Here is a 109,681-nt window from a genome sequence, read left to right on the forward strand (position 1 = left end):
TCGTAACGGCGGTTCCGGCGCGCGGTGTCGCTCTCCTGAATTCGCCCCGCGTCGGCGAGCATGAATTCGAGAAGGTCAGCGGTCGGCGCGGTGCACCAAAGGGGACCGCGATATCCCTCCTTCGCGAGCTTCGGTAACAGTCCGCAATGATCGATATGCGCATGGGTAAGCAGGACTGCGTCGATCTTGTCGACGTCGAACCCAAAGACGCCATGGTTCAGCGTCTCGAGGCTCCGCGATCCCTGGAACAGCCCGCAGTCGATCAGGATCCTTCGCTGTCCGAGCGTGAGTTCCATGCATGAGCCGGTGACCGTTCCCGCGGCGCCATGGAAGGCAATCTTCAGCGGCGTTTCGGGGTCGGCCATGACACTCTATCTTTCGTTCGCAGGTGGACGGAGAAGCGGCCTCGCATTGCGCTCAGCGCCCCGCCGCGCCAAATTGGGTCATCGCCTCGAGCCACTTCGTGCGGTGCTCGGCATCGCCTTCGACATTGCCGACGATGCTTCGCTCCGTGGGCGCGATGCCGACAAAGCCGAGAATATTGCGCTCGAGGCTGCGCAGGCTGTGCGCGCCAAAATACAGGCGGTAGAACAGCGCGGGCATCCCCATTGTCACGACGATATGTGCCGTTCGGCCTTTGAGGCGTTTTTCGGGCAGGCCCTTTGCCTTGGGCGCGAAGGCGAATCCGGGCCGCATCACCTGTTCGAAGAAGCCCTTGAGGCGGGCGGGCAGGTCGCCGAGCCAGAGCGGGTAGAAGATGACCAGATGTTCGGCCCAGGCAATATCGTCCTGCGCCTCGGATATCGCGGGCGGAAGCGCACCCTCTTCCCACTCTTTGCGACTTTCGAGCAGATCGAACGCGAGGCCTGCGACGGCGATGCGGCGGACGTCATGACCTGCCGCCAGCGCCGCCGCGGCATATGTGTCCGCGAGCGCATGGACGAACCGCCCCGGATCGGGGTCGGGGTGTCCGTCGATCAGCGTGATCCGTCTGGCCACCATGCCGAATTCCTAAAGGTTCGGGGTGCGCGCGTTGGCGCGACTGGAACGGAACACCGCGCCGGGCCGAGCTGGACGGGACGGGCGCGGCGCGGCGATCCGCCTGCCGCTTTTGGGATTGCGGACGCATTCCTCCTATCCGTAGTTTCCCGCATGGCCCCGCCACGCGCACGGCCTTGGCGAAACGGCATGCCCCATAAGGATCAACGCGGATCGCGGTCGCAGCGATCGTTTCGCTCTGGCCCGAAAATCGCTATGGAAGGCGTCCGCGGGAAGGCGAACCTTGAGGATGGCGGCGCCTTTTTTACAGCGCGGGCGGAGGCTGCGCGGTCGATGTCGATGTTGCAACGCTCTTTTGCGGCGCGTCTCGTCTGCGCGCTGGCTCTCGTCGCCGCCGCGGCGCTGCTGCGCTATGCGCTCGAGCCCTGGCTCGCCGGCAACGCAGCCTTCCTGCTGTTCGCGCCCGCGATCCTCGCCGCCGCCGTTCTCGCCGGACCGCTCGCGACATCGATCTCGACGGCTCCGGCTCTGCTCATCGGCCTCTATTTTGCCGGCTACCGGGGCTACAGAACCCCTAATCTGGTCGAAGCCGCGGTTTTCCTGCTCACGGCGGGCGGCGTCGTTGCGCTGTCGCAGGCTTTCGAGCGGATGCGCAAGCGCATGCACGAAAGTGACCGGCATGCCGCGCAGCGCGATGCCGAGGCAGCGCTCGTCGCCGAGGAGCTCAATCTGCTGATCGATGGCGTCGAGGGCCATGCGATCTATCTGCTCGATGCCCGAGGCCGGGTCACGATCTGGAACAAGGGCGCCGAGCGCCTCAAGGGGTGGCGCGAAGACGAGGTTGTCGGAGAGGATGCCGCGATCTTCTACCCGCCAGATGCGATAGCCGCGGGCAAGCCCGCCGAGGATCTCGCCACGGCCGCCCGCGACGGCTGCCTCGACGCCGAAGACTGGCGCGTCCGCAAGGACGGTTCGGAGTTTCTCGCCGACGTGTCGATCACCGCGCTTCGCAACGAAGACGGAAGCCTTCGCGGCTTCGCCAAGATCGTCTCCGACATCACCGGGCGCCGCGCCGCCGAGGAAGCCTTGCGATCGCGGGAAAGCCATCTCCGCTCGATCCTGTCGACCGTGCCCGACGCGATGGTCGTGATCGACGATCGGGGTCTGATCGTCTCGTTCAGCGCCGCCGCCGAGCGGCTGTTCGGCTATCAGGAGGCCGAACTGCTTGGTGTCAATGTCAGCCGGCTCATGCCCTCGCCCGATCGCGAACGCCACGACGCCTATATCCGCCGCTACCTCGAAACAGGGGAAAAGCGCATTATCGGAATCGGACGGGTGGTGTTCGCCGAGCGCAAGGACGGCTCGACCTTTCCGATGGAATTGTCGATCGGGGAGGCGTCGAGCGACAGCCATCCGCTCTTCACCGGCTTCATTCGCGATCTCACCGAGCGCCAGCTGACCGAGGCGCGGCTCGAATCGCTTAAGTCCGAGCTGATCCACGTCTCGCGCGTGAGTGCGATGGGGACGATGGCTTCGACCCTTGCCCATGAGCTCAACCAGCCGCTCACCGCCGTCGCCAATTATGTCGAGGCCGTTCGCGACCTGCTCGCGAGCCCCGCACCTGCCGATATGCCGATGATCCGCGATGCTCTCGACGATACGGCGAAGGAAGCGCTGCGCGCCGGGCACATCGTCCGGCGGCTGCGCGATTTCGTGGCGCGGGGCGAGGTCGAGAAAACGATCGAGAAACTGCCGTTGCTCATCAACGAGGCGGCGGTTCTCGGGCTGATGGGCGCACGCGAGAAGAGCGTCGAGCCGCGTTTCGATCTCGATCCCTATGCCTCGCCCGTGCTCGTCGACAGGGTCCAGATTCAGCAGGTGCTGATCAACCTCATCCGCAACGCCGTGGAAGCGATGGCCGACAGCCCGGTACGGCAGCTGACCGTCACGAGCCGTCCCGACCAACGTGGCTTTGTGCGGGTGATCGTCGCCGATACGGGCCCGGGCGTGCCGCCCGAGGTCGCCGCGCAACTCTTCACGGCGTTCGTCAGCACGAAGGCCGAAGGCATGGGCCTCGGCCTTTCAATCTGCCGGACGATCGTCGAAGCCAATGGAGGCCGCATCTGGATGGAGAAACGTGCCGGCGGCGGGACCGAATTTCATTTCACGCTGGTGAGCGCGAAAGCGGAGGAAGATGATGTCGGATAGGAAGCTCGTGCATATCGTCGACGACGAGGAGGCGATCCGGCGTTCGGCGAGCTTCATGCTCAAGACCTCTGGCTATGCCGTGGAGACCTGGGCCAATGGCGTCGCTTTCCTGAAAGAAATCCGGCATGTCTCCGAAGGCTGCATCCTGCTCGATGTGCGCATGCCCGAGATGGACGGGCTCGAAGTCCAGCAGGCCTTGCTCGAGCGGGGGGTCACCATGCCGGTGATCATGCTCACCGGCCATGCCGACGTATCGATCGCGGTGCGCACGATGAAGGCCGGCGCGGTCGATTTTCTGGAAAAGCCCTTCGAGAAGGCGGTACTCATCGCCTCGATCGAAGCCGCTTTCGCTCGCATGGAGGCGGCGGAAGGCGCGGCGGCACGCTCTGCCGAGGCCGAGGTGGTGCTTGGCATCCTGACGCCGCGCGAGCGCGAGGTTCTTGAAGGTCTCGCGCAGGGGCTGCCCAACAAGACGATCGCCTACGATCTCGGCATCTCGCCGCGCACGGTCGAGGTTCACCGCGCCAACCTCATGGCGAAGCTCGAAGTCCGCAGTCTCTCGGACGCGCTGCGACTCGCCTTCGCCGCCGGGCTCGGCGCCTGAAATCTGCGGACATTACGTAACGACCGCGCTCTTTCCGATGGGTAGATCATTGCCCATCGGAGGATGGACCGCATGACGACAGGCCGCTGCGAAGACCCTGCGAGGACGATCCGCCGTCCCGCGCCGGACCGCGCCGCGCGCCCGCGGCCGTCTTCTCCCACCATCAACCACCTGACGCATCGCGAACTCGAAGTCGTCGACGGTCTCGTGCGCGGTCTCACCAACAAGCAGATCGGACAGGAACTCGGTATCAGCCACCGCACCGTCGAAATCCATCGGGCACGCCTGATGCGCAAGCTCGGCGCTGCGACGCTTGCCGCGCTTCTCGGCATCGTCCTGCCGCAGCGCGACCGGATCGACGCGCTGATCGCCGAACAGGCCAGGGCGCGGGCCTAGACCTTCCCCGCGGCAAGGAAGAAAAAGAAGAGCAGGGTGGCCGCTGCCATCACCGCAGTCGCCGCCCAGCCTGACCAGAGCTGCCGCCGCGAAATCCGGAGGCGCCCCATCGCACGCGGATTGCGCGCAATCAGCATCATCACGACCATGAGCGGCGCGGCCAGCACGCCATTGACGACCGCGGCCCAGTAAAGCGCGCGCGCGGGGTCGATCCCGATCGCCGAGAGCGAAGACCCCGCGAGCGTCGTCGCGGCGATCGTGCCGTAGAAGAGCCGGGCGGAAAGCGGCTTGGCGTAGAGGCTGCCCGCCATGCCCGCCATCTCGGTCACCGCATAGGCGGCCGATCCCGCGAGCACGGGAACGGCGAGAAGGCCGGTGCCGATGATCCCGAGCGCGAACATCGCGAAGGCGAACACCCCCGCGACCGGGCGCAGCGCTTCTGCCGCCTGCGCCGATGTCGCGATGTCGCGCACACCCTCCGCATGCAGCGTCGCCGCGGTCGCGAAGACGATCGCAAGCGAGATCGCCGTGCTCAGTGCCATGCCGGTCAGCGTGTCGATACGGATGCGCTTGAGCTCGGGGCCCGCCGCGGCCGGCGTCAGGCACAGCGGTTTTGCATGATGGCGATGCTGTTCCTCGATTTCCTGCCCGGCCTGCCAGAAGAAGAGATAGGGGCTGATCGTCGTCCCGAGGATCGCGACGAAGGCGGTGGCATAGGCGGCGTTGAGCTCAATATCGGGTATCACCATCGACCCGAGCGCCTGGCTCCAGGGGACATGGACGACGAACAGCACCGCGACATAGGTGAAGAGGGTGAGGGTCGTCCATTTGAGGATCGCGGCATAGCGTGGATAGCTGAGTCCCACCTCGAGGACGATGCTGAGGATGCCGAACAGCAGGGTGTAGAGCCCGGCATTGCCGCCGGCCAGCAGCGCCAGCGCCGCGCCCATGGCGCCGAGATCGGCGCCGAGGTTGATGATGTTCGCCACCAGCAGGAGCGATACCATCGACCACAGTAGCGGGCGCGGATAGTGCCGCCGCAGATTGCGGGCGATCCCCGCTCCGGTGACCCGCCCGATCTCGGCGGCGATGCCCTGGATTGCAACCATCAACGGGAAGCTGAGCACGAAGGTCCAGGACAGGCGATAGCCGAAGGCCGCGCCGATCTGGCTATGCGTCCCGATCCCGCTCGGATCGTCGTCGGCGGCGCCGGCGATCAGCCCCGGGCCGAGCGCGCGAAGAAATTCTCTCGGGCTCGGCCTGGGCGCTGCCGATGCGGCGGGAGCCCTTACGTCCTCGTCACTGGTGATCGGCATGGATGGTCTTTCTTTTCGGACGTTCGCGTCCGCGACGGCCTTGATCGGTATTTGGACTTCAAGAGAGCAGGATCGGGACAAGCATGAGGCTCGCCGCGACGCTGAGGACGAGCGGCAGCGCAAGCTTCCACCCCTTCCGCCAGCCGGCGATCGCCAAGGCGGTCGCGCCCTTGAACAAGGTGTTGGCGAGAACCGGGGCGACGATCACGATCGTCGCGAGCTGGCCCTTGAGCAGGCCGTGGGGAAGCGAGCCGACGGCGATGATTGCCGAGTCGACGTCGGCCAGTCCCGAGAGTGCGATGACGAGCGCGAGGCCGCGCTCGCCGACCATCGCCATCATCCAGCGTGCGGCGACGGTCAGCAGCATGACGAGCAGCATCAGGCCGATCGCCGGGGCGAGGCGGAACGGGTTCTTGAGTTCGACGGGGCGGTAGGTGGCGCTGGTATCGCGCCGGCTGCGCAACGCAAGGAATATCGCTCCACCACTCACCAGCGCCGCGGGCGCGGCAATCCAGCCGAATTCGGGCATGGCCGCCGGCGCCAGTACGGCGCTCAGGATTGCCGCGCGGATGAGCATCACCGCCGATGCGGCGCCGATCCCGGCGATCGCCATCGCTTCGCTTTCCTCGCCGTCGCGCACCCGCATCGCGAGTGCCGCAGTGACCGCCGTCGAGGAGACCATCGCGCCGGTTGCAGCCATGACGAGCGTGCCGCGCGAGGCACCGTAGCGCTTGGCGGCAATATAGCCGAGAAAGGAGAAGCCCGAGACAAAGACCACGACCATCCAGAGCTGACGCGGATTCCAGGCGTCATAGGGACCGAAGCGCTGGTCGGGCAGCAAGGGCAGGATGGCGAGCGCGATCAGCGCAAAGCGGACGATCGCCCCGACCTCGACATCGCTGAGCCCCGCGACCCAGCGATGCAACTTGTCGCGAAGCGCGAGCACCAGCGTCAGCGCTACGGCAATCACCGTCGCCATCTCGCTTCGACCGCTCGCGGCGAGATAACCGCAGCCGAGCGTAATGAGCGCGGCGAGACTCGTTGTCCCGCTGAGCTGGTCGGGCGCCCGCGCGCTCTTCGCATAGCCGATCAGGATGAGGATCGCTGCTGCGCCGGAGACGATCGCGGCGATAGCCGGGGCGGGGGCTGCGGTGACCGCCGCCATACCGCCCGCGAGGCCGAACAGGGCAAAGGTTCGCACGCCGGCGAAACGGCTGCCCGCGGCTTCGTTGCGCAGGCTCCAGCCCCGCTGGACGCCGACGAGCAGCCCAAGAAAAAGCGCAAGCCCGATGCCGGCGAGCGGTTGCAACTGGGCGCCTCGAAAGGACTCGATCATGTCGCTCACCCGGCGCGGAGGTTCAGCCGCCGCCGAACTCGCGCTCGCATTCGATGCAATGCGCGGCGTGCGGAACGGCTTCGAGGCGCGCGGCATCGATCGGTATGCCGCATGCCGTGCAGAGGCCGTAATGGCCGGCATCGAGCCGGGCAATCGCGAGCCGGACTGCCTTCATCTCCGCCGCTGCCGCGCTTTGCTGTGCGTCGATCGTTTCGTCATCTTCGCGTTCGATTGCCTGCTCGCCCGAATCGTCGTCGAGCGGCACGCGTTGCTGGCCTTCCAGCCGCTCAACCTGCGCTGCGAGCTGGTCGAGGCGCGCGACCAGGCCGGCGCGTATTTCGGACAGATTATGCATCAGCCATTCTCCTCGACCGCGATGAGCGCGGCGATTTCGTCGAAGATGAACAGCCGCCTCTTCTTGAGTTCCTCCAGCTCGTCGTCGGCGAGTGCGGCAAGGCAGGCTTCCACGCGCTGAATCTGGCTCTGAAGGTCATGATGCTCCTCGGCAAGCTGACGATAGTTCGCGCTGGAGAGCTTGAGCACATGCAGCGCTGGCCCGTGGTCAGGAAATAACGTGTGAAGGTCGTGACCAGATTCGCTCATCTTCGGTCCTTTCGTGATGGATTTCCCTCCCAAATTGCGCCCGGACACTTCGCCTGTCGCTACGCAATAGCCCTTACGCTCGGCGTAGCTCCGGCGGTCGACGCCATCCGGCCGCGCGCCAGATGAAAGGTGTACGTACAGTTGCGTAATCACCTCTGTGCGGCGACTCGCTATCCGGACTGCATGGGGATTCAGCAAAATCCATTCCGCTACCAGGGCGGCCACTGCCCGACACGGGCCCCGAGCGCCGTTCGCGCGTCACTTGCGGGAGCACGCCAATGAGCGATTGCGCGTCCTGCGCCGTGCGCTGCCGCGCCATCTGCGCCAGCCTCGCGGTCGACGAAGCCGCCGAACTTGGCCGTATTGGCCGTCGGCAGCGTGTGAGGGCGGGTCACACCCTGCTATGGGAGGGCGACGAAGCGCCGACGGTCGCGAATGTCCTGTCGGGGGTGCTCAAGCTCGTCGTCGCCACCGCCGATGGCCGCGAACAGATCGTTGGCCTGGTATTCCCTTCCGATTTTATCGGCCGCCCGTTCGGCAAGCAAAGCCCTTACCGGGTGACCGCCATGACCGACGCCGAGGTCTGCATCTTCAATCGCCATCAGTTCGACGACTTCGCGGGCCGCCACCCGCATTTGCAAAAAAAGCTTCTCCACCGCACCCTCGACGAACTTGATCGGGCGCGGCACTGGATGATGCTGCTAGGCCGCAAATCGGCGTCCGAGAAGGTCGCCTCCTTTCTGCTCGATATGGAAGAACGGCTCCCCGGTGCCGCCGATGGTGCGTCTGGCGGCTTCGAGCTGCCCTTCGGTCGCCAGCAGATCGCCGACATATTGGGACTGACCATCGAGACGACTTGCCGCCAGCTCACGCGCATGCGCAGCGAAGGCCTCGTTGACCTTCCCTCGAGGCGCGCGGTGCGGATCAACGACCGGGCGCGAGTGGCTGCGATGGCCGGCTGAGACAATGGGAGCTTGCGCGAAGCTGGCCGGAAGGGCGGCGCTGCTGCTGGGGGCTGCGCTGCTGCTGCCACTCGCGGCGTCGGGCGAGCCCACTGGACCGCACGGGAGCGTTGGCGAGGCGGCCGAGCGATTGAAGCCCGGAGAGTATATCTGGGCGCCCGAGATCGCCCCGCGCGGCCCCCTGATGATGATCGTGAGCCTCGCGACCCAGCGTGGCACCCTCTATCGCAATGGCGTCCCGATCGCGATCACCACCGTCTCGACGGGCAAGGCGGGCCATGAAACCCCGACCGGTGTCTTCACGATCCTTCAGCGCGACGCCGATCATCGCTCGAACCTCTACGACGATGCGCCCATGCCCTATATGCAGCGGCTGACCTGGGGCGGAGTTGCGCTACATGGCGGCACCTTGCCGGGCTATCCTGCTTCGCACGGCTGCATCCGGCTGCCGCAGGCCTTTGCCCGCCTGCTCTATGGCGTGACGCGGCTCGGGATGACGGTCATCGTCACCGAGGCCGCAGTCGTTCCGCGCGCAGCTCCCGGCGATTCCCTGCTCCGGACCGGGCCGACGCCGGCAGAGGGGGCGGTGCTATGGGAGCCGGACCGGGTGCCAAGCGGCCCCGTGTCGATCATTGTCAGCGCCGCCGACCAGCGGCTGCTGGTGCTGCGCAACGGGATGATGATCGGATCGGCGCCCGTGCGCCTCGAAGGCCCGGTTACGGGCACCTCGGCATTCGTCCGCCAGTCGGACGAATCGGGCGCGGCAGCCTGGCTCGAGGTCCCCATTCCGGAGGCAATTGCCGCCAAGGTGCCGGAGCGCTTCGCAGGGCGCGTCGATATAGCAGCCGATCTACGCGCGCTGCTTGAGCCTCTCATAACCGTGGGAACCAGCGTTATCGTCACGCCGGACTCGCTTCGCACCTCGAGCCCGCAGCCGGTGGAGATACTCGGCGGCGACGAGGGCAGCGCGCCAACGCCCTAAGGCGTGACCGAATCGGTCCAGCGGCTGAAGGTGAGTGACATTTGTCTGCCCCGGAAGGGGGGCGGCGGCCGGAACCGCGCCCCAGGCGGCCCGGCGCACGCGTCTAGCTGCTGATCTTGATCTTGCGGGCGGGATCGCGCGCCTTCTCGGTCTTCGCGATCTCGACGCTGAGCAACCCATGCTTGAACTTCGCCTCGATCTTGTCGGCATCGGCATCCCCGGGCAACGCGATGCGGCGCCGGAAGCTGCCATGGCGCCGCTCGCTGATCAGACGCCCGTCCTCGCGGCGCTCGGAGGATTCGTCTTTTTCGCTCGCGAGCAGAAGCACTCCGTCGGCGACTTCGAGCTGGATGTCCTTCTCGGTGAGCCCGGCGAGTTCGGCCGTCAGCTTGTAGGCTGACCCGGTATCGACCAGCTCGACCGCCGGGACCGGACTCACGAGCCGCGGGACATAGCTCAGCAGGCTGCGGCCGGGGACGGCGAACTCTTCGAACATGCGGTCAAGTTCGCCGCGCAGCCAGTTCATGGCGCCAAGCTCCGCCTGCGCGGGCTGGCTACCCGCGGTGCGGGTCGGGGTGAGATCATTCATCAGCTTGCTCCTTCTGAAATAGAGAGGGATCGCGGCGGCGGGTTGTGTCCGAGGAACTCTCTCGGAAGGGCCTCATCGCCGTAATGCGCCGGTGCGCTATCGGAACCTAGCGAGCAGGCCGCGACGGCAGAATCCGGGAAGCTCCCAAGCGGAGCTCTCCTTACGGGAAGTTGCGAATAAGCCGCCAGCTTCGTCCCCGGTAAGGGTGGCCATAATCGCCCGGCGGCTCCTTGCCAGCGCTCGGCGGGCGTCGGTCCGCTCGCAAGGGGGCGGACGCCCCTCAAAGGAGAAAGATCATGCCGAACAAGAGTGACGGCCAGCTTCAGGATGACTTGGTCGCCGAGCTCGAATGGGACCCAAGCGTCGATCACGCGGATATCGGCGTCTCGGTCAACGACGGCGTCGTGACGCTTGCCGGCTATGTGAAGAGCTTTCCGCAAAAGGTTGCGGCCGAACGCGCCGTGCGGCGCGTCGCGGGCGTGCGCGCGCTTGCCGAGGAACTGAAGGTGCGCTTCGCGTCCGATCCCAAGACCGCCGATCATGAAATCGCCAGGCGGATCGTCGACATAATCGGCTGGACGGTCGCGATCCCCGAAGGCCAGATCAAGGTCAAGGTCGAGCATGGTTGGGTCACGCTGAGCGGAACGGTCGATTGGCACTTTATCGCGAAGGAAGTCGCGCGTGCCGCGGGCCAGATATCGGGGGTCACCGGGGTGTCGAACATGATCAAGGTCGGCGATGTTCCGACCCCTGCCGACGTCAAGGCGCGGATCATGGCGGCGTTCAGGCGTCGGGCGGGCCTTGACGCGAGCAGCGTCTCGGTGACGACCGACGGCAGCACGGTGACATTGCGCGGCCGCGTCAAGGCCTGGCGTGAACGGCGCATGGCAGAGCTCGCGGCCTGGTCGGCGCCCGGCGTGACCGACGTAGAAGATTATCTCGCAGTCGACAGCTGATCCCGCTCGCTCGGGGAAGAGGCGACCCCCCCGCGGCCGTCCGGAAATCCGGGCGGCCGCCTTTCTATCCGTATCATTGCGCATATCGGCTTGGGCGGGCGGCACATAGGCTCGGCGAAGAAACCAAGGAGACGGCTCATGAAGAATATCCTGTTGCTCGTACATGACGACCATGGCCAGGAAGCACGCCTGCAGGCGGCGCTCGATATCACCCGCGCGGTGGAAGGGCATATGACCTGTATCGACGTCACCCCCTATCCGCTTATCGCGGGCGACGGGTTCGGCTTTGCCGAGACCGTCGTCGTCCTCGACGAGCGCGAAAGCGAAGCGAAGAACAAGTCGGTGATCAGCGACCGCCTGTCGCGCGAGGATGTCAGCTGGAGCTGGATCGACGCGATGGACGAGATCGCCAATGCGGTGCTCGATGCCGCCGACCTCGCCGACCTCATCATCCTCAATTGCGCGCTCGACGGCTTTCCGATGCCCGACATGCGCGACATTGCGAGCCGCATCGTGGCGCGCGCGAGCGCGCCCGTGCTCGCGGTGCCCGAGACCCTCGAGCGCTTCGAGCTCGAGCGCGCGCTCGTCGCATGGGACGGCCGCCCATCCGCTGCGGCCGCGCTCCGCGCCGCGGTCCCGCTCCTCGCCTTTGCGAAGGAGGTCGAGATATTCACCGCGCAAGCGCCCGACAATCATATCGCCCCCGAGGATGCCGCGACCTATTTGTCGCGCCACGGCATCGCGGCGAATGTGCGCAAGACCGACATCGGCAAGTTCCACGCCGATTTCCTGATCTCGGACGAGGCCAAGCTGTTCCGCGCCGATTACATCGTCATGGGCGCCTACGGCCGCGGCCGACTGCGCGAAACCTTCGGGGGCACCACGAAGAACCTGCTTTCGAAGAGCAAATTCCCCCTGCTGATGAGCCATTGATCGATGACCCCTGGCCCTGCTTTCCAGCTTCGGGCTCGCGCTTCCGACATGGCGAGCCCGACGATCTTGCATGACCTAGCATGGTGCGACCAGGAACCAGTCGCCATGCAAAAATTTCGATAACGGGACCATGGACATGTTGATCGCCCGATCGGGTTGGAGCGAGGCGCCGCCGACCATCCTTATCGTCGAGGATGACCCGGCGGTGCGCCGCTCGCTCCTCCTGCTTTTGCACGGGCGCGGATTTGCGGCGAAGGCCTGGCCCGCGGCCGATCCCGCACTCGCCGAGGCGGCGCGCGCCGCGCCCGATTGTCTGATCGTCGATTACCGGCTCGAGAGCAGCGACGGCATCGCGATGCTCGGCGCGCTGCGTGCACAGGGCTGGGATGGACCGGCGATCCTCATCTCTGCCTATCCGTCCGAGGAATTGAGCGCCCGTGCGCTCAAGGCGGGCTTCGCGCTTGTTTTCGAAAAGCCGCTGCGCGAGCATATGCTCGTCGATGCCGTGACCCGTCTCACTCGCAGCGGTACGCCGTCGGCAAATCCTTAAGCCTCGTCCTGCTCCTCGCGGGCGGACTTATTCGGGATATTCGCGCGGCGTGCCTTCGGGATGGCTGTCGGGAAGCACCGGCGCTTCGGGCGACGTGCGCAACGGCTGGCGATCGGGGTTTGGCGCCGGTGTTTCGGGATAGGCCTTGTCGGGCTGTGCCGGCGGGTCGCAATCGGGACACTCGGGAGGCCGCGCCGCGCTGGCGGTGTCTCGCTCGAAACGATCCATGGCAGTTTCTCCTGACCGGCCGGTCTGGCCTTCGCCTCTTTCGCGCCGCTGCCCGCGGCGCGCCATTAGTGATTCCCCGTAGCCACTCCCTCGGGGACGAGGACGAGCGCGCCTTCCACCTCGCCGGCGCGCAACCGGTCGAGCGCGCGGTTCGCATCGGCGAGCGGCAGCACAGTGACATGCGTGCGCACGTGGCAGCGCGCTGCGGCCTCGAGGAACGCAGCGCCATCGGCACGGGTCAGATTGGCGACCGACCGAATCGATCGTTCTTCCCAGAGATCGGCATAAGGAAAGGCGGGAATGTCGCTCATATGGATGCCGGCGCAAATGACGCGTCCGCCCTTCCGCACCCGGCGCAGCGCTTCGGGCACCAGCGCGCCGACCGGCGCGAAGAGAATCGCGGCATCGAGCGCGGCGGGCGGGGCCTCGTTCGACGCGCCCGCCCAGATGCAGCCGAGGCGGCGCGCAAAATCCTGGCCCGCCGCGTCGCCCTCGCGCGTGAAGGCATAGACGTCGGCACCATCGGCGATCGCGATCTGCGCAAGAATATGCGCGGCGGCGCCGAAGCCATAGAGGCCAAGCGTCTTCGCCCCGTCCGCCATGCGATAGGCGCGGTAGCCGATCAGTCCGGCGCAGAGCAAAGGCGCCGCGTGAACATCGTCGAAGGCGGCGGGGATTGCGAGACAGAAGCGCGCATCGGCGACGACGTGCGACGCGAAACCACCGTCGCGCGTGAAGCCGGTGAACTCGGGTGCGTCGCAGAGATTTTCTTGGCCGGTTGCACAATAGGGGCAGGCGCCGCAGCTCCGCCCGAGCCAGGGCACCCCGACCCGGTCGCCAAGCCCGAATCGGGTGACGCCCGCGCCGAGCGCATCGACGCGGCCGACGATCTCATGGCCCGCAATGATCGGACGCCGACCGCTGATGTCGCCGTCGGCAATATGGAGATCGGTTCGGCATACGCCGCACGCGACGACCGCGATCCGGATCTCGCCGTCGCCCGGTGTGGGCATCATCCGCTCGACGCGGCGCAGCGGCGCCCCCGGCGTGTCGAGCTGCATGGCATAGAAACATTGGTCCATTGGGTGCGCCTCCGACTGCCTGCCGTTCGGGGCGCCGACCCGATCGCCCAAGTCAGCGAAGCTCCAGTTCGAGCAGCGCCAGCGTGGCGTCGCCGTCATAGTCGCTCGCCTTGAACCCCAGCGTGCGTTCGACCTCCATCGCGCCACGATTGGCGCGGCTCTCGATCGACCGCAGGGTCGTGAGGCCGCGGGCCCGGGCGAGATCGACGGCATGGTTGAGGAGCGTCCAGCCGACCCCGCGCGTCTTATACGCCGGCGCGACCGAAATCGCGACCTCGGCAGTCACGAACGCCTCGTCGGCTGCGATGAGCAGGCTAGCGACCAGCTCCGACGTTGCCGCATCGAACGCGAGCAGATGCTCGCGATGCCGGTGATCGACCCCGATCATCGCCGCGAGCTGCACGCTCGACAGGTGCGACTGGCCGCTCAGGAAGCGGAACTGCATATCGTCGGGAGTCAGCCCATCGAAGAAATGATTGACGATGTCGGCGTCGCCGTCGGTGACCGGCCGCAGGCGAAGATCGACGCCGCTGCGGGTCTGCAAACGGGTCTCGGTCGCCTCGCTCAGCGTGGTGTCGGGCGCATTGGTAAGCGTCATCCTCTGTCTCCTTGATTTGGGACGGGCCGCCGAAGCGGCGAAGCGCGAAGGGTGAGGGTGCCCGCGATGCGGCTTTGCACGCGCCGCGGGTCCGGCGGTGCGCGATTCACCGGGGTCCGGCGCGGGTGCGCGCGACAGAGGGTCAATGGTCGGGGTCTCGGCATCGCCTGCTCCTTTGTGACCTCAGGCTAGCGCCCCGCGCGGTCGGCGCATTTCGTAATTATACGGACTTCCGGACCTCCAAAGTGATGCTCCCATGCGAGCCAAGCCGTGTGGCAGGTTCGATCCGATGCGGATTTTGAGGCGGGAAGCCGGCTTGGCGGCTTGGCTCAAACCGTTCGGGGTCAAATGAGCCTATCCCAAGCACGGGCGAGCCTCATTTCGATAGCCGCACGATCAAACGACAGCTCGACTCCAGCCGCGGTGCGCCAATCCGCGAGCGCGAACCGAAGTTTGCCATCGGCTCGGCCAGCGGGCTGGCGCCGCGACGTTGCCCGCCGGCCCACGACCGATGCGGTGCATCGTCGTGTCACCCCTATCGCGAGAGGTTCCCGACCCTGGAAGTCGAGGGCTCGCGGTCCGGGATGGCATGTGAAAATCGCGTCGTGCGCCGCGCGCGCTTGAGGACTGACCGCGAAGCCGCTTGTGAAAGTCCTTCGTCGGGCGTTAGGGGTGGGGCATGGCTCAGCATATCAATCCTTCGTCAGCGATCGCCAGGCCGGGTCGCGGATGAGCACGCACAAGCCCAACGAGCGCGCGCGGCCGACCATGGCGGACGTCGCCCGCGAACTCGGCGTCGCGAAGATCACCGTATCGCGCGCATTATCGGAGCATTCGACGGTCAAGGAAAGCACGCGCACGCTGATCCGCGAGACCGCCGAGCGGATGGGCTATCGCCTCAACGTCTCGGCGCGCAACCTGCGGCAACAGCGCACGCGGACGATCGCGGTGGTCATCGAAATGGCGCCGTCGCACGACCGGTTGATGAGCGAACCCTATCCGCTGTCGCTGCTCGGCGGGATCATGCAGGAACTGACCGCGGCGGGGCAGAATATGGTGCTGACCACCATCGACCTGTTCGCCGCGCACCCGCCCTCGACCGACGGGGTGATCCTGTTGGGGCAGGGCGTGCATGACGACGCCGCTGCGATGATCGAGGCGACGGGGCTTCCCTATGTCGTCTGGGGCGCCGCGCATGGCCCGCCCGAACGGATCGTCGTCGGTAGCGACAATCGCGAGGGCGGCCGGCTTGCCGCAGACTACCTCCTCAAAAAGAAGCGCACGAAATTGCTCTTCCTCGGAGAAACCCAGCATGGCGAAGTCGAAGACCGCCTGGGCGGATTCGAGGCGACGCTGAAAGGGGAAGGGGCGGCGATTGTCGATCGGGTCGCCTGTGGCTTTACCGTCGCCGCAGGGCGCGAGGCGACGTCGAAACTGCTCGAACGCGGCAAGGGCTTCGATGGCATTTTTGCCGCGAGCGACGCAATCGCGATGGGCGCGATCGAGGCGGTCGAGGCGCAGGGGCTCTCGGTCCCGGGCGATGTTTCGGTCGTCGGCTTCGACGATTCGCCGGGGGCATCGCTCTTCTCGCCGCGGCTCACCAGCGTGCGTCAGGACTGGGCCACCGGCGGGGCCTTGCTGGCGCAGAAGGTGCTGGATCTCGTGGCAGGAAAACGCGTCGAATCCCGCGCCATGCCGGTCGAGCTGGTCGCCCGCGAAAGCTGATCTCCGATATTGCGAAACTCTCCGAAAACCAAGCGAAAGGGCAAAATGGTATCGATATCTTGACATCGATACCATTTTGCCGGACATAGCGTCGAGAAGCACCGGCCGGAGCAGCCGTTGCCGTGGTGAGGATGCGCGTGGCGATTTCCGACATGTCTCTCGATGCGATGCGGCTTGTCCGGCGCGGCCCCGATGCGGTCGGCGAGCAGGCGGCGGCGCTGTTCGCGTTGGCGAACGGCCTGTGCGGCGTCGCGGGCGTGATCGACGAGCGCGCGTCGAGTCCCTGCGCCTATCTGCCCGACGCCTATGTCAGGCGGCCGATCACCTATCATGAGAGTTTCCCGGGCTACGCGACCGCGACCGACACGCGCGTGCCGTGCCCCAGCCCGCTGCTGCTCCGCCTCCATATCGACGGCCAGCCTGTCGATTTTGCGGCCGCCGAGCTGCTCGATACCGAATGCGTGCTCGACTTGACGACCGGCGCGGTTCGCCGCGTCTCAAGCTGGCGAATCGAGGACGGTCGCACGCTCGAAATCGCGGTCGAGCGCATCGTACCGCTCGCTGGCGGCGCATGTGTCGCCTCGCGCATCCGCATCCGCCCGCTCGACTTCGCGGGCAGCTTTCAGGCCTGGCTGACCTATGGCACCGAAGCCGAGGGCACGGGTGGCGCCGAGGTCGACGACCCCCGCATTTCCGGACGTTTGCGTCCGGTCTGGAGCATCATTTCCCCCCTGCCGGGTGACAACCCTTCCGTCACCCGGTTCGCGCAGGATGCTGTCGAACTCGCCTACCGCCAACATGTCGCAAGCGCGGCCGCTCAGGTCGCGGCGGTCCACGCGGGTCATGTGGTGCGCCGCGAGTTGGTCGCCGGCGGCGTCCTGACGATCGACCGGGTGGTCGCGATGGCTTGCGCCCGCGGCCGCCCGGTCGACCTTGTCGCGCTGGATGGCGTGGCGATGGATTTCGATGCGATCGCCGCGGGACAGCGCGCGGCGGTGCAGGCGCTGTGGGAGAGCGCGGCGCTCGACATCGACGGCGACGACGAACTGGCGCGGGCGCTGCGCTTCGACCTGTTCCAGCTCCACCAGTCGGCGAGCCGGGATGCGAACCACAGCATCGGCGCAAAGGGGCTGTCGGGCGAGGGTTACGAGGGTCACTATTTCTGGGACGCCGAAACCTTCATGCTGCCGATCCTTGCGCTGCAGGCGCCGGAAAGGGCACGGACGCTGCTCGCTTATCGCATCGGCAAGCTGGACCGCGCGCGGGCCCATGCGCGGGCGATCGGCCATGCGCGCGGCGCGCTCTATCCCTGGCGGACGATCGCCGGCGACGAATGTTCGTCGCATTATCCGACGGGGTCTGCACAATATCATATCAATGGCGACATCGCCTATGCGCTCGCCCTCTATGTCGCGGCGTCGGGCGACGAGGCGTTTCGCGCCGAGGCGGCCGAAATGCTGTTCGAGACCGCGCGGATGTGGATGGAGATCGGCGCCTTCGACGCGCGGCGTGGTGGCGCTTTCTGCCTCCACGGCGTGACCGGCCCCGATGAATATTCGGCGCTGGTCGACAATGATTTCTACACCAACGCTATCGCGCGCCGGCATCTGGCCTATGCTGCCGAAACAGCCGAATGGCTGCGCGCGCGCGGCGAGCTTGCCGCGGCGAAGGCGGCGATCGGGCTGAGCGATGGGGAGGTCGCCGAGTGGCGCCGCGCGGCCGACGCGATGTGGCTCCCGGTCGATCCGGCGCTTGGCATCAATCCGCAGGACGATGCGTTTCTGAGCCGTCCCGAACTCCCCGGGCTAACCTCGGCGCGCGACGGCCATGGGCCGCTGCTGATGCGCTATCACCCGATGATCCTGTTTCGGCACCAGGTCGCGAAGCAGGGCAATGTCGTTCAGGCGATGGCGATGGATCTCGTCGAAATGCCCGTGTCGCGGCAGCGGCGGAATTTCGATTATTATGCGCGCGTCACAACGCATGATTCGACACTGTCGTCGGTGTCGTTCGGGATTGCGGCGGCGCGGCTGGGCGATGAAGCGGCGGCGCTCGACTTCCACCGCGAATGCGCGTTCGTCGATCTTGAGAACCGCCACGGCAACACCTCGCACGGCCTGCACATGGCGGCGCTGGCGGGTAGCTGGCTGGTGCTGGCGCAGGGCTGGGGCGGGCTGCGCCTCGACAGCGCGGCGCCGTCGTTCCGGCCGCAGCTGCCGGCCGCATGGACGGGCTATCGCTTTCGCTTGCAATGGCGCGGAAGCGTGATCGAGCTGGCGGTCAGCGGCCAGGGTTGCACCTATCGGCTGGTGTCGGGCGATCCCGTCGACATTCTCGACCATGGGCGCCCGCTTCGCGTGGGCAGCGATCCCGTCGTCATGGACCGGCCGCGCCTGAAAGGCGTGATTTTCGATCTCGACGGCGTGCTGACCGACACGGCCGAGGACCATTATCAAGCGTGGCAGGCGCTCGCCGACTCCTATGGCTTCGCATTCGATCGCGAGGTCAATCATCGGCTGAAGGGTGTCGATCGGCGTAACTCCCTGCGGCTGATCCTCGAACATGCGGGGGCGGAGGTCGAAGCGGAGAGGTTCGACGCCATGCTGGCGGAAAAGAACGACATTTATCGCGAACGGCTTGCCGCCTATTCGCCCGCGGACCTCTTCGCGGGGGTCGGCGCGCTGTTCGACGGCCTGCGCGCCGCGGGGTTGAAGATCGGCCTCGCGTCGGCCAGCCGCAACGCGCCCGACGTCGTGCGCCTGCTCGGCATCGCCGACCAGTTCGATTTCATTGCGGATGCGGGGGCGGTCGCGAACGCCAAGCCCGCGCCCGATATCTTCCTGGCCTGTGCCCACGGCATGGGCCTTCGCCCGGACCAGTGCATCGGCATCGAAGATGCAGAGGCCGGGGTTTCGGCCATCCATGCGGCGGGCATGGTGGCCATTGGCATCGGGTCAGAAGAGGCGCTGCCCGACGCCGACATGCACGTCCCCGCCACAGGCCAGCTCACGGTCGCCAATATCCTGTCGTTCGAACGGGCTGCGGCGGCGCGCGGGGGCCTTTCAACCAGACCAGATAAAGTGGAGGAAATCTCATGTTGAACCGGACCCGTCTGCTGGCGTCCGCCGCGCTCTTTGCGCTGCCGACCGCCGCCTATGCCCAGGAAGCGCCTCAGACCGATTATACCGCGCCCGCCGAGGACGAGATCATCGTGACCGGCACCGCCGGCGGCGGCATCAACCGTCAGTCCGCCGCCTTCGCGATCACCAACATCACTGCCGACGCGATCGCCAAGGCGGCGCCGAACAGCACCGCCGATCTGTTCAAGGTCATCCCCGGCGTCTCGGCCGAAAGCTCGGGCGGCCAGAATGGCGCGAACATCTTCGTGCGCGGCTATCCCTCCGGCGGTGACGCCGAATTCGTGACGCTGACGACGCAGGGCGTGCCCTTCTTCTCGCCGCCGACCTTGTCCTTCCTCGAAAACACGCAGCTCATCCGCGTCGACGAGACGATCGCGCGCGTCGAGGCGGTTCGCGGCGGCACTGGCGCCCTGTTCGGCAACGGCCAGCCCGGCCTGACCGTCAACTTCGTCCAGAAGGAAGGCGGCAGCGAGTTCGAAGGCCTGGTGAAGGCCAGCATCGCCGATTATGGCGACGTGCGCGGCGACCTGGTGCTTTCGGGTCCGCTCGGTGACAATACGACCTTCCTGGTCGGTGGCTATTATTCGACCGGCCATGGCATCCGCAACCCGGGCTTCTCGCCCGAGAAGGGCGGCCAGATCACCGCGAACGTGCGGCATGACCTCGACAAGGGCTCGATCCTCGTCTTCGCGCGCTACCTCAACGACCATGGCCAGTGGCTGCTGCCGATCCCGGTCGTCCGCGACGGCGACAAGGTGCGCCAGTTCGGCAACATCGACCCCGGTACGGGAGCGCTCGCCGGCCGCGAAACGCGGCTCAGCCTGCTGCCCGACGGCAGCCGCGCCGATCTGGCCGACGGCCGCGGTGCGAAGCTGATCAACCTCGGCACGAATTTCGATTACGAAATCGGTGATGGCCTGCAGGTCCGCTATCGTGCCAGCTATCTCAACGGCGATGCCGATACGACGGGCCTCGTTCCCGCGAGCACCGCGCAGTCGGCAACGGACTATGCGGCGAGCCTTGGCGGGACGATCGGCAGCCTGACCTATGTCAATGGCGGCGGTGCGGTCGCGGGCACGCAGCAGGTCATCCGCGCCGGCACCTGGATCGTGCGCAAGCAGATCGAGGATTTCACCAACGATCTCAACCTCGAATGGAAGAGCGGGAACAACAAGTTCACCGTCGGTGCCTATTTCTCGGACTTCTCGTCGAACGACCAGTGGAACCTCGGCAACATCCGCCTGCTGACCGCAGAGAATAATGCGCGCGTCCTGGACCTTGTCCTCGCCGACGGCCGCGTCGTCACCAATCGCGGTTTCACGCAGGGTTCGTTCTTCAACGTCAACGCCGCCTATGACGGTCGCGAATATGCCTTTTATGCGGTCGACGAATATCAGATCACGCCCGAACTGCGGTTCGACGCGGGTATCCGGTATCAGAATTACAAGGCGACGGGCACGCTGGAGAACAACAATTTCGGCGTCGACGTCGATGGCGATGCGAACACGCTCTACGACAGCAACACGGCAGTCCTGAACGGCACCTTCAACACGATTTCGTACAAGAAGGGCGCCTGGTCGTGGACGGCGGGCCTGAACTATGACTTCACCTCGTCGCTCGGCGCCTATGTCCGCTACAATCGCGGCAACACCAACCCCTTCTTCGACAATCTGCGTGACGGCATCCGCGTCTCGCCGCGCGTCGACAATTATGAAGGCGGGATCAAGCTGCGTACCGACCTCGTGTCGCTCTATGCCACGCTGTTCCACACCAACTTCAAGGGGCTGGTGACGACGGTCATCGGCAATGGCGGACCGCAGGCGTCGATCGGCGGCGCGCGCAGCACCGGCGTCGAGCTTGAAGGACAGATCCGTCCGATCGACAATTTCGCGATCGCCTTCTCGGGCACCTGGCTCGACGCGAAATATCGCAACTTCTTCGCCAACAACGGCGCAACCGACCTCAGCGGCAACCGCGTCCAGCGGCAGCCGAAGTGGCAGTGGCGCGTGACGCCGTCGTATGACATCGAATTCGGCAGCGACAGCAAGGTCTCGCTCTATTCGACCTTCGCCTATGTCGGCGACCGCTTCTCCGACACCGGCAATACGCAGGATCTCCCGCATTATTTCAAGATCGATGCGGGCGTCACCTTCGACGTCAATCGCGCGCTGACCTTCGCGGTTACCGCCGACAATCTGACCGACAAGGTCGGGCTGACCGAGGGCGATCCGCGCACGATCGGCCAGACCGGCGGCGAAGTCGTCAACGCGCGCCCGATCCTCGGCCGTTCGTTCCGCTTCAGTGCGGCCTATAAATTCTAAGAGGGGGGAGGGGGATCGACCTCTTTTCGTAACTCTCCTACTGGGTGGTCGCGGCCTCTTCGCGGCCACCCCTTCTTTTAGGTCTCACGGGGACGGACATGGCGCGTACTCGGCTGATCGCCGCACTGATATTGACCTATGTCGCCTTTGCGATGCTGCTCAACAGCGTCGGCACGGTCATCCTCCAGTCGATTTCGAGTTTCCATGTCACCAAGCCCCAGGCGAGTACGCTCGAAGGCTTCAAGGACATCACCATCGCAGTCGTGTCGTTCGTCACGGCGAGCTATTTGCCGCGGATCGGGCTGCGCAAGGCGCTGATCGGCGCGCTCGCGCTCGCGGTGGCGGCATGTTTCATCATGCCGTTGTTCGGCAGCTTCAACGTCGCGCGGCTGCACTTCGCGCTCGTCGGCGCGGCTTTCGCGGTCGCCAAGGTCGTCGTCTATTCGATGATCGGGCTCGTGACCGAAGACGCGCGCAAACATGCCAGCCTGACCAGCCTGATCGAGGGCATGTTCATGGTCGGCGTATTGTCTTCCTATTGGGTGTTCAGCGCCTTCATCGATCCCGCAGGGCTGCGCTGGCTCGACGCCTATTGGGTGCTCGCGATCATCCCGGCGCTGGCGCTCGCCCTGCTGCTGTCGACCGGGGTCGACGAAAACCGGACGCATATCGGCTATGAGGAGCCGGGGATGGAGCGCGCGCCGATGCTGGCGATGCTGAAGCTCGCGGGGCTGCCGCTGGTGCTCGTCTTCATCCTCTGCGCCTTCGTCTTCGTCCTGATCGAGCAGGGGATCGGAACATGGTTGCCGGTCTTCAACAACGAAGTGCTGCACCTGCCCGCGCAGATGAGCGTGCAGGCCGCCAGCCTGTTCGCGGCGTGCATCGCGATCGGGCGGTTCGGCGCCGGAGCGGTGATGGCGCGCTTCGACTGGTATCCGGTGCTCAACGTCTGCCTTGCGCTGCTCGCGGCGCTGATCATCCTCGTCCTGCCGCTCGCCGACGGGCTGACGCCCGGTGCGATCCACAGCTGGAGCGACGCCCCCGTTGCCGCGTTCCTGTTCCCGCTGATCGGGATCGCGCTCGCGCCGATTTACCCGACGATCATCTCGGTGATGCTGAGCGCAATGCCTCATCGCCAGCATCCGCCGCTGATGGGGTTGGTCGTGATTTTTTCCGCGCTTGGCGGCACCACCGGCTCGATCATTACCGGCGCAATCTTCGCGCATTTCGATGGGCGTACAGCCTTCACGCTGATGCTCGTCCCCACCGCAGCGCTGACGGTCGGGCTCTTCATGCTTCGCCGCAGAATCCGGGCCTCCGAGGCTTGATCGCCGGAAAAGGCAAACGCAAGCTGACGCGCTTGACCGCGACATCGCCGCTGCCAATGATCCCGATCGAGGCGCCGTGTTCACGCTTACCTTCCCTGGGGCGTTGATTGCCGGCGCCGTCGATCCCGTTTGACCCTTTGCCTCATGGTCGGGCGGTCCAAGACGGATGAGATCGGTCAAGGGGTCAAGGCAAGCCCAGTCGTTCGAGCACCGCTTTCACATAGGTCGGGCCGACCTGTACGACTGCGCCATCCTCCATCTCCAAAGAGATCAAGCCCTTGCCGAGCCGCCGTACCGCTTTCACCAGCGCGGGACGGATGAAGGTCGAGCGGTGGACGCGCATCAATTGCTGCGGATCGAGGAGCTGTTCGAGCGCGCCCATCGAGATGCGATGGATGTGGCTGCGCGTCGCGGTGTGAAACAGCACATAGTCGCGCGCCGCCTCGACCCATTCGATTTGCGCGACGGGCAGGCGCAGATTGCCGCTCGCGGTCTGAACCCAGATCGCGTCGTTGTGCGTCTCGTGCGGCGGCGCGGTTGCCAGCCGCTCGGCGGCATCGCGCATCGCGTGGCGCCGGCGTGCGCGCTCGACCGCTTGGCGCAGCCGGTCGAAGCGGACGGGCTTGAGCAGATAATCCGCCGCCTCGACCTCAAAGGCATCGGGCGCATATTGTTCGAAAGCGGTGACGAAGACGATCTCCGGGCGCGGGGCGACGACCAGGTCGGCGGCGACACGAATCCCGCTTTTCTTCGGCATCGAGATATCGAGCATGACCAGGTCGGGACGCAGTTCGGCGATCCGCGCCTCGGCTTCCTCGCCCGTCGCGGCGGTGCCCACGACCTCGGCGCCGTCGATATCGCCGAACAGCGTTTCGAGCCGGCGGAGCGCCAGCGGCTCGTCGTCGACGAGCAGGACACGGAGCGCGCTCACGCCGCCACTCCCTCGTCGCTCCGTTCGAGCGGCAGGCGCGCGATCGCAAGGAAGCCGCGGTCGCGCGTCCGCGTCTCGAGCGTGCCCTTGGCGCCATAGTGCGTGTCGAGCCGCTGCCGGACGTTCGCGATACCGAGCCCGGTGCCGGGGCGCGCGTCCTGTTCGAGGCCCGCGCCGTCGTCCTCGACCGCGATGACCAGGGTGTCGCCGTCGCGCGAGGCTTCGACCTTGATCGTCACGGGCTCCGCCGAAGGCGCCAGCGCATATTTGATCGCATTCTCGATCAGCGGCTGGAGCAGAAAGCCCGGCACCAGCGCGCCGTTGAGCGCAGGCGGGCAGGTGAATTCGACCGCGAGCCGATCGCCGAAGCGGACGCTCTCGATCTCCAGATAATGCTGCAGCGTCGCCAACTCGTCCTCGAGCGGCAGCAGCGCGTCGGGCTCTGAGGACAGGGTCGCGCGCAGAAATTCGGACAGTTTGGCAAGCATTGCGTCGGCCGCGCCATAATCGCGCGTGACGATCAGCGACGAGATGGCGTTGAGCGTGTTGAACAGGAAATGGGGGTTGAGCTGGTAGCGCAGCGCGGCAAGGCTGGCGGCGCTCGCCGCCGCTTCTGCTCGGCTTGCCGCCTCGCGCGCGGCGGCGAGTTCGAGTTCGCGCTCGCGGGCAAGCTTGTTCGCTTCGATCACGGTGAACGCCGCGCCCAGCAGCGCGAATTGCCAGACGAGGGCGATGAAGTTGTTCGTGGCGCGCAAGGCAAAGGGGGCGATCTTCTGCGTGGATACGACGAGCCGTCCGATCCATTCGCCGGTCGCGGCGTCGATCAGGGCCAGGGTCGCCGACGCCAGGATGACCGCAGCGCCCATCGCGGCCAGCCGGACGACCATGTTGCCGCGGCGCGTCCTGCGCACCGCCCAATAGACGCCGCCCGAAAGCAGGACGCCCATCACGCAAATGTTGATCACCGACACCGTGACGTAGAGGCTGGCACCGCTGAAAACATGATAGGGGATCAGATACAGCACCCCGGACAGCGTCCAGGTCGCGATGACCAATGCGATGGTCTGGCGATGTTCGGGTCTCAGCGGCATTGCGATTCCTTTGTGTAATGCGCGCCAAGCATAAGGGAAGCCTGCGCCGCGGGCGTCCTTCCCCGTCGCGCCGGCGTCGGTCTTCGTCGCACGAAATCGGGTCGGGCGACCCGCGATCCGGGTTCGTAGCAGAAGGATGGAGCCGATATGCCGGGCCCGATAGCCGGCCTCCATTCGCGGCATTCCGCCGCCAGGAGACAGACTGTGGCAAATCGTTACCGCACCGGGCTGATCGCCCTCGGGCTGCTCGGCACCCTGATCGTCGCCGAGGGACGCACCAACGCGTCCGAGCCTGTCGCTGCGACGCCCGCAGCCGCTGCTTTCCAGCCGCTCGAGATGCTGCCGTCGGGCCATCCGGTGGTTCGGGTCGCGGTCGACGGGTCTGCGCCAAGGCGTTTCGTCATCGACACCGCGGCAAGCGAGACCACGATCCTGCCGAAACTTCGCGCGGCGATGGTGGGGCTCGTCGTCAAGCCGTCGGACGAGCCGCTCGACGGCGCGGCGGGGCGGTCGGAGGTCGAGACCGCGACGGTGGGTCTGCTGGAGGTCGCCGGTTTCGGCTTTCGCTCGCTCGAAGCGCTGGTGCTGCCGCCGGGGCCGGTCGATGGCCTGGGCGTCGACGGCATTTTGGGCGCCGACATCATCGCCGACTTCGCGGTCGAACTCGACATTCCGGCGCATCGCTGGCGCATGACGCGGTCCGCCGATGCAGCGATGCTGCGCGGGCTAACAGCATCGGTTCCCTTCACGCTCGACGAGGAACGCGCGCCGCGACTGACGATCCGGCTGAACGGCGTCGAGGTTCCGGCGGTACTCGATACCGGAGCGCGCGGGACCATCATAAACTGGGCGGCCGCGAAGGCGATCGGCCTGACCCCCGATACGCCCGGACTGGTCAAGGGAACCGATGTCAGGGGAGCGACCGCCCACGCGACGCCGAGCGTCAAGGCGAAACTCGCCCGCCTGTCGATCGATACCGCCGAAATGCGCGATCGCGACATCCGCATCGCCGACCTGCCGGTGTTCAAGGTGCTCGGCTTCGAGGCCGACCAGCCCGCGGTGATCTTGGGCATCGACATGTTCGCCGACCGGCGCTTCGTCATCGATCATCCGGGGCTCCGCCTGCATGTCTCGCCGCCGGCGGACCCTGCTTCCGGACCGAAGCAACCCTGATGGAGCAGGGGCGGGCCGGTGCTGCGAACGCCCGCCGATAAGCCCGCCCAAAAAGAAGGCGCGCGGTACGGGATACCGCGCGCCCAGTTCGTGCCCAACGTGCCCCGTTGGATTTCCCGCGACGCCCATCGCGGGGCAAGGAGCACGGTCCGACCCGGGAGAGAGGGTGTGCCGGACCGCGCAATGCCTCGTTAAATGCGTTCGATGATCGTGACCGGCGCCATGCCGCCGCCGGTGCACATGGTGGCAAGCCCGGTATTGAGATCGCGGCGCTCCATCTCGTCGAGCAAAGTGCCGAGGATGATCGCGCCGGTCGCGCCGATCGGGTGGCCGAGCGCGATCGCGCCGCCGTTGACGTTGACCTTCGCCGGATCGACGTCGAGGTCGCGCATGAACTTCAGCGGCACGACCGCGAAGGCTTCGTTGATCTCGATCAGGTCGATGTCGCCGATCTCCATACCCGCCTGTTTCAGCGCCTTGCGCGTGGCGGGGACGGGCGCGTTGAGCATCAGTTCGGGGCTGTCGCCCGCCGAGCTGAGGTGACGGATGCGTGCGCGCGGCTTCAGCCCATGCGCCTTTGCATAGTCTGGCGATGCGATCACGACCGCCGCGGCACCGTCGACAACGCCCGACGAGTTGCCCGCGTGGTGGATGTGGTTGATCTCGACCTCGGGGTACGTCGCACGGACAAGCTGCGCATAGGTCGTTCCCGCCGCGTCAAGCGGGCGCTCCATGAAGCCGGGAAACGCGGCCGCCAGCGACGACAGGCCTTCCATCGTCGTCGAGGGGCGCGGATATTCGTCATGATCGAGCGCGAGGCGGCCGTCGACATGGTGGACGGGCACGACCGACCTGGCGAAGCGGCCGTCCTTGATCGCCTCGTCGGCGCGGCGCTGGCTTTCGAGGCCGAGCGCGTCCGCCTCTTCGCGCGTGAAGCCTTCGAGCGTCGCGATCAGGTCGGCGCAGATACCCTGGTGCGGCTGCGGGTGTCGGCGGCGCAGATCTTCATTCCCGGCGTCGACGAACGGGCTGCGGTCGGTGGTGCTGATGAAGGACATCGATTCGACGCCGCCCGCCATCGTCAGGTTCATCATTCCCGACATCACGCCCATCGCCGCGACATTGACAGAGGTAAGCCCCGAGCCACAGAACCGGTCGATCGTAAAGCCGGGCGCAGCCGGGCCGAAGCCCGCGTCGAGTGCGGCCATGCGCGCGATGCACGATCCCTGCTTGCCGAATTGCGAACCGCAGCCCGCGATCACTTCGTCGATATCGTCGGGGTCGATGTCATTCCGCGCCGCGAGCGCTCGCAACACTGTCGACAACAGGCGCTGCGGATGGACTTCGGTCAGCGAGCCCTTGCCGATCTTGCCGCCGCCGCGTGGGGTGCGGGCGGCGTCGATGATCCATGCTTCGGTCATGCAAATATCCTTTCGAAAAGAAGAGCTCAGGCGGCCGCGCCGGCCATGGCCTTGGCGAACACGCCGCGCAGCTGACCGCCGCCATTCTCGGGCACCGCCTCGTCGGTGCGATCTGCGATTTCGGCAAAGCGCGCGGCGACGAGTTCGGGGGTCGGCGCTTCGTCATAGATACCCTTGGTCAGCGTGATGTTGGCAGTCTCGAAGCCGCCGGCGCCGGCGCACAGCGTCGTACGCGTCGGCGCCCCCTCGGAGACCAGATAGACAAGTCCGGCCGCGACGGCTTCGGGCTGGAGGCGGGCCAGAATCTCTTCCGCCATCAGGTTTTCGGTCATGCGCGTCGCCGCGACGGGCGCGATGCAGTTGACCCGAATGTCGCTCTTCGCACCCTCGATCGCGAGCGTCTGCATCAGGCCGACGAGCGCCATCTTCGCCGCGCCATAATTGGCCTGGCCGAAATTCCCGTAGAGCCCCGACGAGGAGGTCGTCATGACGATGCGGCCGTAATTCTGCTCGCGCATCAGGTCCCACACCGCCTTTGAGCAGATCGCGGCGCCCATCAGATGGACGTCCATGACGAGACGAAAATCCTCGATCTCCATCTTCGCAAAGCTCTTGTCGCGAAGGACGCCTGCATTGTTGACCAGAATATCGATGCGGCCCCACCGGCCGCGCGCGGCATCGACCATCGCCTGAACGTCGGCGACGCTGGTGACCGAGGCGCCGCTCGCCATCGCCTCGCCGCCGGCGGCGCGGATCTCGTCGACGACGCGGTCGGCGGCTTCGCTCGACCGGCCCGAGCCGTCGAGCGAGCCACCGAGATCGTTGACCACCAGCTTCGCGCCCCGACGGGCAAGCTCGAGCGCATAGGCGCGGCCAAGCCCGCCACCTGCGCCGGTGATGATTGCTACCTTGCCGTCGAACCGCATCGCATCCTCATTATTTTAGGTTTCGGTATGAAATTTTCTGGTCCTAGACGCCAGCAGATCGACAAGAGTCAATTCTGATTGGCTAAGTTTGCGTATTTGGTTTCCTGTTTGGCGCGAAAAGTCGGAGCGCGGGACGGCCCCGTCCGCGGATCTGCGGATACGGCGGCCGAAAAATTTGGAGCTCGGGATGGCGGCTGGCGCGTCAGTGCGCGAGTAGCCCGGCGAAGAAGGGGCGCGTGTAGGCGGCGTCGATCGTCGTCTTGTCGAGTTCGGGCGCCCAGAGCCGGAGGTCGCCGACAGCATTGGTGATCGCGAGCAGGAGTTCGGCGCCGATATGTGCGTCGATCGGCCGGATCGAACCATCTGCGATGCCGCGGCCGATGACGAGCGCCGAGCGGTTCGAAAGGCGCCCGAATTGCTTGAGCAGCGCATCGCGTTCGGGATTCGGTATGCTGACGACGGCTTTCAGTGCGAGCAGTGGACCGGCCTCCGACATCTGGAAGTCGATCAAGGCTGCGAAGCTGGCATATATCTCGTGAAGCCCGCTACCCCCTTGCTCGTCGGCCTGCCGCTGTGCGGCGCGCATGATCGCAATCGTCCGTTCGAGGCACTGGATCACCAGGTCGTGCTTCGTCTCGACATGATGATAGAAGCTGCCCTTCGTGACCTTGAGCCGCGCCGAGATGCGCTCGACGGATGCCCCGGCATAGCCCTGATCGTTGATCAATTCGGTCGCTGCTTTGAGGAAGCGTTCGGGGCCGACGTCCGACGGCGATCCGGGCGGCGGGATTTCGAGGGGCAGGGCAGGGGCGCTTTCTCCGGCGGCAAGCGCACCGATACCGTTCCGCAATATGTCGAGGATGCCGTCGGCGATCTGGGCAAAATAGCGGCTGTCGTAACTCTCCATGATCCGCCGCGACCAGAAGAGCGCCGCGAGCAACTGATGCGTCTGCGCGGCAAGTGCGGTGGCGTCGACCGGGGCGTCGGCGGTGACAAGCAACCCCCGGAACGACCGGAAGAGGCGGACAAAGGCGGCGTTGACCTCCTCGTCCCCCAGCGCCTGCGCATCGTGGAAATGGACGATCGGCGGCGTGCGGCCCTCGCAGATATCGGCATAGAGCGCGGCATATGCCCGAAACACCGCCGCGACGCGCTGGAACGGTGTCGGCTGGGGCGCGGCCTCGCCGACAATCTGCTGGAAGCGGTCGATCGCCTGCAGGAAACATGTCGCGGCAAGCTGTTCCTTGCGCCGGAAATAATAGGCGACGCCGGTCGCGACGATGTCGAGGCGCGCCGCGACTTCCGCGAGCGTCATGCCGTGGACGCCCTTTTCGTTGATCAGTTCGACCGCGGTCTGGACAACCGCGTCGCGGCGGCGAAAGCGTCTGTCGGGTTTGGGAGAGGCGGAAGCGGTCATGGGACAGGGGCTCGATCGGGCGCAGAAAAAAATGCCGCCTTGCGGAGCGCGTAACAAAAGATGCGGCGACAATCCATCGTCCTGCCGCGGCGTTTGGCAGACGAAGCGGAGGCGCCGTTGGTTCGGCGATCGTGTGGACATCGTGGCAATCCGGTCGCCGGTCGCTATATGGAGGGCGCCGACGGGCTCCTGCCGGTTCGCCAAAGGGGCCACGTCCCCGCCCGCCCTGCGGCGGGTTTCAGGTCCGGGACGGCCCGGCAGTCTTTTCAAAGGAGGCTGCCCATGCCGTGGGTCTATCTTGTCATCGCCGGGCTGTTCGAGGTGGTGTGGGCTTTTTCCATGAAACAGTCGGATGGCTTCACGCGCCTCGGCCCGACGATTGTCACCATCGCCGCAATGATCGCGAGTTTCGCGCTGCTTTCGCTGTCGATGAAGTCACTGCCGCTCGGTACCGCCTACACCATCTGGACCGGGATCGGTGCGGTCGGGGCATTTCTGGTCGGGATCGCGATGCTGGGCGAGGCCGCGAGTGCGATGCGCATCGTCGCGGCGCTGCTGATCGTCACAGGGCTGGTGCTGATGAAAATTGGCACGCCGGCGTGACGCCGCGATCTGCCGCTATCGCTTGCCATCGTCCGGACGCGCGGCTAAAGGCGCTTCATTCGGACAGATGCGCCGTTTTCCTTCCGCCTTTCGCCGACATGCTCGGGGAGGGTGGGCGGACTATTGCCCGAAGCACGGTTGACGTGCGGGGGACGGCAACCCATCTGGCCCGGAACATTGACGCATGAAGGACAGGACGATCGATATGGCGAGGCCCAAGATTGGCGAATTCGTCAACCAGGTGAAAACCGAAGCCACGAAGATCGTGTGGCCGACGAGCCGCGAGACGGTGCAGACGACGATCATGGTGCTGATCATGACGACGATCCTGTCGCTGTTCTTCTTCGGCGTCGATTCGGTATTCAAGCTGATCGTCGGCTGGCTGACGTCGCTCGCGCGCTAAGCGCGAATCCAGGGATTAAGGAACAACCATAATGGCGCGCTGGTACATCATTCACGCCTATTCGGGCTTCGAGAACAAGGTTCGCGATTCGGTGATCGCCGAAGCCGAACGCATGGGGCTGACCCAGCTCGTCGAGGCGGTCGAGGTGCCCGTCGAAACAGTCACCGAGGTCAAGCGCGGCAAGAAGGTTCAGGCCGAGCGGAAATTCTTCCCCGGCTATGTCCTCGCCAAGCTGACGATGACCGACGACGTCTATCACCTTGTCAAGAACACGCCGAAGGTTACCGGCTTCCTGGGGTCGTCGGGCAAGCCGCAGGCGATCAGCGAGGCTGAGGCCGCGCGCATCCTGAACAGCAAGGAAGAGGCCGCGGCGCGTCCCAAGACCGAAATCCGCGTCGATTATGAGATCGGCGATCAGGTCAAGGTGCTCGAAGGTCCGTTCGCGAGCTTCAACGGCGTTGTCGAGGAACTCGATTTCGACAAGGCGCGCGTCAAGGTCAGCGTGTCGATCTTCGGCCGCGCGACCCCCGTCGAGCTCGATTTCGAGCAGGTCGAACGCATGAAGTGATGGCTTCGGCCATCGCTCTCCGAAAAGATTGGACCGCCGTATGAGTCTGACTCCTTCAGAGATTCAGGCTCGTGCCGATCGTGCGCGCGCCATCCACGCCGCGGTCGACCGGGAGCGCGTCGTCCGCCGCGTCACCAAGCTCTTCGATCTCGAAGCGGCTGAAGAGCCCGACGAATTTACCTTCCCTGCCTTCACCAAGCCTATGCGCCAGCGGATCTTCGGCGGGCAGGTGATCGCGCAGGCGATGGTTGCTGCGGCGCGAACGGTCGACGCGGGGAAGGGCGTGCATTCGCTCCATGCCTATTTCCTGCGCGGGGGCGACGAGGCGAAGCCGCTCCATTTCCGCGTCCACCGCGATTTCGACGGACGCAGTTTCGCGAACCGCCGCGTCGTCGTGCGCCAGGACGGCAAGGTGATCTTCAACCTCACGGCATCCTTCCAGGCGCCCGAGCAGGGGCTGTCGCACCAGGCGCCGATGCCCGATCTGCTGCCGCCCGACCAATGCCGCGACTTCGGCGATGTGATAGCCGCCGATCCGCTGATCGACGACGCGCGGCTCGAACAGATGGCCACCAACCATCCGTTCGACGTGCGCAGCTTTCGCCCGCCCGCGGGCACGGCCTCGACGATGCATTATGAATGGTTCCGCATCGCGGCGCCGGTCGGCGACGACCCGCTGACGCATCGCGCGCTGCTCGCTTACGCATCGGACATGGGCCTCTTGTCGTCGGCGATGGTGCCGCACGGCCTGACCTGGACGCAGCCGGGGCTGTTTTCGACCAGCCTCGATCATGCGATGTGGTTCCACGACGACATCCGCGTCGACGACTGGTTCGTCTATGTCATGGACAGCGACTGGACCGGTGGCAGCCGCGGGATCAACCGCGGGCTCATCTATCGTAAGGACGGCACCCTGATCGCTTCGGCGGTTCAGGAAGGGCTGATCCGCCTCGTTCCGCCCGCATAAGGCTTGTTTTCTGCGGCGTTTGCGCTTATGGGCGCCGCTTCGCGTCAGATAAGGGCGTGATTCCGCGCGGGAGGAAGGGGTGATGCCCTTCTGCTTGACCGCTTATTTTGAGCCCCGGATTCCGGTCGGGGGCGACAGAAAGAAAGGAGGCCATCATGGCCAAGAAGATTAGCGGCTACATCAAGCTGCAGGTGCCCGCCGGTACCGCAAACCCCTCGCCGCCGCTTGGGCCGGCGCTCGGTCAGCGCGGCGTGAACATCATGGAATTCTGCAAGGCGTTCAACGCCGCGACCGATGGCCTCGAAAAGGGTCAGCCGACCCCGACGATCATCACTGTCTATGCCGACAAGAGCTTCTCGTTCGTCACCAAGACGCCGCCGGCGACTTACCTGATCAAGAAGGCCGCAAACCTGAAGTCGGGCTCGAAGGAACCCGGCAAGATCAGCGGGGGCAAGATCGCCCGTTCGAAGCTGACCGAAATCGCCGAGATCAAGATGAAGGATCTCAACGCGAACGATCTGGAACAGGCAACGAAGATCATTGAGGGCAGCGCGCGCTCGATGGGCCTCGAAGTGACGGAGGGCTGAACCCATGGCTAAGCTGACCAAGAAGCAGAAGGCCCTCGAGGGCAAGGTCGACGCGCTGAAGCTGCACGGCGTCGACGAAGCGATCAAGACGGTGCGCGAGTTGGCCTCGGCCAAGTTCGACGAAACGCTGGAAATCGCGATGAACCTGGGTGTCGATCCGCGTCACGCCGACCAGATGGTCCGCGGCGTCGTCACGCTGCCCGCCGGTACCGGCAAGGACGTCAAGGTTGCCGTGTTCGCGCGCGGCGACAACGCCGACAAGGCGCTGGCCGCCGGCGCCGACAAGGTCGGTGCCGAAGACCTGATGGAAGACATGCTCGCGGGTAACCTCGACTATGGCCGAGTCATCGCCACGCCGGACATGATGGGCATCGTCGGCCGTCTCGGCAAGACGCTGGGCCCGAAGGGCCTCATGCCGAACCCCAAGCTCGGCACCGTCACCCCGAACGTCGCCGAAGCGGTCAAGGCAGCCAAGGGCGGCCAGATCGAATTCCGCGTCGAAAAGGTCGGCATCATCCACGCGGGCATCGGCAAGCTGTCGTTCGGCGAGGAAAAGCTCCGCCAGAACTTCGACGCCTTCGTCGACGCGATCGTCAAGGCCAAGCCGGCCGGCGCGAAGGGCAAATATGTCCGTAAGATAGCGCTTTCGTCATCGATGGGCCCCGGCATCAAGGTCGATACGGCCGACGTGACCGGCGCCTGATCGAGCGCACAGGATACAGCGAAGGGCCGGGGGAAACCCCGGCCCTTTTCTTATGGACGTTGCCGTTTCGGGGCGATGCGGGTCGCCCGGGGAATCGTCAGAGAATCTCGCGGACCAGATCTTGCGGGCGGCAAAAGCGCACGCCCTTGTCGGTCTCGACGAACGGGCGGTTCACATAGGCGGGATTTTCGACCATCGCGGCGATGATCGCCTCCTCGCCCGCGTCGCCTAGCCCGCGTTCCTCGGCATCGGTGCCGCGCAAGCGCAGCGCCTCGCGTGCCGTCATGCCCGCGTCCCTGAACAGCTGGCGCAGCTTGTCCGCGGTGTAGGGCGTCTTCAGATATTGGACGATCTCGACCTCGATACCGGGGGTCTCTTCCAGAATCGCCAGCGTCTTGCGCGAGGTGCCGCAGGCGGGGTTGTGCCAGATCGTCGCTTTCATGCGGCGTTCCCTAACGAGAGTGTAACGGAGCGTAAACCGGCTATTCATGGCGATTATGGCACATTTTCCCGCATGAAGAGGCTCGACCGTCTTGCCTTTGCCGCCGGGAACCCGATCTATGTCGGATCGAGGGACCGCCAATAGGCGGCCAATGCGGGGTTGTGGTTCAAGTGAATGAGTTGATCGATCGCAGGGCAATGCTGGCAATGGCCGGTGCAGGCGCGTTCGCGGCGACGTCGGCGCGCGCCGCGCAGTTGCCCGACTGGCTTACCCAGCCGCGTCCGCCGGTGCCGGTGCCGGTTCAGGCGCCGGTCGACTATCTCGCCGTCGCGAAAAAGCAGCTCGCGCTGCAATCGCGCGCCATTCCGCAGACCGACCGCGTCGGCATCGTCGATTTCGGCCTGCCCTCGTCGCGGCCGCGCTTCGCACTCGTCGACATGGTGAAGGGCAAGGTCGAGATGTTCCCGGTCACCCACGGCCGCGGTTCGGACCCGCAGCACGATGGCTGGCTCAAGCGCTTCTCGAACGCGCCGGGCAGCCTTGCCTCGTCGCGCGGCGCCTATCGCACCAGCGACTATTATTGGGGCGCCAATGGATCGTCGATGCGGCTCGCCGGGCTGGAGCCCGACAACAGCAACGCCGACATGCGCGCGATCGTCATTCACGGCGCCTGGTATGCCGACCCGTCGCTCATCGCGACGCAAGGCAAGCTGGGGCGCAGCGAGGGCTGTTTCGTGTTCGGCGAGGATCTGTTGCCCGAGGTGCTCTACAAGCTCGGCCCCGGCCGCCTGCTGTTCGCCGACAAGCTGAGCGTGCCGCCGCCGGCGCCGGCGTTCGAAATGCCGCCGCGCGAACCGCTGCCGGGCGAGGACAAGCTGATCCGCACCGGCGCGAGCAGCGGGACGATTCCCAAGACCGCAGATTGACCAGGTCCGTCCCTGCGTTCGCAATGACGGGAACAGTGTCTCAGTAAATTCCCCCGTTGCCGGGCTTATTGACCTGCGTGGTCGTCATCGGCGCGGTCGGGACCACTGCGGGCGGGTTCGGCGAGATCAGCACCGCGGCGGCGCGGCCGGGCTTGGCGAAGCTTGTCACTACCGGCGCGTCGCGGCCATAGATGTCGGCCAGCTTGGCGATGCCGTTCCCGGCCGCGTTCGGGACCACGGTCCAATAAGCGACATAGACCGGGAAGGGGTCTTCGAAGCTGAACTTCGTCGTCTTGCCGCTCGCGATCGCCTCGCCGAACTCCTCGGGGCTCTTGCCGGCGAAATAGACCGCCATCAGCCCCGAGAAATGCAGCGCGCGCTCGGTGCGGATGCAGCCGTGGCTGAAGGCGCGCGCGGCGGAAGCGAAGGCACCCTTCGACGGCGTATCGTGCAGGTAGATGGCGTGCGGATTGAGCATCTCCATCTTCATCACGCCCAGCGCATTGTTGGCGCCGGGCTGTTGCACGACCGACAGCGTCTTGCCGCTCCCTGTCCATGTATAGCCCTGCGCGCGCGCCGTGGCGGGGCTCCGCGCGATCGTGGCGCCAATGCCCTCGGCGATGATGCTCTTCGGCAGCGTCCATGTCGGGTTGACGATGATCCCCGTCGCCATCGGGTTGAGCTGCGGCGTCGGCGTCGTCGGTTTGCCGACGACGGCCTTGTGCGTCGCGATGATCGTGCCGCCATGGACGACGCGGGTCAGATATTCGGGGACGTTGCTGACGACATAGCGGTCGCCGAGGTCGCGCGGCATCCAGCGCCAGCGTTCCATGTTGACGCGGATCGCATTGGCGTCGCCAGGCGATTTTGCACTCTTGAGCGCCGCCTTCAGAACCGCGAAATTGGGATGCACGGGGTCGAGGCCCGCAAGCGAGCGCGACACCGAATTCGAATTGAGCGCCGAGGTCAGCAAAGGGATCAGCGGCGTGGCCTGCGCATCGCTGTCGGTCATGAACCACTGCTTGCGCGCGGCATTGGGCGTGCGGCCGTCGCGCAGATGCGTCGCGAGCAGCAGGAAGCTGTCGGTTGCGACCTTGTCGAGCTGGATCTGGTTCTTCGCGAGGATCGCCTGCGCGAGGCCGTCGGGGTTATAGTCCTGCGGGAACAGTCCCTCGCTGCCGACCTTTTCGATGAAGCTCAAAAGCTCGGTCGCATTGGCTTCGGACCAGCTCGGCAGATTGGCTTCGGTCACGGTTTCGACGACCGGCGCGTCGTCGGTCACCTTGTCGGGTTGCAGGACGACCGAATCCTCCTTGACGCCGGTCTGCGCAAAAACCGGCGTTGCAAAAAGGGTCAGGGGAAAGACAAGTGCCGCCGACCGGCGCAGCGAAAGGGGGGAATTTTTAGCCATGGTCAAAGCCCATAGCCAAAAACCATCCCTAGTGAAAGTGAGCGGCGGCACAGGTCGGCGCATCCGAAATATCCTCACCCCGCACTGGATCCGGGGTCCGTGCAGCGCCGCACGAATGGATACCGGATCAAGTCCGGCATGACGAAGCTATAGGGTTCAGGCCGTGCCTTCGTCCTGCTTCGCCAGCCATTCCTCGAGCCACTTGATCGTATAATCGCCGTGGATCACGTCGGAGTCGGCGAGCAGCGCCTGATGCAGCGGGATGTTCGTCTTGACCCCGGCGATCACCATTTCATCGAGCGCGCGGCGCATCCGCATCATGCAGCTTTCGCGGCTGCGGCCATAGACGATCAGCTTGCCGATCATGCTGTCGTAATAGGGCGGGATCGAATAGCCGGCGTAGAGCCCGCTATCGACGCGGACGTGCATCCCGCCCGCGGGATGATAAGCGGTGACCTTGCCCGGCGAGGGCAGGAATGTGCGTGGATCCTCGGCATTGATCCGGCATTCCATCGCATGACCGCGGAATTCGAGGTCTTCCTGTTTGACCGAAAGCCCGGCGCCGCCGGCGATGCGGATCTGTTCGCGGACGAGGTCGAAGCCGGTGATCATCTCGGTCACCGGATGCTCGACCTGAATGCGCGTGTTCATCTCGATGAAGAAGAACTCACCATTTTCCCACAGGAACTCGATCGTCCCGGCGCCGCGATAGCCCATCTTCGCCATCGCGTCGGCGCAGATGCCGCCCATGCGCGCGCGTTCCTCGGCCGAGATGATCGGCGAGGGAGCTTCCTCCAGCACCTTCTGGTGGCGGCGCTGGAGCGAGCAATCGCGTTCGCCGAGGTGGATGGCATTGCCCTGACCGTCGCCGAACACCTGGAATTCGATGTGGCGCGGGTTGCCGAGATATTTTTCCATATAGACGGTCGGGTCGCCGAAGGCTGCGGCCGCTTCGCTCGACGCCTGACCCATCAGGCTTTCCAGGCTGTCCTCGTCGGGAACGACCTTCATGCCGCGTCCGCCGCCGCCCGAGGCGGCCTTGATGAGGACGGGATAGCCGATTTCCTTGGCGAGCTTTTTTGTTTCCTCGCTGAAGGTCACCGCCCCCGGCGAACCCGGAACGACAGGAAGGCCGAGCGCAACCGCGGTGCGCTTCGCCTCGACCTTGTCGCCCATCGTCCGGATATGCTCGGGCTTCGGGCCGACGAAGATCATGTTATGCGCTTCGATGATCTCCGCGAACCGCTCGTTCTCGGAAAGGAAGCCGTAACCCGGATGGACCGCGTCGGCGCCGGTGATCTCCGCGGCCGAGATGATCGCCGGAATATTGAGATAGCTGTCCTTCGCCGCCGGGGGGCCGATGCATACCGCTTGGTCGGCAAGGCGAACGTGCATCGCGTCGGTGTCGGCGGTCGAATGGACCGCGACGGTCTTGATGCCCATTTCATGGCACGCGCGGTGGATGCGCAGCGCGATCTCGCCGCGGTTGGCGATCAGCAGTTTCTCGATAGCCATCGGGTGGGGCTCAGCCGATGGTGAACAGCGGCTGGTCGAACTCGACCGGCTGGCTGTTCTCGACATGCACGGCCTTCAGCGTGCCGGCGGCGGGCGCGACGATCGGGTTCATGACCTTCATCGCCTCGATGATCAGGATCGTGTCGCCGGCCTTAACCGCCGAGCCTACAGCTGCGAAATTCGCGGCACCGGGCTCGGGGGCCAGATAGACGGTGCCGACCATCGGCGACTTTACGGCATCGGCGAAAGTGTCGGCGGCGGGCGCTGCGGCTGCGGCAGCGGCGGCGGGCGCAGCCGGAGCGGCAGCAGCGGGCGCCGCGACGGGCGCGGGGGCATAAGCGACGGGTGCGGCGGCGGTCAGCGTGCGCGCGACGCGCACCTTGCGGTCGCCGTCCTCGACCTCGATTTCCGACAGCTGCGTGTCGTCGAGCAGTTCCGCGAGTGCGCGGACGAAAGCCGGATCGATGTTGATGCCGTGCTCTTTATGGTCACCCATGATGCAATTCCTGTTCTGTGGCATCGTGGTCCCGATGCCCTGACCCCTGTTTTTCTGGCGCCCTCTTGTCAGAGTCGTGCCGCCGCGTCCAGCGCGAGCGTATAGCTGTTCGCGCCATGGCCTGCAAAATGCGCTGCGGCGGCCATCCCGACATAGCTGATGTGGCGGAATTCCTCGCGCTTCATCGGGTCCGACAGATGGACCTCGATCACCGGCACCCTGATCGACTTGATCGCATCGTGAATCGCGATCGAGGTGTGGGTATAGCCGCCGGCGTTCAGCAGCACCGCCTTGGCGCCCGCGACATAGGCCTCGTGCAACCAGTCGATCAGCACGCCTTCATGGTTCGTCTGGCGGCATTCGAGCCGTAGCCCCAGTCCGGCCGCCTGCGTCTCCAGCCGCGCGTGGATGTCGTTCAGCGTGTCGTGCCCGTAGATCTCCGGCTCGCGCGTTCCGAGCAGGTTGAGGTTGGGGCCGGAGAGGACATAGACGGTCGGAAGTTCGGGCAAGAGACGGTCTTTCGGTTGCGACGCGATGCGCTCCCCCTATATGGGCTGCCAAGCAAAAGGCAAAGCAAGGCGGATTCCCCGGTGATATCGGTCATTCTCAACGGCGAACCCCGGCAGGTGCGCGAGGGCAGCATCGCCGACCTCGTCGCTTCGCTGGGGCTTGATGCGAAAAAGGTCGCGGTCGAGCGCAATCGCGCGATTGTGCCGCGCTCGACGCTGACCGACGTCGCGCTCGCCGAGGGCGACGCGCTGGAAATCGTTCATTTCGTAGGAGGCGGGTGTTGACCGACAGTTGGAGTGTTGCCGGACGGACGTTCACATCGCGGCTGATCGTCGGCACCGGCAAGTACAAGGATTTCGAGCAGAATGCTGCGGCGGTCGAGGCGTCGGGGGCCGAGATCGTCACCGTCGCGGTGCGCCGCGTGAATGTCTCGGACCCGACCGCGCCGATGCTGACCGATTTCATCGATCCGAAGAAGATCACCTACCTGCCGAACACCGCGGGCTGCTTCAACGCCGACGACGCGATCCGCACGCTGCGGCTGGCGCGCGAGGCCGGCGGCTGGGATCTGGTGAAGCTCGAGGTGCTCGGCGAGGCGAAGACGCTCTATCCGAACATGCGCGAGACGCTCGAGGCGACCGCAGTGCTCGCGAAAGAGGGTTTCCTGCCGATGGTCTATTGCGTCGACGATCCGATCGCCGCGAAGCAGCTTGAGGATGCGGGCGCGGTCGCGATCATGCCCTTGGGCGCGCCGATCGGGTCGGGGCTTGGCATCCAGAACCGCGTCACGATCCGCCTGATCGTCGAGGGCGCGTCGGTGCCCGTGCTCGTCGACGCGGGCGTGGGCACGGCGAGCGACGCCGCGGTGGCGATGGAACTCGGCTGCGACGGCGTGCTGATGAACACCGCGATCGCCGAGGCGAAAGACCCGGTCCGCATGGCGCGCGCGATGAAGCTGGCGGTCGAGGCAGGGCGCGATGCGTATCTCGCGGGGAGGATGGGGCTGCGCAAATATGCCGATCCGTCGAGCCCGCTGGCGGGATTGATCTGATAGCGCAAATCTAGCGGTGTGTCCCCGCGAAGGCGGGGATCCATCTCATGTCCGTGCAAAATAGCGCCTTCCGGAGATGGGCCCCTGCCTTCGCAGGGGCACAAGCTGGTTTAAGGCACCCGCTTCACCGGGGGCGGCGTCCAGCTTCCATCGGTCGCGCGGCGCTGAGGCAGATACAGCCGCAGGTTCATCGTGAACGGACCCGTTGGTGCGGGAAGCCAGTTGGCTTCCCGGTCGGCGCCGGGCGAGGCGTTCTGGATATAGAGGTCGAGCGAACCGTCGGGGTTGAACTTGAGTTTGTCGCGATCACCGATCGCGAAGCGATTGATCGGGTTGGCGACGAAAAACTGATCCTCGCCATACATCGTCAGCGACCAGAAGGCGTCGGCGGGCGGGATCTGGTCCTTCTCGAAATGCAGCACGTAGTTCGAGGCGCCTGTCAGCGGCTTGCCGTCGTCGCCGAGCACCGCCATCGGATAGACGGCTTCCTCGGGCGGAAGGGCGCCGAGCCCTGCAAAGCCGATGAAGGCGCGTGCCAGATAGTCGTTGCCATAGACACCGACGGCGCTGCCGATCGCGCCCCAGCCCGTACGGCCGATCCCCAGAGCCTTCCGTCGCGTGACAATACGCTGATACGCGTCGGCGGCGGCGCGGGTGAGTCCGCGCTGGACCGCGGGATCGGCCTTCGACAGATCGAAGCTCTGGCCCTGGACGATGCCGAGGCGTTCCATGCGCAAAACGATCGAATAGTCGCTGGCGTGCGGCGGGTTGCGCTTCACGAGCTCGGCGAAGGAGGCGAAGAAGGCCTGCGGCGCCATTTGCGCGACCTGCTGCACCGGCGGGGTCTTCATGTCGACCGATGCGTCAGCTGTTGGCGTGGCCGCTGCGACCTCGGGCTTGCCCCATTGCGACAGCGGCGTGGCCTTGAGCCCCGCCTGCAGGGTGTGGACATGGTCATAATCGGCGGCGCCATTGGTCTGGATGCGGCCGATGATCCAGCCCATCTCGGTCGGGCTGCGTATCATCCGCATGTCCTTCGGCAGCGCGCCTTTCCAGTTCGGACCGACGATCGCAGCGATGCCGCCGTCATTGCCCGTCGTGCGCGTGCCGAGCGTCGCGAAGACGTCGGTCCACATGTCCATCAGCGGAATGACATGATAGCGGCCCTGCGTGTTCGGCAAGGTGAGCACCAGCGGCTCCTTGCCAACATCGAACCACATCGAGGAATAAAGCGTGTCGGCGTTCGGTCGCACAACGTCCTTGAAGCTGGCGTCGGGGTAGGTCTTCATATGCCCGAACCGGTTGACCGGCGCGCGCATCCGGCCGGGCGCGCCGGTGTTGGTTGCAACGCGCCGCGTGGTTTCCATCAGCACCAGCGGATAAGCGTAGGTGTAGGCTTCGATACCGATGGTATAGGCTTCTTCTTCGGTGACGGGCGCCGCCGAAGCGGGACCGGACAGGAAGGCGGCGGCCATCGTCAACAGGGCAAGCAGGCTTTTCATCACGGAGCGACTCCTGAACAGGGACTGCCGCCCGTTAGATGCCGCGCTGCGTCCAGTCTGTCATCCTGCCGACAATCTGCTGGGAATTTTATCGCGCGAGCCTAAGGTCGCCGGGGGAGAAGGCCGATGGCGACGAAGGCGCATCCATGGTCGCAGGGCGAACGCGAAGCTGCGCTTCGCCGTTGCCCGCTCTTCGCGCGCTGGTCCGATGCACGGATCGCCGACCTCGCCGCCATGGCCCGCGCCGAATATTATCCGCGCGGCACCGAAATCTTCGCCCATGATCCCGAAAGGCGCGAGGCGTTCGTCATCGCCTCGGGCGAGGTCGAGGTCAGTCGCGGGTCGGCAGCGGGCAAGAAATTCGTGCTCGGCATCAACGGGGCGCCGCAAATCCTCGCGATCGTCCGGCTGCTTGCCGATCCGCCGATCCGCTATGACTATCGCGCCTATGAGGACAGCGTGCTGCTGCACCTGCCCGCCGATGGCCTTGCCGCGATCCTCGATGCCGAGCCGATATTGTGGCGCGACGTCGCCCTGCTGATGTGCGCGCGGCATGGCGACAGCCTGCGGCTGCTCGGCGATCATAATCTGGGATCGCTCGATCAGCGGATGGCGGCGACGCTCGTCGACCTGGCGCGCATCCACGGGATCGCGGGCGGGCAGGGGATCGAACTCGGCCTCCGCCTGCCGCAGGAACAACTCGGGGCGATGCTCGGCGTTACGCGGCAGAGCGTGAACAAGCTGCTCCGCGGTTTCGAGGCAGCGGGGCTGATCGCGATAGACTATAACCGCATCACGATCCGCGACCCGGCGGCGCTCGACGCGATCGCAGAAGGCGGCGACTGACTGGTTATCCTTTGTAAAGAACGCTTTGTCCCACGCCGCCGGAACATGGCGGCCCGCCCGTCGGTTCTACCTGCGAGAGGCTGCTCCCGCCTCTTCGAGCAAGGAGAACCCCCGTGGGTGAACTGACAGACAAAACCAAGGGCTTGGCCAACGAAGCGGTCGGCAACACCAAGCAAGCGATCGGCAAGGCGACCGGCAACGAACGCCTGCGCGCCGAAGGCGAAATGCAGGAGCGCAAGGGCGAGGCCCAGAATCTGAAGGGCAAGGTCAAAGGCGCGCTCGGCGACAAGATCTGACATTCTTCGTCGCAGATGAAAAAGACCCCGGGGTCCCTCTCCCCGGGGTCTTTTCATTTTGTTTCCGGGATGGGAATCAGGTGCCGCCCGACGCGACGAGGTCGACGTCGGTCATGCCGCCGTCGCGGCGCAGCATCACGACATAGGCAAGGTCGCCCTTCGTACCGCCGAGCATATGCTCGTTGCCGCGCACGCGGTGATCGCTGGTATAACCCGCTCGGATCGCCATCGTATGGTAATAGTCGAGCACGCCCTGGATCGAGGCCGCGGTCTGGAAATTCACGACGCGGATGTTACACTTGCCGCCGTCGACCCCCGCCGCCTCGCGCAGCGTCGCGCGCGGATAGAGCTTGAACGCGGCGGGCAGGCGATCGGCCCACTGGTTGCCATAGGTGAGCTTGGCATCGCAGCTGCCCTTTTGCTGGTCGCGCGCGAGCGCGCCGATCGTAACCGGACGCTTGGCGTCGCAGTCGGCGCCGCAATTTTCCTCGAACGCCAGCGCCTTGGGCGCCTGTAGCAACTTGCCGGCTTTCAGCGCGGCGGCGGCCTCGGCGGCGGTCGCCGCCTTGCCCGCCGTGACACCCGGCGCGCCGCCATCGACCGGCCGGTTGCCCGGACCCGCGGCGTTGCGGTTCGCCTGACCCGTCAGCTTCGGGTCGACCATGATCTTGTCTTCGAGCGCACCCTTCACCGCCGGGTCGGCGTCGGTCAGCCCGTCGTCGAGCGGCTTGAGGTCGGCCTTGGCATCCGGATTGTCACGGCACCCCGCGAGCGGTGCCGTCGCGATCAGCAGGCCGGCGACCAGCCATTTTCCGCGCACCATCATAGCTAACACTCCCTTAATATCCCCTTGGGAATGCCCGATCCTGGTTAAAAAGGCTCAAATAAAATGCGTTAATGCGTAACCCTTTGTTATCCGAAAACTGTGCCGGAGCGAGACGGAAGCAGTCCCGGCGCGGTGCGGATCAGCCGCGACGTTTCGACCGCGGCCTGCCGGTGGACCACCGCCTGACGATAGACGGGATCGGTGACCATCTCCATGAAGGCGCCGCTGTTCGGATATTCGGCGACGAACATCGCGTCCCATTTCTCGCCCTCGGGGCCGATCAGCATCGCCTCCATCGATCCGCGCCATACGATGCTGCCGCCAACGCGCTGGAACACCGCGCCGCTGTCTCGACCATAGTTGGCATAGGCCTCGGCACCGCTCAGGCCCTTGCCCGCAAGCGGGTGATCCGCAGGGTAAGTCGCCTCGTCCTTGAAGCGGACGAGGTTCAGCATGTGGATTTTCGTGTCGCGCGGCAGCGCCTTGAAGGCATCGAACTGCGCGCGTTCGGGGTCGACATGCTTGTCGCTCATGGCTGGAACTCCTTGCGTTTAACGCGCCAGGCGTCGGCGCTCTGCGTCCAGGCGTCGACGGGCGCCTGTTCGAACGGCGCGGGGAGGCGTGTCGGTCCGCTGTTCGTTGCGCCGAGGCGAATTGCCAGCGCCTGCGACCGGACATTCGCGGGGTCGATGCTGTGCATGAGCTCCGGCCATTTGAGGAATTCGACCGCGAAGTCGCACGCCGCGACAGCGCCCTCGAAGGCATAGCCCTTGCCGGCGAATTTGGCGCGGACGCCGTAGGCGATCTCGGGTGCGGGCCAGCCGTCGGGCTCCCATGGGCCGAGGCGCCCGACCCATTCGCCGCTGTCGCGCTCGATCACCGAAAACATCGAAAAGCCTCGGATGTGCCACGCGCCCGCCAGCGTGCACCACTGCCGCCACGCGGTCGAGCGCGGGCAGGTGCCGCCGATGAAGCGCATCGTGGTTTCTTCGGTGCACATTTCGGCGAAGCCGTCGAAATCCTCCGGCGCGGGCGGACGGAGGATCAGCCGCTCGGTCACGAGCAGGGGGCCGTTCAGCATCTAGTCTCTCCCGCTGCAGTCGGAGACGCTTTTGCGGGAAGACGAGGGGAACGGCAAGAGGATGCGCTTGAGGGCGCCGGCGATTAACCGGCGCCCTCTCCATCACGGGGTGCAGGTGGAGGGGTCTCGGACCCACACCCGCGACGGGTCAGCGATTTCGTTTAGCGGCAGCGATATTTGTCGCGGTCGATCTCGCGGCCGAGCAGCGCGCCGCCCGCGGCGCCGAGCACCGTGCCGAGCAGCTTGTCGCCATTGCCCGCGATCTCGTGACCCGCCAGACCGCCGACGGCGCCGCCGATCAGCAGGCCGGTCGTGCCGTTATCCTTCTTGCAGCGATAGCGGCCGTCGCTGCCACGCCAGATGCGCGTGTCGCCGTTGATGCGCTGGTCGCGCGAGGCGTAATAGCGGCGATCCTTCTTGCGATAGAAATTCGCGCCTTCGTCGGCCTTGCTATAGCGCTGCGCCGGGACCGCGCTCGACAGACCGGCATAGGCCGGGGCGGTGCCGACGACACTCGCGGCAACGAACACCCCCATCAGGCCCTTGGTCAGAATACGCATCTTTTTTCCTTTCCTGGTTTCGACGCCTCCTTCCCGCCAGGGACCGGGCGCTTCGAGGGGAAGAACGAGCAGGGCCCACCGGGCGTTGCATGAACGGCAGGCAACAAGACGAAGCGAGCCTGACCGTCGATGAACCGAAACTGGCTTGAAGGGTGGCATGAGGCGTGCGACAGTGCCCACATGCTCAATATCGCCTCGCTCGTCATCGGCGTCATCGCGCTGGTTTTGGCCGTTTTTGCCTTCATCCCGCTGCTTGGCTGGGCGAACTGGGTGATCGTGCCTTTTGCGGTCGTCGGCCTCGCGCTCGGCGCCATGTCGGACCGTACCGCGGGGCGGAACCTCAATATCGTCGTCATCGTCATCGGCATCGTCCGGCTGATGCTTGGCGGCGGCCTCATCTGATCCAGGGCGGCGGCGCGTCATGAACAAGGCACCAGCCCCCGCGGGGAGCCACGAAGGCGGGCTGCCCTACGCGCTCGCGGCCTATGGCATCTGGGGCTTCGTCCCGCTCTTCTTCAAGCTGCTGAGCAGCGTCCCGCCGGTCGAGGTGCTCGCGCAGCGCATCGTCTGGTCGCTGCCGCTCTGTTTCCTGATCATGGCGTTCCGGCGGCAGATCGGCGAGTATCTGGCGGTGCTGCGCGACTGGAAGGTGCTGCGGCTGCTGCTCGCGAGTTCGGTGCTGATCGCGATCAACTGGCTCGTCTATATCTATGCGATCTTTACCGACCATGTGCTCGCGGCGAGCCTCGGCTATTATCTCAATCCGCTGGTCAATGTGATGCTGGGAATGGTCTTTCTGGGTGAGCGACTGTCGCGGATGCAGATGCTGGCGGTTGTCATCGCCGGGGTCGGGGTCGCGATCCTGCTCGCGGGCGCGCTCGACACGCTGTGGATCAGCCTGACGCTCGCGCTGACATTCGGCATCTATGGGCTGCTGCGCAAGGTTGCGCCGGTGGGATCGCTGCCCGGCCTGTCGGTGGAGACCACGGCGCTGTTGCTTCCTTCGCTTGCTGTCGCCGGCTATTATCTCGCGGCTGGCGACGGGCGCGGCTTCGGATCGGAAAATTCGATCAGTCTGCTGCTGATGGCGGGCGGGGTGGTGACCGCGGTGCCGCTGCTGCTCTTTGCGACCGCAGCGCGGAGGATGAGCTATGCCGCGCTGGGCTTCGTCCAGTATATGGCGCCGACGATCCAGTTCCTGCTCAGCCTGTTCGTCTTCGACGAACCGCTGAAGCCGGTGCAGCTCGCCTGTTTCCTGCTGATCTGGGTCAGCATCGCGGTGTTCAGTTTCGACATGTGGCGCAAGATGCGTGCCGACCGGATGATCGAAATCGCCTGAGGAAATTCCTCCCTGCGGCGCAGCCGTGGGGAGGGGGGCCGCTCGCGGAGCGAGTGGTGGAGGGGCGGCGTTCAAGCCCCTCCGTCAGCCCTGCGGGCTGCCACCTCCCCATCGCTGCGCGACAGGGAGGATCGTCAAACCAACCGCCAGCCCAGAGTTTCGCCCGCGTGGAAGGGCACGACTTCGCCGATCTTGTCCGGAACGCTGCTCTCGCCACGTTCGAGCGTGATCGTGCCGCCATTCAATGGCAAGCCATAGAAGTTCGGGCCATGCTCACTGGCGAAACCCTCGAACTTGTCGAGCGCCCCTTCCTCGTCGAACACCGCGACATAGCTTTCGAGTGCGTAGGGCGCGTTGAAAATGCCGGCGCAGCCGCAGGCTGCTTCCTTGGTGTGCACCGCGTGCGGCGCGCTGTCGGTGCCGAGGAAGAATTTGGGTGAGCCCGACACCGCGGCGGCGCGAACCGCGAGCCGGTGCTGTTCGCGCTTCGCGACGGGCAGGCAATAGGCGTGCGGGCGGATGCCGCCGACGAGCATCGCGTTGCGATTGATGTGAAGATGCTGCGGCGTGATCGTTGCGCCGACGTTGGCGGGCGCGCCCTTGACGAAATCGACCGCCTCCGAGGTGGTGATATGCTCGAAGACGATCTTGAGCCCGGGCAACCGCGTCACCAGCGGCGCGAGCGTGCGGTCGATGAACACCGCCTCGCGGTCGAAGATGTCGACGTCATGGTCGGTGACTTCGCCGTGGATCAGGAGCGGCATGCCGATCTCGGCCATGCGTTCGAGGACGCCCATGATGTTCGCGACGTCGGTGACGCCGTGCGCGCTGCCCGTGGTCGCGTGCGCGGGGTAGAGCTTCGCCGCGGTAAACACCCCCGCAGCATGGCCGCGCGCCATCTCGTCGGCGTCGCTGCTGTCGGTCAGATAGGCGACGATCAGCGGCGTGAAGTCATATTCGGCCGGAACGGCGGCGCGGATGCGGTCGCGATAGGCTTCGCCCTCGCTCGCGGTCGTCACCGGCGGCGACAGGTTCGGCATGATGATCGCGCGCGCGAACTGGCGCGCGGTATAGCGCGCGACATGCTCGAGCATCGCGCCGTCGCGAAGGTGGACATGCCAGTCGTCGGGGCGGCGGATCGTCAGGCGGTCGGTCATCGGGAGACTCACGAGCAAGTGGGGCTTGGCTTTGGCTGGGGCGTCCCTAGATTATCGGCATGGCCAATACCACCCTCAACGACCGCGCCCTCATTCGTCTTTCGGGCGAGGATGTCCGGGGCTTTCTGCAGGGACTCGTCACCAACGATGTCTCGGGCAATCTGCCTGTCTGGACGGCGCTGCTGACCCCGCAGGGGAAAGTGCTGTTCGATTTCCTGATCTGGGGCGACGAAGGCGACGTGCTGATCGACTGTGAGGCCGACGCCGCGGAAGCGCTAGCGAAGCGGTTAACCCTCTATCGCTTGCGCCGCGCGATCACGATCGGGCGCGAGGAAGGGCTTGCCGTGCATTGGGCGAAGGAAGGCGACCTTGGCGTCGTCGATCCGCGCCTTTCCGATCTCGGCCAGCGTTGGCTGGCGCCCGCCGACGAGGGCAAGGGCGCCGATGCCGCATGGAAGGCGCATCGCCTGTCGCTCGGTGTCACCGAAGGGCGCGCCGAACTCGGTGACGGGACGACGCTCTGGCTCGAATGCAATGCCGCCGAGCTGAATGGCGTCAGCTTCACCAAGGGCTGCTATGTCGGGCAGGAAAATACCGCGCGGATGAACTGGCGGCAAAAGGTCAATCGCCGCCTTGTCGTTGTGCCGGTTGCCGAAGCCGACGAAAAGCGGCAGGTCGTGGCCTGGCCCAACCTCGGCTGGTCGGTCGAGCATCGCCGGGTCGAGGCGATCGCTCCGGCCGCCGCGCCTTACTGGATGCGCGAGGCCTTGACCGCGGCCGGCTCATGACAGGTACAGGCATGCGTGCTAATCTCCCCGCCATGCGCGCCCTGCTGATCCCGTCGGCGCTTGTCGCCGCCTTCATCGCCACGCCGGCCGCCGCGGAAAGCGGCTGTGCGGCTCCTGCCGTCGCCGACTCCACCCCGCTGATCCCGATCGAACCCGAAGCTGCCGCCGAGCCCGCGCCCCTGGCTCCGCTCGCGCCGGATTCGCCGTGGCGCGCGCGCTTCGAGGCGGCGGCGGATGACCTGCTCCCCACGCTCCGTTTGGGCGACTGGCAGCCGCTCTTCGGCGGTCGCTGGCTCGGCGAGGCCGACCGGCAGGCGACCGCGACGCTGCTCGCCGACAAATGCGCGGCCTTCGCCCCGCTCCTCGCCTCCGGCAATCCGCTCGAGCGCCGCATCTTCGGCTGGACCGTTCCCGCGAGCTATTCGCTCGCCGATCGCGCGGAGATCGCCGCGCGGCCGGAGGCCGAGGCGCTGGTCTGCTGGTCGGCGGCGGGCGGGAGGAGCTGGCCTGCCACCGCTGCCGAGGCCGACAATAGCGCCGGGCGGCCTTACGCCTGTGCGCGCATCGCCTATTCGATCCGCGGCGGCGTGCCGAGTTGGCGTGCATTTGTCGAGCGCGGCTGATTTAACCAATCCCCAACCTTGATCTGCGAGAAGCGCGCCCATGTTGGGGCGCTTCATCACCTTCGCGGTCATCGTCACCGCGGGCGCGGTCGGAATGGTGGGCTTCGCCGACGGGCCTCCCGTCGCGGCGCCCGCATCCAGCCAAGGCGACCAGAGCAATTTCACGACGCAGGCGCGCGGGCGTAGCAGCTGGTCGTCGGCCTCCGTCGCTGCATCGCCATCGGGCGAGGCGCGTCTTACCCGGGCGCCCGACTCGCATTTCTATGCCGATGTCGAGATCGACGGGCGGCAGGTTCGCATGATGGTGGATAGCGGCGCGTCGATGATTGCGCTGACCCGCCGCGACGCCGAGGCGGTCGGGATCGACGTCGACCGGCTGCCGGTTGGCGGCATGGCGCAGACTGCAGGCGGGCAGGTGCCGATGCGCATCACTATGCTGCGCAGCGTCGAGGTCGACGGCATCGAGGTTCGCGGGGTGCAGGCGGCGGTGATCGACGCCGACATGGGGGTCTCGCTGCTCGGCCAGAGCTATTTGGCGAAATTGGGCAAGGTGAATGTCGAGGGCGACACGATGACGCTGCGATAGGCGCGGAACCTCGCGGACTTGCCATCTTCGTCGCATTTCCCCACATCGGGGACATGAATGCTCCCAATCCTCCGCTCAAGGCCGCCATCGTCCCGGTTACCGCCTTCCAGCAGAATTGCACCCTGCTCTGGTGCACCGAAACCAACAAGGGCGCGCTCGTCGATCCCGGCGGCGATCTGCCCAAGCTGCGCGAGGCGATCCGCCAGACGGGGGTCGAGATCGAGAAGATTCTCGTCACCCACGGCCATATGGACCATTGCGGGCAGGCCGGTGTGTTCGCGAAGGAGCTTGGCGTGCCGGTCGAGGGGCCGCATGAGGACGACCGCTTCTGGATCGAGGGCCTGGCGACCGCAGGCGAACGCTTCGGCATGGAGGGCGAGCCGTTCGAGCCCGACCGCTGGCTGGTCGACGGCGACAAGGTGACCGTCGGCAATCTCGAGATCGACGTCATCCATTGCCCCGGCCACACGCCGGGCCATGTCGTCTTCTATCACCGCCCGTCGAAGCTCGCGATCGTCGGCGACGTGCTGTTCCAGGGCTCGATCGGCCGCACCGACTTTCCGCGCGGCAATCATCAGCAACTGCTCGATTCGATCACCAAAAAGCTGTGGCCGCTCGGCGGCGACACCATCTTCCTGCCCGGCCATGGCGCGCACAGCAGCTTCGCGCAGGAGCGGCGCACCAACCCCTATGTCAGCGACGCCGCGCTCGCCTGACCGGCCTACTTCGGTGCGACGGCCTCGGTCTCGACCATCTTGGTCGTGATGTTCGTCGGCGTCAGATAGACGATCGTCAGCGCCGTGATCGCGAGGCCGAGCTGCGTCAGCATCGTTATGATCGTCCCGACCATGCGGCCCCACATCATCCCGTCCATGCCGAGCGCGTGGAGAATCCGTCCCACCAGATAGAGCGCGCCGACGCCCCACAGCCACATCGAGGAGCCCGCGCCGAGTTCGACGAGTGCGAGCAGGATCAGCACGAAGGCGGTGTTTTCGACGAAATTGCTGTGCGCGCGCATCCGCCTTGTTACCGCTTCGCTTCCACCGTCGCCGATAAAGACCTTTTCCTTGGTCCGCACGCGTCCCACGCGCACGCTGAGCCACAGGTTGAGCAAGGCCGCCCCCGCGGCGATCGTCAGGCTGATCGGCAAGATAATCATGATGGCTTCCCCCTTGTCGTTGGCCGGTATTCCGGCGGTGACGAAGCTGTGGCATCGCGGGCGGGGGAGGGCAAGGGGCGCCTGTATCGCTTCGTCATCCCGGACTTGATCCGGGATCCACGGCGGCGCTGAGGGCACGGACCCCGGATCAAGTCGCCCGAGCCGCGCGTCTCGTTCGAGGGTGACGAAGAAAGGGTCTTGATTCCGTATCGCCTCGGGGGTTGCCTTTGCGGGCAAAAACGCTATAGCCGCGCCCGATCCGGCACCCGACACCAACAGGCGTTGAGGCACCCTCCGGCGGACGTTTTTCTGTCTCTTATCAGGCGGAAACGACCCTCGCACGGCGGGCGGGCCAGTCATTCCCGGCAACGGGGGCGACATGTCCGGGTTCGCCGATTCGTATAAACAGTTCAGAATGCAGGATATAAAATGGCCGTTCCCAAGCGAAAAACCTCGCCCTCGAAGCGCGGTATGCGTCGTAGCCACGACAGCCTGAAGGTCGAAGCCTTTCAGGAATGCCCGAACTGCGGCGAGCTGAAGCGCCCGCACAATCTTTGCAACGCCTGCGGTCACTACAATGGCCGCGAAGTGGTGGCTGGCGCCTAAGACCTAGCCGGAGAGCGTTCGGATGAGCCTCACACCGCGAATCGCGATCGATGCGATGGGCGGTGACGTCGGCGTGCGCATGATGCTCGCCGGCGCCGCTATGGCGCGCCACAAGCACGATGGCCTGCGCTTTATCCTCGTCGGCGACGAGGGACAGATCAAGGCCGCGCTCGAAAACCACCCGAACCTGCGCGCCGCGTCGGATATCATCCACACCGATGGTGTCGTGACCGGCGAGGACAAGCCCAGCCAGGCGATCCGCAAGGCGAAGAGCACCTCGATGGGGCTCGCGATCGACGCGGTGAAGCGCGGCGACGCCGGTGGCGCGGTGTCGGCGGGTAATACCGGCGCGCTGATGGCGATGGCCAAGCTCGCGCTGCGTACGATGCCGGGGATCGACCGCCCTGCGCTCGCGGCGCTGCTCCCGACGCTTGGCGACAACGACGTCGTCATGCTCGACCTGGGCGCGAACACCGAATGCGACGCCAATAATCTTGTGCAGTTCGCGGTCATGGGCGCTGCCTACGCGCGTACCGCGATGGGGCTCGAACGCCCGCGCGTAGCGCTGCTCAACATCGGTACCGAGGAGCTCAAGGGCACCGACGAGATCCGCGATGCCGCAGCGCTGCTGCGCGAGGCCCACGGGCTGCCGATGCAGTTCACCGGCTTCATCGAGGGCGACAAGCTGTCGCGCGGCGACGTCGACGTCATCGTCCACGATGGTTTCTCGGGCAATATCGCGCTGAAGACGATCGAGGGGACGGCGCGCTTCGTCACCGACCTCCTGCGCCGCGCCTTCACCTCGTCGACGCGCTCGAAGATCGGCTTCCTGATCTCGCGCCCGGCGACCGAGTTGCTGCGTCATCACCTTGATCCGAACAACCACAATGGCGCCGTGTTCCTCGGCCTCAATGGCGTCGTGCTCAAGAGCCACGGCAGCGCCGACGCCAAGGGGGTCGCGAACTGTGTCCATCTTTGCGCCGAGCTGATCGAAAAGGACATTACGCGTCAGGTGACCGAGGATCTCGCGAATTTCCGCCGCGGCGACGCCGCATGACGATCCGCGCCATTCTGGCCGGTACCGGCTCCGCCCTGCCGCGCACGCGCGTTTCGAACGCCGAACTTGCAGAGCGCGTCGACACCAGCGACGAATGGATCGTCGAGCGCACCGGCATCCGCTTTCGCCATATCGCCGAACCCGACGAGACGACCGCGACGCTCGGCGCCGATGCGGCGAAGCAGGCGCTGGCGGCCGCCGGGCTCCAGCCCGCGGACATCGGCCTCATCATTGTTGCAACCGCGACCCCCGACAACACCTTCCCGGCGAGCGCCACGAAGGTGCAGGCGATCCTCGGCGCGCCCGACTGCATCGCTTTCGACGTCGCCGCGGTCTGCTCGGGCTTCCTCTACGCCGTATCGGTCGCCGACTCGATGCTGCGGACCGGCGCCGCGAAACATGCGCTCGTCATCGGCAGCGAAACCTTCAGCCGTATCCTCGACTGGGAAGACCGGACGACCTGCGTGCTATTCGGCGACGGCGCGGGCGCGGTCGTGCTCTCGGCCGAGGGCGTCGAGGACGATCGCGGCATATTGGCGACGCGCCTCCACGCGGAGGGCAAATATACCGACATGCTCTATGTCGACGGCGGTCCGTCGACCACGGGCACCGTCGGCCACGTCCGGATGCAGGGCCGCGAGGTATTCCGCCATGCCGTCACCAACCTCGCCGCTGTGCTGGGCGAGGTGCTGGAGGATGTCGGACTCTCGGCGCACGACATCGACTGGGTCGTCCCGCACCAGGCGAACAAGCGGATCATCGATGCGACCGCGAAGAAACTCGGCCTTCCTGCCGAGCGCGTGGTGCTGACCGTCGATCAGCACGCGAACACCTCGGCCGCTTCGGTTCCGCTCGCGCTCGACCTCGCGGTGCGCGACGGGCGGATCAAGCGCGGCGACCTTGTCGTCCTCGAAGCGATGGGCGGCGGCTTTACCTGGGGCGCGGCGATCCTGCGCGTCTGACGGCACCCGACGGGCGAGTCGGGCTTCGGAACACACCCGTCGCATCAACTCTTCGCTCCATCCATTTCAGTTTGGCGGATTTATTCGCTTTTGTTACATATGCGTCCGGGACTCGTGATGGTGGGGGCCTTCCGGGAACCTTTGTTTGCATTTGCTTCAGGAGGGGAAGGGAACATCATGACAGCCGGGACACTTACGCGGGCGGACATCGCGGCGAAGATAAACCAGCAGATCGGTCTGTCGCGCAACGAATCGGCCGCGATCGTCGAATCGATTCTCGATCACATGTCGGATGCGCTGGCGGGCGGACAGAATGTGAAGATTTCGGGCTTCGGCACCTTCGTTCTGCGCGACAAGGCGCAGCGGATCGGCCGCAATCCCAAGACCGGCATCGAGGTGCCGATCCTGCCGCGGCGGGTGATGACCTTCCGCGCCAGCCAGACGATGCGTGCGCGCGTTGCCGGTAAATAAGCCGGGCGCCGCCTATGGCTGATTTCGAGACCGAAACCGCTGGCAAGGCATCGGGTGCGATGCTTGCCATCGGCGAACTCGCGGACCGCATTGGCGTTCCGACGCATGTGCTCCGCTATTGGGAAACGCGCTTCCCGCAGCTTCGCCCGCTCCAGCGGTCGGGACGGCGGCGCTATTACCGCGCAGAGGACGTCGCGCTTGCCGAGCGCATCCATCATCTGTTGCACGAGAAGGGCTTTACCGTCGAGGGCGCGCGCAAGGCGCTGTCGGAGACGGGCGGGGCAGTGCGCGCCGAACCGGTTTCGCCGACTGTTGCCATTCCCGTCGCGCCGACAGCGGCTGGCGACGGCATCCCGGTCGAAGCCCTGATCGCGCTACGTCAACGGCTCGCCGCCGCGCTGGGCTGAAGCGCGCGGCGGCTATCGACCGGAAGTGGGCGTGACGCCCAACCTAATCCGTTCGCATCGAGCGAAGTCGAGATGCCCCTCGGGCTAGGCGCAAGGCTGCCGGGTGTCTCGACTTCGCTCGACACGAACGGAAATAGGGGACGGTCTGGAATCCACCCCAAAGCCGACATCCCAATGGTGGCGCCCGAGCGCGAGGCGCAATCTAGGGCGCGGTAGCGAAACGCTGTGGGTCATCTTCGCTGGTTGCGGCGCGCCATTTTCGCGTGACTATTCGCTCGCCTGCTCTGCCCGCTTCAGCTTGCGCGCCTTCTGCTCGTGCTTGACCGCGGCCTCGCGCAGGCGGCGCGCGAGGAAGGGATCGTCGGATGCGTTCGCCTTCAGCCGCGCGACCCGCGCAAGCTGCTCATAATAGATCGAATCGCGAATCTGGTCCATTCGGGGACAGGTATCACGATGCTGTCACAAAGGGTCTAACGCAATTCCGCCGCTTTTATCCCGATTCGGGGCAGCCGCGACGGTGGAGGGGGCCGTGTCGGAATTTCTCCGACATCGACGGGCGCCGTCGCCGCCACCGCATCACAATCGCTCCGTGATCGATATTTTCGATCAAAGCTCACGATATTTTCGCTTTTCGCACTGCAGCAAACATGGCTAGGGGGAGCCTCCAACAACAAAGGAGCTCTCCCTAATGTCCGTTTTGAACACGACCCTGAAGCCATTCAAAGCCACCGCTTACAAGGACGGCAAGTTCGTCGACATCAGCGACGAGAGCGTGAAGGGCAAGTGGGCGGTCTTCTTCTTCTACCCTGCCGACTTCACCTTCGTCTGCCCGACCGAACTCGAAGACCTCGCCGACATCTATCCGACGCTCCAGAAGATGGACGTCGAGGTCTATGCCGTGTCGACCGACACGCATTTCAGCCACAAGGCCTGGCACGACACTTCGCCTGCAATCGGCAAGATCAACTATTACATGGTCGGCGACCAGAACCATAATCTGTCGAAGAATTTCGAGGTTCTGCGCGAAGGCGTCGGCTTGGCCGACCGCGGCACCTTCGTGCTCGACCCGGAGGGCGAAATCCAGCTGCTCGAAATCACCCCCGAAGGTGTGGGCCGCAACGCCGCCGAACTGCTGCGCAAGATCAAGGCGCTGCAGTACTGGGTCAGCCACCCGGGCGAAGTCTGCCCTGCGAAGTGGGAAGAGGGCGCCGAAACGCTCGCGCCCTCGCTCGACCTCGTCGGCAAGATCTAAATAACAGAACCCGGTGGGCCTCTGCGAACGCAGGGGCCCATCTCCGGCCGGTTCCATTTTGCGCCATCCGGTGATGGGCACCCGCCTTCGCGGGTGCACAGGGATTTTTTCTCGAACAGGAGCTCTCCCCATGCTCGACGCCAATCTGAAGCAGCAGCTGCAAGGCCTCCTCACGAACCTTCGTGAACCGATCGAACTGATCGCGTCGCTCGGCGACGATGCCAAGTCGGCCGAGCTGGCGACCCTGCTCGACGACATTGCCGCGCTGTCGGACAAGGTCAGCGTGACCCGCGCCGACGACGATGCGCGCCGCCCCAGCTTCCTGATCCGCCGCGCCAGCGACGCGCAGGTCGCGGTCCGCTTCGCCGGCATCCCGATGGGGCATGAATTCACCTCGCTCGTCCTCGCGCTACTCCAGGTCGGCGGACACCCGCCGAAGGTAGCGCCCGAGGTGCTCGAGCAGGTCGCGGCGCTCGACGGCGACTTCCACTTCGAAACCTATTTCTCGCTGTCGTGCCAGAATTGCCCCGACATCGTGCAGGCGCTCAATCTGATGAGCGTCGTCAACCCGCGCATCACCCACACCGCGATCGACGGCGGGCTGTTCCAGGCCGAAGTCGAGGAGCGCAAGATCATGGCGGTGCCGACGATCTTCCTCAACGGCGAAACCTTCGGGCAGGGCCGCATGGAGCTCGAACAGATAATCGCGAAGCTCGACAGCGGCGCGGAGGCGAAGGCCGCCGAGAAGATCGCGGCGAAGGACGCATTCGACGTGCTCGTCGTCGGCGGTGGTCCCGCGGGCGCTGCGGCCGCCATTTATGCCGCGCGCAAGGGCATCCGCGTCGGGCTCGCCGCCGAACGCTTTGGCGGGCAGGTGCTCGACACGATGGGAATCGAGAATTTCATCTCGGTCCAGCACACCGAAGGTCCGAAGCTCGTCGCGCAGCTCGAGCAACACGTCAAAGACTATGATGTCGACATCATGAACCTGCAGCGCGCCGAAAAGCTGATCCCGGCGAAGGTCGAGGGCGGCCTCCACGAGGTCAGGCTCGCGAGCGGCGCGTCGGTTAAGGCGCGCACCGTCATCCTCTCGACCGGCGCGCGCTGGCGCCAGCTCGGCGTGCCGGGCGAGGACCAGTATCGCAACAAGGGCGTGGCTTACTGCCCGCACTGCGACGGCCCGCTCTACAAGGGCAAGCGCGTCGCGGTGATCGGCGGCGGCAACAGCGGCGTCGAGGCGGCGATCGACCTCGCCGGCCTCGTCGCGCACGTCACCTTGATCGAGTATGACAGCGAGCTGCGCGCCGACGCGGTACTCCAGCGCAAGCTCGCCAGCCTGCCGAACGTCAAGATCATCACCTCGGCGCTTACTACCGAAGTGCTCGGCGACGGCGAGAAGGTGACGGGCCTCAGCTACAAGGACCGCAACAAGGACGAACTGCACCAGGTCGAACTCGAAGGCGTGTTCGTCCAGATCGGCCTCGTCCCCAACACCGAATGGCTGAAAGACAGCGTCACCCTCTCGCGCCACGGCGAGATCGAGGTCGACCATCGCGGTGAGACGAGCCAGCCCGGCATCTTCGCCGCGGGCGACTGCACGACCGTGCCCTACAAGCAGATCGTCATCGCGATGGGCGAGGGGTCGAAGGCGGCGCTGGCGGCGTTCGACTACATGATCCGCCTGCCGGTGGAAGCCGAAGGCGAGGCGGCCTGATAAATCCTCCCTGTGGCGAAGCCATTGGGAGGGGGACCGCTCGCAAGGCGAGTGGTGGAGGGGGGCGTACGTCGCGCAATGGCCCCTCCGTCAGCGCTTCGCGCTGCCACCTCCCCATGCCTACGGCACAGGGAGGATTTTCTTTTATCGTCATGCCGGACTTGATCCAGCATCCATTTGCGGCGCAATGTCGCGTAGGGCCCGGATCAAGTCTCACGAGCCACCTGTCTCGTTCGAGGGAGACGAGGTTGCAATGGCCGAAAAGAAGAACCCACCCGCCCCGATCCCGCGCTGCCGTTTCGAGGAACTGGCCGAGGTCGAGAACCGGCTGCGCGAGGAAGCGGCGCGCAAGCCGAAGAAGCCCGCGCGCAAACCCGGCTAACCCGCCATCATCGCATAACGTTTCGGCGGCATCCCGACCTGCCGCGTGAACGCCGTGCTGAACGCGCTCGCCGACCCATAACCCACGCGTTCGGCAATCACGTCGAGCTTGCCCGCGCGGCGGCGCAGCATGTCCTTGGCCAGGCTCATCCGCCAGCCCTGCACATATTCCATTGGCGGCACCCCGACGATGCGCGCGAAACGGTCGAAGAAGGCCGAGCGCGACAGCGCCGCTTCCTTCGCGAGCGCCGCGACGGTCCACGGCCGCGCGGGCTCGTCGTGGATGCGGCGGATCGCGCCCGCCAGCCGCGCGTCGGCCAGCCCCCGTAACAATCCCGGCGGCGCTTCGTCGCTGCCGACCGCGCGCAGCGCCTCGACCAGCAGCACCTCGACCAGCCGCGCGAGCACAAGGTCGCGTCCCGGCCGATCCTCGCCGGTTTCGTCGCGCACCATCTGGACGAGCGCCGAAAGCCGCTCGGCGCCGCGCAAATGGATGATCCCCGGAAGCTGCGACACCAGCATCCCGGCGTCGGGCGATGCGAAAATGAAATAGCCGCCGAGCATCCGTACGTCGGGCGGCCCGTCCTGCCGCCCGTGGCGCACCTCGCCGGTCACGCCGATGCTCGCATGAGGGTCGAAGGTTGCCGGCTCGACGGGCTCGAAGCCCGACTGGGTGAAGCCGGGAGTCGCGGGCAGCAGAACGAAATCGCCCGCTTCGAGCGTGATCGGTTCCGCGCCGTCGACTGCGAGGCGGCACGATCCTTCGAGCACGGTGCAGAAACTCGGATGCCCGAACGACGAGTAACGCACCGCCCAGCGCCCCGCGCCGCTGATCCCTTTCGAGAAGACGGTGCTGGGGCGCAGCAGTGCGATGACATCGGAGAGCGGATCGGTCATATCAGGACTATTGCAAATGAAAAATGGATTTCAGATTATAGATAGTCCTGTCCTTCGTGACTAGGTGCTTTCTATCGCAAGCATGAAAGGACGAAAGATGAAGACCATCCTGATCACCGGCAGCTCGTCGGGCTACGGTCTCGAAACCGCCCGCCACTTCCTGGCCAGGAACTGGAATGTTGTCGCTACGATGCGCACCCCGCGTCTAGACCTCTTCGACACGTCCGACCGTCTCCGCGTCCTGGCGCTCGACGTCACCGACGCCGACAGCATCGCGTTGGCGATCGAGCTTGCGGGCCCGATCGACGTGCTCGTCAACAATGCCGGCATCGGCCTGTTCGGCGCGCTCGAGCATTCGCCGATGGCGAAGATCCGCGACGTCTATGCGACGAACACGCTCGGCACGATCGCGATGACGCAGGCGGTGATCCCGCAGATGCGCGAACGGGGCTCGGGCACGATCATCAACGTCACGTCGTCGGCAACGCTCGCGCCTTTCCCGCTCGCGGCGGCCTACACCGGCAGCAAGACCGCGATCCAGGGATTCACCGGCAGCCTCGCCCATGAACTCGCGCCACTCGGCATGTCGGTGAAGCTCGTCGAGCCGGGCTACGGCCCGACGACCGCGTTCGCGGCGAACACCGACATCAAGCTCGAGGATGTGCTGCCCGAACCCTATGGCAGCTATGCCGCGCCGATCCTCGCCGGAATGGCCGAACCGGCGCTGTTCACGACCGAGGGCGATGTCGCCAAAGCGGTGTGGGCGGCGGTGCATGACACGAGCGGCAGGTCGCACTTCCCAGCGGGCGCCGACGCACTGGCGCTGGTGGCGGCCTAGGCCGGCTGCGAGAGCGGCCGCTTGGCCTCCAGCCAGGCGGCCAGCTTCGCCACCTCCGCCTCGTTGAACAGCAGTCCCAGCTTGCTGCGCCGCCAGAGGATATCGTCGACGTCGCGCGCCCATTCGTGGGTCATCATCCATTCGACCTCGGCGGCGCTGAGGCCGTGGGCGATCTCGCCGCCGAGCGCATCCCAATCCTCGGCCTTGCCGAGCCATTGGGCCGCGTCGGTGCCATAGGCCTTGACGATCCGGTCGACGGTCGCCGAGGACAGGAAGGGGTGGGCGAGCTTGTAGCGGGCCCGCAGCGCCGCGGCGCCGCTGGTCGGGAAGGTTCCGCCCGGCAGCGGCGCCTTCGCGGTCCAGCGTTTGCCCGACAGCACGACCAAATGCTCCGCCAGCTTGTCGACCGCATGTTCGGCGACATGGCGGTAGCTGGTGATCTTGCCCCCATAAATGGTGAGCAAAGGCGCGCCCTCGTCGGTGTCGAGGTCGATCCGGTAGCCGCGCGTTGCCGCCTCGGGCTTGCCCGACCCGTCCTCGATCAGCGGCCGCACCCCCGAATAGGTCCAGACCACATCGGCCGGGACGACGGGCACCTCGAAATATTGGCTCGCGCCCTCGCAGAGATATTCGATCTCGTCGGCGCTCGCATGAATATCGCCGAGCGCGCCGTCATGGTCCTGGTCAGTGGTGCCGATCAATGTGAAATCGCGCTCATAGGGAATCGCGAAGAAGATGCGCCCGTCGGGAAGCTGGAAGAAATAGGCATAGTCGTGCTCGAACTTCCGGCGCACGACGATGTGCGACCCGCGCACCAGCCGCATCTTGTAGTCGGGCGGTGCCGAGGCGCGGCCGAGCACGTCGAGGACCGCCGGGCCCGCTGCATTGACAAGGCTCTTGCCCGTGAAGCGATAGCTGTGCCCGCGATCGTCGCTCGCCTCGACCACCCACAGCCCGTCCTCGACGCGCATCAGGTCGGCGCGGGTGTGCGTCTTGACCCGCGCACCGCGATCGGCGGCATCGCGTGCGTTGAGCAGCACCAGCCGCGCATCGTCGACCCAGCCGTCCGAATATTCGAAGGCCTTCACATATTGCGATTGCAACGGTTCGCCGGCGACATGGCGCCCCATATCGACCGAACGCGTCGCGGGCAGCTTCTTGCGTCCGCCGATATGGTCGTAGAGGAACAGGCCGAGCCGCAGCAGCCAGCGCGGGCGCAGCCCCTCGCGATAGGGCAGGACGAAGCGCAGCGGCCAGATGATGTGCGGCGCGATGCTCCACAGGATTTCGCGTTCCTTCAGCGCCTCGCGCACCAGTCCGAATTCATAATGTTCGAGATAGCGCAGCCCGCCGTGGATCAGCTTGGTCGAGGCCGACGAGGTACCGCGCGCGAGGTCGCCCGCTTCGAGCAGCAGCACGCGTGCGCCGCGCCCCGCGGCGTCGCGCGCGACCCCCGCGCCATTGACACCGCCGCCGACGACGATGACATCATAGGGGAGGGCGCTGTCGGGCATGGCCGCTCCCTAAGGCAAGTGTGGCGATTTTGCCAAGCGCAGACATCGTATGCGGCTTACGTATGCGCGTTGCATTCGCTGGGGGCATCCTCCAATTCTGAAAAGCTATTCAAGGGGACCCAAGTGAGCGTGAAAGTCGAGACCCTGATCCTGTTCGGCGCAACGGGCGACCTTGCGCAGCGGATGCTCTTTCCCTCGCTCTATAACCTTCACGTCGACGGGCTGCTTGCCGACGAGTTGACGATCATCGCCTCGGGCCGATCGAAGATGGAGCGTAGCGGCTGCCATGCGATGGTACGCGAAGCACTGGTCGACCATCTTCCTGCCGACCGGCTCGATGACGGTCACGTCGCGAGTTTCCTCGAGCGCATCGATTATTGTTCGGTCGATGCCGGTGCGGGGACCGGTTATGACGCGCTCGCGGCGCAGCTCGGCGACCGGCTCGGCCGGACGATCGGTGCCTATCTCTCGACCCCGCCGTCGATGTTCGGTCCGATCGCGCAGGGACTGAAAGCTGCGGGCATCGCTTGCGCCGAATGCCGTATCGCGATGGAAAAGCCGATCGGCCACGATCTCGCCTCCTCGCGCGAGGTGAATGAACAGGTGGGCGACGCCTTCGCCGAAGACCATGTATTCCGCATCGACCATTATCTCGGCAAGGAAACGGTCCAGAACCTTCTCGCGCTGCGCTTCGCGAACATGCTCTTCGAACCGCTGTGGAACGCGCAGGCGATCGATCATGTCCAGATCACCGTCGCCGAGACCGTCGGGCTCGAAGGCCGGGTCTCCTATTATGACGGGGTCGGCGCGCTCAAGGATATGGTCCAGAACCATATGCTCCAGCTGCTCGCGATCATCGCGATGGAGCCGCCGTCGAGCGTGTCGTCGACCGCGGTGCGCGACGAAAAGGTCAAGCTGCTGCGCTCGTTGCGCAAGCTCAAGGCCGACGACGTCAAGGCGCACAGCGTGAAGGGCCAGTACACGAGCGGGGCCGTGAATGGCGCCGCGGTCGCGGGCTATGCCGACGAACTCGGGCATCCGTCGAACACCGAAACCTTCGTCGCGATCAAGGCTTTCATCGACAATTGGCGCTGGAAGGGCGTGCCTTTTTACCTGCGCACCGGCAAACGGATGCCGCAGCGCAAGTCGGAGGTGCTGATCCAGTTCAAGCCGGTGCCGCACAATATCTTCGCGCGCGTGGGCGCGGGCAAGCTCGACGCCAACAGCATGATCATCAATCTGCAGCCCGAAGAAAATATCCGGGTCAAGGTGATGGCGAAGCAGCCGGGGCTCGACCGCGACGGCGTGAAGCTCAAAGAGGTCACGCTCGACGTGTCGCTCTCGCACAGCTTCGAGGGCGAGCGCCGCCGCATCGCATACGAACGCTTGCTGCTCGATTTCATCGAGGGCGACCAGACCCTCTTCGTGCGCCGCGACGAGGTCGAGGCGCAGTGGCAGTGGATCGATTCGATCCGCGATGCCTGGGCGGCGGTCGATATGGCGCCGCAGACTTACACGGCGGGAAGCTGGGGACCGTCGAGTGCAATCGCGCTGATCGAGCGCGACGGAGCGAGCTGGCATGACTGAGGCATACACGTCGCCCCCGCGAAGGCGGGGGCCGCTGGCAACCTTGCGCTGTGCCTATAGCGGCCCCCGCCTTCGCGGGGGCGACGAGGAAATATATGACTGATCTCCACCCAACCATCGTCCAGGTCACCGACCGCATCATAGAGCGCAGCAAACCCCGCCGCGCAGCCTATCTCGAGCTGATGGAGCGCCAGCGCGAAGCGGGGACGAACCGCGGCAGCCTCTCCTGCGGCAACCTCGCCCACGGTTTCGCCGCCGCGGGCGACGACAAGCCCATCATCCGCGCGGGCGCCGCGATGAACATCGGCATCGTCACCGCCTATAACGACATGCTCTCGGCGCATCAGCCCTATGGCCGCTACCCTGAGCAGATCAAGCTCTTCGCGCGCGAGGTTGGCGTCACCGCGCAGGTCGCGGGCGGCGTTCCGGCGATGTGCGACGGCGTGACGCAGGGACAGGCGGGCATGGACCTGTCCTTGTTCAGCCGCGACAATATCGCACAAGGCACGGTGATCGCATTGAGCCACGCGATGTTCGAAGGCGCGCTGCTGCTCGGCATCTGCGACAAGATCGTGCCCGGCTTGCTGATCGGCGCTTTGCGCTTCGGCCACCTGCCGCAAATCCTGATTCCCGCCGGACCGATGCCCTCGGGCCTTGCGAACAAGGAAAAACAGCGCGTCCGCCAGCTCTATGCCGAGGGCAAGGCGAGCCGCGACGAGCTACTGGAGGCTGAGGCGGCGAGCTATCATGGCGCCGGCACCTGCACCTTCTACGGCACCGCGAACAGCAACCAGATGATGATGGAGCTGATGGGGCTGCATATCCCCGGCAGCGCCTTCACCATCCCCGGCACCAAGCTCCGTCAGGAACTGACACGCGCCGCGACGCACCGGATTGCGCAGATTGGTTGGGACGGCGACGATTACCGTCCGCTGTCGCGCTGCATCGACGAAAAGGCGATCGTCAACGCCGCGATCGGCCTGCTCGCGACCGGCGGTTCGACCAACCATGCGATCCATCTGCCCGCGATCGCGCGCGCCGCGGGGATCATCATCGACTGGCAGGATTTCGACGAGCTCAGCCACGCAGTACCGCTGCTCGCGCGCGTGTATCCGAACGGCGCGGGCGACGTGAACAATTTCCATACCGCCGGCGGGATCGGCTATGTCGTGCGCGAATTGCTCGGGGCGGGCTTGCTCCATGGCGATGTGCTGACCGTCGGCGGGACGATGGCCGACTATGCCGCCGAGCCCGTGCTTGTGAACGACGAACTTCACTGGCAGGCCGCCCCTGTCGAGAGCCGCGACGATACGATGCTGCGCCCCGTTTCGGCGCCTTTCTCGCCCGACGGCGGGATGCGGCTGCTCGCGGGCAATCTCGGGCGCGCGATCATCAAGACGAGCGCGGTCGCCGAGGATCGCTGGACGATCGAGGCGCCGTGCCGCATCTTCGACGACCAGAATCAGGTGCTGACCGCGTTCAAGGCGGGCGAGCTCGATCGCGATGTCGTCGTCGTCGTCCGCTTCCAGGGGCCGCGCGCCAACGGCATGCCCGAATTGCACAAGCTGACCCCGGCGCTCGGCGTGCTGCAGGACAAGGGGTACCGCGTCGCGCTGCTCACCGACGGGCGCATGTCGGGCGCGAGTGGCAAGGTGCCTGCGGTGATCCACCTCTCGCCCGAAGCGCTGCCGGGCGTTGATGGCATCAGCGGTCCGCTCGCATATCTGAAGGATGGTGACATCGTCCGCGTCTGCGCCCGCAACGGCGAGGTGCTCGCGCTCGTCGATCCCGCCATCTGGGCCGCACGCACCCCCGCCGCCGCCCCGCCGCCCGCTCTCGGCGTCGGCCGCGAGCTGTTTGCCCTGTTCCGCCATCATGCCGACGAAGCCGAAAAGGGCGGGTCGGCCATCCTTGCTGCCATGGAGTCCGTCATTTGAGCCAGTCCATCGACCAGATCATGCGCCTCGCCCCCGTCATCCCGGTGATCGTGATCGACCGGGTCGAAGATGCGGTGCCGATGGCCGAAGCGCTCGTCGCGGGCGGATTGCCGGTACTCGAGGTGACCTTGCGCACCCCCGCCGCGCTCGACGCACTGACGGCGATGAAGGCGGTGAAAGGCGCGGTCGTCGGTGCGGGCACCGTGCTCGACCCCGCGATGCTGAACAGTGCGATCCACGCGGGCGCAGAATTCATCGTCTCGCCCGGCCTCACCGACACTCTCGGCAAGGCGGCGGTCGCAAGCGGCATTCCCTTCCTGCCCGGCACCGCCAACGCCGGCGACATCATGCGCGGCATGGACCTTGGCCTCTCGCGCTTCAAATTCTTCCCCGCGGCGACGAGCGGCGGCATCCCGGCGCTCAAGGCGCTCGCCGGACCCTTCGGAACCGCGCGCTTCTGTCCCACCGGCGGGATCAGCGCCGCGACCGCACCCGAATGGCTCGCGCTCGATGCGGTACTCTGCGTCGGCGGTAGCTGGATCGTCCCGTCGGGGCCGCTCGACCCGGCCCAGATCGAGGCACTTGCTCGCGAGGCATCGACGCTTTCGCGCCATTGATAAACGCCATCTTTACTGCCATCGTGCAGGGGAAAGCGGCAACATAGCCGTTTGGTGGGGAGATGCGCGTGCCGAGGCCGCAGCCGCATTTGGAAGAAGTACTCGCGTCCGAACCAGGATCGCATATTGCCGCGCTCTTCGATTTCGACGGAACGATCATCTCGGGCTATTCAGCGACCGCGATGCTGCGCGAGAAATTCCAGCGCCGCGAAATGTCGATGGAGGAGATTGCCGAGACCGCGCAGGTCGTCGCGCAGCACAGCCTCGGCCAGATCGGTTTCTCCGGGCTGATGTCCGCTGCCGCCAAATTCATGAAGGGCGTCGATGAGGAAAGCTTCGTCGAATTCGGCGAGGAACTGTACAAGAAGCATATCGCGCGGAAAATCTATCCCGAAACGCGCGCGATCATCGAGGCGCATCAGGCGAAAGGCCACCGCGTCGCGATCATTTCGTCGGCGACGATCTATCAGATCGAACCGACCGCACGCGACCTTGGCATCACCGACATCAAATGTTCGGCCTACGAGATCGAGGATGGCGTCTTCACCGGCGAGATCATCCGACCCTTATGCTTCGGCGAGGGCAAGGTGCTTGCGGCCGAGGAACTGGCGGCGGAGTACGGCCTCGATCTCGACCAGAGCTTTTTCTATTCGGACAGCGACGACGATATCGAACTGCTCGAACGCGTCGGCAAGCCGCGCCCGCTCAACCCCAACATGAAGCTGAAGGGCATCGCCGACGAGCGGGGCTGGCCGGTCCAGCGTTTCGCAAGTCGGGGCACGCCGTCGTGGATCGACTATACGCGCACCATCTATGCGACCGGCTCGCTCCTCGGTGCCTTCGCCGCGGGCCTTCCGATCTGGGCGCTCACCCGCTCGCAGCGCGAGGCGGCCAATTTCTCGATCGGCCTGTTCGGCGATTTTGCGACCGCGATCACCGGCGTCGAGCTCGAGGTCGAGGACGAGCGCCATCTCTGGTCGTCGCGCCCGTGCATCTTCATCTTCAACCACCAGAGCAAGGCGGACGTGATGATCCTCGCCAAGCTCATCCGCCGCGACATGGGCGGGGTGGGGAAGAAGGAGATCAGGGACATTCCGATCCTCGGCAAGCTGATGGAATGGGGCGGCACCGTCTTCGTCGACCGCGCCGACGGCAAGAGCGCGATCAAGGCGATGGAACCGCTCGTCGATGCGATCCGCCACGAGGGCAAGTCGATCTGTATCTCGCCCGAGGGCACGCGCACGCTGACCCCGAAGCTGGCGCCGTTCAAGAAGGGCGCCTTCCATCTGGCGATGCAGGCGGGCGTGCCGATCGTCCCGATTGTGATACACAACGCCACCGATGTCGCGCCAAAGAATGAGTTCGTGATGCGCCCCGCGACGGTGCGCGTCACCGTGCTGCCGCCGGTCGATACGTCGAAATGGAGCGTCAAGACGCTGAACACGCATGTCCGCGACGTGCGGAACATGTTCCTGCGCACGCTCGGCCAGACCGAGGAAGAGGACGAGGTGGCTGAAGCGCCGGCGCCCGAACCGGTGAAGAAGGCCGCGGCAAAGGAAGCGCCCGCCCAAAAGGCTCCAGCGAAGAAAGCGGCGCCCAAGAAAAAGGCTGCGCCTAAAAAGCCGGCCGCCCGCAAGGGAAAGACCGGCTAAGCGGTGGCCGACGGAACGCCCCGCAACCCGATCGTGGCGGAGGAGGCGGCCGACCGGCTCTACATCATCGACGCGCGCAACGGGGTCGAGCGGCGCATCTTGCTCGACTGGATCCGTTCGACGTCGGGCGACAGCGAACCGCAGTGGGCGAGCCTCGATATCGAGGACGGCGATCATGCGCTGCCCGTCGACGTGCTGCGCGCGCGGCTCGGAGGGGCGGCGTCGCGGCAGGTCGTGCCGCTGCGCGTCGCATGGCGCATCCCGGGCTTCGACCGCGACCGCGCGCTCAAGCTCCGCCACCTGATCTTCGGCGATCCGCGCCATCCGGGCTCGCTGCGCGCGCGGTTGATACTGCTTCGCGACCGGCGGCGCGCGCAAATCCTCGTCGGCGAGGCGGCGACGCTCGACACGCTCCGCGATCGTTTCTGTGCGCAGACGGGCGGCGGCGATGGCGAGGGCGCCGACAGCCCCGAATTCGCGAGCTTCGTCGCGCGGCAGGCAGCGCTGGCACTCGACGTCGCCGAGCGCGGCATCCGGGGAACACGATACAAGGTGCCGCGCTTCGTCGCCGACGGCCTGCGCACCAGCCCGAAATTCCGCGCCGCGCTCGCCGATCTCGCCGAGAAGACGGGGCGTCCGGTCGGCGATCTCTACCGCGAGGCACGGCCGCTGATGAAGGAGGTCATTGCGCGGCCGTCGGCGCTTTTTCTCGATCTTCGCGCACGTCTCGACCGCTTGATGTTCGGCGGCTACGCGCCCGAAATGGAGGTTGATGCTGCTGAGCTATTGAAATTACGCAGTATTTTACGCGAACATCCGACCGCGATCCTCTTCACGCACAAGACCTATATCGACGGCGCGACGCCGAGCCGCCTCACCTATGAAAATGATATGCCGATGCTGCACAGCTTCGGCGGCGCGAACCTCGACTTCGCGGTGATGGGCGAATTCTTCCGACGCTCGGGGATGATCTTCATCCGCCGCAGCTTTCAGGACCAGCCGGTCTACAAGCTCGTGCTGCGCCACTATATCGCCTGGCTCCTCGCCAAGCGCTTCCCCTTGAGCTGGGCGTTCGAGGGGACGCGTTCGCGCCTCGGCAAGCTGATGCCGCCCAAATATGGCCTGATGAAATATGTCCTCGATGCCGCGCACGCGACGGGCACGCAGGGCGTCCATTTCGTCCCCTTCGTCACCAGTTTCGACCTGATCCGCGACGTCGAGGAATATGCCGCGGAGCAGACCGGCCGGAACAAGAAGCCCGAAAGCCTGTCGTGGTTCCTCGGCTATATGAAGAGCCTGAAGGAACCCTCGGGCCGCATCCGCCTCGACATCGGCAATCCGGTGATCATCGACGAAGCCCCCGGCCCCGACGACAAGCGCGCGCTCGAACGGATCGCCTTCGCGGTCGCGGTCGAGGCGAACCGCGTGACGCCGCTGACCGTCACCTCGGTGATGTGCCTGATCCTGCTCGGCCTCGCCCCGCGCGGCGCGACCGCGGCCGAACTGCTCGCGGCGATTGCGGCGGTCACCGACTGGGCGCGCGAGCGCGGCATTCGCCTCAGCAGCGAACTCGAAAGCCGCGACGACAGCGCGCTCTCCGCCACCGTCGACACGCTCGTCGAGAGCGGTCTGCTCACCCGCTACGAGGCGGGCAGCGAGAATGTCTATTCGATCGACCCCGCCAAGCATCCGATGGCGAGCTATTACCGCAACATCATCGCGCATCATTTCCTCGATCGCGCGATGATCGAGCTGGCGCTGTTCCAGCTGCGCGAAAGCGGCGAGGGCGATGCGACCGCGGCCTTCTGGGCAAAGATCGACCGCCTGCGCGATCTGTTCAAATTCGAATTCTTCTATCCCCCGCGCGACGAGCATCGCGCCGCGATCGAGGCCGAACTCGCGCGCATCGACCCCGTCTGGGACCGCCGCCTCGCGAGCGGCGACCGCGGCGTCGCGCAGCTTATCCACCGCTGCCAGCCCGTCGTCGGACACGCGATACTGCTGCCGTTCGCCGAGGCCTATTCGGTCGTCGCCGAGCTGCTGACCCGCGCTCGGCCGGGGTACGAGGTCGATACGAAGACGCTGCTCGACACCGCGCTGGTCGAGGGGCGCCAGGCCTATCTGCTCCGCCGGATCAGCAGCGAGGCCGCGATCGGCAAGCTGCTCTTTGAAAACGGGCTGTCATTGATGCGGCATATGGGCCTTGCCGAGACCGCGACCCCCGACAGCCTCGCCGCACGGCGCGCGCTGCTCGCGGAACTTCGCGGGCTCGCGGGCGCCATGGAATCGATGCGCCTGTCGACGACGGCGCTTGCCGACAAACTACCGGGGGCAGGTGATGCATAAGCTGCCGCCTCATTCTCGTCATCCCGGCGAAGGCCGGGATCTCGCCGTTGCGTCCAGTTGCGAGGGCGAGATCCCGGCCTTCGCCGGGATGACGATATTGTGGAACTGCAAAGGAACCCGACATGCTTAAACAGCTCAGCGCGCAGGATGCCCAGTTCCTCTACACGCAGACCGCGAACAATCTGACACACATCATGGGGGTCTATATCTACGACCCCTCGACCGCGCCGGGCGGCTTCGTGCGCTTCAAGGACATCATCCGCCACGTCGAAAGCCGCGTGCACACCTCGCCGCTGTTCAAGCGCCGCCTCCACCGGCTACCGTTCGATCTCGACCATCCCTATTGGGTCGAGGACGAGCATTTCGACATCGAAGCGCACATGAGCCACGCGCGCCTGCCCGAGCCGGGCGACTGGCGGCAGTTCTGCATCGCGGTCGCGCGCTATTTCTCGAAGCCGATGGATATGAACCGGCCGCTCTGGGACATCTACATCATCGAGGGGCTCGACCGCATAACGGGGATTCCGAAGGGCAGCTTCGCGATGCTCCACCGCGTCCACCATGCCGCGGTCGACGGCGCGTCGGGCGCGCACGCCTTCATCGCGATGAGCGACATCGACGCGAAGGGCACCCCTGCGATTGCCGAGCCGCCGCCGGCCGAAGAGCTCGGCCGTCCGCCGTCGAGCGCCGAAACGGTGACACGCGCCTGGTCGGCGTCGATGCAGTCGCCGGTGAAGTTCATGAACGCCCTGCTCAAGGTTTCGCCCGCGATCGTCGCGTCGGCGCGCAAGTCGATGGCCGAGGGCGGGATGACCGCCGGCGTTCCCGAAACGCGCTTCAACGCCCCCGTCGGCCCGCACAAGATGTTCGACGGAACGACGGTGGCACTCTCTGACGTCGCCGAAATCCGCAAGAAGGTGCCGGGTGCGACGGTCAACGACGTCGTCCTGACCACCGTCGGCGGCGCGCTGCGCAAATATCTCGCGAAGCACAAGGAGCTGCCGAAAGAGAGCCTTGTCGCGGTCGCGCCGATCAATTTGCGCGGCAAGGAAAAGGGCGCGGGGAAAGCGAGCACGCCCGGCAATCAGGTCTCCGCGATGAGCGTGCCGGTGCGCACCGACATCGCCGACCCGCTCGCGCGCCTCGCGGCGATCCGCGACTATACGGTCGAGGCGAAAGAGGCGAAGGCGGGCGTCAGCGCGCGGATCATGACCGACCTGTCGCAGCATATTCCCGGCGCGACGATGGCCGCGGTCGCGCGCATTATCACCAGCGAGCGGTTCGCGGTGCGCGGGACGAACCTGTTCATCTCGAACGTGCCCGGCGCGCAGGTGCCGCTCTACCTCGCGGGCGCGCAGCTCGTGCAGCAGCACGGCATGGCGCCGCTCGCGAACAATATGGGGCTGTTCGTCGCGACCCCAAGCTACAACGGCCGCATCGCCTTCTCGATCATCAGCGAGCGCGCGATCATGCCCGACATCGCCTTTTTCCGGACATGCATCGACGAAAGTTTCGCCGACCTGATGGCGGCGACGCCGAAGGCGGAGAAGGCGCCCGCCGCACCGAAAACCGCCACGGCAAAGCCAAAAGCGGCGCCCAAGCTGGCCACGAAACCCAAGGCAAAAGCGAAGCCTGCCCCGAAACCTGCCACCAAGCCGAAGGCGAAAGATAAGGCCCTTGTGAAGGGGAAGAAGAGGCCCCCTCCTTCTTCGTCATCCCGGACTTGATCCGCGATCCACTTTTGCGCCGGCGTGATGGATCCCGGATCAAGTCCGGGATGACGACAGTGGGTGTCCGGGTCGACGAGTGCGCGACAGCGATGTCAAAACAGTTGCCAAAGACAACGTAACCAGCAAGAATCGCTAAAAATAGAAACAATGCAGGATGACCGAATGATTTTTGCCCCGACGCTCAGCGCTGACGCCGAGCTTGTACGCGCATCCGACTATGCCGCCTGGTCGAAAGCGGCGCTTGCCGCGGACGTAAAGTCGGGAATGCAGGCGTGGCGCGATTCCGACGAGAGCCGGCATTTCGATTATAAGGCCATTCGGGCAAGGCTGGAAAAGCTTCGCAAACTGTCGGCGGCGGGTGACGTCAAGGGGCTGCTTTTCGTCCTCAACGAGGGCATCCACGGCAATATCGACGGCATGGGGGCCGAGCGCCTCTACCAGAAAGCGCGCTTCGGCACGAAGAAGCTGATCGAGGCCTATGTCGCCGAGGTCGTCGCCGCGCTCGACAAGATCGCCGCATCGCGCTCGATCCCGCGCGAGGAGAAGCGCGACTTCTTCCGCCGCGCGCAACATTGCTACGGCCGCTCGGCGCTCTTGCTCTCGGGTTCGGGGAGCTTCCTCTTCTTCCACGTCGGCGTCGTGAAGGCGCTCTGGGAGCAGGGCGTGCTGCCGAACATCCTCGCGGGATCGAGCGGGGGATCGATCGTCGCCGCGATCGTCTGCACGCGCAAGGACGCCGACGTCGGGCCCTTTCTCGACAGCAAGCGTCTCGCCAATCCCGCGCGCGATCCCGAGATGAAGCGTCTCGCGCCCGACGAGGTGCGCGACCGCCTTGCCGAACTGATCCCCGACCTGACGTTTCAGGAAGCATACGAGATCAGCGGCCGCCACCTCAATGTCTCGGTCGCTCCCGCGGAGAAGTATCAGAACGGCCGCCTCCTGAACGCGATCACCGCGCCGAACGTGCTGATCCGCGAAGCGGTGCTGGCGTCGTGCGCGGTGCCCGGCGTCTTCCCGCCGGTCATGCTGATGGCGCGCGACGAGGACGGCAACCGCGTGGCCTATCAGCCCGACCGGCGCTGGGTCGACGGATCGGTGACGCACGACATTCCGACCAAGCGGCTCGAACGGTTGTACGGGGTCAACCACCATATCGTCAGTCAGGCGAACCCGCTCGCGCTGCCCTTCGCGACCGATACGCGCAAGCAGATGGCGCCGATCGAGGCCATTCAACACGCGTCGATCGCGACCTTCAAGGCGTGGCTCAACGCGAACATGGTGATTTTCCAGAAGCCGCTCGAACTGGTGCCGCCGCTCAACAGCCTCGCGAACATGGCGCGTTCGGTGATCAACCAGGAATATACCGGCGACATCAACATCATCCGCCCGCCCAAATTCTGGTCGCCGACGAAGATCCTGTCCGACCTCGCGCAGGACGACATCGACGAACTGATCGACACCGGTCAGCGCACCGCCTGGCCGAAGGTCGAGATGGTGCGCACCCAGACCGCGATCAGCCGCGCGCTCGACGCGATCCTCGCCAAGATCGACAAGGCCGGCGACGACGGCCCCGGCCACCGCAGCTCGGCGCTGAAGAAAGCGGTCCGCTAACATGCCCGCGCTGACGCTGCCTGCCGGATCGGCCGGCGCCGGCGCGAAGCTGCACGTCACCCACTGGCTTCCCGAAGGGCGACCAAAGGCGGTGATCCTGCTGGCGCACGGCTATGCCGAACATGCCGGGCGTTATGCCTATGTGGCGAAGCGGCTGACCGACGCCGGCTACGCCATCTATGCGGTCGACCATTGGGGCCATGGCGCCTCGGACGGCGAGGGCGGTTTCGTGCCGCGCTTCTCGGCCTTCCTCGATGGCATGAGCGAATTGCTGACGCTCGTCGAAGTCAATCATGGCGACGCGCCGCGCCTGCTCCTCGGCCACAGCATGGGCGGCCTGATCGCCACCCTGTTCCTGATCGAGCGCCAGCAGGCTTTCGTCGCGGCAGCGCTTTCCGGCCCTGCGATCTTGCCCGCCGAGCCGCCGTCGCGTTTCACCGTGTGGATCAGCCGCTTCCTGTCGCGCTTCTTCCCGCGTCTCGGCGTGCTGTCGCTCGATGCGACCGGGGTCAGCCGCGATCCCGCGGTGGTCGCCGCCTATCAGGCCGACCCGCTCGTCTATGGCGGCAAGATCGGCGCGCGGCTCGGCAAGGAATTCATGGACGCGATGGCGGTCGCGCAGGCCGACGCGCCCAAGATCCGGCTGCCGATCCTGATCCAGCATGGCGAGGCCGACCGGCTGACCGCGCCTGCCGGATCGCGCTATCTGTTCGAGCATGTGTCGTCGGTAGACAAGAGGCTCGAGATCTATCCGGGCCTGTTCCACGAGATCTACAACGAGCCCGAGCGCGATGCGGTGCTGGGCGACCTCATCGGCTGGTTCGACCAGCATAGTCCTGGTGGAACCGGATCGTGAATTTCTTCATCCTCCTGCTCATCTCGGCGGTCGTGTTCCTGACGCTGCTCTATCTGTTCTTTCCCGAGCAGATCGTGCTGCTGGCGCGCTGGCTGATGCGCAAGCGCGCGCGTGTCGTCCGCAAGTCAGTGACGGTCGACGGCCGCACCTGGCCTTATCTGGAGGGCGGCGATCCGTCGAAGCCGACCCTCGTGATGGTGCACGGCTTCGGTGCCGACAAGGATCACTGGACCTTTTATGCGCCGTGGCTGACGAAGGACTATCATCTGATCGCGCCCGACCTGCCGGGCTTCGGCGAGAACGACCGCGACGGCGAATTGCCCTTCGACGTCGGCAGTCAGGCCGCGCGGCTGAAGGGTTTTCTGGATGCGCTCGGCATCGACCGCCCGCATCTCGGCGGCAACAGCATGGGCGGCTGGATCGCGCTGCGCTTCGCGATCGATTATCCCGGGGCGCTGCGCACGCTGACGCTGATGAACAATGCGGGCATCCTCGGCGCCGACGAAAGCGAGTTGCAGAAGCTCGCCGCGAACCGCGACTATAATCCGCTGGTCATCGCCAATCTCGAGGACGCCGACCGGCTGATCGCCTTCGTCGTCCGCAAGCCGACCTATGTGCCGGCACGGCTCAAGCCGGTAATCTACGCGGATGCGCTGAAACATCGCGACCTGCTCGACAAGATCTTCTGGACGATCGCCGATGAGATGGAGGCGAAGCCGCTCAACGACGAGCTTCACAAGGTGACGGTGCCGACATTGATCATCTGGGGCCGCCACGACAAGCTGATCGATGTCAGCTGCGTCGCGGTGCTCGAAAAGGGGATCGCGCGCAGCAACAGCCATATCTTCGAGCATGTCGCGCACGTCCCGATGATCGAGGATCCGAAAGCGACGGCCGAGGTCCAGCGCGCGTTTCTGGACGAGCACCCCTGAACCTTCGTCATCCTGGACTTGATCCGGGATCCACGACAAGCGCGCGGTGATGGACGCCGGATCAAGTCCCGGGTGACGAATGGGGCAAACGCCTTGCCAACCCCCTCATCCCGCGCCACTCTCACCCTCAACAGGGAGAGACATATGCGCCTCAAAGTAGGCCTGCTCGGCGGGGGTAGCTGGGGAACGACGGTCGCCTCGGTCGTGTCGCGCAACGCGCCGATCACGCTCTGGGCGCGCGATGCCGAGACGGTCGACGGCATCAACGGCGCCAGCGAGAACCGCAAATATCTGCCGGGCATCAAGCTGCCCGCGGCGCTCCGCGCGACGAACGACATGGCCGAGGTCGTCGCCGGTGCCGATGTGCTGGTCATGGGCGTCCCCTCGCACAGCTTCCGCGGCGTCCTCGAGGAAGCGCGCAACCATCTTCGCCCGTGGGTGCCGGTCATCAGCCTCACGAAGGGCTTGGAGCTTGCGTCGGGCAAGCGGATGACCGAACTGATCGAGGAAATCCTGCCCGGCCACCCGGTTGGCGTGCTGACCGGCCCGAACCTCGCGCGCGAGATCATGACGGGGCAGGCGGCGGCGAGCGTACTCTCCATGGAAGACGAGATTGTCGTCCGCGCGCTCCAGCCGGTGTTCCACTCGGGGCTGTTCCGCGTCTACACGAACACCGACCTGCTCGGCTGCGAGCTGGGCGGCGTACTCAAGAATATCATCGCGATCGCGGTCGGCATGGGCGACGGGCTCGGCGCCGGCGACAATACGCGCGCCGGGCTGATGACGCGCGGGCTGGCCGAGATCACGCGGCTCGGCGTCGCGATGGGCGGGCGGCCCGAAACCTTCGCGGGGCTCACCGGCATGGGCGATCTGATCGCGACCTGCACCAGCCCCTTGAGCCGCAATCGCCATGTCGGGGTCGAACTCGGCAAGGGGCGGCATATCGACGAGATCATCGCGGGGATGAACATGGTCGCCGAAGGGGTGAAGAGCGCCCCGACGGTGATGGCGCTCGCCGACAAATATGACTTGGCGATGCCGATCGCGCGCGACGTGTTCGACGTGACGCAGGGCAAGCGCGACGCCCGCGAGGTATTTCGCGGCCTCCTGAAATCGAGCGTCGGCGACGAAGCGCACCCGGGGTGAGCTAAGCCCCCGCCTCGGCCAGCAAGGCCTTCGCTTCGTCTCCCTGCCAGTCGATCGCGCCGACGACGCGCCAGACTTCCTTGCCCCGCGCGTCATAGAGTATGCTCGTCGGCAAGGCGCTGGCCGCGGCGTCGAGCAGGCCGTTCTTGGGGTCGAGATAGGGCTGCAGCGCCTTGAGGCCTGCCTTCTGGAACCAGGGATCGACAACGGCGGCGCCCTGCAGATCCTGCGCGACCGCGATCACTGTCATGCGCTCGCCATGCTGCGCCGCCAGCGCGTCGAGCGTCGGCATTTCGGCGACGCACGGCGCGCACCAGGTCGCCCACAGGTTGACGAGCAGCGGCTTGCCGCGGAACGACGCGAGCGTCACCGGCGCGTCGTCGGGCCCGGTAAAGCTCACCGCGGGGGCGGCTTTGCCCGCATTGGCGCGGTCGACGATATGCTTGAAGGCGCCGACGTCCCTCGCTTCGCCGGATGAAATATTTGCTTGGGGCGCCGCGGCTTGCCCGTCGGCCTGCTTTTCCCTATCGCAGCCCGCGATCAGCGATCCGGCGAGCATCAGCGGCAGGATCATCGGCAATTTGGTCAGGGCGCGGCGAATGGCGGATACTCCGGACAGCAACAGCATGTGGGGCGGCCGCTTCGGTGGCGGACCCGCGGCGATCATGCAAGAAATTAACGCCTCGATCCCCGTCGACAAGCGATTGTGGGAAGAAGATATCGCCGCCAGCCGGGCGCACGCGGCGATGCTGGGCACCTGCGGGATCATCAACCCCGACGATGCGGCGCAGATCGACCGCGGTCTCGCGCTGATCGCCGACGAGTTCGCCGAACGGGGCGTGCCGGTCGACCTCAGCCTCGAAGACATCCACATGACGGTCGAATCGCGGCTGAAGGAACTGGTCGGCGAAGCCGCCGGGCGCCTGCATACCGCGCGTTCGCGCAACGACCAGGTCGCGACCGATTTCCGCCTCTGGGTGCGCACCGCGTGCACCCGCATCGACGCGGGGCTTAAAGCGCTGCAGACCGCGCTGCTCGCGCGCGCCGAAGACCACGCCGACAGCATCATGCCGGGCTTCACGCACCTGCAGGTCGCGCAGCCGGTGACGCTCGGCCATCACCTGCTCGCCTATGTCGAGATGTTCGCCCGCGATCGCGGACGTTTCGCCGATGCGCGCCGCCGCCTCAACGAATCGCCGCTCGGCGCCGCCGCACTCGCGGGGACCAGCTTTCCGCTCGATCGCCACGCGACCGCATCGGCGCTCGGCTTCGACCGGCCGATGGCGAACAGCATCGACGCGGTGTCGGACCGCGACTTCGCGCTCGAATTCTGTGCCTCGGCCTCGATCGCGGCGATCCACCTCTCGCGCCTAGCCGAAGAAATCGTGATCTGGGCGAGCCAGCCCTTCGGGTTCGTCAGCCTGCCCGACGCCTGGTCGACCGGCAGTTCGATCATGCCGCAAAAGCGCAACCCCGACGCCGCCGAACTGGTGCGCGGCCGCGCGGGCCTGCTGCTCGGCGCCTTCCAGCGTCTTGCCGTGATCGTGAAGGGGCTGCCGCTCACCTATTCAAAGGATCTGCAGGACGACAAGGAAACGGTGTTCGGCGCCTTCGACGCGCTTGCGCTGTCGCTCGCCGCGATGACCGGCATGGTCGAAACGCTGACCTTCCGCACCGACCGGATGCGCGCGCTCGCCGCCTCGGGCTTCTCGACCGCGACCGACCTTGCCGACTGGCTGGTACGCGCGGCGGGGGTGCCGTTCCGCGAGGCGCATCATATCGTCGGTGCCTGCGTGAAACGATGCGAGGAGCTTGGCGTTGAGCTGTCGGCGCTGCCCGCCGCCGAGGCCGCCGCGATCCACCCCGCGGTCACCCCCGATGCGCTCGCGGCGCTGACCGTCGAGGCTTCGGTGGCGAGCCGCGTCAGCTATGGCGGTACCGCGCCCGAACGGGTAAGGCAGGCCATTGCCGCGGCCCGCGCCGCGCTGGAAGGACAGGATTGATGGCGACGAAGCGCCTCATCGCGACCATGATCGCTGCCGCCGCGCTGCTCGGCGCGTGCGGTGCAAAGGAAGATCTGAAGCCGGCGGCGAACCAGCCCGCGCCGGTCGTTCCCGTCGGCGCGACAAGCGCCCCGACCACGGAGGAGCTCACGACGCCTGACGCGCAGGCCCGGCCCGCGCGCAGCGACGAACTTCTCAAACGGTCCGAACGCCGCGAACCCGACGATTTCGATCTGCCGCCTCCGGGCTGAGCTTCAGGACTTTCGACCCATGGACCATTTTGAATACCGCGACGGCGTCCTCCACGCCGAAGACATTCCCTTGCCGCGCATCGCCGCCGAAATCGGCACCCCCGTCTATGTCTATTCGCGCGCGACGCTCGAACGCCATGCACAGGTGTTCGCCGAGGCGCTCAAGGATATTCCCAGGAAGCACATCGCCTTCGCGATCAAGTGCAACCCCAATCTTGGCGTGCTGCGCGTCCTCGCGCGGCAGGGCTATGGCGCCGACGTCGTCTCGGGCGGCGAGCTCGAACGCGCGCTCGCGTCGGGCATGGCGCCGCAGGACATCGTCTTTTCGGGGGTCGGCAAGACGCGCGCCGAGCTGGCGCAGGGCCTCGACCGCGGCATCGGCCAGTTCAACATCGAGCATGAGCCCGAGGGCGTCGCGCTCGCCGAAATCGCGCTCGCGAAGGACATGACCGCGCCCGCGGTGCTGCGCGTCAATCCCGACGTCGATGCGGGAACGCATGCGAAGATCTCGACCGGCAAGGCCGAGAACAAGTTCGGGGTCGGCATCGACGTCGCGCCCGAAATCTTCGGCCGCCTCGCCGCGCTGCCGGGGCTCCAGATGCGCGGCATCGCGCTCCACATCGGTAGCCAGCTCACCAGCCTCGCGCCGCTGGAGGCCGCGTTCGAGCGCGTCGGCCGCCTTGTCGCCGACCTCCGCGCCGCGGGGCACAGCATCACCCACGTCGACCTCGGCGGCGGCCTCGGCGTGCCCTACCGACCCGACGACAATCCGCCGAGCCCGGCGGAGTATGGCGCGATGGTCGCGCGGGTGACGAAGGACTGGGACGTCACCTTGATGTTCGAGCCCGGCCGCGTGATCGCGGGCAACACCGGCGTCCTGCTCACCGAGGTGCTGTGGGTGAAGCCCGGCGCGACCAATCCCTTCGTGATCGTCGACGCCGCGATGAACGACCTCGCGCGTCCCGCACTGTATGACGCGTACCATGACTTCGTCGCCGTGGCGCCGACGGGCGAGACGATGACCGCGTCGATCGTCGGACCGGTGTGCGAGACGGGCGACACGTTCGCGCGCGACCGCGTGATCGACAAGGTCGAGTCGGGCGATCTCGCGGTGTTTCGCACCGCGGGCGCCTATGGCGCGACGATGGCGTCGACCTACAACAGCCGCGGCCTCGTTCCCGAGGTGCTGGTCGATGGCGACCGCTATATCGTCGTCGCCGACCGCATCGCCGCGGGCACGATCATGGCCGCCGAGCGCGTTCCCGACTGGATCGACTGACGATGCAGCAGTTTCCCGTCTTCCTCAACCTTGCCGGCCGCACGGTCGTGCTGGTCGGGGAAGGCGAGGCGGCCGAAGCAAAGGCGCGTCTCGTGACGCGAGCGGGCGGGCGGATCGTTCCGGCGTGGGAAGAAGGCGCGACCATCGCCTTCGTCGCGCTCGCCGATGACGAAGCGGCGCGCGCGGCGGCGGCAGAGCTGCGCGCGCGCGGTCTGCTCGTCAATGTCGTCGATCGTCCCGATCTCTGCGACTTCACGACCCCCGCGATCGTCGACCGTGCGCCGGTGACGATCGCGATCGGGACGGGCGGTGCGTCGGCCGGGCTCGCCAAGGCGGTGCGCCAGCGGATCGAGGCCTTGCTGCCGTCGCGGCTCGGCGCGCTCGCTTCGGCGCTCCATGCCGCGCGCGGTACGATGAAGGCGCGCTGGCCGGCGGCTGCCGACCGCCGCCGCGCGATCGACGCGGCGCTCGCGGCGGGAGGGGCGCTGGACCCGCTCGATCCCGCGGCGGCCGACAAGGTCGGCGAATGGCTTGACGGTACGGCAGAAACTGTCCCCCCGCGCCTCGAAGTCATCCGCCTCTCCGGCGATGACCCCGACGATCTGACGCTGCGCGCCGCTCGGCTGCTCGGGGAGGCCGACCATATCTTCCATTCGCCGGCCGTCCCGGCCGCGGTCCTCGACCGCGCGCGCGCCGATGCGGTGCGGCATGTCGCCGATGCGCCGCCCGGCGATCCGCCGCCGGGGCTGTCGCTGTGGATTTCGGAGAGCGGTAGCTGACGAACGGAAGTGGACCATCCAACATCGTCACGCCGGACTTGATCCGGGGTCCATGCTGTCAACGCCGCGGTGGATCCCGGATCAAGTCCGGGATGACGAAGGGGAGGGTGTGACGTCCGCGTCGCCCCCCAGCTGCAATCATCCTCGCGGCATCAATGTCCCGCGGTTCCCAGCCCGTCGATCTTCTTCGACTGCTTCGCGATCAGGCCGGGAAAGAAGCGCGCGAGGCGAGAGAGGCGCTTGGCCATCTTGCCGACGGTGACATGCACCTTGGTTCCGTGAACAGCCTCCCACGCCGCTTCGGCCACGCGTTCGACCGGCGAGATTTCGAAACCGGCGGCCGACAGGCGGCCGCGTGCGGGTTCGTTGCTGTCGGCGCTGACCTGGTCGAGGATCGGCGTGTCGATGAAGCCGGGCATCAGCGATCGCACCTTGATGTCGTGCTTGGCGAATTCGATTTCGAGCGCTTCGGTGAGGCCGCGCACCGCGAATTTTGTCGCCGAATAGACCGCAAGCCCCGCGACGCCATAAAAGCCCGAGGCCGATCCGGTGTTGAGGATCGTCGAACCCGGCGTCGCGCGAAGCAGCGGCAGCGCCACATAGACGCCGTTGACCACACCGCCGAAGTTGATCGCGATCAACCGGTCGGCCTCTTCCGGCGCCATATCGATGAACTGGCCGCCCGATCCGATCCCTGCGTTGTTGAACAGCACGTCCAGCCGCCCGCCGCTGGCCTTTGCGAAATCATCGAGCGCGGCCTTCCACTGGTCGCGGTCGCGGACGTCCATGACGTGGCGTGACGACGCGCCCACGGGCAGCAATGCGGCGGTTTCGTCGATCCCCGCCGAATTGACGTCGGCGATTCCGACGAACCAGCCCTGGGCGGCGAAATGGCGTGCCGTCGCGCGGCCGATGCCCGATCCGCCGCCGGTGATGAAAATCGCCTTCCGTGCCACCCTCGTCTCCTTACATCCTTGTCAGTGCGAGAAGAGGCCAGCTTGACGGACACGTCAAGCGCAAAGGTGGCTTGGCAATCGGCGTGGGGGATGGCTATCAGGGCGCCGATGTTCCGCCTGCGCCTGATGCTCCTCGCCCTCCTGGCTTTCTGTCTCGGCGCTGCGGTTCCCGCATCGGCCGCGGTTACGGTCAGCTTCTACAGCCACGATTTCGGCGACCGTTTCCCGCACGCCTTCATCGTCGTGAAGGGACGGCTCGACGGCAGCGGGCAGGCGGTCGACAATAATTTCGGCTTCACCGCGAAAAATGTCAGCCCCGCGATCCTGCTCGGTTCGGTGAAGGGCTATGTCCAGACGTCGCAGCCCGACTATATCGCGAAGAGCGACCGACAGTTCAGCGTCACCATCGACGATGCGACCTATGCGCGGCTGATCGCGAAGGTCCGCGAATGGCAGGACCGCAAGCAGCCGAGCTACAGCCTGAACAAGGCGAACTGCGTCCATTTCGTGATGGAACTCGCCGAGGTCGTCGGGCTCAAGGTCAATCGCAAGAGCAAATATTTCAAGAAACCCAAGACCTTCCTGATCGAAGTCAGAGAGCTGAACCCGGCGCTGGGGTGACGAACGACCGGTTGCGACCGGAAGCTGCCCTAACCATCATCGTCTCTTCCATCGTCACCCTGAACTTGTTTCAGGGTCCATGGTCTGCCGTTTCCTTGGACGCGGCGCCGGATGCAAGGCCCGGTCATGGATGCTGAAACAAGTTCAGCATGACGAGCTTGGGGCGACCGCTCCCCACCCCAATTTAGACATCCCCTCTTCGTCATCCCGGACTTGATCCGGGATCCAGCGCGGCGTTGAAGTCGTGGACCCCGGATCAAGTCCGGGGTGACGAATGTCTGGAATCCGCCCCAAAGCCGCAATCCGCGTCAGTCGTTATCCATCGCCGGTCCCAGCGCCGGGTCGAGGTCGCGCGGACGGACGAACGCGGTGATCCGCGCCTTGTTGACGTCGAGATCGTGCCAGTCGGCGATGTCGAGTTCGAGCCGCACGAGCGCCGAGGTCGGCAGCTTTTCCTCGACCTGTTCGCGAAGCGGGCCGCCGCCGTCCGACGGGACGAGTTCGAGCACCAGATCCTCCAGACCCGGATTGTGACCGGAGATCAGCAGGTGCTCCGCATCCTTGCCCATGTCGCGGATGACGTCGATCAGCGTCGCCGCCGATGCGAGATAGATGCGCCGGTCCCAATGCGGTTCGAGCGCATCGAGCGCCGCCGCCGGCTGGAACAGGTCGAGCGTCTCGGTCACGCGCACCGCGGGCGAGGCGATGATGCGGTCGACGGGCAGGCCCTGCCGCTTGACATATTGGCCGATGAGCTCGGCGCCGCGGCGGCCGCGGGCGTTGATCGGCCGGTCGAAATCGCGTTCGACCTGTACGTCCCAGCCCGACTTGGCGTGCCGCAGGATCGTCAAACTTTTCAAAATCGCTCCCCGCGTTGCCCTGTGACCCTCTCGCTCGCTCTCTGCCGGAAACTTATGACGGTGAAAAGGCGGGAAAGGCGCTTTTTCTTCGTTCGACATTCGCCGCGGCGACATGGTTCACCGCCTCGTCGAGCGGCAGGCGGCGGACCGGCGTTCCGTCGGGGAAGCCGCTCAGCAACCTCGAAGGGAAGCTGGGCGAGAGCATCACGAACTGGCCGAAATCGTCGGCGCGGCGGATCAGCCGCCCGAACGCCTGGCCGATGCGCGCGCGGATGACGCTGTCGTCATAGGCGCTGCCGCCCTGCGCCGCACGGCGCGCGGCGTGGAGGATCGTCGGGCGCGGCCAGGGCACGCCCTCCATCACGACGAGGCGTAGCGACTCGCCGGGCACGTCGACGCCGTCGCGCAGCGCATCGGTGCCGAGCAGCGAAGCGTGCGGATCGGCGCGAAAGATGTCGACGAGCGTGCCGGTGTCGAGCGGATCGACGTGCTGGGCATAGAGCGGCAGGCCGGCGCGGGCGAGGCGGTCGGCGATGCGCGCGTGGACGATGCGGAGCCGCCGGATCGCGCTGAACAGACCGAGCGCGCCGCCGCCCGATGCCTCGATCAGCCGGCTGTACGCGCCGGCGAGCGCAGGCAGGTCGCCGCGCGGGATGTCGGTGACGATCAGCACCTCGGACTGGCGCGCATAGTCGAACGGGCTCGGCACGGCGAAATGCTGGACCCCGCCGTCCATGTGCCGTGCGCCGGTGCGGATGTCGGCATCGGTCCATCCGCTTCCGCTACGCAAGGTCGCCGAGGTCACGAGCACCCCCTGCGCGGGCCGATAGACGATCTCGGCGACCGGCCGCGCCGGGTCGAGCCAGTGGCGGTGCAGCCCCATATCGAACTCGCGTCCGTCGAAGCGGTCGACCGCGAGCCAGTCGACGAAGTCGGGATCTGCCGGGCCGCCGACGCGCCCGAGCAAGGAGAGCCACCCGCCGAGCGTGTCGATGCGCGTGCCAAGGCTGTTGCGCGCGCCGTCGACGCGCGCGCGCGCCTGTCCATCGAGCCAGTCGGGCGGATCCTCGACCAGCGCGTCAAGCCGTTTGCCAAGCGCCATCAGCGGGCGCAGCAGCGCCTCGATCGCGTCACTCGCATTCGCGGCGGCGGCGACCAGTTCGGGATCGGGATCGGCGAGTTCGGTTTCGAGGCCGTAGCCGCTGTCGCCGGTGCGCGTGTCGACGCTGCGCGCATAGGTCATCGCGCGCACCGCGACGAGTAACCGCTCGATCGCACCCCATGGTTCGCTCTCGGAAATGCGCCCTAGCCAGCCTTCGCCGGGCAGTTCGCCTGCTGCCTGGATCGCGGCCTGGATCGCCTTGTCGCCAGCCTCGTCATAGCTCGCGACGTCGGCGAGGCGCGCCGCGAGCCCGCGCCGCCGTCCGCGCGACTTGCCTTCGGGTCCGAGCACCCAGCGGCGGATTTCGACCGCTTCCTGTCCGGTGAGCGCCGCCGCGAACATGCTGTCGGCGGCATCCCACAGATGATGGCCTTCGTCGAAGATCAGCCGCGTTGCAGGCGCACCGCCGTCCCGCGGGCGCGCCGCCTGCACCATCGTCAGCGCATGGTTGGCGATGACGATATCCGCCTGGCCTGCGGCGCGCGCCGAGCGCTCGATGAAGCATTTGCGGAAATGCGGGCAGCCCGCATAGATGCATTCGCCGCGCCGGTCGCTGAGCGCGGTCGTCCCGTTGCGGCGGAACAGCGCGGGGAGCCAGCCAGGAAGGTCGCCGCCGACCATGTCGCCGTCGCGCGTATAGGCTGCCCAGCGCGCGACGAGCTGCGCCAGGATCGCGGCGCGGCCCGAAAAGCCGCCCTGCAAGGCATCCTCGAGGTTGAGCAGGCAGAGGTAATTTTCGCGGCCCTTGCGCACCACCACCTTCTCGCGGTGCGTCGCGGCATCGGGATAGAGTTTCTCGGTCTCGCGCGCGAGCTGGCGTTGCAGCGCCTTGGTGAAGGTCGAGATGCAGACCGCGCCCGCCGACTGGTCGATCCATTGCTTGGCGGGGGCGAGGTAGCCCAATGTCTTGCCGATCCCCGTGCCAGCCTCTGCAACGAGCATCTGCGGCATGTCCTTGCGCTCGCGCGGCGCGAAGATCGCGGCGGCCGCGCGGGCGTAATCCTGCTGCCCCGAACGCCGTTCGGCGCCGTCGCCGGTCAGCCGGTCGAGCCGCGCGCGGACGTCGTCGGGATTGACCGTCACCTGACGCGGTTGCGGGCGCGGCGGCGCTTCTTCCCATTCGGGCAGCTTGGCGAAAAGCCAGCGCTCGGCCTTGTCGGGCGAGCCGAGGCGCGATTGCATGAGCGACGCCCACGGCCAGCGCTGGCGTCCGAGCGCTTGCAGCCCGTGCCAGGCGCCTTCGCGCTCGGGCCAGTCGGGCTCATCTAGGCTGGCGAGCATCGCAGCGGCGGCGAGGCGGAGGAAGGGCGCGATGTCCTCTTCGGCCTTCGGCGCTTCGAGGCCGATCGATGCGGCGATCCCGGCGGGCGTCGGCACCGCGAAGCGCGCCGGGTACAGGAAGGCGAACAGTTCGAGCAGGTCGAGCCCCGACAATTCGGGGTAGCCGAGCCGGTCGCCGGTCAGCGTCGCATTGAGGAGCAGGTGCGGCGTCGCAGCGACGGCGGCAATGGCTTCGCCGCGCCCGACGCGCTGCACGCGCCCCGCGGGATCGGCGATCCAGATGCCGACATGGCTCGCGTGCAGCGCGGGCAGGGCAAGGGGATCGACGCGGGGGAGCATCGGGATACGCTAGGGACAAAAGGCGAACGCGGCAAGGCGGCATACCAATCCTCCCTGTCGCAAAGCGATGGGGAGGGGGACCGCCGAAGGCGGTGGAGGGGCGAGAGGCACCGGCCCTTCCGTCAGCGCTTCGCGCTGCCACCGCCCCATGCCTTCGGCACAGGGAGGATGGAAGGACTAGCTGAGCCCGCGGCGTCCGAAGCCCGCGGTGCGCTGGCTCAGAAAGGCCGGCGGCACGTCGGTGGGTTTGACCCTGCGTGCGTTCCGGAGCGCGTTGTAGAGCGCGCCATGCGTCAACTCGTAAGGGAAGCGGACGCCCATACGGTCGAATTCCGACCACATCACGATCGCGTAGGTGACCTCGCCGGCATAATGGATTTCGCAGCGCGACCGCGCGGGCATGCTCGCGCCGTCGATGCGCGCGCCGCCTTCGGACAGGTCGACGATGCGCCCCTCGACGAAATTGAGCACGCCATTGACCATGACCTCGATCGAAACCGGCGTCCGGTTGTGGCTGCGCGCCGTGGGGGTACGGAAGTTCGTCATGGGCAGAGGCTAAGCCCGACATGGTAAATTTTCCGGTAACGATAAGCCGTCCGATGGCACCATATTGCAAGCAATGGCCGACAATGATTTACCGACGATCATGGCGCGCTCGATCATCCTCTATGGCATTGCGCTGGCCGCGGTGGCGTTCCTGCTCGAATGGCTGAATTATCGCCATGTCGTGCATCGCTGGTCGGCCGAATTCTATATCGTCTGCATCGCGGCCGTCTGCGTCGCGCTCGGCATCTGGGTCGGCAATCGGTTGACCGCGCGGCCGCGGCAGACCTTTGTGCGCAACGATGCGGCGATCGCCGCGCTCGGGCTCAGCGCGCGCGAGTGCGAAGTGCTCGAAATGCTCGCGGCTGGGCACGCCAACAAGGTCATCGCGCGCCAGCTCGATATTTCGCCGAACACGGTGAAGACGCATGTCGCGCGGGTTTATGAAAAACTGGAGGTCGCCAGCCGGACGCAGGCGGTTCAGAAGGCGCGGACGCTCGACATCCTGCCGTAGTTTCGGACGAAAGGCCCAAAATCACCCGTTTGGGCGATGGATTTCGGCCGTTGGTCCGGCGCATCTCGCATGGCATTCATCCATCGGGGAGATATATCATGGGCAGGATCATCGCGGTTTACGGCGCCATTGCGGGCGTCATCGTCGTCGCGGGGATGTTCATCAACATCGGCTTCCTCGCCGACCATGGCGCGATGGGGATGGTCGCCGGCTATCTGTCGATGCTGGTCGCGCTCATTTTCGTCTTTGTCGGCGTGAAGCGCTATCGGGACGTCGATCTGGGCGGGGTGATCGGCTTCTGGAAAGCCTTTGGCGTCGGGATTGGGATCGGGCTCGTCGCGGGGCTGTTCTATGTGCTCGGCTGGGAACTTTATATGTGGCGGACCGGCGGGACCTTCATGGCCGAATATATCGCCTCGAGCATCGAGGATATGCGCGCGGCCGGCAAATCGGCGGAGGAGATCGCGAAATTCTCGTCGGAGATGGGCGCGATGGCCGAGCAGTACAAGAATCCGCTGTTCCGCATGGCGCTGACGTTGACCGAGATATTGCCGGTCGCGCTCATCGTGTCGCTCGTGTCCGCGGCGCTGTTGCGCCGGAGCAGTTTCATGCCGGCGGTCCAGCCGCGCGGCTGAGCCGGGCGGGAAGGGGACTGGCGCGTCCGGTCTTCTTCCCATCCGCGCATCTTGCCGCTATGGCGCGCGGCATGACTGACTTGCACCTTCATCCGTCGCTGCGCGAGCCCGCGCAAACGTCCAAGGCCTGGCCGTTCGAGGAAGCGCGCAAGCTGGTGAAACGCTATCCGCAGGGCAAGCCGGGCGGCGAGGCGGTGCTGTTCGAGACCGGCTATGGTCCCTCGGGCCTGCCGCATATCGGCACCTTCAACGAAGTGCTGCGCACGACGATGGTCCGCCGCGCCTATGAGGCGATCACCGGCGGCGCGCCGACCCGCCTCGTCGCGTTCAGCGACGACATGGATGGCCTGCGCAAGGTACCCGACAATGTGCCGCAGCAGGAGATGCTGCGCGAACATCTCGGCAAGCCGCTCACCGCGATCCCCGATCCGTTCGGCAAGTATGAAAGTTTCGCTCATCATAACAATGCGATGCTGCGCGAGTTTCTCGACCGCTTCGGCTTCGAATATGAATTCGTCAGCTCGACCGAGCGGTACAAGTCGGGCGCGTTCGACGAGGCGCTGAAGAATGTCCTGCGCCATAACCAGGACATTCTCGACATCATGCTGCCAACGCTGCGCGCCGAGCGCGCCGCGACCTATTCGCCGATCCTGCCGGTCAGCCCCAAGTCGGGGATCGTGCTGCAGGTGCCGGTGACCGTCGTTGACGCCGACACGGGCCTGGTGTCGTTCGAGGACGAGGGCGAGACAATCACGCACAGCATCCTTGGCGGCGGCGCGAAGCTGCAGTGGAAGGTCGACTGGGCGATGCGCTGGGTCGCGCTGGGCGTCGACTACGAAATGTACGGCAAGGACCTGACCGACAGCGGCATCCAGTCGGGCAAGATCGCACGCGCGCTCGGCGGGCAGAAGCCCGAGGGGCTGATCTACGAAATGTTCCTCGACGAAAAGGGCGAGAAGATTTCGAAGTCGAAGGGCAATGGCCTCAGCCTCGAGCAGTGGCTGAGCTATGGTAGCGAGGAGAGCCTCGCCTTCTTCGCATACCGCGAGCCCAAGGCGGCGAAGCAGCTCCACATCGGCGTGATCCCGAAGGCGGTCGACGAGTATCTGCAGATGCGCGGCAACTATGCGGCGCAGGAGCCCGACAAGAAGCTCGGCAACCCGGTGCATCACGTCCATGTCGCGCGCGGCGAGGATATGCCGTCGGCCGAGCTGCCGGTGACGTTCGGGCTGCTGCTCAATCTCGTCGGAGTGATGGGCGCCGATGCGTCGAAGGAGCAGATCTGGCGCTACCTCGGCCAATATGTCGACGGCGCGAATGCCGAGACCTATCCCGAACTCGACCGGCTGATCGACAATGCGATGGCGTATAACCGCGACTATGTCGCGCCGACGCTGAACCGTCGCAAGCCGCAGGGCGGCGAAGGCGCGGCGCTGGCCGAACTCGACGCGAAGCTCGCGGCGCTGCCCGCCGACGCCTCGGCCGACGATATCCAGAATATCGTGTACGAGATCGGCAAGAACGAAGCCTATGGCTTTGAAAACCTGCGCGACTGGTTCAAGGCGCTCTACGAGACGCTGCTCGGTTCCAGCGCGGGTCCGCGCATGGGCAGCTTCATCGCGCTGTTCGGGATCGACAACACGCGGCGGTTGATCGCCGAAGCGCTGGCTTAAACGCAAGCCGACGTTAAATTCCGTTCGTGTCGAGCGAAGTCGAGACACGTTGCGGCGTAGTGCCAAGCCAAGGCATCTCGACTTCGCTCGATGCGAACGGACGTTTATTGGGAGGATAACATGGCGGACTATGAACTCGCGCAGATCAATATCGCGCGCTTCCGCCTGCCCGCCGACCATGTCGCGAACCGCGACTTCATGGCGGCGCTCGACGGCGTCAACGCGATCGCCGAGGCGAGCGACGGCTTCGTCTGGCGGCTGACCGGCGAGGGCAATGACGCGACCGATGTGGCCGTCACCGACGATCCGCTGGTCATCCCGAACATGTCGGTGTGGCGCGACCTCGATGCGCTCGCGGCCTTCGTCTATCGCCAGCCCGAGCATCTTTCGATCATGCGGCGGCGCAAGGAATGGTTCGACCATATCGCCGTCTATCAGGTGCTGTGGTGGGTGCCCGCGGGCCACCGTCCGACGGTGGCGGAGGGGATGGCGCGGCTTGCGATGCTCGAAGCAAGCGGGCCGGGTCCCGAAGCCTTCACCTTCAAGCAGCCGTTCGCGGCTCCCGACGGCACCCCGGCCCTGCCGGTCCAGGACGAATGCGCGTGATCGACATTTTCACGACGGGTGGGACGATCGACAAGGTCTATTTCGATGCCTTGTCGGAATTCCAGATCGGCCCCGCGGCGATCCCCGACATGCTGCGCGAGAACAACGTCCATGTTCCGCACCGCGTCACCCAGCTGATGCGCAAAGACAGCCTCGAGCTGACCGACGCCGACCGCGAGACGATCCGCGCCGCGGTCGCCGCGAGCGATGCAGGCCGCATTCTCGTGACGCACGGGACGGACACGATGGTCGTTACGGGTCGCGTTCTCGCAGGGATCCCAGGCAAAACGATCGTCATGACCGGGGCGATGCAACCCGCATCGGTGCGCGCAAGCGATGCCGAATTCAATGTGGGTTTCGCGCTTGCCGCCGCGCAAACGCTGCCTCCGGGCGTCTATATCGCGATGAATGGCATGATCTTCGACCCCGAAACGACGGTGAAGGACCGCGCCGGCGCGCGCTTCGTGTCGAGCGCCGGATAAACGCGGCGGCGCTGTAACCTTCTTTCGGCGCATCCGAATATCCCTCCGTGGACCGGTATCGTGCCGCGCCATCCTGTCTTCGGAGGAAATCATCATGACCAGCAACAAATTCGCCGCCGCCATCGCCGCTTCGGCCACCGCCCTCGCGCTCGCCGGCGCCGCCATGGCCGCGCCCGCTCCGGCGGGCAGCTCGGGCGCCGCGGTCGGCGCCAAGGACACCGTCCACTGCTACGGCGTCAACAGCTGCAAGGGCACCGCCGACTGCAAGACCGCGTCGAACGAATGCAAGGGCCAGAACGAATGCAAGGGCCACGGCTTCAAGGCGATGGCCGCGGCCAAGTGCCTGTCGGACGGCGGCGTGATCGGCGACCTCGGCTGATCCCGCGCTGATCGTCCAATCTTTCCCGTGCGGCGAACCGTCCCGCCGCACGGGAAATCCCTTCGCCTGTGATCCAGATCATGCCACAAGGCCCTCGGGTCGTGTGACAAAAGCACGGGGGCGACGAGTCGCTCCACCTTTATCTGGACAACCAAGGGAAGGGACGATCACATGAATAGCAACAAACTCGCCGGTATGATTGCCGCCTCGGCCACCGCGCTCGCGCTGTCGAGCGCCGCGATCGCGGCCGACAAGCCGTTGCCGAAGCAGATCGGCGCCAACGACACGGTGAAATGCTATGGCGTCAACAGCTGCAAGGGCTCGTCCGATTGCAAAACCGAAGCGGCCTCGTGCAGCGGCGATTCGGGCTGCAGCACCGCGGGCAACAGCTGCGCCGGCGCCAACAGCTGCAAGGGCAAGGGCTTCAAGAAGATTGCGGCGGGCAAATGCCTGACGGACGGCGGCAAAATCGGCGTCTGACGCGAAGACGGGCGGGTCCGGCTACGCGCCGGACCGCTTCGTTCGCCATGGAGACGACGCGTGATTGAACCCGATCGCAAGACCGCGCCTTCGCCGGGTTTTGGCCTGGGGTTGCGCCCCGATCATTACCCCGATTTCCTGCGTGAGCCCCAGCCGGTGGACTGGCTGGAGATCATTTCCGAAAACTACATGGTGCCGGGCGGCAAGCCGCTTGCGATGCTCGATGCGATCCGCGCCGATTATCCGATGGTCATGCATGGCGTGTCGCTGTCGATCGGGTCCGACGAGCCGCTCGACATGGATTATCTCGCGGCGTTGAAGGCGCTCGAAAGACGCGTTGAACCGCTTTGGATTTCGGACCATCTTTGCTGGACCGGGATCAATGCGCATAACACGCACGACCTGCTGCCGCTCCCCTATGATGCGCCCGCGCTCGACTGCGTCGTCGAGAATATCGGCCGTGTGCAGGATTATCTCGGCCGCCGCATCCTGATCGAAAATCCGTCGAGCTATGTGACCTTTCGCTCGTCCGACCGCAGCGAATGGGAGTTCCTCGCCGAAATGGCCGGGCGCGCCGACTGTCTGCTGCTGCTCGACGTCAACAATATCTATGTCAGCGCGCGCAATCACGGCTTCGATCCCGAGGACTATCTGGCGGGGCTGCCGGTGGACCGCATCCAGCAGATTCACCTCGCCGGGCACAGCGACATGGGCGATTATGTCATCGACACCCACGATGCCGATGTCTGCGACGCGGTATGGGATCTTTATGCGAGCGCGATCAGGCGGTTCGGATCCGTCGCAACGATGATCGAGCGCGACGACGCCATTCCGCCGCTTGCCGACGTGCTCGCCGAACTCGATTGCGCCCGGGCGCTTGCGGCACGCGCGCTGGAGCCCGAGCATGCCTGAGACGCTGCGGGAGATGCAGCGGCGCTTCCTTGCCGGCATTGTCGGCGACGATGGGGAGGCGGAGGCGCTGATCGTCGACGACGACCGCGTCGACGCCCGCCGACGGCTCGACATCTATCGCAACAATTACCGCGCCAGCCTGACCGGCGTCCTCGCCGACCACTATGAGCGGCTCCACGCCTATCTGGGCGACGAGCAGTTCGACAACGTCGCGCAAGCCTATGTGACTGCGCACCCGTCAACGACGCGGAACCTGCGCTATTATGGCGAGGGGTTGCCGGCGTTCCTCGCCAAACATTTTCCCGACGACGGCGAGCTTGCCGAGCTTGCCGCACTCGACTGGGCGCTCCGTCATGCTTTCGATGCGCGCGACACCGCGATGCTAGATGCCGCGGCGGTCGGCGCGCTTGGCGACGCATGGATCGAGCAGCGCCTCGTGCTGCATCCCTCTGTGCGTTTGCTTCGGGTGCGCTTCAACGTCGCAGCGTTGTGGAGCGCGCTCGATGCCGAACAGGAGCCGCCCGAACCGGTAGCCTTTGCGTCGCCTGTCGCGTTGCTCGTCTGGCGGAGCGGCCAGCAGCCGAGTTTCCGTAGCCTGCCGGAAGCGGAAGCCGATGCGCTGGCGCAGTTCGAAGCCGGTTCCAGCTTCACCGACCTCAGCGCACATGTCATCGCCGCGATGGGGGAGGCGGGGGCGATGGAATCGCTCGCGGCCTGGCTCGGCCGCTGGCTCGCCGACGGCGTGCTGATCCTGGCCGACTAGGCCTGTGCCGTAACCTGCCGTAGCACCGCGCGGTAGTTCGGCGCGATCGTCATCGCCCGATGCTTGTCCTGCGACCCCAGCATCGCGTGGACGGCAGGCAGGCGATAGCAGGGCACACCCATGAACAGATGATGCTCGGCGTGATAATTCACCCAATATGGAGCGACCGTCGCGCGCGCGATCCAGCCGGCATAGGTCGTGCGCGCATGGGTGAAGGGATCCTGACTGCCGGTGGTCGTGCAGGCATGTTCGGCGATGTTGCGGATGCGAAGGTAAAGCTGAAAGGTCGTCGCCAGCCCGGCGAGCCACAGCAGATAGGGCGTCCAGCCATAGAGCACGAGCGAGGCCGTCAGCAGCACCACTTGCACGGCCAGGAAACGCCCCACCGCACGCGTCACCGCCATCGCGCCCGCGACGTCGATCGTCGGTGACGTCATGCCGTCGTCCGACTGCTTGTTGAACGGCGTCCCCGCCTTGGTACTCGCACGGCCGTTTTCAATCGTTTCGCCGCGCAGCATCGCCTTCAGGCCTTTGAAGGCGAATCCGAACTGCGCCATGCGCTGCTTGAAAAAGGTCTGGCCGGTCAGGTCGCGCAGCACCTTGCGTCCGAGGCTGGCCCGCGTGGTGGGGAAAGGCTTTGACAGCGACAGGTCGGGGTCTTCGGGTTGCTGCGTGAATTTGTGATGCTGAAGATGATAGGTGCGATAGGCGATCAGGTCCGACCCGATCGCGGCGCCCGTAAGCCACTGGCCAAGGAAGTTATTCACCTTGCGATTGGGGTGGAGCAAGCCGTGCGCCGCCTCATGCATCAGGATCGCGAGGCCGAGCTGGCGCCCTCCGACGATGATCACAGCGAGCAGCCAGGCAAGCGGATTGCCGCTCCATGCGGCGAGGCCGACCGCGGCGATGCTGACGATCCATGCGTGGGCAACGAGCCAGGGCCCGCGCCAGCGCGACGGCGCGGTGATCGCGGTCCATTCGGCGCGGTCGAAAAAACGGTCGGGCGGCAGCAGGCGGACGGCAGGCATGCGACCAGTCTAACCCGTTGCGATCCGAAACCCAACCCCTTCCGTTTTGGTACAGGATCGGGGGAAACGGGGGCGGTGGCGGTAAGGATTTGGAAACCCCTTTCCCGACAGAGACGGGAGGGGGCAGTTGAGCGGATTGGGGCGTTTTTTTTGGGGGTTAAGCATCATATCCTGCGGCCAGCCGAACGCGATATGCCCGGTGGGGGCGCGTCGCCGTTTGCGACACCCGAATTCGCGATGCGCTTGCTGCGCGTCGCGCAGCTTTGGCATTATGTCTTTTTCGCGCGCACGCTCGCCTTCCTCTCCTTCGCCTTTTTCCCCGGTGTCGAGGGTTTTCTCCGCCATCCTTCGCAATGGTTCGTCATGGGGACGGGCCTGGTCTGCGACCTGGCGCTGACGATCATCGGCCAGATGTCGCGCGGTTGGCGCAAGCTGCCCGTGAACCGCATCCAGGCCATTCTTGCCGTTAGTTTCTCGCTGGTGACATTGGGAACGATGCTAGGTTCGGCGGCGACTTTCTCCGCAGTCGCCGTCCACGACGGGCGCTTCTATTTCGACGCATTCTCGGCGGTCCAGCTCGGTGTGATCCTCGTCGCGGCGGCGGCATCGGCGATCCAGCGCCCCGCCTTCTTCGCCTTCGCCGGCGCGACCGCGGTCGGCGGCGCGATCGGGATCGCGTCCTGGCCCTTTGGTGTCGCCGGGCTCGTCTTCCTCGGCCTGCTCATCGTGATGCTTCGCCACGATGTCCGCCAGCAAATGCGCGCGACGCGCGCCAGCAGGACGACGATCAGTGAACAGCAACGCGCGCTCGGCCTGATGCGCGATTTCGAGCGCGCGGGGCGCGGCTGGTTCTGGGAGACCGACCGCAATGGTCACCTCGTCTATATTTCCCCGACGGTCGTTGCGAAACTCGGCCTCTCGCTGTCCGACGTCCTCGGCCGTCCGTTTACCGAGATCATCCGCAAGCGGCTCGGCAATGACGAGAGCGAGGAGCGGACGCTGGGCTTCAGCCTGTCGTCGCGCACGCCCTTTAACGAACTCACGGTGCTGGCGGCGGTGCCGGGTGAGGAGCGCTGGTGGTCGATCTCGGGGCATCCGATCAGCAACGAGCTTGGCAATTTTCAGGGCTTTCGCGGTTCGGGAACCGACCTCACCGACAAGAAGAAATCCGAACGCGAGATCAAGCAGCTCGCGCGATACGACACGCTGACGGGCCTCGCCAACCGGCTGCATATCACCGAATTGCTCGAACGCGCGCTACGCAACCATATGGGACAGGTGCAGCCCTGCGCGCTGCTTTTGATGGATCTCGACCGCTTCAAGGCGGTCAACGATACGATGGGGCACCCCGCGGGCGACCAGTTGCTGCAGCAGGTCGCGGGCCGGCTCACGCAGATCATCGGCGACAAGGGGCAGGTCGGCCGTCTCGGCGGCGACGAGTTCCAGATCGTGCTGCCGCAGATCGTCGAGCCCGAGAAGCTGGCCGGAATCGCCAACGCCATCATCCTCAGCCTCGCCAAGCCCTTCGCGATCGAGAATGAGCAGGTGCGGATCGGGTCGTCGATCGGCATTGCGATGTCGGAAGGCGGCGGCGTGACCGCGTCGGCCCTGGTCCGCAATGCCGACCTCGCGCTCTATGCCGCGAAGGACGCCGGGCGCGGCGTCCACCGTTTCTACGCCGACGCGATGCACAATCAGGCGAGCGAGCGGAAGGCGATCGAGGATTCGCTGCGCGATGCGCTGGCGAACGACGAGTTGCAGTTGCTCTATCAACCGATCGTCGATGTGAAGAGCGAGCGGATTTCAGGCTTCGAGGCGCTGATCCGCTGGCGCCGCGAGTCGGCGGAGATCGTCAGTCCGTCGAAGTTCATCCCGATCGCCGAGGAATCGAACCTGATCATCCCGATCGGCGAGTGGATCATCCGGACCGCCTGCGCGACGATCGCGCGGCTGGGGCCCGACTATCGCGTCGCGGTCAATGTCTCGCCGCGCCAGTTCGCGAACGAGAAGCTGCCCTTGACGATCCTGAACGCTGTTGCGGCAGCGGGGATCGAGCCCGGCCAGCTCGAGCTTGAGATTACCGAGGGCGTCTTCCTCGACGAAAGCCCCGCGAATCTGGAGATGTTCCAGAAGTTGAAACGCACTGGCGTCCGCCTCGCGCTCGACGATTTCGGGACAGGCTATTCGGCGCTCGGCTATCTGAAGAAGGCGCCGTTCGACAAGATCAAGATCGACCAGAGCTTCGTGCTCGGCGCGGCCGACAGGAACAGCATGAACGCCGCGATCATCTCGTCGATCGTCGGACTTGCCGACGCGCTGGGGATGGAAACCACGGCGGAAGGGGTCGAGACGCACGACGACCTCGCACTGATCCGCGGGCTCGGGTGCAGCCATGTTCAAGGCTATATCTACGGCAAGCCGATGGAACTCGACGAGGTGGAGGCGCTGCTGGCCGAGCGGGGCGGCCTTGTCATCGCGCGCGGGTTCAAGAGCGCACGTGAGCCGCGCGTCCGCACCTTCCGCACGATACAGGTCGAAAGCGGCGGACATCGCTATGAAGCGATCGTGCGCAACCTGTCGTCGCGCGGCGCGCTGCTCGAAGGCCTGTGGAATGTGCCCGAGGGAACGCTATTGTCGCTCGAATTCACGCCAGAGGTGCGAGTCGACGGTCAGGCCCGCTGGTCGACCGAAAGCCGCGTCGGAGTGCAGTTTGCCGAGGCGGTGGATACGGGAGCGCTCGTCCGCCCCATCAAGGCGAAGGCGGTTCGTCCGCGCGTCCACCGCGCCGCGTGAGCGACGGTCAGTCGGCCGCGCGGCCGCGCACCATCACCCAGTCGACCTTCTCCAGCACTGCGACATCGCTCAGCGGATCGCCCGTGACGGCGATCATGTCAGCCGACAGGCCGGGCGCGATCCGTCCGATCTGATCCTCCATCGACAGCAATTTCGCGGCGACCGTCGTTGCGCTCGCCAGCGCCTCGCGCGGGGTCAGGCCATATTTCACCAGCAGGGCGAATTCGCCCGCATTGCGGCCATGCTCGAACACGCCAGCGTCGGTGCCGAAGGCGATCGGGACGCCCAGCGCCTTGGCGCGCCCCACCGCCTTGCCGACATCGTTCATCGTCATCCGCACCTTGGCCTCGACCGTCGGCGTGTAGATGCCCTTGCCGAGGCGCTCCTTGATGCCCTCGAACGCCATCAGCGTGGGGACGAGATAGCTTCCCTTAGCCTTCATGACCTTGAGCGCTGCGTCGTCGGCGAAGGTGCCGTGCTCGATGCTGTCGATCCCCGCTGCTGCGGCCGACTCGATGCCGCGCGCGCCGTGTGCGTGCGCCATCACCCTCAGCCCCAGCGAATGCGCGGTGTCGGCGATGCTGACGAGTTCGGCGTTCGAGAAATGCCCTTCGAGCCCGCGCCCCTGCTGCGACAGCACGCCGCCGGTCGCGGTGATCTTGATGACGTCGGCGCCCGCGCGCGACGCCTTGCGCACCTTCTCGGCGCATTCGACCGCGCCGGTGCAGGTATAGCCCTGATCGAGCACGGCGTGGACGTCCTCGCGAAAGCCGGTGACGTCGCCATGCCCGCCGATGATCGACAGCGGGGGGCCGGCCGCGACGATCCGCGGACCTTCGATCATCCCCTCGGCAGTACCGCGCCGCAGCGCGAAAGCGGTATATTGCGCCGATCCCGCCTCGCGGACGGTGGTGAAGCCTGCGCGCAAGGTGAGGCGCGCATTCTTGGCACCGACGACGACGCCCCATTCGTCGGGATCCACCGCTTCGCTGCGATAATCGCCGCCTGGATCGCCGGTCAGGTGGACGTGGAGGTCGATCAGGCCGGGGAGCAGCGTCTTGTCACCAAGATCGACGATCTCGGCGCCCGCGGGCGCCTCGCCGCGACCGGGCGCGATCGAGGTGATGCGATCGTCGGTGACGACGACGGTCGAGGGCCCCAGCGCCGGCTTGCTCGCGTCGGTGATGACGCGCCCTGCATAGACGACGGTGGTTTTGGCTATCGCGGTACCGCTCAGCAGCGCGAGCGTCGCTGCCGCGACCAGTCGGATTGAGCGCATGATATCTCCCCTCATGTTGTCACGCGATCGTGGCGCGACGGGCGGGGGAGGGCAAGCCGGTAAACGCGGGTCGATAAAAAGAGGGGCCGGCAGGCCGGCCCCTCAGTTTGCCTCCGATAACCGAAAGGATGTTACCAGAAGAAGTCGTAGATCACGTCGACCACGCGGCCGCTATAGACGTCGACAAGCAGCGCATCGTCATAATAGCGGACCCAGCGATAGTCCCCGTAGGCCGGCGGCAGGCGATAATACCAGGGATCGTTGATCCAGTAGCGCTGGCCGTAGAAGAGCGACCCGAGCGTGAAGCCGATGCTGAAGCGCGTGTAGCCATAACCGCGATAGGGGTTGTAGTAGCGCGGCATACGATAATAGCTGCGGTTCCGGTCGCGGTAGCTTCGCCAGTCGTAGCGCCGGTCGTCGCGCCAGCTGCGGTTCCAATTGTTGCCGGGACGGCCGTCGCGATAGCGCCGGTCGACATATCCGTTGCGGTTGTTGTCCCAGCGCCGGTCGACGCGATTGTCGTTGTTGCGATCCCAGCGGCGGTCGAGATCGCCGTTGCGATTGCGGTCATAGCGGCGATCGACGCGATTGTTGTCGTTGCGGTCCCACTGACGATCGACCTGGCCGTCGCGATTGCGATCCCATTGGCGGTCGGTGCGGCCGTTGTTGTTGCGGTCATAGGTGCCGCGCTGGCCCTGCACGCGCTGCTGCTGCGCGACCGGGCGCTGCGCATCGCCGCGCTGGCTCTGGCCCTGCCACTGTCGCTGCCCTTCGCTGCGCTGGCGCTGGCCGTTCCAGCCATTGCCGCCGCGGTCACCGCGCGGCGCCTGCTGAACCTGCTGCGTCTGCGGTGCGTTTTGGCCCCGCTGGCGCTCGACGCGCTGGCCGCCGCCGTTCCAGTCGCCGCGGCGCGCTTCGGGGCCGCGCGGCCCGCGTTCGCCGCCACGATCGCCGCGCTGGGCGATCTGGATGCGCTCGCCATTCGCCTGGGCGGCGGCCGGCGCTATCGGGGTGAGGATCGTCGCTGCGATCAGCAGCCCTCCGAACATCTTCTTCATCTCGGCTTCACTCCAGAATCCCATCCGGCACCCAGCCGATCGGGAAGATGAATCGAAAGTTACCGGAGGCAAGATGATTAGCGGCTGAACATCGCTGTTGCCTGCGGTTCAGCTACATGAACGGAAAATCCGCTAGTTGCCATGTGGGGTCTTGAGCGCGGGCACGGCGCGTGCGGCGTCGGCGGGGCGGATGCCCGGCGGCGGCGCGGCGGCGATCCGTTCCTCGCCGCGCATGACCCGGCCGGCCCGGCGGATTGCCGTGCGAATCCGGGGATAGGTGCCGCAGCGGCAGATGTTCGTCATCGCCGCATCGATCTCGGCATCGCTCGGGTTGCTGTTCTTCCGCAACAGTGCGGCGGCGGCCATGATCATCCCCGACTGGCAGAAGCCGCATTGCGGCACCTGTTCGGCGACCCATGCCTGCTGCACCGGATGGCTGCGATCGCGCGACAGCGCCTCGATCGTGGTGACGAATCGGCCCTCGCACTCGGCGATCGTGACGAGGCAACTGCGGATCGCCTCGCCATCGATATCGACGGTGCAGGCGCCGCAGTCGCCGGTGCCGCAGCCATATTTGGTGCCCGTCAGGTTCGACGCATCGCGCAGCGCCCACAGCAGGGGCGTTTCGGGATCCATGCGATATTCGACCGGACGGTCGTTGACCGAGAAGCGCGTCATAAGGCTCCTAGTAACGACCCCGCCGGATTAGTCACGCCAGCTCGTGTCGATCTTGTCGACCTTGCGCACCATCGCATCGAACTCGGCCTTGCCCGACTGCCCCGGAATCGCCGCCATGTAGAGGTCGCGCTGGTGGACCTTGATCACATCGTCGCCAACCAGGATCGGCTTGCCCATGCTCATCGTGGCAAGCTGGATCTCGCACGCGCGCTGGAGCGCCCAATATTTGATGAAGGCGTCGGTCAGCGACTTGCCCATCACGACGGGGCCGTGGTTGCGCAGCATCAGGATGCGCTTGTCGCCGAGGTGCTCGACCAGCCGCGCGCCTTCTTCTTCGCGTACCGTGACGCCCTCGAAATCATGATAGGCGAGCTGGCCCATGAAATTGCAGGCATAGAAATTGGTCGGCTGCAGCCCGCCTTCGAGCCCGCATACCGCCATCGTCGCGGTCGTGTGCGTGTGGATGATCGCATGCGCGTCGGGCAGGACGCGGTGGAACAGGCTGTGCTGGACGAAGCCCGCCTTGTTGACGTGCCAGGGATTATCCTCGTCGAGCTTGTTGCCGTCGATGTCGATCTTGATCAGGCTCGAAGCGGTGACTTCGCTGAAATGCATGCCATAGGGGTTGATCAGGAAGGCGCCTTCCTGATCCTCCAGCTTCACCGTGATGTGGTTGAAGATCATCTCGTCCCAGCCCATCATCGCGAAGATGCGATAGCAGGCGGCGAGTTCCTGCCGCGCGGTCCATTCGGCTTCGCTATATTTGCTGTTGCGCTTGAGCTGCGTGGCCATGGCCAGTCCTCTTCCTCTATCGGTTTCGTCCTGCTACCTATGCCACAGCAAAAGGGGGGCGCACAATCCCGCCTGACGGCCTTCCGCGCCATGATTGTCGCGCTTTGCCGCGTTGGGGCTTGCCTTTCGGCGCGAATCTCTCTAGTGGCGGCACATCGGAACGTCGCGCTTTTGCGGCGCTTCTTTTATTGCCCGAATATCGGCGACCTATGACGAACCGGAACGAAGCCGGGGACACAGGCCGTTTGACGAACAGGAGACGACACGGCGTATGCAGATCATCGTTCGCGACAATAATGTCGACCAGGCCCTTCGCGCGCTCAAGAAGAAGCTGCAGCGTGAGGGTGTGTATCGCGAAATGAAGCTGCGCCGTCACTACGAGAAGCCCAGCGAAAAGCGCGCCCGCGAGCGTGCCGCCGCTGTCCGCCGCGCCCGCAAGATGGAGCGCAAGCGGATGGAGCGCGACGGTATCAAATAGGACCGTCTCCCGTTCGGGATCCTGATTCGAGAAAAGGGCGCTGCGGCAACGCGGCGCCCTTTTTCGTTTGAGCCGGAGCGGACGGCCGCCAGCCGCCGACGCTGGCTTTGCGCCCAAACAAAAAGGGCGGCCCGAAGGCCGCCCTTTCCTGGATCGATTGTATCGGGACTCAGTCCTGCGACGGCTGCAGGTTCACTGCGGCGAACTTGCCGCGATCGTCGACCTCGATGTCGAAGGCGACGCGGTCACCCTCTTCGAGGCCCGCCATGCCGGCGCGCTGCACCGCGCTGATGTGGACGAAGGCATCGGCCTGTCCGTCGTCGCGCGCGATGAAGCCGAAGCCCTTCGTCGTATTGAAGAATTTGACCGTTCCCGAGGTGCGCTCCCCGGTCAACTGGCGACGGCCGCGGGCGCCGCCCGGACGGTCGCCGCCGGGGCCGCGATCGTCGCGGCGCGGAGCGAATTCCTCCACCGGCATCGGCTCGCCCTCGATCTTGAGGTCGATTGCCGACACTTTGCCGTTGCGTTCGACGAGCGTGAAGCCGAGCGGCTGGCCCGAAGCGAGACCCTGAAGCCCCGCCTGTTCGACGGCGCTGATGTGCACAAACACGTCTTCGCCGCCGTCGTCGCGCGCAATGAAGCCGAAACCCTTCGCCGGGTTGAAGAACTTCACCTGGCCCTGGCCTTCGCCGACGACCTGCGCAGGCATCCCGCCGCCGCGTCCGCCGCCGAAGCCACCGCGGTCCCCACCGCCGAAGCCGCCGCCGCGATCGCCGCCGCCGAAGCCGCCCCCACGGTCACCGCCGCCGAAACCGCCGCGATCGCGGTCTCCGAAGCCGCCGCGCCCGCCGCCATAGCTATCGCCGCCATAGGGCGCAGGTTCGAAGCTGTCGAAATTGCCGAAGTCATCGCGCTTGCCGCGTCCGCGATGGCCACGGCGATCCTTGTTGAAACTCATTGCTTGATAGTCGCTTTCGGTCGTCCGCACCCCATTTACCCGGCTCCTTGCGCCGGACGGGGACGCAACTCACCACAGGCACAGACTCGCCCCGTGCCACACACAGCGCAAGATATAACCTAATTATCCACAGGCTGCGAACAGAAAATTCAAAAAGCCGAAGCAGAATTTTGCACGCTTTACCGCGCGCTTGAGCAAGGGGGGTGGGTGCGGGGAAACCAGTCATTGAGCGGCGGGGCCGCTTGGCCTAAGGCGGGGTCCATGACTGTCCATTTCCACGAAGAAGATCTGCCCGAAGGCGCGCTGGGACCCGGCGCGGTCGCGGTGGACACCGAGACCATGGGTTTGAACCCGCTCCGCGACCGGCTGTGCGTCGTCCAGATCAGCGACGGGTCGGGCGACGAGCATCTCGTGCGCTTCGGCCCCGGCAGCGCCTATGACGCCCCGGTGCTGAAGGCGGTGCTATCCGATCCGAACCGGCTGAAAATCTTTCATTTTGCGCGGTTTGACATCGCCGCGATCCAGCATGCGCTGGGGATCGTGACGGCGCCCGTCTATTGCACCAAGATCGCATCGAAACTGGTCCGTACCTATACCGACCGACATGGCCTCAAAGAGCTGGTGCGCGAGTTGCTGGGACAGGATGTGTCTAAGCAGCAGCAATCGAGCGACTGGGGCGCGGCGGAACTTTCGGACGCGCAGCGCGATTATGCCGCGAGCGACGTGCGCTTCCTCCATGCGATGAAGGACGTGCTCGACGTGCGGCTTGCGCGCGAAGGGCGCACCCATCTGGCGCAGGCCTGTTTCGATTTCCTGCCGACGCGCGCGGCGCTCGATCTCGCCGGCTGGCCCGAAATCGACATTTTCGCGCACACGTAAGAAGAGCGATTCGCGAATGTCCGAACGCGCCGACCATGATCGCACCATGCGCCGCATGTGGGCCGCAAGCGGGTCGAGCCACGACCGCGTCGTGCGCATATTGCGCTTTGGCCTGCCGCTCGTCATCGGGGTGATCGCGGCGGTGCTCGTCTTTTCGCCCTTCACCCAGCGCACCGAAATCAGCTTCCTGCTCGCCAAGGACAAGGTCGACATGGCGAGCGAGCGGATGAAGGTGACGCGTGCCGAATATCGCGGCCAGGATTCGAAGGGGCAGCCCTTCGCGCTGCTCGCCGGGAGCGCCGTACAGAAGAGTTCGGCCGAGCCGATCGTGCGGATGAGCCAGCTGTCGGGCGCGATCAGGCTCAATGACGGCCCCGCGACGATCGCCGCGGCCGAGGGACAATATGATATGGACACCGAGAAGGTGTCGGTGCCGGGGACCGTGCGGGTACGCAGCGCGAGCGGATACCGGCTCGACGCGAGCAACGTGGCAATCGACCTCAAGAGCCGGAGCCTCGCAGGGACCGGCGGAGTCAACGGCGCATTGAATATCGGACAATTTTCGGCCAACCAGCTGTCGGCTGACCTCGACCAGCGCGTCGTGCGCCTGACGGGCAACGCGCGGCTGCGGATCAACCAGGGAGCGCTGGGTAAATGAAGGGGCTTTGGACGATGAAGAGCGGCTTGCTCGCGGGCGCGGGCTTCGCACTCACCAGCCTTGCGATCCTCAGCACGGGGCAGGGCGGTAGCGCCGCGCAGGCGCAGGCGCTCGCGAATCACAACAGCAACGCGCCGGTCGATTTCAATGCCGGCAGCATCGAGGTGCAGGATCGCGCCGACCGTGTCGTGCTGTCGGGCGGGGTGACGGTAACGCAGGCGGGGCTGACGGTGCGCGCGCCGCGGATGACCGTCGCCTATACGCGGGCGGGCGGCACCGACGTCAACCGGCTCGACGCCACCGGCGGGGTGACGGTGAACAAGGGCGACGAGACCGCCAAGGGCAATGTCGCGATCTATGATCTCGACAAGAGGCTGATCACGATGGTTGGCAATGTCCAGCTGCAACAGGGCGCGAACCATCTGACAGGCGGGCGGCTGGTGATCGACCTCAACAGCGGCCGCGCGACGGTCGACGGGCGCGGTGCCGCGCGCGGGCCCGACGGCAATCCGGTCACCGGCGGGACCAACGGACGCGTCACCGGCACCTTCAATGTGCCGCAAAGGAAGCAATAACCTTAGTCGTTAAGATTTGGGCAAGCGCGCCGCGCGAGGATCGCGGGCGGGGACCAGACCCATTGCGGTGCCGGGGGGCGGCCGCGCGAGCGAGGCGTTCCCCATGCGTTATGCAACCTTCCTACCCCGACGGCGGCCGATGTTCGGACGCCGCACCGAAGCAGCCGAGGTCGTCGCGGCGCAGCCGACGCGCGAGGAACGACGGCTGGTACAAAGCATCGTCCGGCTGATGGGGCCGGCGAAGCCGCACTGAGCGCGCGGGGCGGAGTCCGCCCAGGTCGGTTTGGGGGTGGTGAGCGGACTTCGCTCTGGTGCACCCCGGCGAAAGCCGGGGCCCAGAGCGGCATAACGCGACACTAGCTCTCTCACTCCCTGGGGCCCGGCTTTCGCCGGGGATCACAATATCCACCTCCGGTCGTATGCGGTCATACGTCATCCCGGACTTGATCCGGGATCCACCGCAGCGCTGAAGTCATGGACCCCGGATCAAGTCCGGGGTGACGATGATGGTTAGGGCGGCCTCCTGTCGATTCCGGTCATTCGATCGGGATCGGCACGAGTCGCGGGTATAGCCCCACACCAGTCATTCGCTCCCCGCCGCGCCAGGACGCTTGGCGGATGGCCCGTGCGTCCCTACATGGGGCGACCATGCCGCCCGATACCGCTACCTCCGCCGATCGCAACCGCGAACCGCCCGTGCTTGCGACACTGGGGCGTTTCATCCCCTATCTGTGGCCCGCGGGGCAGACCGAGCACAAGGTCCGCATCGTCCTTGCCGCGCTGATCGTGCTCGCTTCGAAGGGCGTCCAGCTGTCGATGGGCTTCCTTTATGGCGCCGCGATCGACCGGATGGCGCCGGGGATGGAAGAGGGCGTCGCGCTCGCGATCGGGCTCGTCGTCGCCTATGCCGGCGCGCGCTTCGCCGGGGTGCTGTTCGATAACCTCCGCAATGTGGTATTCGAGCGCGTCGGGCAGGACGCGACGCGCGAACTGGCGATCGCGACCTTCACCCATTTGCACGCGCTGTCGTTGCGCTTCCACCTTGCGCGGCGGACGGGCGAGGTCACCAAGGTGATCGAGCGCGGCACCAAGAGCATCGATACGATGCTTTATTTCCTGCTGTTCAACATTGCACCGACGATCATCGAGCTCGCCGCGGTGCTGATCATCTTCTGGACCAAGTTCAGCTTTGGCCTCGCCAGTGCGACGGCGCTGATGGTTGTCGTCTATATCATCTTCACGCGGCGGGTGACCGACTGGCGCAACGCGCTGCGTACGCGGATGAACGACCTCGACACGCTGACGATCGGGCGCAGCGTCGACAGCCTGCTCAATTACGAGACGGTGAAATATTTTGGCGCCGAGGAACGCGAGGCCGCGCGCTACCGCGATGTCGCCGACCAATATGCCCGCGCCGCGGTGAAGAGCGAGAACAGCCTGGCCTGGCTCAACATCGGGCAGAGCTTCATCACCAACGCCGCGATGGCGGGGACGATGGCCTATACCGTGTGGGGCTGGTCGGTCGGCGAGTACAAGGTCGGCGACGTCGTGCTGGTGAACACGCTGCTCGCGCAGCTATTCCGTCCGCTCGACCTGCTCGGCATGGTGTACCGGACGATCCGCCAGGGGCTGATCGACATGGAGGCGATGTTCCGCCTGATCGACACCCCGCCCGAAATCAGCGACGCGCCCGGCGCCCCGGCGCTCGTCGTCAATGGCGGGGCGGTGAGTTTCGAGGATGTCGTCTTCGGTTACGAGCCCGACCGCACGATCCTGAACGGCGTCAGCTTCGCCGTCGGGGCGGGCGAGACCCTGGCGATCGTCGGGCCGTCGGGCGCGGGCAAGTCGACGATCGCGCGGTTGCTCTACCGTTTCTATGACCCGCAGGGCGGGCGCGTGACCATCGACGGGCAGGACATCAAGGCGGTGACGCAGCAAAGCCTGCGCGCCGCGATCGGTATCGTCCCGCAGGATACGGTGCTGTTCAACGATTCGATCGGCTATAACATCGCCTATGGCCGCGCCGACGCCAGCGTCGAGGAGATCGCGGCGGCGGCGCAGGGCGCGGCGATCGACGGTTTCATCGCGCTGCTGCCGCAGGGCTATGAGACCGAGGTCGGCGAGCGCGGGCTGAAGCTGTCGGGGGGCGAGAAGCAGCGGGTCGCGATCGCGCGCACCCTGCTCAAGAACCCGCCGGTCCTGATCCTCGACGAAGCGACGAGCGCGCTCGACAGCCGCACCGAGGCGGCGATCCAGGACACGCTCGAGCGCATCGCCGAGCGGCGGACGACGCTGGTGATCGCGCACCGCCTGTCGACGGCGGTGAATGCCGACCGGATCGTCGTGCTCGAGAAAGGCCGGGTCGCCGAGACCGGAACGCACGACCAGCTGCTCGCGATGCGCGGGCTCTACGCCGACATGTGGGCGCGGCAACAGGCCGAGCGCGAGGAGGGGACGGTTTAGTCCGAGGCGGCGCAGGAAAGGTCGTGATGACGGTTTCCGGGCGATCGGGAACGTCTGCTCCCCGCCCGCAACGGCGCCTTCCGCCCGCTTTACCGCTTGCGCCCGAAATGGCCGGGCAGCGACGTCGCGCGGGTGAGGCCGGGTCGCCAGGTATCGAGCTTGGGCGCCGGCACGATCTGGAAGTCGGCGACGCTGTCGGCGGTGCGCAGGTCGTCGCCGTGCGAAGCGCGCAGTCGCATCGTCTCGACCGGCTTGTCGGTTTCGAGCCCGAAGCGGTTGCCCGAGACCCAACGTACCGTGCCGAGCATCGGTTCATGCCCGGGCAGGAACACCGTCATCCGCTCGCCGATATTGAGGCTGTGCGGGCCTTGCCCGCCGATTCCGGTCTCGGAAACATTGCGGATGGTGACGTCGAAACGGCCGAGCCGCTGGCAGCCGAGCGCCGCCTTTACCAGACGCGACTGCCGCGGCTGGCGCTTTTCATCCGGCGCTGATGAGGCCGTAGGGGCCTCAGGACTCGACATAGGCGACCAACATTCTTCACCGCCCGTCACCCACGCCAGGCGGTCATTTTGGTCCCATCGCTGCCATAACGCGCGAAGGTAAATTTTCGTTTGTGCTGTTTTCTAATTATTTCGCCGGCGGCAGACCGCCGAACGTGACGAGGCTTTCATGCCCGTCGGCCGAAATAGCGGAAACGCCGAAGAAATTGTCATCGACGATGATCGCGGGCAAAATCAGTTCGTTAGCGGCGTCCGACGGAACGACGCGCGAATCCGACCAGTCGTTGCGATCGGCGCGGCGCCAATGGACGCGATAGGCGGCAGCGTCCTTAACGGGCGACCAGCGAACGATGGTGTCGGAGCTCACCGCGCCGTCGATGCTGACGCTCTCGGGAGCGGCCGGCGCGTCCGCGAGTTCGCGGGCGAGGGCGACGTTGAGCGCGGTGACGCGCGCCAGATAGGGGAAGTCCATCTCGTCGACCGTGTCGCCAAATTTCCGGCCGTTTTCGGTCCGCAAATCCTGATGCTGGTGATCATAATCCTCGATCCCGACGGTGAAGCGTATCGCGGGATAGCCGAGCTCGAGCGAAGGCAGGTGATCGCCGCCGCGACGGAAGCGGTCGGGGCGGCGCACCGCGAGGACGTCGAGCCCGATTGCCGGATTGGCCGCCGCCGCACGCACCGCCGCCTTGGCGAGCGCGCGCGACGGCCCGTCGTCCTCGCCGCCGATACCGCGGCGCGCGAGCTGCGCCGCGAGATCCTCGGAGGCGCGAATGCCTTCGCTGAACACGCGGACCCGGTCCGCAACGACCGTGCCGTCGGTGCCGCGGGTGCCGCCGACGATGTCGTTGTTGAGCATCGCGGTGACCTGCCAGTCCTTTTCCTTCGCATGGGCGGCGAGCAGCTTGCCGCCCCAGAGCCCCTGTTCCTCGCCCGAGAGCAGCGCATAGACGATCGTCGCGCGATGCTTGTCCTTCGAGAGCAGGCGTGCTGCCTCGAGGACCAGCGCGGTGCCCGAGCCGTCGTCGTTCGCACCGGGGGCGTCGGCGGTAAAGTTCATCGGGTCGCTGACGCGGCTGTCGATATGGCCGGCGATCATGATCACGCGGTCGGGGTCGCTGCCCTTCTGAATGGCGAGGACATTCTGCACGATCACGCCCGACGGCGCGCGCGGTCCTTCGAAACGGTCGCTGATCCGCTCGATCGTCAGGCAGCCGCCGCACGCTTTTGAAATGCGCTGGAATTCGGCGGCGCCCCAGTTGCGCGCGGCGCCGATGCCGCGCTTCGGATCGGTCGTCGACGACAGCGTATGGCGGGTGCCGAAGGAGACGAGTTTTTCGACCAGCGCTTTCAGGCGCGCGGGATCGGGGGCGGGCGCGGTGTCCCCGGCAGAAGCGGCGACGGGGGCGGCGAGGAGCAGCGCGGCGGCGAAAGTGGCTCTGAGCATGATGCTTCATGCGGCCTGCCCCGCGCCGACGCAAGAGGGCCCGCCGGCACCTGGATGCCGGCGGGCCAGTTGCTCTCTTCTATGCTTAAGGCTTAACCGAGGCCCGAATAGTCGACGTCGACGACGCGGCCATAGCGGACGTCGCAGCTGAACTTGCCCTTGTCGTACGAGCCGCCGCGACCCCAGCGGCCGCCGTAGCCGTCCCGGACGACGACGCGGCCCTTGACGCGATAGCCGTCGCGCTTGCGGTCGATGCTCGTCACCTGCGTGACGTCGGTGCGGCCATAGCGGCTCGTCCCGCGCTCGACGGCGTTGACGCACTGGCTGACGGCGCCGCGGCTGTTGCCATAGCGGTTATAGTCATAGCCGTAGCCGTAGCGCGGGTCATTGTCGTAGCGCCCGCGGTCGTAGCGACCGTCGTAACGGCCGTAGCGGTCGTCGTAGCGGTCATAACGGTCGCGGTCGTTGTTGGACGACGACAGGATCGCCGCGAGCCCGCCGAGGACGACGGCGCCCGCGATGACTTCGCCCGCGCTGATGCCGTCGCGGTCGTGGCGATCGCGCGCAGCGGCGGGGGCAGCGCTCACCAGCATCGCGCCGGCGGTGGCCGCACCAATCGCGGCCTTGGTCCAAGATGTATTCACAGCCATGGTTCGGTCTCCAGATAGCGCAGGCGGCACCCGTGCGGCCTGTTGTCATCCTTTTACCGAGTCGGCGGTGACGCGGCCCTGAACCCGCCGCTTATCTGGCGTTAAGCCTTGGTTTTGCTGGCGTTCATAAAGAAAAGGCCCCGTACCGGCGGTACAGGGCCCGGTCCGTCGCTCGTCGCCGGTTCAGCCGAAGCTGACGTCGACGACGCGGCCACCCCGAAAGCTGCAGCCAAAGCTGCGCACCTCGCCGCCGAGGCGCGAGGCGGTGCCGGTGACGTACCAGCCGCCATTGTTCGGCTCGGTCTTGGTGATGCTGTCGACGCGGGCGTCATCGCCCATTTCGCCCTCGACCGCCCAGCTGCAGGCGTCGGCGGCGCGGGCTTCGGCCTCGCCATTGCCATAGGGGCGGACTTGGGTGGCGCCGTCGCCATAGGGGCGCGCGTCGTCGGCGGGCGGATCATAGTTGGGCGCATCCTGCCGCGGCTCGCGATAGGGCGGGTTATAGCGGTCGTCGCGGTCGCGGCGTTCGGCCTTGCCCTTGCTCGCGGCGCTGGCGATCGCGGCGATGGTGCCGATGATCAGCAGGCCGCCGATGACGTCGCCGGCATCGATATTGTCGCGGTGACGGTGGCCCCAGCCATAGCCATGACCATATCGGTCGCGGGCTTCGGCGGGGGTGGCGCTGACGCCGACCGAGGTGAGGATGATCGCGGTCGCGGTGGCGAGGCCGGTGAATTTGCGCATGGGCGGGATACTCCGCAGGCGCGGGCAAGGGACGCTCCCACCCGCAACAGGATTCGCTGTTACGCCCGCCATGCTTTCGCGCCGCTGAACCGTGGCGGGTCCGCGATGAAAGGAAAGGCCCGCCTTCCGGGTGGAGGGCGGGCCTGACGGGACCTTGTGACGGTGACCAGACCAGTCGGGGTCGTTCAGCAGACGCAGCGCGGCTTGGGTTTCGGCTTCCACTTCTTCTTCGGAGCATAGCGCTTCCGGACCGGCGCCTTTTCATAATAGGTCTTGGTGGTGGTCTCGACCGTCTCGGTGACCAGCGGGGCGCCGTTGATGATCGTCGTGACGACGACGCCCGGCGTGTACCAGCCATAGCCGTAACCATAGCCGCTGCTGTATGAGTAGGCGCCGGGGTAAGTGCCGCCGTGATGCCAGGCATAGCCGCCCTGATGATGGCGGCCGCGGCCCTCCCACCATTCGTCGCACTTCTTCTTGTCGGCTTCGTTGCCGATCGCGGCGCCGGCCAGCGCACCGACACCGCCGCCGATCAGCGTGCCTGCGGTGCGGTCGCCATGCCCGGCGACGCGGTTGCCGACGACGCCCCCCACGACGCCTCCGACAACCGCTCCGGTCGCTGTGCCCCCCCGGCCACAGCGACGCGCCATCTCCGCATCCTCGGGATCGGGATGGCCGCCGTAATAGGGATTATAATAGGGCGGCGGCGGATAGCCCGCGCCGTGTCCCTCGACCGTGCCCTCGTAAGTGCCTTCGTAGCGACGACCGTCGGGCGCGTCGTAAGTGCCGGTCCAGCTCCCGGTCCAGCGGCCCTCTGCGTCATAGCCCCCCTCGACGTGGCGATAGTCGGTCTCGCTCGGCACGCGATCGGGATAGCCGGTATAGACCCGGACGTCGGGGGCTGCGG

General features: G+C 66.0%; 116 protein-coding genes (2 of these 116 only partly in view). 70 read left to right on the forward strand and 46 right to left on the reverse strand.

The window, feature by feature from the left end:
- Together QOL68_RS02530 and QOL68_RS02535 are read right to left on the reverse strand one after the other, a co-directional pair.
- Positions 1-365, reverse strand: partial view of an MBL fold metallo-hydrolase gene (locus QOL68_RS02530; RefSeq protein WP_282946651.1) — the 5' end (the start) only. It extends 1,345 nt beyond the left edge of the window; 365 of the gene's 1,710 nt are visible here — the first part of the coding sequence; it begins with the start codon at positions 363-365; its stop codon lies off the left edge, out of view.
- Between the two features lie 52 nt (positions 366-417).
- Positions 418-1,002 (reverse strand): NAD(P)H-dependent oxidoreductase, encoded by a 585-nt coding sequence (locus QOL68_RS02535; RefSeq protein WP_282946653.1) that lies wholly within the window; start codon positions 1,000-1,002, stop codon positions 418-420.
- Between the two features lie 336 nt (positions 1,003-1,338).
- On the opposite strand from QOL68_RS02535, the gene QOL68_RS02540 reads away from it, so the two are divergent.
- From QOL68_RS02540 to QOL68_RS02550, 3 genes are all read left to right on the forward strand, one after another.
- A complete protein-coding gene (locus tag QOL68_RS02540) occupies positions 1,339-3,207 on the forward strand; it encodes a PAS domain-containing sensor histidine kinase (protein ID WP_282946655.1) in 1,869 nt (622 codons plus the stop codon).
- Positions 3,197-3,811: a response regulator transcription factor gene (locus QOL68_RS02545; RefSeq protein WP_058454705.1), complete on the forward strand. Its 615-nt coding sequence runs from the start codon at positions 3,197-3,199 to the stop codon at positions 3,809-3,811. The genes QOL68_RS02540 and QOL68_RS02545 overlap by 11 nt, the downstream gene beginning before the upstream one ends.
- A gap of 72 nt (positions 3,812-3,883) precedes the next feature.
- The gene (locus QOL68_RS02550) at positions 3,884-4,207 is read left to right on the forward strand and encodes a LuxR C-terminal-related transcriptional regulator (protein ID WP_282946657.1); all 324 of its coding nucleotides are present in this window, start codon (positions 3,884-3,886) and stop codon (positions 4,205-4,207) included.
- On the opposite strand, the gene QOL68_RS02555 is transcribed toward QOL68_RS02550, so the two are convergent.
- The 4 genes from QOL68_RS02555 to QOL68_RS02570 are packed head-to-tail and all read right to left on the reverse strand — an operon-like array spanning position 4,204 to position 7,462.
- On the reverse strand, positions 4,204-5,523 hold the full coding sequence (locus QOL68_RS02555) for an NRAMP family divalent metal transporter (protein ID WP_282946659.1): 1,320 nt from the start codon (positions 5,521-5,523) through the stop codon (positions 4,204-4,206). The genes QOL68_RS02550 and QOL68_RS02555 overlap by 4 nt on opposite strands.
- A gap of 58 nt (positions 5,524-5,581) precedes the next feature.
- Positions 5,582-6,859: an MgtC/SapB family protein gene (locus QOL68_RS02560; protein WP_282946660.1), complete on the reverse strand. Its 1,278-nt coding sequence runs from the start codon at positions 6,857-6,859 to the stop codon at positions 5,582-5,584.
- A gap of 22 nt (positions 6,860-6,881) precedes the next feature.
- The gene (locus QOL68_RS02565; protein ID WP_282946662.1) at positions 6,882-7,214 is read right to left on the reverse strand and encodes a TraR/DksA family transcriptional regulator; all 333 of its coding nucleotides are present in this window, start codon (positions 7,212-7,214) and stop codon (positions 6,882-6,884) included.
- Positions 7,214-7,462, reverse strand: a complete 249-nt coding sequence (locus QOL68_RS02570) for an HP1242/YdcH family protein (protein WP_282946664.1) — start codon at positions 7,460-7,462, stop codon at positions 7,214-7,216. The genes QOL68_RS02565 and QOL68_RS02570 overlap by 1 nt, the downstream gene beginning before the upstream one ends.
- A 278-nt stretch (positions 7,463-7,740) precedes the next feature.
- On the opposite strand from QOL68_RS02570, the gene QOL68_RS02575 reads away from it, so the two are divergent.
- Positions 7,741-8,424: a Crp/Fnr family transcriptional regulator gene (locus tag QOL68_RS02575; RefSeq protein ID WP_282946666.1), complete on the forward strand. Its 684-nt coding sequence runs from the start codon at positions 7,741-7,743 to the stop codon at positions 8,422-8,424.
- A 4-nt stretch (positions 8,425-8,428) separates the two neighbouring features.
- Entirely contained in the window at positions 8,429-9,406 is a 978-nt protein-coding gene (locus tag QOL68_RS02580; RefSeq protein WP_058454578.1) for a L,D-transpeptidase, read from the forward strand.
- A 103-nt stretch (positions 9,407-9,509) separates the two neighbouring features.
- On the opposite strand, the gene QOL68_RS02585 is transcribed toward QOL68_RS02580, so the two are convergent.
- Entirely contained in the window at positions 9,510-9,995 is a 486-nt protein-coding gene (locus tag QOL68_RS02585) for an Hsp20/alpha crystallin family protein (protein WP_231728992.1), read from the reverse strand.
- Positions 9,996-10,291: 296 nt separating this feature from the next.
- Between QOL68_RS02585 and QOL68_RS02590 the strand changes: the two genes are divergently transcribed.
- The 3 genes from QOL68_RS02590 to QOL68_RS02600 all read left to right on the forward strand — a co-directional run bounded on the left by QOL68_RS02590 (position 10,292) and on the right by QOL68_RS02600 (position 12,434).
- Positions 10,292-10,951 carry a BON domain-containing protein gene (locus QOL68_RS02590; protein WP_058454577.1) on the forward strand — a complete coding sequence of 220 codons (660 nt, stop codon included), beginning with the start codon at positions 10,292-10,294 and terminating at the stop codon, positions 10,949-10,951.
- 138 nt (positions 10,952-11,089) lie between these two features.
- On the forward strand, positions 11,090-11,884 hold the full coding sequence (locus QOL68_RS02595; RefSeq protein WP_058454576.1) for a universal stress protein: 795 nt from the start codon (positions 11,090-11,092) through the stop codon (positions 11,882-11,884).
- 136 nt (positions 11,885-12,020) lie between these two features.
- Positions 12,021-12,434 (forward strand): response regulator, encoded by a 414-nt coding sequence (locus QOL68_RS02600; RefSeq protein ID WP_282946672.1) that lies wholly within the window; start codon positions 12,021-12,023, stop codon positions 12,432-12,434.
- Positions 12,435-12,461: 27 nt separating this feature from the next.
- Here QOL68_RS02600 and QOL68_RS02605 read toward each other — a convergent pair whose 3' ends face one another.
- The 3 genes from QOL68_RS02605 to QOL68_RS02615 all read right to left on the reverse strand — a co-directional run bounded on the left by QOL68_RS02605 (position 12,462) and on the right by QOL68_RS02615 (position 14,342).
- Positions 12,462-12,662, reverse strand: coding sequence for a hypothetical protein (locus QOL68_RS02605; protein WP_282946674.1), 201 nt, complete (start codon positions 12,660-12,662; stop codon positions 12,462-12,464).
- 65 nt (positions 12,663-12,727) lie between these two features.
- Entirely contained in the window at positions 12,728-13,843 is a 1,116-nt protein-coding gene (locus QOL68_RS02610) for a zinc-dependent alcohol dehydrogenase family protein (protein WP_349306396.1), read from the reverse strand.
- Positions 13,797-14,342, reverse strand: a complete 546-nt coding sequence (locus tag QOL68_RS02615; RefSeq protein ID WP_282946677.1) for a GNAT family N-acetyltransferase — start codon at positions 14,340-14,342, stop codon at positions 13,797-13,799. Before QOL68_RS02615 ends, QOL68_RS02610 begins: the two co-directional genes overlap by 47 nt.
- A gap of 729 nt (positions 14,343-15,071) precedes the next feature.
- Between QOL68_RS02615 and QOL68_RS02620 the strand changes: the two genes are divergently transcribed.
- The 4 genes from QOL68_RS02620 (at position 15,072) to QOL68_RS02635 (ending at position 22,856) form a co-directional block, all read left to right on the forward strand.
- Positions 15,072-16,067 (forward strand): substrate-binding domain-containing protein, encoded by a 996-nt coding sequence (locus tag QOL68_RS02620; protein WP_282946680.1) that lies wholly within the window; start codon positions 15,072-15,074, stop codon positions 16,065-16,067.
- A gap of 131 nt (positions 16,068-16,198) precedes the next feature.
- Positions 16,199-19,168: a beta-phosphoglucomutase gene (gene pgmB / locus QOL68_RS02625; RefSeq protein ID WP_282946682.1), complete on the forward strand. Its 2,970-nt coding sequence runs from the start codon at positions 16,199-16,201 to the stop codon at positions 19,166-19,168.
- Positions 19,162-21,528, forward strand: a complete 2,367-nt coding sequence (locus QOL68_RS02630; RefSeq protein WP_282946683.1) for a TonB-dependent siderophore receptor — start codon at positions 19,162-19,164, stop codon at positions 21,526-21,528. Before pgmB ends, QOL68_RS02630 begins: the two co-directional genes overlap by 7 nt.
- 98 nt (positions 21,529-21,626) lie before the next feature.
- Positions 21,627-22,856: an MFS transporter gene (locus QOL68_RS02635; protein ID WP_282946685.1), complete on the forward strand. Its 1,230-nt coding sequence runs from the start codon at positions 21,627-21,629 to the stop codon at positions 22,854-22,856.
- A gap of 184 nt (positions 22,857-23,040) precedes the next feature.
- Here the strand turns inward: QOL68_RS02635 and QOL68_RS02640 are convergent, their stop codons facing one another.
- Positions 23,041-23,787 carry a LytR/AlgR family response regulator transcription factor gene (locus QOL68_RS02640; protein ID WP_204993264.1) on the reverse strand — a complete coding sequence of 249 codons (747 nt, stop codon included), beginning with the start codon at positions 23,785-23,787 and terminating at the stop codon, positions 23,041-23,043.
- Positions 23,784-24,878 (reverse strand): sensor histidine kinase, encoded by a 1,095-nt coding sequence (locus tag QOL68_RS02645; RefSeq protein ID WP_282946689.1) that lies wholly within the window; start codon positions 24,876-24,878, stop codon positions 23,784-23,786. Before QOL68_RS02645 ends, QOL68_RS02640 begins: the two co-directional genes overlap by 4 nt.
- A 204-nt stretch (positions 24,879-25,082) precedes the next feature.
- On the opposite strand from QOL68_RS02645, the gene QOL68_RS02650 reads away from it, so the two are divergent.
- Complete coding sequence (locus QOL68_RS02650; RefSeq protein ID WP_282946691.1) at positions 25,083-26,051, forward strand: retroviral-like aspartic protease family protein; 969 nt, start codon at positions 25,083-25,085, stop codon at positions 26,049-26,051.
- A 191-nt stretch (positions 26,052-26,242) separates the two neighbouring features.
- On the opposite strand, the gene QOL68_RS02655 is transcribed toward QOL68_RS02650, so the two are convergent.
- From QOL68_RS02655 to QOL68_RS02665, 3 genes are all read right to left on the reverse strand, one after another.
- Positions 26,243-27,472, reverse strand: a complete 1,230-nt coding sequence (locus tag QOL68_RS02655) for an acetyl-CoA C-acetyltransferase (protein ID WP_204993261.1) — start codon at positions 27,470-27,472, stop codon at positions 26,243-26,245.
- A gap of 26 nt (positions 27,473-27,498) precedes the next feature.
- Positions 27,499-28,398: an SDR family NAD(P)-dependent oxidoreductase gene (locus QOL68_RS02660; RefSeq protein WP_282946693.1), complete on the reverse strand. Its 900-nt coding sequence runs from the start codon at positions 28,396-28,398 to the stop codon at positions 27,499-27,501.
- 202 nt (positions 28,399-28,600) lie between these two features.
- Positions 28,601-29,815, reverse strand: a complete 1,215-nt coding sequence (locus QOL68_RS02665) for a TetR/AcrR family transcriptional regulator (RefSeq protein ID WP_282946695.1) — start codon at positions 29,813-29,815, stop codon at positions 28,601-28,603.
- A 282-nt stretch (positions 29,816-30,097) separates the two neighbouring features.
- On the opposite strand from QOL68_RS02665, the gene QOL68_RS02670 reads away from it, so the two are divergent.
- The 6 genes from QOL68_RS02670 (at position 30,098) to rplA (ending at position 33,646) form a co-directional block, all read left to right on the forward strand.
- The gene (locus QOL68_RS02670) at positions 30,098-30,418 is read left to right on the forward strand and encodes a DMT family transporter (protein WP_204993258.1); all 321 of its coding nucleotides are present in this window, start codon (positions 30,098-30,100) and stop codon (positions 30,416-30,418) included.
- 205 nt (positions 30,419-30,623) lie between these two features.
- Positions 30,624-30,821 (forward strand): preprotein translocase subunit SecE, encoded by a 198-nt coding sequence (secE, locus tag QOL68_RS02675; protein WP_058454700.1) that lies wholly within the window; start codon positions 30,624-30,626, stop codon positions 30,819-30,821.
- Between the two features lie 31 nt (positions 30,822-30,852).
- Complete coding sequence (gene nusG / locus QOL68_RS02680) at positions 30,853-31,389, forward strand: transcription termination/antitermination protein NusG (RefSeq protein WP_058454563.1); 537 nt, start codon at positions 30,853-30,855, stop codon at positions 31,387-31,389.
- Between the two features lie 40 nt (positions 31,390-31,429).
- Positions 31,430-32,356, forward strand: coding sequence for an acyl-CoA thioesterase (locus tag QOL68_RS02685; protein ID WP_282946700.1), 927 nt, complete (start codon positions 31,430-31,432; stop codon positions 32,354-32,356).
- A 155-nt stretch (positions 32,357-32,511) separates the two neighbouring features.
- Positions 32,512-32,943: a 50S ribosomal protein L11 gene (rplK, locus tag QOL68_RS02690; protein ID WP_215355133.1), complete on the forward strand. Its 432-nt coding sequence runs from the start codon at positions 32,512-32,514 to the stop codon at positions 32,941-32,943.
- A gap of 4 nt (positions 32,944-32,947) precedes the next feature.
- Entirely contained in the window at positions 32,948-33,646 is a 699-nt protein-coding gene (gene rplA / locus QOL68_RS02695; protein WP_058454561.1) for a 50S ribosomal protein L1, read from the forward strand.
- 97 nt (positions 33,647-33,743) lie between these two features.
- On the opposite strand, the gene QOL68_RS02700 is transcribed toward rplA, so the two are convergent.
- Positions 33,744-34,088: an arsenate reductase family protein gene (locus QOL68_RS02700; protein WP_282946703.1), complete on the reverse strand. Its 345-nt coding sequence runs from the start codon at positions 34,086-34,088 to the stop codon at positions 33,744-33,746.
- A 197-nt stretch (positions 34,089-34,285) separates the two neighbouring features.
- Here QOL68_RS02700 and QOL68_RS02705 point away from each other — a divergent pair, with 197 nt between their 5' ends.
- A complete protein-coding gene (locus QOL68_RS02705) occupies positions 34,286-35,014 on the forward strand; it encodes a murein L,D-transpeptidase catalytic domain family protein (RefSeq protein ID WP_282946705.1) in 729 nt (242 codons plus the stop codon).
- A 40-nt stretch (positions 35,015-35,054) separates the two neighbouring features.
- Here the strand turns inward: QOL68_RS02705 and QOL68_RS02710 are convergent, their stop codons facing one another.
- The 4 genes from QOL68_RS02710 to QOL68_RS02725 form a co-directional block, all read right to left on the reverse strand.
- Positions 35,055-36,425: a L,D-transpeptidase family protein gene (locus QOL68_RS02710; protein WP_058454558.1), complete on the reverse strand. Its 1,371-nt coding sequence runs from the start codon at positions 36,423-36,425 to the stop codon at positions 35,055-35,057.
- 156 nt (positions 36,426-36,581) lie between these two features.
- The gene (gene accC / locus QOL68_RS02715; RefSeq protein WP_058454557.1) at positions 36,582-37,940 is read right to left on the reverse strand and encodes an acetyl-CoA carboxylase biotin carboxylase subunit; all 1,359 of its coding nucleotides are present in this window, start codon (positions 37,938-37,940) and stop codon (positions 36,582-36,584) included.
- A gap of 10 nt (positions 37,941-37,950) precedes the next feature.
- Entirely contained in the window at positions 37,951-38,436 is a 486-nt protein-coding gene (accB, locus tag QOL68_RS02720; protein ID WP_058454556.1) for an acetyl-CoA carboxylase biotin carboxyl carrier protein, read from the reverse strand.
- Between the two features lie 68 nt (positions 38,437-38,504).
- On the reverse strand, positions 38,505-38,945 hold the full coding sequence (locus QOL68_RS02725; protein WP_058454555.1) for a type II 3-dehydroquinate dehydratase: 441 nt from the start codon (positions 38,943-38,945) through the stop codon (positions 38,505-38,507).
- 81 nt (positions 38,946-39,026) lie between these two features.
- Between QOL68_RS02725 and thiS the strand changes: the two genes are divergently transcribed.
- Positions 39,027-39,230 (forward strand): sulfur carrier protein ThiS, encoded by a 204-nt coding sequence (gene thiS / locus QOL68_RS18915; protein ID WP_349252314.1) that lies wholly within the window; start codon positions 39,027-39,029, stop codon positions 39,228-39,230.
- Positions 39,227-39,997: a bifunctional sulfur carrier protein/thiazole synthase protein gene (locus QOL68_RS02730; RefSeq protein ID WP_349252315.1), complete on the forward strand. Its 771-nt coding sequence runs from the start codon at positions 39,227-39,229 to the stop codon at positions 39,995-39,997. Before thiS ends, QOL68_RS02730 begins: the two co-directional genes overlap by 4 nt.
- Before the next feature lie 110 nt (positions 39,998-40,107).
- On the opposite strand, the gene QOL68_RS02735 is transcribed toward QOL68_RS02730, so the two are convergent.
- Complete coding sequence (locus QOL68_RS02735; RefSeq protein ID WP_282948247.1) at positions 40,108-41,499, reverse strand: DUF1254 domain-containing protein; 1,392 nt, start codon at positions 41,497-41,499, stop codon at positions 40,108-40,110.
- A gap of 126 nt (positions 41,500-41,625) precedes the next feature.
- On the opposite strand from QOL68_RS02735, the gene QOL68_RS02740 reads away from it, so the two are divergent.
- Both QOL68_RS02740 and QOL68_RS02745 read left to right on the forward strand, forming a co-directional pair.
- A complete protein-coding gene (locus tag QOL68_RS02740; RefSeq protein WP_282946711.1) occupies positions 41,626-42,345 on the forward strand; it encodes a Crp/Fnr family transcriptional regulator in 720 nt (239 codons plus the stop codon).
- A 113-nt stretch (positions 42,346-42,458) separates the two neighbouring features.
- Complete coding sequence (locus QOL68_RS02745; RefSeq protein ID WP_282946713.1) at positions 42,459-42,641, forward strand: CsbD family protein; 183 nt, start codon at positions 42,459-42,461, stop codon at positions 42,639-42,641.
- Between the two features lie 76 nt (positions 42,642-42,717).
- Here QOL68_RS02745 and QOL68_RS02750 read toward each other — a convergent pair whose 3' ends face one another.
- The 4 genes from QOL68_RS02750 to QOL68_RS02765 all read right to left on the reverse strand — a co-directional run bounded on the left by QOL68_RS02750 (position 42,718) and on the right by QOL68_RS02765 (position 45,108).
- Positions 42,718-43,467 (reverse strand): hypothetical protein, encoded by a 750-nt coding sequence (locus QOL68_RS02750; RefSeq protein ID WP_282946715.1) that lies wholly within the window; start codon positions 43,465-43,467, stop codon positions 42,718-42,720.
- A gap of 86 nt (positions 43,468-43,553) precedes the next feature.
- Entirely contained in the window at positions 43,554-44,000 is a 447-nt protein-coding gene (locus QOL68_RS02755; RefSeq protein ID WP_282946717.1) for a DUF1330 domain-containing protein, read from the reverse strand.
- Complete coding sequence (locus tag QOL68_RS02760) at positions 43,997-44,548, reverse strand: GNAT family N-acetyltransferase (protein WP_282946719.1); 552 nt, start codon at positions 44,546-44,548, stop codon at positions 43,997-43,999. Before QOL68_RS02760 ends, QOL68_RS02755 begins: the two co-directional genes overlap by 4 nt.
- Positions 44,549-44,709: 161 nt before the next feature.
- Positions 44,710-45,108 (reverse strand): glycine zipper 2TM domain-containing protein, encoded by a 399-nt coding sequence (locus tag QOL68_RS02765; protein ID WP_282946721.1) that lies wholly within the window; start codon positions 45,106-45,108, stop codon positions 44,710-44,712.
- 180 nt (positions 45,109-45,288) lie between these two features.
- Here QOL68_RS02765 and QOL68_RS02770 point away from each other — a divergent pair, with 180 nt between their 5' ends.
- Together QOL68_RS02770 and rarD are read left to right on the forward strand one after the other, a co-directional pair.
- Positions 45,289-45,510, forward strand: coding sequence for a hypothetical protein (locus QOL68_RS02770; protein WP_058454698.1), 222 nt, complete (start codon positions 45,289-45,291; stop codon positions 45,508-45,510).
- Positions 45,511-45,529: 19 nt separating this feature from the next.
- Complete coding sequence (rarD, locus tag QOL68_RS02775; RefSeq protein WP_282946724.1) at positions 45,530-46,447, forward strand: EamA family transporter RarD; 918 nt, start codon at positions 45,530-45,532, stop codon at positions 46,445-46,447.
- A gap of 134 nt (positions 46,448-46,581) precedes the next feature.
- Here rarD and pyrC read toward each other — a convergent pair whose 3' ends face one another.
- Positions 46,582-47,604, reverse strand: a complete 1,023-nt coding sequence (pyrC, locus tag QOL68_RS02780; RefSeq protein WP_282946726.1) for a dihydroorotase — start codon at positions 47,602-47,604, stop codon at positions 46,582-46,584.
- Between the two features lie 59 nt (positions 47,605-47,663).
- On the opposite strand from pyrC, the gene ygfZ reads away from it, so the two are divergent.
- The 4 genes from ygfZ to QOL68_RS02800 are packed head-to-tail and all read left to right on the forward strand — an operon-like array spanning position 47,664 to position 50,317.
- The gene (ygfZ, locus tag QOL68_RS02785) at positions 47,664-48,392 is read left to right on the forward strand and encodes a CAF17-like 4Fe-4S cluster assembly/insertion protein YgfZ (RefSeq protein ID WP_282946728.1); all 729 of its coding nucleotides are present in this window, start codon (positions 47,664-47,666) and stop codon (positions 48,390-48,392) included.
- An 11-nt stretch (positions 48,393-48,403) separates the two neighbouring features.
- A complete protein-coding gene (locus QOL68_RS02790) occupies positions 48,404-49,015 on the forward strand; it encodes a hypothetical protein (protein ID WP_282946730.1) in 612 nt (203 codons plus the stop codon).
- Positions 49,016-49,055: 40 nt separating this feature from the next.
- Positions 49,056-49,601: a retropepsin-like aspartic protease family protein gene (locus QOL68_RS02795; RefSeq protein WP_282946732.1), complete on the forward strand. Its 546-nt coding sequence runs from the start codon at positions 49,056-49,058 to the stop codon at positions 49,599-49,601.
- A 53-nt stretch (positions 49,602-49,654) separates the two neighbouring features.
- Positions 49,655-50,317: an MBL fold metallo-hydrolase gene (locus tag QOL68_RS02800; protein ID WP_282946734.1), complete on the forward strand. Its 663-nt coding sequence runs from the start codon at positions 49,655-49,657 to the stop codon at positions 50,315-50,317.
- Between the two features lie 5 nt (positions 50,318-50,322).
- Here QOL68_RS02800 and QOL68_RS02805 read toward each other — a convergent pair whose 3' ends face one another.
- Positions 50,323-50,760 carry an MAPEG family protein gene (locus QOL68_RS02805; protein ID WP_282946737.1) on the reverse strand — a complete coding sequence of 146 codons (438 nt, stop codon included), beginning with the start codon at positions 50,758-50,760 and terminating at the stop codon, positions 50,323-50,325.
- A 429-nt stretch (positions 50,761-51,189) separates the two neighbouring features.
- Between QOL68_RS02805 and rpmF the strand changes: the two genes are divergently transcribed.
- The 5 genes from rpmF to QOL68_RS02830 all read left to right on the forward strand — a co-directional run bounded on the left by rpmF (position 51,190) and on the right by QOL68_RS02830 (position 54,263).
- On the forward strand, positions 51,190-51,366 hold the full coding sequence (gene rpmF, locus QOL68_RS02810; RefSeq protein ID WP_053553947.1) for a 50S ribosomal protein L32: 177 nt from the start codon (positions 51,190-51,192) through the stop codon (positions 51,364-51,366).
- A 22-nt stretch (positions 51,367-51,388) separates the two neighbouring features.
- Positions 51,389-52,423: a phosphate acyltransferase PlsX gene (plsX, locus tag QOL68_RS02815; protein WP_282946745.1), complete on the forward strand. Its 1,035-nt coding sequence runs from the start codon at positions 51,389-51,391 to the stop codon at positions 52,421-52,423.
- Positions 52,420-53,385, forward strand: a complete 966-nt coding sequence (locus QOL68_RS02820; protein ID WP_282946747.1) for a beta-ketoacyl-ACP synthase III — start codon at positions 52,420-52,422, stop codon at positions 53,383-53,385. Before plsX ends, QOL68_RS02820 begins: the two co-directional genes overlap by 4 nt.
- Before the next feature lie 177 nt (positions 53,386-53,562).
- Complete coding sequence (locus QOL68_RS02825) at positions 53,563-53,856, forward strand: integration host factor subunit alpha (protein ID WP_058454537.1); 294 nt, start codon at positions 53,563-53,565, stop codon at positions 53,854-53,856.
- A 14-nt stretch (positions 53,857-53,870) separates the two neighbouring features.
- Positions 53,871-54,263 carry a MerR family transcriptional regulator gene (locus QOL68_RS02830; RefSeq protein WP_204993236.1) on the forward strand — a complete coding sequence of 131 codons (393 nt, stop codon included), beginning with the start codon at positions 53,871-53,873 and terminating at the stop codon, positions 54,261-54,263.
- A 267-nt stretch (positions 54,264-54,530) separates the two neighbouring features.
- Here the strand turns inward: QOL68_RS02830 and QOL68_RS02835 are convergent, their stop codons facing one another.
- Positions 54,531-54,698: a hypothetical protein gene (locus tag QOL68_RS02835; protein WP_204993235.1), complete on the reverse strand. Its 168-nt coding sequence runs from the start codon at positions 54,696-54,698 to the stop codon at positions 54,531-54,533.
- A 253-nt stretch (positions 54,699-54,951) separates the two neighbouring features.
- On the opposite strand from QOL68_RS02835, the gene ahpC reads away from it, so the two are divergent.
- The 3 genes from ahpC to QOL68_RS02850 all read left to right on the forward strand — a co-directional run bounded on the left by ahpC (position 54,952) and on the right by QOL68_RS02850 (position 57,611).
- Complete coding sequence (ahpC, locus tag QOL68_RS02840) at positions 54,952-55,515, forward strand: alkyl hydroperoxide reductase subunit C (protein WP_282946751.1); 564 nt, start codon at positions 54,952-54,954, stop codon at positions 55,513-55,515.
- 130 nt (positions 55,516-55,645) lie between these two features.
- On the forward strand, positions 55,646-57,229 hold the full coding sequence (ahpF, locus tag QOL68_RS02845) for an alkyl hydroperoxide reductase subunit F (protein WP_282946754.1): 1,584 nt from the start codon (positions 55,646-55,648) through the stop codon (positions 57,227-57,229).
- A 253-nt stretch (positions 57,230-57,482) separates the two neighbouring features.
- The gene (locus tag QOL68_RS02850) at positions 57,483-57,611 is read left to right on the forward strand and encodes a hypothetical protein (RefSeq protein ID WP_283404271.1); all 129 of its coding nucleotides are present in this window, start codon (positions 57,483-57,485) and stop codon (positions 57,609-57,611) included.
- Here QOL68_RS02850 and QOL68_RS02855 read toward each other — a convergent pair.
- Entirely contained in the window at positions 57,608-58,507 is a 900-nt protein-coding gene (locus tag QOL68_RS02855) for an AraC family transcriptional regulator (protein WP_282946758.1), read from the reverse strand. The two genes, QOL68_RS02850 and QOL68_RS02855, sit on opposite strands and share 4 nt — an antisense overlap.
- A 97-nt stretch (positions 58,508-58,604) precedes the next feature.
- Between QOL68_RS02855 and QOL68_RS02860 the strand changes: the two genes are divergently transcribed.
- Complete coding sequence (locus tag QOL68_RS02860; RefSeq protein ID WP_282946760.1) at positions 58,605-59,345, forward strand: SDR family oxidoreductase; 741 nt, start codon at positions 58,605-58,607, stop codon at positions 59,343-59,345.
- On the opposite strand, the gene glpD is transcribed toward QOL68_RS02860, so the two are convergent.
- Positions 59,342-60,859 (reverse strand): glycerol-3-phosphate dehydrogenase, encoded by a 1,518-nt coding sequence (gene glpD / locus QOL68_RS02865; RefSeq protein WP_282946762.1) that lies wholly within the window; start codon positions 60,857-60,859, stop codon positions 59,342-59,344. The two genes, QOL68_RS02860 and glpD, sit on opposite strands and share 4 nt — an antisense overlap.
- Positions 60,860-61,042: 183 nt before the next feature.
- Here glpD and zwf point away from each other — a divergent pair, with 183 nt between their 5' ends.
- The 10 genes from zwf to QOL68_RS02915 all read left to right on the forward strand — a co-directional run bounded on the left by zwf (position 61,043) and on the right by QOL68_RS02915 (position 75,273).
- Positions 61,043-62,446, forward strand: coding sequence for a glucose-6-phosphate dehydrogenase (gene zwf, locus QOL68_RS02870; RefSeq protein ID WP_282948248.1), 1,404 nt, complete (start codon positions 61,043-61,045; stop codon positions 62,444-62,446).
- A 95-nt stretch (positions 62,447-62,541) separates the two neighbouring features.
- Complete coding sequence (gene edd / locus QOL68_RS02875) at positions 62,542-64,383, forward strand: phosphogluconate dehydratase (RefSeq protein ID WP_282946764.1); 1,842 nt, start codon at positions 62,542-62,544, stop codon at positions 64,381-64,383.
- A complete protein-coding gene (gene eda, locus QOL68_RS02880; protein WP_282946766.1) occupies positions 64,380-65,000 on the forward strand; it encodes a bifunctional 4-hydroxy-2-oxoglutarate aldolase/2-dehydro-3-deoxy-phosphogluconate aldolase in 621 nt (206 codons plus the stop codon). Before edd ends, eda begins: the two co-directional genes overlap by 4 nt.
- A 62-nt stretch (positions 65,001-65,062) precedes the next feature.
- Positions 65,063-66,652, forward strand: coding sequence for an HAD-IB family hydrolase (locus QOL68_RS02885; protein WP_282946768.1), 1,590 nt, complete (start codon positions 65,063-65,065; stop codon positions 66,650-66,652).
- 3 nt (positions 66,653-66,655) lie between these two features.
- Complete coding sequence (locus QOL68_RS02890) at positions 66,656-68,998, forward strand: glycerol-3-phosphate 1-O-acyltransferase (RefSeq protein ID WP_282946770.1); 2,343 nt, start codon at positions 66,656-66,658, stop codon at positions 68,996-68,998.
- 122 nt (positions 68,999-69,120) lie between these two features.
- Positions 69,121-70,725: a wax ester/triacylglycerol synthase family O-acyltransferase gene (locus QOL68_RS02895; RefSeq protein ID WP_282946772.1), complete on the forward strand. Its 1,605-nt coding sequence runs from the start codon at positions 69,121-69,123 to the stop codon at positions 70,723-70,725.
- Positions 70,726-70,890: 165 nt separating this feature from the next.
- Positions 70,891-72,339 carry a DUF3336 domain-containing protein gene (locus QOL68_RS02900; RefSeq protein WP_282946774.1) on the forward strand — a complete coding sequence of 483 codons (1,449 nt, stop codon included), beginning with the start codon at positions 70,891-70,893 and terminating at the stop codon, positions 72,337-72,339.
- A gap of 1 nt (position 72,340) precedes the next feature.
- Positions 72,341-73,195: an alpha/beta hydrolase gene (locus tag QOL68_RS02905; protein ID WP_282946775.1), complete on the forward strand. Its 855-nt coding sequence runs from the start codon at positions 72,341-72,343 to the stop codon at positions 73,193-73,195.
- Positions 73,192-74,127 carry an alpha/beta fold hydrolase gene (locus QOL68_RS02910; protein WP_282946776.1) on the forward strand — a complete coding sequence of 312 codons (936 nt, stop codon included), beginning with the start codon at positions 73,192-73,194 and terminating at the stop codon, positions 74,125-74,127. Before QOL68_RS02905 ends, QOL68_RS02910 begins: the two co-directional genes overlap by 4 nt.
- A 144-nt stretch (positions 74,128-74,271) precedes the next feature.
- A complete protein-coding gene (locus tag QOL68_RS02915; protein ID WP_282946778.1) occupies positions 74,272-75,273 on the forward strand; it encodes an NAD(P)H-dependent glycerol-3-phosphate dehydrogenase in 1,002 nt (333 codons plus the stop codon).
- A gap of 1 nt (position 75,274) precedes the next feature.
- Here QOL68_RS02915 and QOL68_RS02920 read toward each other — a convergent pair whose 3' ends face one another.
- Complete coding sequence (locus QOL68_RS02920; RefSeq protein ID WP_282946780.1) at positions 75,275-75,901, reverse strand: TlpA family protein disulfide reductase; 627 nt, start codon at positions 75,899-75,901, stop codon at positions 75,275-75,277.
- On the opposite strand from QOL68_RS02920, the gene argH reads away from it, so the two are divergent.
- From argH to QOL68_RS02940, 4 genes are read left to right on the forward strand one after another with little or no spacing between them, the layout of a single operon-like run.
- On the forward strand, positions 75,900-77,276 hold the full coding sequence (gene argH, locus QOL68_RS02925) for an argininosuccinate lyase (protein ID WP_282948249.1): 1,377 nt from the start codon (positions 75,900-75,902) through the stop codon (positions 77,274-77,276). The genes QOL68_RS02920 and argH overlap by 2 nt on opposite strands.
- A complete protein-coding gene (locus tag QOL68_RS02930; RefSeq protein WP_058454520.1) occupies positions 77,276-77,527 on the forward strand; it encodes a hypothetical protein in 252 nt (83 codons plus the stop codon). Before argH ends, QOL68_RS02930 begins: the two co-directional genes overlap by 1 nt.
- Positions 77,528-77,546: 19 nt before the next feature.
- Positions 77,547-78,806, forward strand: coding sequence for a diaminopimelate decarboxylase (gene lysA, locus QOL68_RS02935; protein ID WP_282946783.1), 1,260 nt, complete (start codon positions 77,547-77,549; stop codon positions 78,804-78,806).
- A gap of 2 nt (positions 78,807-78,808) precedes the next feature.
- Positions 78,809-79,585 (forward strand): precorrin-2 dehydrogenase/sirohydrochlorin ferrochelatase family protein, encoded by a 777-nt coding sequence (locus tag QOL68_RS02940; RefSeq protein ID WP_282946785.1) that lies wholly within the window; start codon positions 78,809-78,811, stop codon positions 79,583-79,585.
- 152 nt (positions 79,586-79,737) lie between these two features.
- Here QOL68_RS02940 and QOL68_RS02945 read toward each other — a convergent pair whose 3' ends face one another.
- A complete protein-coding gene (locus QOL68_RS02945) occupies positions 79,738-80,541 on the reverse strand; it encodes an SDR family oxidoreductase (protein WP_282946787.1) in 804 nt (267 codons plus the stop codon).
- 126 nt (positions 80,542-80,667) lie between these two features.
- On the opposite strand from QOL68_RS02945, the gene QOL68_RS02950 reads away from it, so the two are divergent.
- Complete coding sequence (locus QOL68_RS02950) at positions 80,668-81,162, forward strand: hypothetical protein (protein ID WP_283404272.1); 495 nt, start codon at positions 80,668-80,670, stop codon at positions 81,160-81,162.
- 308 nt (positions 81,163-81,470) lie between these two features.
- On the opposite strand, the gene QOL68_RS02955 is transcribed toward QOL68_RS02950, so the two are convergent.
- From QOL68_RS02955 to QOL68_RS02965, 3 genes are all read right to left on the reverse strand, one after another.
- A complete protein-coding gene (locus QOL68_RS02955; RefSeq protein WP_282946789.1) occupies positions 81,471-82,022 on the reverse strand; it encodes a SixA phosphatase family protein in 552 nt (183 codons plus the stop codon).
- A gap of 52 nt (positions 82,023-82,074) precedes the next feature.
- Positions 82,075-84,804 carry an ATP-dependent DNA helicase gene (locus QOL68_RS02960; protein ID WP_282946791.1) on the reverse strand — a complete coding sequence of 910 codons (2,730 nt, stop codon included), beginning with the start codon at positions 84,802-84,804 and terminating at the stop codon, positions 82,075-82,077.
- Positions 84,805-84,981: 177 nt separating this feature from the next.
- A complete protein-coding gene (locus QOL68_RS02965) occupies positions 84,982-85,350 on the reverse strand; it encodes a PilZ domain-containing protein (protein WP_282946793.1) in 369 nt (122 codons plus the stop codon).
- A gap of 73 nt (positions 85,351-85,423) precedes the next feature.
- On the opposite strand from QOL68_RS02965, the gene QOL68_RS02970 reads away from it, so the two are divergent.
- The 9 genes from QOL68_RS02970 (at position 85,424) to QOL68_RS03010 (ending at position 91,791) form a co-directional block, all read left to right on the forward strand.
- Positions 85,424-85,861, forward strand: coding sequence for a response regulator transcription factor (locus QOL68_RS02970; protein WP_282946795.1), 438 nt, complete (start codon positions 85,424-85,426; stop codon positions 85,859-85,861).
- A gap of 98 nt (positions 85,862-85,959) precedes the next feature.
- The gene (locus tag QOL68_RS02975; RefSeq protein ID WP_282946797.1) at positions 85,960-86,496 is read left to right on the forward strand and encodes a DUF4199 domain-containing protein; all 537 of its coding nucleotides are present in this window, start codon (positions 85,960-85,962) and stop codon (positions 86,494-86,496) included.
- Positions 86,497-86,567: 71 nt separating this feature from the next.
- On the forward strand, positions 86,568-88,169 hold the full coding sequence (locus QOL68_RS02980) for a lysine--tRNA ligase (protein ID WP_282946799.1): 1,602 nt from the start codon (positions 86,568-86,570) through the stop codon (positions 88,167-88,169).
- Between the two features lie 120 nt (positions 88,170-88,289).
- A complete protein-coding gene (locus QOL68_RS02985) occupies positions 88,290-88,775 on the forward strand; it encodes a DUF3291 domain-containing protein (protein ID WP_282946808.1) in 486 nt (161 codons plus the stop codon).
- A complete protein-coding gene (locus QOL68_RS02990) occupies positions 88,772-89,257 on the forward strand; it encodes an asparaginase domain-containing protein (RefSeq protein WP_282946809.1) in 486 nt (161 codons plus the stop codon). The genes QOL68_RS02985 and QOL68_RS02990 overlap by 4 nt, the downstream gene beginning before the upstream one ends.
- Positions 89,258-89,351: 94 nt before the next feature.
- Positions 89,352-89,636: a BufA2 family periplasmic bufferin-type metallophore gene (gene bufA2, locus QOL68_RS02995; RefSeq protein WP_058454510.1), complete on the forward strand. Its 285-nt coding sequence runs from the start codon at positions 89,352-89,354 to the stop codon at positions 89,634-89,636.
- A 171-nt stretch (positions 89,637-89,807) separates the two neighbouring features.
- Positions 89,808-90,116 carry a hypothetical protein gene (locus QOL68_RS03000; protein ID WP_058454509.1) on the forward strand — a complete coding sequence of 103 codons (309 nt, stop codon included), beginning with the start codon at positions 89,808-89,810 and terminating at the stop codon, positions 90,114-90,116.
- Between the two features lie 63 nt (positions 90,117-90,179).
- On the forward strand, positions 90,180-91,028 hold the full coding sequence (gene bufB / locus QOL68_RS03005) for an MNIO family bufferin maturase (RefSeq protein WP_282948250.1): 849 nt from the start codon (positions 90,180-90,182) through the stop codon (positions 91,026-91,028).
- Positions 91,021-91,791, forward strand: a complete 771-nt coding sequence (locus QOL68_RS03010) for an HvfC/BufC N-terminal domain-containing protein (protein WP_058454507.1) — start codon at positions 91,021-91,023, stop codon at positions 91,789-91,791. Before bufB ends, QOL68_RS03010 begins: the two co-directional genes overlap by 8 nt.
- On the opposite strand, the gene QOL68_RS03015 is transcribed toward QOL68_RS03010, so the two are convergent.
- Complete coding sequence (locus tag QOL68_RS03015) at positions 91,788-92,819, reverse strand: fatty acid desaturase family protein (RefSeq protein WP_282946813.1); 1,032 nt, start codon at positions 92,817-92,819, stop codon at positions 91,788-91,790. The genes QOL68_RS03010 and QOL68_RS03015 overlap by 4 nt on opposite strands.
- A gap of 237 nt (positions 92,820-93,056) precedes the next feature.
- Here QOL68_RS03015 and QOL68_RS03020 point away from each other — a divergent pair, with 237 nt between their 5' ends.
- A complete protein-coding gene (locus tag QOL68_RS03020; protein WP_282946815.1) occupies positions 93,057-95,612 on the forward strand; it encodes an EAL domain-containing protein in 2,556 nt (851 codons plus the stop codon).
- Positions 95,613-95,619: 7 nt separating this feature from the next.
- Here the strand turns inward: QOL68_RS03020 and QOL68_RS03025 are convergent, their stop codons facing one another.
- From QOL68_RS03025 to QOL68_RS03040, 4 genes are all read right to left on the reverse strand, one after another.
- Positions 95,620-96,891 carry a metal-dependent hydrolase family protein gene (locus tag QOL68_RS03025; protein ID WP_282946817.1) on the reverse strand — a complete coding sequence of 424 codons (1,272 nt, stop codon included), beginning with the start codon at positions 96,889-96,891 and terminating at the stop codon, positions 95,620-95,622.
- A 131-nt stretch (positions 96,892-97,022) separates the two neighbouring features.
- Positions 97,023-97,949, reverse strand: a complete 927-nt coding sequence (locus QOL68_RS03030) for an RcnB family protein (protein ID WP_282946819.1) — start codon at positions 97,947-97,949, stop codon at positions 97,023-97,025.
- A 132-nt stretch (positions 97,950-98,081) separates the two neighbouring features.
- Positions 98,082-98,627 (reverse strand): (2Fe-2S)-binding protein, encoded by a 546-nt coding sequence (locus QOL68_RS03035; RefSeq protein WP_058454502.1) that lies wholly within the window; start codon positions 98,625-98,627, stop codon positions 98,082-98,084.
- A gap of 27 nt (positions 98,628-98,654) precedes the next feature.
- A complete protein-coding gene (locus QOL68_RS03040) occupies positions 98,655-99,419 on the reverse strand; it encodes a class II aldolase/adducin family protein (RefSeq protein WP_058454501.1) in 765 nt (254 codons plus the stop codon).
- A gap of 271 nt (positions 99,420-99,690) precedes the next feature.
- Between QOL68_RS03040 and rpsU the strand changes: the two genes are divergently transcribed.
- A complete protein-coding gene (gene rpsU, locus QOL68_RS03045; protein ID WP_003047635.1) occupies positions 99,691-99,897 on the forward strand; it encodes a 30S ribosomal protein S21 in 207 nt (68 codons plus the stop codon).
- Between the two features lie 169 nt (positions 99,898-100,066).
- Here rpsU and QOL68_RS03050 read toward each other — a convergent pair whose 3' ends face one another.
- Positions 100,067-100,855, reverse strand: a complete 789-nt coding sequence (locus QOL68_RS03050) for a cold-shock protein (protein ID WP_204993203.1) — start codon at positions 100,853-100,855, stop codon at positions 100,067-100,069.
- A 261-nt stretch (positions 100,856-101,116) separates the two neighbouring features.
- On the opposite strand from QOL68_RS03050, the gene QOL68_RS03055 reads away from it, so the two are divergent.
- The 5 genes from QOL68_RS03055 (at position 101,117) to QOL68_RS03075 (ending at position 105,430) form a co-directional block, all read left to right on the forward strand.
- Positions 101,117-101,734, forward strand: coding sequence for a ribonuclease D (locus tag QOL68_RS03055; RefSeq protein WP_058454500.1), 618 nt, complete (start codon positions 101,117-101,119; stop codon positions 101,732-101,734).
- A 16-nt stretch (positions 101,735-101,750) separates the two neighbouring features.
- Complete coding sequence (lptC, locus tag QOL68_RS03060) at positions 101,751-102,392, forward strand: LPS export ABC transporter periplasmic protein LptC (RefSeq protein ID WP_282946834.1); 642 nt, start codon at positions 101,751-101,753, stop codon at positions 102,390-102,392.
- Positions 102,389-102,967, forward strand: a complete 579-nt coding sequence (locus QOL68_RS03065; protein WP_282946836.1) for an LptA/OstA family protein — start codon at positions 102,389-102,391, stop codon at positions 102,965-102,967. Before lptC ends, QOL68_RS03065 begins: the two co-directional genes overlap by 4 nt.
- A 103-nt stretch (positions 102,968-103,070) precedes the next feature.
- Complete coding sequence (locus tag QOL68_RS03070) at positions 103,071-103,220, forward strand: hypothetical protein (protein ID WP_282946838.1); 150 nt, start codon at positions 103,071-103,073, stop codon at positions 103,218-103,220.
- Between the two features lie 395 nt (positions 103,221-103,615).
- Positions 103,616-105,430 carry an ABCB family ABC transporter ATP-binding protein/permease gene (locus QOL68_RS03075; protein WP_282946840.1) on the forward strand — a complete coding sequence of 605 codons (1,815 nt, stop codon included), beginning with the start codon at positions 103,616-103,618 and terminating at the stop codon, positions 105,428-105,430.
- Between the two features lie 89 nt (positions 105,431-105,519).
- On the opposite strand, the gene QOL68_RS03080 is transcribed toward QOL68_RS03075, so the two are convergent.
- The 5 genes from QOL68_RS03080 to QOL68_RS03100 all read right to left on the reverse strand — a co-directional run.
- A complete protein-coding gene (locus QOL68_RS03080; RefSeq protein ID WP_058454497.1) occupies positions 105,520-105,954 on the reverse strand; it encodes a PilZ domain-containing protein in 435 nt (144 codons plus the stop codon).
- 106 nt (positions 105,955-106,060) lie between these two features.
- Positions 106,061-107,380: a M28 family metallopeptidase gene (locus QOL68_RS03085; protein WP_282946843.1), complete on the reverse strand. Its 1,320-nt coding sequence runs from the start codon at positions 107,378-107,380 to the stop codon at positions 106,061-106,063.
- A 92-nt stretch (positions 107,381-107,472) separates the two neighbouring features.
- Positions 107,473-108,030, reverse strand: coding sequence for a hypothetical protein (locus QOL68_RS03090; RefSeq protein ID WP_058454496.1), 558 nt, complete (start codon positions 108,028-108,030; stop codon positions 107,473-107,475).
- 183 nt (positions 108,031-108,213) lie between these two features.
- Positions 108,214-108,774 (reverse strand): hypothetical protein, encoded by a 561-nt coding sequence (locus QOL68_RS03095; protein WP_282946845.1) that lies wholly within the window; start codon positions 108,772-108,774, stop codon positions 108,214-108,216.
- 185 nt (positions 108,775-108,959) lie between these two features.
- Positions 108,960-109,681 carry the 3' portion of a glycine zipper domain-containing protein gene (locus tag QOL68_RS03100; protein WP_058454494.1) on the reverse strand. 103 nt of this gene lie beyond the right edge of the window, so the window shows 722 of its 825 coding nt (coding positions 104-825); its start codon lies beyond the right edge, outside the window — the gene reads right to left on this strand; its stop codon occupies positions 108,960-108,962.

The sequence above is a fragment of the Sphingopyxis sp. Geo25 genome (assembly GCF_949769135.1).
Taxonomy (GTDB): Bacteria; Pseudomonadota; Alphaproteobacteria; order Sphingomonadales; family Sphingomonadaceae; genus Sphingopyxis.

Bases quoted from the DNA above. Each gene is read 5' to 3' on its own strand.
- QOL68_RS02535 (WP_282946653.1), bottom strand. From the start codon at position 1,002: ATGGTGGCCAGACGGATCACGCTGATCGACGGACACCCCGACCCCGAT.
- QOL68_RS02540 (WP_282946655.1), top strand. From the start codon at position 1,339: ATGTTGCAACGCTCTTTTGCGGCGCGTCTCGTCTGCGCGCTGGCTCTC.
- QOL68_RS02545 (WP_058454705.1), top strand. From the start codon at position 3,197: ATGTCGGATAGGAAGCTCGTGCATATCGTCGACGACGAGGAGGCGATC.
- QOL68_RS02550 (WP_282946657.1), top strand. From the start codon at position 3,884: ATGACGACAGGCCGCTGCGAAGACCCTGCGAGGACGATCCGCCGTCCC.
- QOL68_RS02555 (WP_282946659.1), bottom strand. From the start codon at position 5,523: ATGCCGATCACCAGTGACGAGGACGTAAGGGCTCCCGCCGCATCGGCA.
- QOL68_RS02560 (WP_282946660.1), bottom strand. From the start codon at position 6,859: ATGATCGAGTCCTTTCGAGGCGCCCAGTTGCAACCGCTCGCCGGCATC.
- QOL68_RS02565 (WP_282946662.1), bottom strand. From the start codon at position 7,214: ATGCATAATCTGTCCGAAATACGCGCCGGCCTGGTCGCGCGCCTCGAC.
- QOL68_RS02570 (WP_282946664.1), bottom strand. From the start codon at position 7,462: ATGAGCGAATCTGGTCACGACCTTCACACGTTATTTCCTGACCACGGG.
- QOL68_RS02575 (WP_282946666.1), top strand. From the start codon at position 7,741: ATGAGCGATTGCGCGTCCTGCGCCGTGCGCTGCCGCGCCATCTGCGCC.
- QOL68_RS02580 (WP_058454578.1), top strand. From the start codon at position 8,429: ATGGGAGCTTGCGCGAAGCTGGCCGGAAGGGCGGCGCTGCTGCTGGGG.
- QOL68_RS02585 (WP_231728992.1), bottom strand. From the start codon at position 9,995: ATGAATGATCTCACCCCGACCCGCACCGCGGGTAGCCAGCCCGCGCAG.
- QOL68_RS02590 (WP_058454577.1), top strand. From the start codon at position 10,292: ATGCCGAACAAGAGTGACGGCCAGCTTCAGGATGACTTGGTCGCCGAG.
- QOL68_RS02595 (WP_058454576.1), top strand. From the start codon at position 11,090: ATGAAGAATATCCTGTTGCTCGTACATGACGACCATGGCCAGGAAGCA.
- QOL68_RS02600 (WP_282946672.1), top strand. From the start codon at position 12,021: ATGTTGATCGCCCGATCGGGTTGGAGCGAGGCGCCGCCGACCATCCTT.
- QOL68_RS02605 (WP_282946674.1), bottom strand. From the start codon at position 12,662: ATGGATCGTTTCGAGCGAGACACCGCCAGCGCGGCGCGGCCTCCCGAG.
- QOL68_RS02610 (WP_349306396.1), bottom strand. From the start codon at position 13,843: ATGACGGCGACGCCACGCTGGCGCTGCTCGAACTGGAGCTTCGCTGAC.
- QOL68_RS02615 (WP_282946677.1), bottom strand. From the start codon at position 14,342: ATGACGCTTACCAATGCGCCCGACACCACGCTGAGCGAGGCGACCGAG.
- QOL68_RS02620 (WP_282946680.1), top strand. From the start codon at position 15,072: ATGAGCACGCACAAGCCCAACGAGCGCGCGCGGCCGACCATGGCGGAC.
- pgmB (WP_282946682.1), top strand. From the start codon at position 16,199: ATGCGCGTGGCGATTTCCGACATGTCTCTCGATGCGATGCGGCTTGTC.
- QOL68_RS02630 (WP_282946683.1), top strand. From the start codon at position 19,162: ATGTTGAACCGGACCCGTCTGCTGGCGTCCGCCGCGCTCTTTGCGCTG.
- QOL68_RS02635 (WP_282946685.1), top strand. From the start codon at position 21,627: ATGGCGCGTACTCGGCTGATCGCCGCACTGATATTGACCTATGTCGCC.
- QOL68_RS02645 (WP_282946689.1), bottom strand. From the start codon at position 24,878: ATGCCGCTGAGACCCGAACATCGCCAGACCATCGCATTGGTCATCGCG.
- QOL68_RS02655 (WP_204993261.1), bottom strand. From the start codon at position 27,472: ATGACCGAAGCATGGATCATCGACGCCGCCCGCACCCCACGCGGCGGC.
- QOL68_RS02660 (WP_282946693.1), bottom strand. From the start codon at position 28,398: ATGCGGTTCGACGGCAAGGTAGCAATCATCACCGGCGCAGGTGGCGGG.
- QOL68_RS02665 (WP_282946695.1), bottom strand. From the start codon at position 29,815: ATGACCGCTTCCGCCTCTCCCAAACCCGACAGACGCTTTCGCCGCCGC.
- QOL68_RS02670 (WP_204993258.1), top strand. From the start codon at position 30,098: ATGCCGTGGGTCTATCTTGTCATCGCCGGGCTGTTCGAGGTGGTGTGG.
- secE (WP_058454700.1), top strand. From the start codon at position 30,624: ATGGCGAGGCCCAAGATTGGCGAATTCGTCAACCAGGTGAAAACCGAA.
- nusG (WP_058454563.1), top strand. From the start codon at position 30,853: ATGGCGCGCTGGTACATCATTCACGCCTATTCGGGCTTCGAGAACAAG.
- QOL68_RS02685 (WP_282946700.1), top strand. From the start codon at position 31,430: ATGAGTCTGACTCCTTCAGAGATTCAGGCTCGTGCCGATCGTGCGCGC.
- rplK (WP_215355133.1), top strand. From the start codon at position 32,512: ATGGCCAAGAAGATTAGCGGCTACATCAAGCTGCAGGTGCCCGCCGGT.
- rplA (WP_058454561.1), top strand. From the start codon at position 32,948: ATGGCTAAGCTGACCAAGAAGCAGAAGGCCCTCGAGGGCAAGGTCGAC.
- QOL68_RS02700 (WP_282946703.1), bottom strand. From the start codon at position 34,088: ATGAAAGCGACGATCTGGCACAACCCCGCCTGCGGCACCTCGCGCAAG.
- QOL68_RS02705 (WP_282946705.1), top strand. From the start codon at position 34,286: ATGCTGGCAATGGCCGGTGCAGGCGCGTTCGCGGCGACGTCGGCGCGC.
- QOL68_RS02710 (WP_058454558.1), bottom strand. From the start codon at position 36,425: ATGGCTAAAAATTCCCCCCTTTCGCTGCGCCGGTCGGCGGCACTTGTC.
- accC (WP_058454557.1), bottom strand. From the start codon at position 37,940: ATGGCTATCGAGAAACTGCTGATCGCCAACCGCGGCGAGATCGCGCTG.
- accB (WP_058454556.1), bottom strand. From the start codon at position 38,436: ATGGGTGACCATAAAGAGCACGGCATCAACATCGATCCGGCTTTCGTC.
- QOL68_RS02735 (WP_282948247.1), bottom strand. From the start codon at position 41,499: ATGAAAAGCCTGCTTGCCCTGTTGACGATGGCCGCCGCCTTCCTGTCC.
- QOL68_RS02740 (WP_282946711.1), top strand. From the start codon at position 41,626: ATGGCGACGAAGGCGCATCCATGGTCGCAGGGCGAACGCGAAGCTGCG.
- QOL68_RS02750 (WP_282946715.1), bottom strand. From the start codon at position 43,467: ATGATGGTGCGCGGAAAATGGCTGGTCGCCGGCCTGCTGATCGCGACG.
- QOL68_RS02755 (WP_282946717.1), bottom strand. From the start codon at position 44,000: ATGAGCGACAAGCATGTCGACCCCGAACGCGCGCAGTTCGATGCCTTC.
- QOL68_RS02760 (WP_282946719.1), bottom strand. From the start codon at position 44,548: ATGCTGAACGGCCCCCTGCTCGTGACCGAGCGGCTGATCCTCCGTCCG.
- QOL68_RS02765 (WP_282946721.1), bottom strand. From the start codon at position 45,108: ATGCGTATTCTGACCAAGGGCCTGATGGGGGTGTTCGTTGCCGCGAGT.
- QOL68_RS02770 (WP_058454698.1), top strand. From the start codon at position 45,289: ATGCTCAATATCGCCTCGCTCGTCATCGGCGTCATCGCGCTGGTTTTG.
- rarD (WP_282946724.1), top strand. From the start codon at position 45,530: ATGAACAAGGCACCAGCCCCCGCGGGGAGCCACGAAGGCGGGCTGCCC.
- pyrC (WP_282946726.1), bottom strand. From the start codon at position 47,604: ATGACCGACCGCCTGACGATCCGCCGCCCCGACGACTGGCATGTCCAC.
- ygfZ (WP_282946728.1), top strand. From the start codon at position 47,664: ATGGCCAATACCACCCTCAACGACCGCGCCCTCATTCGTCTTTCGGGC.
- QOL68_RS02790 (WP_282946730.1), top strand. From the start codon at position 48,404: ATGCGTGCTAATCTCCCCGCCATGCGCGCCCTGCTGATCCCGTCGGCG.
- QOL68_RS02795 (WP_282946732.1), top strand. From the start codon at position 49,056: ATGTTGGGGCGCTTCATCACCTTCGCGGTCATCGTCACCGCGGGCGCG.
- QOL68_RS02800 (WP_282946734.1), top strand. From the start codon at position 49,655: ATGAATGCTCCCAATCCTCCGCTCAAGGCCGCCATCGTCCCGGTTACC.
- QOL68_RS02805 (WP_282946737.1), bottom strand. From the start codon at position 50,760: ATGATTATCTTGCCGATCAGCCTGACGATCGCCGCGGGGGCGGCCTTG.
- rpmF (WP_053553947.1), top strand. From the start codon at position 51,190: ATGGCCGTTCCCAAGCGAAAAACCTCGCCCTCGAAGCGCGGTATGCGT.
- plsX (WP_282946745.1), top strand. From the start codon at position 51,389: ATGAGCCTCACACCGCGAATCGCGATCGATGCGATGGGCGGTGACGTC.
- QOL68_RS02820 (WP_282946747.1), top strand. From the start codon at position 52,420: ATGACGATCCGCGCCATTCTGGCCGGTACCGGCTCCGCCCTGCCGCGC.
- QOL68_RS02825 (WP_058454537.1), top strand. From the start codon at position 53,563: ATGACAGCCGGGACACTTACGCGGGCGGACATCGCGGCGAAGATAAAC.
- QOL68_RS02830 (WP_204993236.1), top strand. From the start codon at position 53,871: ATGGCTGATTTCGAGACCGAAACCGCTGGCAAGGCATCGGGTGCGATG.
- QOL68_RS02835 (WP_204993235.1), bottom strand. From the start codon at position 54,698: ATGGACCAGATTCGCGATTCGATCTATTATGAGCAGCTTGCGCGGGTC.
- ahpC (WP_282946751.1), top strand. From the start codon at position 54,952: ATGTCCGTTTTGAACACGACCCTGAAGCCATTCAAAGCCACCGCTTAC.
- ahpF (WP_282946754.1), top strand. From the start codon at position 55,646: ATGCTCGACGCCAATCTGAAGCAGCAGCTGCAAGGCCTCCTCACGAAC.
- QOL68_RS02850 (WP_283404271.1), top strand. From the start codon at position 57,483: ATGGCCGAAAAGAAGAACCCACCCGCCCCGATCCCGCGCTGCCGTTTC.
- QOL68_RS02855 (WP_282946758.1), bottom strand. From the start codon at position 58,507: ATGACCGATCCGCTCTCCGATGTCATCGCACTGCTGCGCCCCAGCACC.
- QOL68_RS02860 (WP_282946760.1), top strand. From the start codon at position 58,605: ATGAAGACCATCCTGATCACCGGCAGCTCGTCGGGCTACGGTCTCGAA.
- glpD (WP_282946762.1), bottom strand. From the start codon at position 60,859: ATGCCCGACAGCGCCCTCCCCTATGATGTCATCGTCGTCGGCGGCGGT.
- zwf (WP_282948248.1), top strand. From the start codon at position 61,043: ATGCTCTTTCCCTCGCTCTATAACCTTCACGTCGACGGGCTGCTTGCC.
- edd (WP_282946764.1), top strand. From the start codon at position 62,542: ATGACTGATCTCCACCCAACCATCGTCCAGGTCACCGACCGCATCATA.
- QOL68_RS02885 (WP_282946768.1), top strand. From the start codon at position 65,063: ATGCGCGTGCCGAGGCCGCAGCCGCATTTGGAAGAAGTACTCGCGTCC.
- QOL68_RS02895 (WP_282946772.1), top strand. From the start codon at position 69,121: ATGCTTAAACAGCTCAGCGCGCAGGATGCCCAGTTCCTCTACACGCAG.
- QOL68_RS02900 (WP_282946774.1), top strand. From the start codon at position 70,891: ATGATTTTTGCCCCGACGCTCAGCGCTGACGCCGAGCTTGTACGCGCA.
- QOL68_RS02905 (WP_282946775.1), top strand. From the start codon at position 72,341: ATGCCCGCGCTGACGCTGCCTGCCGGATCGGCCGGCGCCGGCGCGAAG.
- QOL68_RS02915 (WP_282946778.1), top strand. From the start codon at position 74,272: ATGCGCCTCAAAGTAGGCCTGCTCGGCGGGGGTAGCTGGGGAACGACG.
- argH (WP_282948249.1), top strand. From the start codon at position 75,900: ATGTGGGGCGGCCGCTTCGGTGGCGGACCCGCGGCGATCATGCAAGAA.
- QOL68_RS02920 (WP_282946780.1), bottom strand. From the start codon at position 75,901: ATGCTGTTGCTGTCCGGAGTATCCGCCATTCGCCGCGCCCTGACCAAA.
- QOL68_RS02930 (WP_058454520.1), top strand. From the start codon at position 77,276: ATGGCGACGAAGCGCCTCATCGCGACCATGATCGCTGCCGCCGCGCTG.
- lysA (WP_282946783.1), top strand. From the start codon at position 77,547: ATGGACCATTTTGAATACCGCGACGGCGTCCTCCACGCCGAAGACATT.
- QOL68_RS02940 (WP_282946785.1), top strand. From the start codon at position 78,809: ATGCAGCAGTTTCCCGTCTTCCTCAACCTTGCCGGCCGCACGGTCGTG.
- QOL68_RS02950 (WP_283404272.1), top strand. From the start codon at position 80,668: ATGCTCCTCGCCCTCCTGGCTTTCTGTCTCGGCGCTGCGGTTCCCGCA.
- QOL68_RS02960 (WP_282946791.1), bottom strand. From the start codon at position 84,804: ATGCTCCCCCGCGTCGATCCCCTTGCCCTGCCCGCGCTGCACGCGAGC.
- QOL68_RS02965 (WP_282946793.1), bottom strand. From the start codon at position 85,350: ATGACGAACTTCCGTACCCCCACGGCGCGCAGCCACAACCGGACGCCG.
- QOL68_RS02970 (WP_282946795.1), top strand. From the start codon at position 85,424: ATGGCCGACAATGATTTACCGACGATCATGGCGCGCTCGATCATCCTC.
- QOL68_RS02975 (WP_282946797.1), top strand. From the start codon at position 85,960: ATGGGCAGGATCATCGCGGTTTACGGCGCCATTGCGGGCGTCATCGTC.
- QOL68_RS02980 (WP_282946799.1), top strand. From the start codon at position 86,568: ATGACTGACTTGCACCTTCATCCGTCGCTGCGCGAGCCCGCGCAAACG.
- QOL68_RS02985 (WP_282946808.1), top strand. From the start codon at position 88,290: ATGGCGGACTATGAACTCGCGCAGATCAATATCGCGCGCTTCCGCCTG.
- bufA2 (WP_058454510.1), top strand. From the start codon at position 89,352: ATGACCAGCAACAAATTCGCCGCCGCCATCGCCGCTTCGGCCACCGCC.
- QOL68_RS03000 (WP_058454509.1), top strand. From the start codon at position 89,808: ATGAATAGCAACAAACTCGCCGGTATGATTGCCGCCTCGGCCACCGCG.
- QOL68_RS03010 (WP_058454507.1), top strand. From the start codon at position 91,021: ATGCCTGAGACGCTGCGGGAGATGCAGCGGCGCTTCCTTGCCGGCATT.
- QOL68_RS03015 (WP_282946813.1), bottom strand. From the start codon at position 92,819: ATGCCTGCCGTCCGCCTGCTGCCGCCCGACCGTTTTTTCGACCGCGCC.
- QOL68_RS03020 (WP_282946815.1), top strand. From the start codon at position 93,057: ATGCGCTTGCTGCGCGTCGCGCAGCTTTGGCATTATGTCTTTTTCGCG.
- QOL68_RS03025 (WP_282946817.1), bottom strand. From the start codon at position 96,891: ATGCGCTCAATCCGACTGGTCGCGGCAGCGACGCTCGCGCTGCTGAGC.
- QOL68_RS03030 (WP_282946819.1), bottom strand. From the start codon at position 97,949: ATGAAGAAGATGTTCGGAGGGCTGCTGATCGCAGCGACGATCCTCACC.
- QOL68_RS03035 (WP_058454502.1), bottom strand. From the start codon at position 98,627: ATGACGCGCTTCTCGGTCAACGACCGTCCGGTCGAATATCGCATGGAT.
- QOL68_RS03040 (WP_058454501.1), bottom strand. From the start codon at position 99,419: ATGGCCACGCAGCTCAAGCGCAACAGCAAATATAGCGAAGCCGAATGG.
- rpsU (WP_003047635.1), top strand. From the start codon at position 99,691: ATGCAGATCATCGTTCGCGACAATAATGTCGACCAGGCCCTTCGCGCG.
- QOL68_RS03050 (WP_204993203.1), bottom strand. From the start codon at position 100,855: ATGAGTTTCAACAAGGATCGCCGTGGCCATCGCGGACGCGGCAAGCGC.
- QOL68_RS03055 (WP_058454500.1), top strand. From the start codon at position 101,117: ATGACTGTCCATTTCCACGAAGAAGATCTGCCCGAAGGCGCGCTGGGA.
- lptC (WP_282946834.1), top strand. From the start codon at position 101,751: ATGTCCGAACGCGCCGACCATGATCGCACCATGCGCCGCATGTGGGCC.
- QOL68_RS03065 (WP_282946836.1), top strand. From the start codon at position 102,389: ATGAAGGGGCTTTGGACGATGAAGAGCGGCTTGCTCGCGGGCGCGGGC.
- QOL68_RS03070 (WP_282946838.1), top strand. From the start codon at position 103,071: ATGCGTTATGCAACCTTCCTACCCCGACGGCGGCCGATGTTCGGACGC.
- QOL68_RS03075 (WP_282946840.1), top strand. From the start codon at position 103,616: ATGCCGCCCGATACCGCTACCTCCGCCGATCGCAACCGCGAACCGCCC.
- QOL68_RS03080 (WP_058454497.1), bottom strand. From the start codon at position 105,954: ATGTCGAGTCCTGAGGCCCCTACGGCCTCATCAGCGCCGGATGAAAAG.
- QOL68_RS03085 (WP_282946843.1), bottom strand. From the start codon at position 107,380: ATGCTCAGAGCCACTTTCGCCGCCGCGCTGCTCCTCGCCGCCCCCGTC.
- QOL68_RS03090 (WP_058454496.1), bottom strand. From the start codon at position 108,030: ATGGCTGTGAATACATCTTGGACCAAGGCCGCGATTGGTGCGGCCACC.
- QOL68_RS03095 (WP_282946845.1), bottom strand. From the start codon at position 108,774: ATGCGCAAATTCACCGGCCTCGCCACCGCGACCGCGATCATCCTCACC.